The 113,223-nt window shown below is 60.5% G+C and carries 96 protein-coding genes, 5 tRNA genes, 3 rRNA genes, 3 pseudogenes and 1 riboswitch (2 of these 108 cut by a window edge); of the genes and pseudogenes, 62 read left to right on the top strand and 45 right to left on the bottom strand.

Annotated features, from left to right (window positions below):
- The 5 genes from U5A08_RS20705 to U5A08_RS20685 all read right to left on the bottom strand — a co-directional run.
- Window positions 1-46, bottom strand: the start of a protein-coding gene (locus tag U5A08_RS20705; RefSeq protein WP_198717283.1) for a glutathione S-transferase N-terminal domain-containing protein. It extends 326 nt beyond the left edge of the window; only the first 46 of its 372 coding nucleotides appear in the window; its start codon is at window positions 44-46; its stop codon lies beyond the left edge, outside the window.
- A gap of 100 nt (window positions 47-146) precedes the next feature.
- Window positions 147-692, bottom strand: a complete 546-nt coding sequence (gene folE / locus U5A08_RS20700) for a GTP cyclohydrolase I FolE (protein WP_017845839.1) — start codon at window positions 690-692, stop codon at window positions 147-149.
- Between the two features lie 78 nt (window positions 693-770).
- Window positions 771-1,328 carry a Smr/MutS family protein gene (locus U5A08_RS20695; protein WP_198717284.1) on the bottom strand — a complete coding sequence of 186 codons (558 nt, stop codon included), beginning with the start codon at window positions 1,326-1,328 and terminating at the stop codon, window positions 771-773.
- A 75-nt stretch (window positions 1,329-1,403) separates the two neighbouring features.
- Complete coding sequence (locus U5A08_RS20690) at window positions 1,404-1,724, bottom strand: hypothetical protein (RefSeq protein ID WP_198717285.1); 321 nt, start codon at window positions 1,722-1,724, stop codon at window positions 1,404-1,406.
- A 140-nt stretch (window positions 1,725-1,864) separates the two neighbouring features.
- Window positions 1,865-2,455 (bottom strand): cysteine hydrolase family protein, encoded by a 591-nt coding sequence (locus U5A08_RS20685; protein ID WP_198717286.1) that lies wholly within the window; start codon window positions 2,453-2,455, stop codon window positions 1,865-1,867.
- Window positions 2,456-2,695: 240 nt separating this feature from the next.
- Between U5A08_RS20685 and prmB the strand changes: the two genes are divergently transcribed.
- On the top strand, window positions 2,696-3,604 hold the full coding sequence (gene prmB / locus U5A08_RS20680) for a 50S ribosomal protein L3 N(5)-glutamine methyltransferase (protein WP_198717287.1): 909 nt from the start codon (window positions 2,696-2,698) through the stop codon (window positions 3,602-3,604).
- Between the two features lie 98 nt (window positions 3,605-3,702).
- Here prmB and U5A08_RS20675 read toward each other — a convergent pair whose 3' ends face one another.
- Together U5A08_RS20675 and U5A08_RS20670 are read right to left on the bottom strand one after the other, a co-directional pair.
- Window positions 3,703-4,509: a hypothetical protein gene (locus tag U5A08_RS20675; protein WP_321848379.1), complete on the bottom strand. Its 807-nt coding sequence runs from the start codon at window positions 4,507-4,509 to the stop codon at window positions 3,703-3,705.
- A gap of 99 nt (window positions 4,510-4,608) precedes the next feature.
- On the bottom strand, window positions 4,609-5,571 hold the full coding sequence (locus U5A08_RS20670; RefSeq protein ID WP_253397638.1) for an alpha/beta hydrolase: 963 nt from the start codon (window positions 5,569-5,571) through the stop codon (window positions 4,609-4,611).
- Window positions 5,572-5,713: 142 nt separating this feature from the next.
- Between U5A08_RS20670 and aroC the strand changes: the two genes are divergently transcribed.
- From aroC to U5A08_RS20650, 4 genes are all read left to right on the top strand, one after another.
- The gene (gene aroC / locus U5A08_RS20665) at window positions 5,714-6,805 is read left to right on the top strand and encodes a chorismate synthase (protein ID WP_321848377.1); all 1,092 of its coding nucleotides are present in this window, start codon (window positions 5,714-5,716) and stop codon (window positions 6,803-6,805) included.
- A 52-nt stretch (window positions 6,806-6,857) separates the two neighbouring features.
- Window positions 6,858-8,021, top strand: a complete 1,164-nt coding sequence (locus U5A08_RS20660) for an MFS transporter (protein WP_321848376.1) — start codon at window positions 6,858-6,860, stop codon at window positions 8,019-8,021.
- A complete protein-coding gene (locus U5A08_RS20655; protein ID WP_198717291.1) occupies window positions 8,018-8,548 on the top strand; it encodes an acireductone dioxygenase in 531 nt (176 codons plus the stop codon). The genes U5A08_RS20660 and U5A08_RS20655 overlap by 4 nt, the downstream gene beginning before the upstream one ends.
- A 210-nt stretch (window positions 8,549-8,758) precedes the next feature.
- Window positions 8,759-9,025: a response regulator transcription factor gene (locus U5A08_RS20650; protein WP_198717292.1), complete on the top strand. Its 267-nt coding sequence runs from the start codon at window positions 8,759-8,761 to the stop codon at window positions 9,023-9,025.
- Between the two features lie 56 nt (window positions 9,026-9,081).
- On the opposite strand, the gene U5A08_RS20645 is transcribed toward U5A08_RS20650, so the two are convergent.
- On the bottom strand, window positions 9,082-9,360 hold the full coding sequence (locus U5A08_RS20645) for a DUF3509 domain-containing protein (protein WP_048721059.1): 279 nt from the start codon (window positions 9,358-9,360) through the stop codon (window positions 9,082-9,084).
- 401 nt (window positions 9,361-9,761) lie between these two features.
- On the opposite strand from U5A08_RS20645, the gene U5A08_RS20640 reads away from it, so the two are divergent.
- The 5 genes from U5A08_RS20640 to U5A08_RS20620 all read left to right on the top strand — a co-directional run bounded on the left by U5A08_RS20640 (window position 9,762) and on the right by U5A08_RS20620 (window position 15,547).
- Window positions 9,762-11,588 (top strand): long-chain-acyl-CoA synthetase, encoded by a 1,827-nt coding sequence (locus U5A08_RS20640; protein WP_321848373.1) that lies wholly within the window; start codon window positions 9,762-9,764, stop codon window positions 11,586-11,588.
- Window positions 11,589-11,699: 111 nt separating this feature from the next.
- Window positions 11,700-12,215, top strand: a complete 516-nt coding sequence (locus U5A08_RS20635; RefSeq protein ID WP_321848372.1) for an ankyrin repeat domain-containing protein — start codon at window positions 11,700-11,702, stop codon at window positions 12,213-12,215.
- 41 nt (window positions 12,216-12,256) lie between these two features.
- On the top strand, window positions 12,257-12,787 hold the full coding sequence (locus U5A08_RS20630; RefSeq protein ID WP_247404577.1) for a hypothetical protein: 531 nt from the start codon (window positions 12,257-12,259) through the stop codon (window positions 12,785-12,787).
- A 68-nt stretch (window positions 12,788-12,855) separates the two neighbouring features.
- Window positions 12,856-13,047, top strand: coding sequence for a PLDc N-terminal domain-containing protein (locus U5A08_RS20625; RefSeq protein WP_198717296.1), 192 nt, complete (start codon window positions 12,856-12,858; stop codon window positions 13,045-13,047).
- 412 nt (window positions 13,048-13,459) lie between these two features.
- Window positions 13,460-15,547 carry an LTA synthase family protein gene (locus U5A08_RS20620; protein WP_321848369.1) on the top strand — a complete coding sequence of 696 codons (2,088 nt, stop codon included), beginning with the start codon at window positions 13,460-13,462 and terminating at the stop codon, window positions 15,545-15,547.
- A gap of 55 nt (window positions 15,548-15,602) precedes the next feature.
- Here U5A08_RS20620 and U5A08_RS20615 read toward each other — a convergent pair whose 3' ends face one another.
- Window positions 15,603-15,755, bottom strand: coding sequence for a DUF3309 family protein (locus U5A08_RS20615; protein WP_198717298.1), 153 nt, complete (start codon window positions 15,753-15,755; stop codon window positions 15,603-15,605).
- A 331-nt stretch (window positions 15,756-16,086) separates the two neighbouring features.
- On the opposite strand from U5A08_RS20615, the gene U5A08_RS20610 reads away from it, so the two are divergent.
- Together U5A08_RS20610 and csrA are read left to right on the top strand one after the other, a co-directional pair.
- Entirely contained in the window at window positions 16,087-16,902 is an 816-nt protein-coding gene (locus U5A08_RS20610) for an SDR family oxidoreductase (RefSeq protein ID WP_321848366.1), read from the top strand.
- Window positions 16,903-17,058: 156 nt separating this feature from the next.
- Window positions 17,059-17,262 carry a carbon storage regulator CsrA gene (gene csrA / locus U5A08_RS20605; protein WP_198717300.1) on the top strand — a complete coding sequence of 68 codons (204 nt, stop codon included), beginning with the start codon at window positions 17,059-17,061 and terminating at the stop codon, window positions 17,260-17,262.
- A 9-nt stretch (window positions 17,263-17,271) separates the two neighbouring features.
- Here csrA and U5A08_RS20600 read toward each other — a convergent pair whose 3' ends face one another.
- The 4 genes from U5A08_RS20600 to U5A08_RS20585 form a co-directional block, all read right to left on the bottom strand.
- A complete protein-coding gene (locus tag U5A08_RS20600; protein ID WP_003236706.1) occupies window positions 17,272-17,499 on the bottom strand; it encodes a YheU family protein in 228 nt (75 codons plus the stop codon).
- A gap of 59 nt (window positions 17,500-17,558) precedes the next feature.
- Window positions 17,559-18,743, bottom strand: coding sequence for an osmoprotectant NAGGN system M42 family peptidase (locus tag U5A08_RS20595; RefSeq protein ID WP_321848362.1), 1,185 nt, complete (start codon window positions 18,741-18,743; stop codon window positions 17,559-17,561).
- Between the two features lie 83 nt (window positions 18,744-18,826).
- Complete coding sequence (gene ngg / locus U5A08_RS20590; protein WP_321848360.1) at window positions 18,827-20,572, bottom strand: N-acetylglutaminylglutamine synthetase; 1,746 nt, start codon at window positions 20,570-20,572, stop codon at window positions 18,827-18,829.
- Window positions 20,573-20,575: 3 nt separating this feature from the next.
- On the bottom strand, window positions 20,576-22,348 hold the full coding sequence (locus U5A08_RS20585) for an N-acetylglutaminylglutamine amidotransferase (protein ID WP_253397623.1): 1,773 nt from the start codon (window positions 22,346-22,348) through the stop codon (window positions 20,576-20,578).
- Between the two features lie 309 nt (window positions 22,349-22,657).
- On the opposite strand from U5A08_RS20585, the gene U5A08_RS20580 reads away from it, so the two are divergent.
- Complete coding sequence (locus U5A08_RS20580; RefSeq protein ID WP_321848358.1) at window positions 22,658-27,478, top strand: NEL-type E3 ubiquitin ligase domain-containing protein; 4,821 nt, start codon at window positions 22,658-22,660, stop codon at window positions 27,476-27,478.
- Here the strand turns inward: U5A08_RS20580 and mnmC are convergent.
- Complete coding sequence (gene mnmC / locus U5A08_RS20575) at window positions 27,473-29,458, bottom strand: bifunctional tRNA (5-methylaminomethyl-2-thiouridine)(34)-methyltransferase MnmC2/FAD-dependent 5-carboxymethylaminomethyl-2-thiouridine(34) oxidoreductase MnmC1 (RefSeq protein WP_321848356.1); 1,986 nt, start codon at window positions 29,456-29,458, stop codon at window positions 27,473-27,475. The genes U5A08_RS20580 and mnmC overlap by 6 nt on opposite strands.
- A gap of 141 nt (window positions 29,459-29,599) precedes the next feature.
- Here mnmC and pap point away from each other — a divergent pair, with 141 nt between their 5' ends.
- The 3 genes from pap (at window position 29,600) to U5A08_RS20560 (ending at window position 33,506) form a co-directional block, all read left to right on the top strand.
- Window positions 29,600-31,117: a polyphosphate:AMP phosphotransferase gene (pap, locus tag U5A08_RS20570; protein ID WP_198717174.1), complete on the top strand. Its 1,518-nt coding sequence runs from the start codon at window positions 29,600-29,602 to the stop codon at window positions 31,115-31,117.
- 92 nt (window positions 31,118-31,209) lie between these two features.
- Window positions 31,210-32,394: a thiolase family protein gene (locus U5A08_RS20565; protein ID WP_321848353.1), complete on the top strand. Its 1,185-nt coding sequence runs from the start codon at window positions 31,210-31,212 to the stop codon at window positions 32,392-32,394.
- Window positions 32,395-32,549: 155 nt separating this feature from the next.
- Window positions 32,550-33,506 (top strand): DMT family transporter, encoded by a 957-nt coding sequence (locus tag U5A08_RS20560; protein WP_198717172.1) that lies wholly within the window; start codon window positions 32,550-32,552, stop codon window positions 33,504-33,506.
- A gap of 478 nt (window positions 33,507-33,984) precedes the next feature.
- On the opposite strand, the gene U5A08_RS20555 is transcribed toward U5A08_RS20560, so the two are convergent.
- Both U5A08_RS20555 and U5A08_RS20550 read right to left on the bottom strand, forming a co-directional pair.
- Entirely contained in the window at window positions 33,985-35,001 is a 1,017-nt protein-coding gene (locus U5A08_RS20555; protein ID WP_177033629.1) for an IS110 family RNA-guided transposase, read from the bottom strand.
- A 338-nt stretch (window positions 35,002-35,339) separates the two neighbouring features.
- Window positions 35,340-36,728, bottom strand: coding sequence for a class II fumarate hydratase (locus U5A08_RS20550; protein ID WP_198717589.1), 1,389 nt, complete (start codon window positions 36,726-36,728; stop codon window positions 35,340-35,342).
- Between the two features lie 193 nt (window positions 36,729-36,921).
- Between U5A08_RS20550 and U5A08_RS20545 the strand changes: the two genes are divergently transcribed.
- Together U5A08_RS20545 and U5A08_RS20540 are read left to right on the top strand one after the other, a co-directional pair.
- Entirely contained in the window at window positions 36,922-37,440 is a 519-nt protein-coding gene (locus U5A08_RS20545; RefSeq protein WP_010567461.1) for a DUF2059 domain-containing protein, read from the top strand.
- A gap of 6 nt (window positions 37,441-37,446) precedes the next feature.
- Window positions 37,447-37,740 (top strand): BolA family protein, encoded by a 294-nt coding sequence (locus U5A08_RS20540; RefSeq protein ID WP_198717590.1) that lies wholly within the window; start codon window positions 37,447-37,449, stop codon window positions 37,738-37,740.
- 17 nt (window positions 37,741-37,757) lie between these two features.
- Here U5A08_RS20540 and U5A08_RS20535 read toward each other — a convergent pair.
- A pseudogene (locus tag U5A08_RS20535) lies at window positions 37,758-37,880 on the bottom strand (outer membrane lipoprotein carrier protein LolA); the annotation flags it as partial.
- Between the two features lie 86 nt (window positions 37,881-37,966).
- Between U5A08_RS20535 and trhO the strand changes: the two are divergent.
- The 5 genes from trhO to U5A08_RS20510 all read left to right on the top strand — a co-directional run bounded on the left by trhO (window position 37,967) and on the right by U5A08_RS20510 (window position 44,740).
- Window positions 37,967-38,908, top strand: coding sequence for an oxygen-dependent tRNA uridine(34) hydroxylase TrhO (trhO, locus tag U5A08_RS20530; RefSeq protein ID WP_198717591.1), 942 nt, complete (start codon window positions 37,967-37,969; stop codon window positions 38,906-38,908).
- 3 nt (window positions 38,909-38,911) lie between these two features.
- Window positions 38,912-39,547, top strand: a complete 636-nt coding sequence (locus U5A08_RS20525; protein WP_198717592.1) for a DsbA family protein — start codon at window positions 38,912-38,914, stop codon at window positions 39,545-39,547.
- The gene (locus tag U5A08_RS20520; protein ID WP_253397614.1) at window positions 39,540-41,357 is read left to right on the top strand and encodes an ABC transporter ATP-binding protein; all 1,818 of its coding nucleotides are present in this window, start codon (window positions 39,540-39,542) and stop codon (window positions 41,355-41,357) included. Before U5A08_RS20525 ends, U5A08_RS20520 begins: the two co-directional genes overlap by 8 nt.
- Window positions 41,358-41,428: 71 nt before the next feature.
- Window positions 41,429-43,891, top strand: coding sequence for an EAL domain-containing protein (locus U5A08_RS20515; RefSeq protein WP_321848346.1), 2,463 nt, complete (start codon window positions 41,429-41,431; stop codon window positions 43,889-43,891).
- Window positions 43,892-43,969: 78 nt separating this feature from the next.
- A complete protein-coding gene (locus U5A08_RS20510; RefSeq protein WP_232925539.1) occupies window positions 43,970-44,740 on the top strand; it encodes an iron-containing redox enzyme family protein in 771 nt (256 codons plus the stop codon).
- A 22-nt stretch (window positions 44,741-44,762) separates the two neighbouring features.
- Here U5A08_RS20510 and U5A08_RS20505 read toward each other — a convergent pair whose 3' ends face one another.
- Together U5A08_RS20505 and lldD are read right to left on the bottom strand one after the other, a co-directional pair.
- The gene (locus U5A08_RS20505) at window positions 44,763-45,689 is read right to left on the bottom strand and encodes a GGDEF domain-containing protein (RefSeq protein ID WP_253397608.1); all 927 of its coding nucleotides are present in this window, start codon (window positions 45,687-45,689) and stop codon (window positions 44,763-44,765) included.
- Window positions 45,690-46,015: 326 nt separating this feature from the next.
- The gene (gene lldD / locus U5A08_RS20500) at window positions 46,016-47,158 is read right to left on the bottom strand and encodes an FMN-dependent L-lactate dehydrogenase LldD (protein ID WP_253397606.1); all 1,143 of its coding nucleotides are present in this window, start codon (window positions 47,156-47,158) and stop codon (window positions 46,016-46,018) included.
- Between the two features lie 101 nt (window positions 47,159-47,259).
- On the opposite strand from lldD, the gene U5A08_RS20495 reads away from it, so the two are divergent.
- The 4 genes and pseudogenes from U5A08_RS20495 to U5A08_RS20480 all read left to right on the top strand — a co-directional run bounded on the left by U5A08_RS20495 (window position 47,260) and on the right by U5A08_RS20480 (window position 49,202).
- A complete protein-coding gene (locus U5A08_RS20495; RefSeq protein WP_198717598.1) occupies window positions 47,260-48,144 on the top strand; it encodes a LysR family transcriptional regulator in 885 nt (294 codons plus the stop codon).
- Between the two features lie 85 nt (window positions 48,145-48,229).
- Window positions 48,230-48,305 (top strand) — tRNA-Asn (locus U5A08_RS20490).
- A 122-nt stretch (window positions 48,306-48,427) separates the two neighbouring features.
- A pseudogene (locus U5A08_RS20485) lies at window positions 48,428-48,802 on the top strand (ParA family protein); the annotation flags it as partial.
- 214 nt (window positions 48,803-49,016) lie between these two features.
- On the top strand, window positions 49,017-49,202 hold the full coding sequence (locus U5A08_RS20480) for a ribbon-helix-helix protein (protein WP_019694382.1): 186 nt from the start codon (window positions 49,017-49,019) through the stop codon (window positions 49,200-49,202).
- Between the two features lie 68 nt (window positions 49,203-49,270).
- On the opposite strand, the gene U5A08_RS20475 is transcribed toward U5A08_RS20480, so the two are convergent.
- Entirely contained in the window at window positions 49,271-50,926 is a 1,656-nt protein-coding gene (locus tag U5A08_RS20475) for a SulP family inorganic anion transporter (RefSeq protein WP_321848341.1), read from the bottom strand.
- Between the two features lie 141 nt (window positions 50,927-51,067).
- Between U5A08_RS20475 and U5A08_RS20470 the strand changes: the two genes are divergently transcribed.
- The 3 genes and pseudogenes from U5A08_RS20470 to U5A08_RS20460 all read left to right on the top strand — a co-directional run bounded on the left by U5A08_RS20470 (window position 51,068) and on the right by U5A08_RS20460 (window position 54,563).
- Complete coding sequence (locus tag U5A08_RS20470) at window positions 51,068-51,298, top strand: hypothetical protein (protein ID WP_198717600.1); 231 nt, start codon at window positions 51,068-51,070, stop codon at window positions 51,296-51,298.
- A gap of 444 nt (window positions 51,299-51,742) precedes the next feature.
- A pseudogene (locus U5A08_RS20465) lies at window positions 51,743-52,987 on the top strand (malic enzyme-like NAD(P)-binding protein).
- Between the two features lie 562 nt (window positions 52,988-53,549).
- A complete protein-coding gene (locus U5A08_RS20460; protein WP_198717601.1) occupies window positions 53,550-54,563 on the top strand; it encodes an isocitrate dehydrogenase in 1,014 nt (337 codons plus the stop codon).
- A 196-nt stretch (window positions 54,564-54,759) separates the two neighbouring features.
- On the opposite strand, the gene U5A08_RS20455 is transcribed toward U5A08_RS20460, so the two are convergent.
- Both U5A08_RS20455 and U5A08_RS20450 read right to left on the bottom strand, forming a co-directional pair.
- The gene (locus tag U5A08_RS20455; RefSeq protein WP_321848335.1) at window positions 54,760-54,957 is read right to left on the bottom strand and encodes a hypothetical protein; all 198 of its coding nucleotides are present in this window, start codon (window positions 54,955-54,957) and stop codon (window positions 54,760-54,762) included.
- A 23-nt stretch (window positions 54,958-54,980) separates the two neighbouring features.
- Complete coding sequence (locus tag U5A08_RS20450) at window positions 54,981-55,211, bottom strand: hypothetical protein (RefSeq protein ID WP_017845892.1); 231 nt, start codon at window positions 55,209-55,211, stop codon at window positions 54,981-54,983.
- 384 nt (window positions 55,212-55,595) lie between these two features.
- On the opposite strand from U5A08_RS20450, the gene U5A08_RS20445 reads away from it, so the two are divergent.
- Entirely contained in the window at window positions 55,596-55,880 is a 285-nt protein-coding gene (locus U5A08_RS20445) for a hypothetical protein (RefSeq protein WP_198717603.1), read from the top strand.
- Between the two features lie 271 nt (window positions 55,881-56,151).
- On the opposite strand, the gene arsA is transcribed toward U5A08_RS20445, so the two are convergent.
- On the bottom strand, window positions 56,152-57,912 hold the full coding sequence (gene arsA, locus U5A08_RS20440; protein WP_321848332.1) for an arsenical pump-driving ATPase: 1,761 nt from the start codon (window positions 57,910-57,912) through the stop codon (window positions 56,152-56,154).
- Between the two features lie 258 nt (window positions 57,913-58,170).
- On the opposite strand from arsA, the gene U5A08_RS20435 reads away from it, so the two are divergent.
- Complete coding sequence (locus U5A08_RS20435; protein ID WP_253397591.1) at window positions 58,171-58,596, top strand: DNA/RNA non-specific endonuclease; 426 nt, start codon at window positions 58,171-58,173, stop codon at window positions 58,594-58,596.
- 26 nt (window positions 58,597-58,622) lie between these two features.
- On the opposite strand, the gene dmeF is transcribed toward U5A08_RS20435, so the two are convergent.
- The 7 genes from dmeF to U5A08_RS20400 form a co-directional block, all read right to left on the bottom strand.
- On the bottom strand, window positions 58,623-59,558 hold the full coding sequence (dmeF, locus tag U5A08_RS20430; RefSeq protein WP_321848331.1) for a CDF family Co(II)/Ni(II) efflux transporter DmeF: 936 nt from the start codon (window positions 59,556-59,558) through the stop codon (window positions 58,623-58,625).
- Window positions 59,555-59,830, bottom strand: coding sequence for a metal/formaldehyde-sensitive transcriptional repressor (locus U5A08_RS20425; protein WP_017849380.1), 276 nt, complete (start codon window positions 59,828-59,830; stop codon window positions 59,555-59,557). Before U5A08_RS20425 ends, dmeF begins: the two co-directional genes overlap by 4 nt.
- A gap of 208 nt (window positions 59,831-60,038) precedes the next feature.
- Entirely contained in the window at window positions 60,039-62,060 is a 2,022-nt protein-coding gene (locus tag U5A08_RS20420; RefSeq protein WP_253397587.1) for an FIST N-terminal domain-containing protein, read from the bottom strand.
- A gap of 254 nt (window positions 62,061-62,314) precedes the next feature.
- Window positions 62,315-62,671: a VOC family protein gene (locus tag U5A08_RS20415; RefSeq protein ID WP_198717608.1), complete on the bottom strand. Its 357-nt coding sequence runs from the start codon at window positions 62,669-62,671 to the stop codon at window positions 62,315-62,317.
- A 75-nt stretch (window positions 62,672-62,746) separates the two neighbouring features.
- A complete protein-coding gene (locus U5A08_RS20410; RefSeq protein ID WP_321848328.1) occupies window positions 62,747-63,997 on the bottom strand; it encodes a flavin-containing monooxygenase in 1,251 nt (416 codons plus the stop codon).
- Window positions 63,998-64,068: 71 nt separating this feature from the next.
- Complete coding sequence (locus U5A08_RS20405; RefSeq protein WP_253397583.1) at window positions 64,069-64,518, bottom strand: type II 3-dehydroquinate dehydratase; 450 nt, start codon at window positions 64,516-64,518, stop codon at window positions 64,069-64,071.
- 54 nt (window positions 64,519-64,572) lie between these two features.
- On the bottom strand, window positions 64,573-64,995 hold the full coding sequence (locus U5A08_RS20400) for a RidA family protein (protein ID WP_253397581.1): 423 nt from the start codon (window positions 64,993-64,995) through the stop codon (window positions 64,573-64,575).
- Between the two features lie 196 nt (window positions 64,996-65,191).
- Here U5A08_RS20400 and U5A08_RS20395 point away from each other — a divergent pair, with 196 nt between their 5' ends.
- Window positions 65,192-66,166, top strand: a complete 975-nt coding sequence (locus U5A08_RS20395) for a LysR family transcriptional regulator (RefSeq protein ID WP_253397579.1) — start codon at window positions 65,192-65,194, stop codon at window positions 66,164-66,166.
- A gap of 172 nt (window positions 66,167-66,338) precedes the next feature.
- On the opposite strand, the gene U5A08_RS20390 is transcribed toward U5A08_RS20395, so the two are convergent.
- Window positions 66,339-67,714, bottom strand: a protein-coding gene (locus U5A08_RS20390) for an IS3 family transposase (RefSeq protein WP_321848324.1) whose coding sequence is annotated in 2 segments (ribosomal slippage) — window positions 66,339-67,211 and window positions 67,214-67,714 — 1,374 coding nt in all. Because the reading frame shifts where the segments join, the coding sequence is not laid out codon by codon here.
- Window positions 67,715-67,952: 238 nt separating this feature from the next.
- Here U5A08_RS20390 and U5A08_RS20385 point away from each other — a divergent pair.
- The 8 genes from U5A08_RS20385 to U5A08_RS20350 all read left to right on the top strand — a co-directional run bounded on the left by U5A08_RS20385 (window position 67,953) and on the right by U5A08_RS20350 (window position 76,892).
- Window positions 67,953-69,470, top strand: a complete 1,518-nt coding sequence (locus U5A08_RS20385) for an amino acid ABC transporter permease/ATP-binding protein (protein ID WP_321848323.1) — start codon at window positions 67,953-67,955, stop codon at window positions 69,468-69,470.
- A 25-nt stretch (window positions 69,471-69,495) separates the two neighbouring features.
- Window positions 69,496-70,368: a phytanoyl-CoA dioxygenase family protein gene (locus U5A08_RS20380; protein ID WP_321848322.1), complete on the top strand. Its 873-nt coding sequence runs from the start codon at window positions 69,496-69,498 to the stop codon at window positions 70,366-70,368.
- 28 nt (window positions 70,369-70,396) lie between these two features.
- Window positions 70,397-71,227 carry an ABC transporter substrate-binding protein gene (locus U5A08_RS20375; protein WP_198717613.1) on the top strand — a complete coding sequence of 277 codons (831 nt, stop codon included), beginning with the start codon at window positions 70,397-70,399 and terminating at the stop codon, window positions 71,225-71,227.
- 50 nt (window positions 71,228-71,277) lie between these two features.
- Window positions 71,278-72,009, top strand: coding sequence for a class II aldolase and adducin N-terminal domain-containing protein (locus tag U5A08_RS20370; RefSeq protein WP_276194095.1), 732 nt, complete (start codon window positions 71,278-71,280; stop codon window positions 72,007-72,009).
- 9 nt (window positions 72,010-72,018) lie between these two features.
- Window positions 72,019-72,696 carry a DUF1028 domain-containing protein gene (locus tag U5A08_RS20365; protein ID WP_321848319.1) on the top strand — a complete coding sequence of 226 codons (678 nt, stop codon included), beginning with the start codon at window positions 72,019-72,021 and terminating at the stop codon, window positions 72,694-72,696.
- The gene (gene argE / locus U5A08_RS20360; protein WP_321848317.1) at window positions 72,693-73,844 is read left to right on the top strand and encodes an acetylornithine deacetylase; all 1,152 of its coding nucleotides are present in this window, start codon (window positions 72,693-72,695) and stop codon (window positions 73,842-73,844) included. The genes U5A08_RS20365 and argE overlap by 4 nt, the downstream gene beginning before the upstream one ends.
- A gap of 38 nt (window positions 73,845-73,882) precedes the next feature.
- Window positions 73,883-74,578: a tRNA (adenine(22)-N(1))-methyltransferase gene (locus tag U5A08_RS20355; protein ID WP_321848315.1), complete on the top strand. Its 696-nt coding sequence runs from the start codon at window positions 73,883-73,885 to the stop codon at window positions 74,576-74,578.
- Window positions 74,579-74,834: 256 nt separating this feature from the next.
- Window positions 74,835-76,892 (top strand): methyl-accepting chemotaxis protein, encoded by a 2,058-nt coding sequence (locus U5A08_RS20350; protein ID WP_321848313.1) that lies wholly within the window; start codon window positions 74,835-74,837, stop codon window positions 76,890-76,892.
- A gap of 144 nt (window positions 76,893-77,036) precedes the next feature.
- Here U5A08_RS20350 and U5A08_RS20345 read toward each other — a convergent pair whose 3' ends face one another.
- A complete protein-coding gene (locus U5A08_RS20345; protein WP_253397569.1) occupies window positions 77,037-77,663 on the bottom strand; it encodes a glutathione S-transferase family protein in 627 nt (208 codons plus the stop codon).
- A 66-nt stretch (window positions 77,664-77,729) separates the two neighbouring features.
- Window positions 77,730-77,897 (bottom strand): DUF2986 domain-containing protein, encoded by a 168-nt coding sequence (locus U5A08_RS20340; protein WP_321848312.1) that lies wholly within the window; start codon window positions 77,895-77,897, stop codon window positions 77,730-77,732.
- A 518-nt stretch (window positions 77,898-78,415) separates the two neighbouring features.
- On the opposite strand from U5A08_RS20340, the gene U5A08_RS20335 reads away from it, so the two are divergent.
- The 4 genes from U5A08_RS20335 (at window position 78,416) to U5A08_RS20320 (ending at window position 83,857) form a co-directional block, all read left to right on the top strand.
- Window positions 78,416-79,952, top strand: a 16S ribosomal RNA gene (locus U5A08_RS20335).
- A 278-nt stretch (window positions 79,953-80,230) separates the two neighbouring features.
- Window positions 80,231-83,120 (top strand): 23S ribosomal RNA (locus tag U5A08_RS20330).
- 158 nt (window positions 83,121-83,278) lie between these two features.
- A 5S ribosomal RNA gene (gene rrf / locus U5A08_RS20325) occupies window positions 83,279-83,394 on the top strand.
- The 16S, 23S and 5S rRNA genes sit together here, the layout of an rRNA operon.
- 229 nt (window positions 83,395-83,623) lie before the next feature.
- On the top strand, window positions 83,624-83,857 hold the full coding sequence (locus tag U5A08_RS20320; RefSeq protein WP_017847731.1) for a hypothetical protein: 234 nt from the start codon (window positions 83,624-83,626) through the stop codon (window positions 83,855-83,857).
- 58 nt (window positions 83,858-83,915) lie between these two features.
- Here the strand turns inward: U5A08_RS20320 and chrA are convergent, their stop codons facing one another.
- Window positions 83,916-85,124: a chromate efflux transporter gene (gene chrA, locus U5A08_RS20315; RefSeq protein ID WP_321848310.1), complete on the bottom strand. Its 1,209-nt coding sequence runs from the start codon at window positions 85,122-85,124 to the stop codon at window positions 83,916-83,918.
- Between the two features lie 154 nt (window positions 85,125-85,278).
- Here chrA and U5A08_RS20310 point away from each other — a divergent pair, with 154 nt between their 5' ends.
- Window positions 85,279-85,839, top strand: coding sequence for a nucleotidyltransferase family protein (locus U5A08_RS20310; RefSeq protein ID WP_321848308.1), 561 nt, complete (start codon window positions 85,279-85,281; stop codon window positions 85,837-85,839).
- Window positions 85,840-85,909: 70 nt separating this feature from the next.
- Here the strand turns inward: U5A08_RS20310 and U5A08_RS20305 are convergent, their stop codons facing one another.
- The 4 genes from U5A08_RS20305 to U5A08_RS20290 all read right to left on the bottom strand — a co-directional run bounded on the left by U5A08_RS20305 (window position 85,910) and on the right by U5A08_RS20290 (window position 89,971).
- Window positions 85,910-86,677, bottom strand: coding sequence for an ABC transporter ATP-binding protein (locus tag U5A08_RS20305; RefSeq protein ID WP_321848307.1), 768 nt, complete (start codon window positions 86,675-86,677; stop codon window positions 85,910-85,912).
- Window positions 86,674-87,678 (bottom strand): FecCD family ABC transporter permease, encoded by a 1,005-nt coding sequence (locus U5A08_RS20300; RefSeq protein WP_321852261.1) that lies wholly within the window; start codon window positions 87,676-87,678, stop codon window positions 86,674-86,676. The genes U5A08_RS20305 and U5A08_RS20300 overlap by 4 nt, the downstream gene beginning before the upstream one ends.
- A gap of 8 nt (window positions 87,679-87,686) precedes the next feature.
- Entirely contained in the window at window positions 87,687-88,697 is a 1,011-nt protein-coding gene (locus U5A08_RS20295) for an ABC transporter substrate-binding protein (protein WP_321848306.1), read from the bottom strand.
- 114 nt (window positions 88,698-88,811) lie between these two features.
- A riboswitch (cobalamin riboswitch) is annotated at window positions 88,812-89,006 on the bottom strand.
- A gap of 35 nt (window positions 89,007-89,041) precedes the next feature.
- On the bottom strand, window positions 89,042-89,971 hold the full coding sequence (locus U5A08_RS20290) for a DNA/RNA non-specific endonuclease (protein WP_321848304.1): 930 nt from the start codon (window positions 89,969-89,971) through the stop codon (window positions 89,042-89,044).
- A 134-nt stretch (window positions 89,972-90,105) separates the two neighbouring features.
- Between U5A08_RS20290 and U5A08_RS20285 the strand changes: the two genes are divergently transcribed.
- The gene (locus U5A08_RS20285) at window positions 90,106-91,167 is read left to right on the top strand and encodes a M4 family metallopeptidase (protein WP_253397558.1); all 1,062 of its coding nucleotides are present in this window, start codon (window positions 90,106-90,108) and stop codon (window positions 91,165-91,167) included.
- A gap of 28 nt (window positions 91,168-91,195) precedes the next feature.
- Window positions 91,196-91,501: a protealysin inhibitor emfourin gene (locus U5A08_RS20280; RefSeq protein ID WP_247406412.1), complete on the top strand. Its 306-nt coding sequence runs from the start codon at window positions 91,196-91,198 to the stop codon at window positions 91,499-91,501.
- 55 nt (window positions 91,502-91,556) lie between these two features.
- Here U5A08_RS20280 and U5A08_RS20275 read toward each other — a convergent pair whose 3' ends face one another.
- A complete protein-coding gene (locus tag U5A08_RS20275) occupies window positions 91,557-92,948 on the bottom strand; it encodes an aldehyde dehydrogenase family protein (RefSeq protein ID WP_321848300.1) in 1,392 nt (463 codons plus the stop codon).
- Window positions 92,949-93,051: 103 nt separating this feature from the next.
- Here U5A08_RS20275 and ptrR point away from each other — a divergent pair, with 103 nt between their 5' ends.
- The gene (gene ptrR, locus U5A08_RS20270; protein ID WP_253397553.1) at window positions 93,052-93,924 is read left to right on the top strand and encodes a putrescine utilization regulator PtrR; all 873 of its coding nucleotides are present in this window, start codon (window positions 93,052-93,054) and stop codon (window positions 93,922-93,924) included.
- 46 nt (window positions 93,925-93,970) lie between these two features.
- Here ptrR and U5A08_RS20265 read toward each other — a convergent pair whose 3' ends face one another.
- Complete coding sequence (locus U5A08_RS20265) at window positions 93,971-94,180, bottom strand: hypothetical protein (protein WP_247403095.1); 210 nt, start codon at window positions 94,178-94,180, stop codon at window positions 93,971-93,973.
- A gap of 111 nt (window positions 94,181-94,291) precedes the next feature.
- A complete protein-coding gene (locus U5A08_RS20260) occupies window positions 94,292-95,488 on the bottom strand; it encodes an amino acid aminotransferase (protein WP_253397551.1) in 1,197 nt (398 codons plus the stop codon).
- A gap of 345 nt (window positions 95,489-95,833) precedes the next feature.
- Here U5A08_RS20260 and uvrB point away from each other — a divergent pair, with 345 nt between their 5' ends.
- On the top strand, window positions 95,834-97,849 hold the full coding sequence (gene uvrB / locus U5A08_RS20255) for an excinuclease ABC subunit UvrB (protein WP_253397549.1): 2,016 nt from the start codon (window positions 95,834-95,836) through the stop codon (window positions 97,847-97,849).
- Between the two features lie 120 nt (window positions 97,850-97,969).
- On the opposite strand, the gene U5A08_RS20250 is transcribed toward uvrB, so the two are convergent.
- Window positions 97,970-99,520, bottom strand: a complete 1,551-nt coding sequence (locus U5A08_RS20250; protein WP_482220665.1) for an MDR family MFS transporter — start codon at window positions 99,518-99,520, stop codon at window positions 97,970-97,972.
- On the bottom strand, window positions 99,510-100,556 hold the full coding sequence (locus U5A08_RS20245; RefSeq protein ID WP_321848299.1) for an HlyD family secretion protein: 1,047 nt from the start codon (window positions 100,554-100,556) through the stop codon (window positions 99,510-99,512). The genes U5A08_RS20250 and U5A08_RS20245 overlap by 11 nt, the downstream gene beginning before the upstream one ends.
- Window positions 100,557-100,752: 196 nt before the next feature.
- On the opposite strand from U5A08_RS20245, the gene gltX reads away from it, so the two are divergent.
- The 12 genes from gltX to U5A08_RS20185 all read left to right on the top strand — a co-directional run bounded on the left by gltX (window position 100,753) and on the right by U5A08_RS20185 (window position 109,610).
- Entirely contained in the window at window positions 100,753-102,234 is a 1,482-nt protein-coding gene (gene gltX, locus U5A08_RS20240) for a glutamate--tRNA ligase (protein WP_253397545.1), read from the top strand.
- Between the two features lie 147 nt (window positions 102,235-102,381).
- Window positions 102,382-102,457: transfer RNA gene (locus tag U5A08_RS20235), tRNA-Ala, on the top strand.
- A gap of 77 nt (window positions 102,458-102,534) precedes the next feature.
- Window positions 102,535-102,610 (top strand) — tRNA-Glu (locus U5A08_RS20230).
- Window positions 102,611-102,660: 50 nt separating this feature from the next.
- A tRNA-Ala gene (locus U5A08_RS20225) sits at window positions 102,661-102,736 on the top strand.
- A 78-nt stretch (window positions 102,737-102,814) separates the two neighbouring features.
- Window positions 102,815-102,890 (top strand) — tRNA-Glu (locus U5A08_RS20220).
- A gap of 183 nt (window positions 102,891-103,073) precedes the next feature.
- A complete protein-coding gene (locus U5A08_RS20215; protein ID WP_247403107.1) occupies window positions 103,074-103,613 on the top strand; it encodes a TetR/AcrR family transcriptional regulator in 540 nt (179 codons plus the stop codon).
- A 13-nt stretch (window positions 103,614-103,626) separates the two neighbouring features.
- Window positions 103,627-104,460, top strand: coding sequence for an alpha/beta hydrolase (locus U5A08_RS20210; RefSeq protein ID WP_321848297.1), 834 nt, complete (start codon window positions 103,627-103,629; stop codon window positions 104,458-104,460).
- 38 nt (window positions 104,461-104,498) lie between these two features.
- A complete protein-coding gene (locus U5A08_RS20205; RefSeq protein WP_321848295.1) occupies window positions 104,499-104,933 on the top strand; it encodes an acyl-CoA thioesterase in 435 nt (144 codons plus the stop codon).
- A gap of 55 nt (window positions 104,934-104,988) precedes the next feature.
- The gene (locus U5A08_RS20200; RefSeq protein ID WP_253397539.1) at window positions 104,989-105,954 is read left to right on the top strand and encodes a tRNA dihydrouridine synthase; all 966 of its coding nucleotides are present in this window, start codon (window positions 104,989-104,991) and stop codon (window positions 105,952-105,954) included.
- A gap of 429 nt (window positions 105,955-106,383) precedes the next feature.
- Complete coding sequence (locus tag U5A08_RS20195; RefSeq protein ID WP_321848292.1) at window positions 106,384-107,187, top strand: hypothetical protein; 804 nt, start codon at window positions 106,384-106,386, stop codon at window positions 107,185-107,187.
- Between the two features lie 89 nt (window positions 107,188-107,276).
- Window positions 107,277-108,233, top strand: coding sequence for a hypothetical protein (locus U5A08_RS20190; RefSeq protein ID WP_321848290.1), 957 nt, complete (start codon window positions 107,277-107,279; stop codon window positions 108,231-108,233).
- A 96-nt stretch (window positions 108,234-108,329) separates the two neighbouring features.
- Window positions 108,330-109,610 (top strand): hypothetical protein, encoded by a 1,281-nt coding sequence (locus tag U5A08_RS20185; protein WP_321848289.1) that lies wholly within the window; start codon window positions 108,330-108,332, stop codon window positions 109,608-109,610.
- Between the two features lie 3 nt (window positions 109,611-109,613).
- Here U5A08_RS20185 and U5A08_RS20180 read toward each other — a convergent pair whose 3' ends face one another.
- Entirely contained in the window at window positions 109,614-112,892 is a 3,279-nt protein-coding gene (locus U5A08_RS20180) for an EAL domain-containing protein (protein ID WP_253397530.1), read from the bottom strand.
- A gap of 66 nt (window positions 112,893-112,958) precedes the next feature.
- Window positions 112,959-113,223: the end of a LysR family transcriptional regulator gene (locus U5A08_RS20175; RefSeq protein ID WP_247402290.1), read on the bottom strand. The gene runs 626 nt beyond the window's last position; 265 of the gene's 891 nt are visible here — the last part of the coding sequence; the start codon falls outside the window, past its right edge — the gene reads right to left on this strand; the stop codon is at window positions 112,959-112,961.

Genomic DNA, 113,223 nt, shown 5'->3' with positions numbered 1-113,223 from the left:
CGATGATGACGTGGCCGAGGCCCACTCGAAGTGCTTTGACGAACATGGCTGAAACCTCTTGCCCAGAACAGAGGGCCGCATCTTACTTGATTTACGGGGGCGAAAAAAAACCGGCGATGAACGCCGGCTTTTTCCTACCCGACCGGTTACTTGATCAGGCTGAGGAACTCGCTGCGGGTCGCCGCGTTTTCGCGGAACTCACCCAGCATCACCGAGGTGATCATCGACGAATTCTGTTTCTCCACACCGCGCATCATCATGCACATGTGCTTGGCTTCGATCACCACGGCCACGCCCAGCGCGCCGGTCACTTGCATCACGGCATCGGCGATCTGGCGGCTGAGGTTTTCCTGGATCTGCAGGCGGCGCGCATACATGTCGACAATTCGCGCGACTTTCGACAGGCCCAGCACTTTGCCGCTCGGGATATACGCGACATGGGCCTTGCCGATAAACGGCAGCAGGTGGTGTTCGCACAGCGAGTACAACTCGATGTCCTTGACCAGCACCATTTCACTGTTGTCGGAGCTGAACAAGGCACCGTTGGTGACTTCTTCCAGTGTCTGTTCATAGCCGCGGCAAAGGTACTGCATCGCCTTGGCGGCACGCTTTGGCGTGTCGAGCAGGCCCTCGCGGGTAACGTCCTCGCCGAGTTGGCCGAGGATCGCGGTGTAATTCTGTTCCAGGGACATGAAACTACCTGTGGGATTTTCGCAAAGCGCAAGGGTACGGTGGCCGACACATCGCTGCAAGCCTGACGATGGCACTTGTTACTCGTCGCGCCCTTCCATCATGGTGCGCTTGAGCATCACGTATACCGCGCCCGCGCCACCATGGCGGGCCTGGCAAGAGGTAAAGCCGAGCACCTGGGCATGCTGGCGCAGCCAGGTGTTGACGTGGCTCTTGATCATCGGCCGCTTGCCGTCCAGGCGCACGGCCTTGCCGTGGGTGACGCGCACGCAGCGGATTTCGAACTTGGTGGCTTCGGCGAGGAATGCCCAGAGGGTTTCCCGGGCTTTTTCCACATTCATACCGTGCAGGTCGAGGCTGCCTTCGAACGGAATCTGGCCGACCTTGAGCTTGCGCATCTGGCTTTCCTGTACGCCGTCGCGGGCCCACATCAACTCGTCTTCGGGGCCGACGTCGATGACGAACTGGTCCGACAGACCGTCCACGGTGGTGGCATCGGTGCGCACGGTCGCGGCCTGGCGCAGCTTGGCGATCTGCGCCCGGTCAGTCTTGGGTTTGCCGGTCTCGGCGCGGTCGTGCTTGATCGGCTTGACGCCGCGCAGCTCGTTTTTGAACAGGGAAAAATCGTCGTCTTGCATGTCAGCCTCCGCGAGGGGCGGGCAGTTTACCTAAATCGCGGCGGCCGGGGCGCAGGAAACGCTATCCAAGCGCCATCAGTCGTGCTTTTTCATCAAGTGCGAGGCGATGTTCAGCTCCAATGGCTGGCGCATCCGGCGACGGCTGCGGCGCCACAACCACACGCCGAACCACAGCACCAACAGGCCGATCACCAACAGAATCGCCGAGCCGCCGGGGCTGGCATTCAGTTCGCCCAGCGCCGGGGAATGTCCCGACAAGCCAGCGCCGCCGGCGACCGCCAGCAGCACACCTATTATCGCCAGCAGCGCGGCAATGCCGGTTGCCAGGCGCAGACGCCAGTTGCTCGGGCCCTTGGAGCGCAAGCGACGAGCATCAAAACCATCGGATATCTTCATTCCGACCTTTCCTCCAGGGTATCGGCCCTTCGACCGGAAGATACACAGGTTGTTCCTGTGCCAGAGGTAATTGCAGCAAATGACAGGCATTTGCAGATGAGCGGGGCCTTGAATCGGCCGCGCCGCTCATCCCAAGGCAATCAGATCAGGTCTTTGGTCAAGGCGAGGGTGGCGAAGTTGTCGGCCATGATGGCCATTTCGGTTTGTTGCACGTGCTCGGCACTCAGGACGCCGCCCTTGTAGGGCAGGTCGCGGGTGGCGCAGGCGTCTTCCACCAGGGTGCAACGAAAGCCCAGGTTCTTGGCGGCGCGCACGGTGGTGCTGACGCTGGAGTGGCTCATGAAACCGCAGACGATCAGGTCCAGAGGGCCGAGGTCCTGCAGGTGTTTTTCCAGGCCGGTGCCGTGGAACGCGCTGGGCAGCAATTTACCGATGATGGTTTCGTCGCCCATAGGCTCCAGGCCGGGAATGAACTCGCCGCGCTCGCCTTGTGGGTCAAACAGGCCGCCCACGGTGCCCAGGTGGCGCACATGCACAATTGGGCGACCGGCGTTGCGCGCCGCGGCGACCAGTTGCTTGATATTGCCGACCGCCGCGTCCATGCCCGTGAGGGCGAGTGGACCGCTGAGGTATTCCTTCTGCGCATCGATGATCACGAGGGTCGCATGGCTGAGATTGGCAGCCGCGTAACCTCGACCGCTGATTTGAAACATCGTCTTTGGAACGGACATTCTGGGGGCTCCTGTGAGGGGGGCTTTTGCGCCATTGTCCACTGGCTGAGCGGTTCTGTGAATCGCTACCATCGTAAGCTACGCCGTTGCTGGCGTGCAGCCATGTCAAGAGGTGCGCTTGTTTGACGCGATGATGGCAAATTGGATGAAATCCGACATACGGCTGAGGCTTTTCGTACATCGTCGGTACAGACGAAGGCTGTTAGAATCGCCAGTCGTTTTTTCCAGGAGTCTGCCCCCGTGATCACTTCCCGCCTGCGCACCTTGCGCGACCATATCCGTTGGGCTGTCAGCCGTTTCCATGGGGAAGAGCTGTTTTTCGGGCATGGTACCGACAATGCCTGGGACGACGCCCGGCAATTGGTGCTCGGCGCCTTGCATCTGCCCTGGGAAATCGCCGACAGCTACCTCGATTGCAACCTGGAAGAAGAGGAAGTTGCCCACCTGCAACGGCTGCTCCACCGTCGCATCCATGAGCGGGTGCCGACAGCCTACCTGATTGGCGAGGCTTGGTTCTGCGGCATGTCGTTTATCGTTGACGAGCGCGTGCTGATCCCGCGCTCACCGATCAGCGAACTGATCGAAAACCGCTTCGAACCCTGGCTGGACCAGCCGCCGGCACGCATTCTTGACCTGTGTACCGGCTCTGGTTGCATCGGCATCGCCTGTGCCTACGAGTTCCAGGACGCCGAAGTGGTGTTGGGGGACGTGTCGTTTGAAGCGTTGGAAGTGGCCAACCAGAACATTGAGCGCCATGGCGCCGACGAGCGTGTGTATACCGTTCAGGGCGATGGCTTTGATGGTTTGCCAGGCCAGCGCTTCGATTTGATCGTGTCCAACCCGCCGTATGTGGACGCTGAAGACTTCGCCGACATGCCGGACGAGTACCAGCATGAACCGGAACTGGGCCTGGCCTGCGGCGACGATGGCTTGAACCTGGTACGGCGGATGCTGGCCGAGGCGGCGGACCACCTGACCGAGAAGGGCTTGTTGATCGTCGAAGTGGGCAACAGCCAGGTGCATGTCGAGGCGCTGTACCCGGAAGTCGACTTCGCATGGCTGGAGTTCCAGCGCGGCGGGCACGGGGTGTTCATGCTCACGGCGGAGCAGTGCCGCAACCATCAGGCGGTATTCGCCGCCAGGGTTTAACCGACCCGTGTGGGAGGGGGCTTGCCCCCGATGCGGGCGTGACAGTCACTGAATGCATTGACTGATGCACCGCTATCGGGAGCAAACCCCCTTCCACATCACCGGTGGGTGGCAATCCAGATCAACAACCCCGCCTGAAACACGGTAAACGCCACCAGACAGGTGATGGTGAAGCGCAGCCCGCTGTCCTCACGCTTGAACTTGGTGACCTTTTCCTCTTCCTTGCGCAGCTTCACTTCCTGCTCCATCAGGTTCTGCTCGGCCTGTTGCAGCATTTGCGCGGCTTCAAGGATTTCCACGAACTGCACTTTCTCGGTGTTCCAGCTATCGAGCACGTCGCTGACCTTGCCGGGCTGCACGTTGCCCTTCAGATGCTGCACGTCGGCGTAGGCCACATCAAAACCCTGGATACGCAAGAAATGATCGCGGCGCAGGCGTGTGGCTTCGTTTAGGGCGTCCTTGTTGGACAGGTCCACACCGTCGACGCGGTAGTGCGACCACTTCTTCTTCGCCCACGCGGCGCCTTGGGCGACCAGGAAGCGGCCGATGCCACGGTTGGCCGGTTCGATTTCGAGGCTATTGCCCGGGCCGAAATGCACGCGGTGTTTAGCGTGATCGACCCAGATATCCAGGTGATTCTGCTCGCGGCGCACCCTTTGTCCCGGCAACTGGATGACCATGCGCAGCAGGCTGTGATGCTGGTCATGGCGCTCGACATAGCCAAATTGCACGAACCGCAAGGGCCGTACCCCGGTGGCGCGGTCGGTGGCCAGAGGCGCCAGACGCAGCATTTTGAAATGTTCGGCTTGCACGTCCGCCCACGGCAGGGGCGCCGCGTCGACGACCTCGGTGTGTTCCGCCGGGGTGTCGGCGGTAGGTTCTGGTGTTGCTTCGGTGTTAGTCATGCGGCGCGATCCTGTCCTAGCCCAGCCAATCGACAGGCTTTTTGCTGTCGACGTTGGGCTTATCGGCCGTTTTTCCCAGTACTGGAGGCAATTAGTCGGTTAACGGGGTTGAAGTCCGTCGATAAAGCGCACCAGGCGGGTTCCCAGTTCGGCGGCGAGGGGCAATTGCGGGTCGTTGTAGGACGCCAACTGTTGCTTCACCTCATTGGGCACGATGCGCATCACATGGTTCATGCCTTCGATCACCGTCAGTTCGGCATCGGGCTTGGCGCTCTTCAATTGTCGGGCATCGCCCACACCCACCTGGAAATCGTGGGTGCCCTGGATGATCAGTGCCGGCATGCGCAACTTGGCAAAGGCGGCCGAAGGATCGGCGCGAAACAGGCTGATCAGATATGGCTGCACGCTGGGTCGGAAAATGCCCAGCAGTGGGTCAGGCACATCGGCATCCACTTGGCCTGCCTTGAGGTGGTCGAGGATTTCATTGCTGCGCAACTGCAGGGCCGGGGGGAGATGACCGGCCAGTTGCTGGCGGATCACCTGGTCGACCGGGCGGGCGCTGCCGGACAGGGAAATCACCCCGGCCGGGTCGAGTTGCGGTGCCGCCAGCGCAGCCACCAGCGCGCCTTCGCTATGGCCGAGCACGATCAGTGGGCCCATGCGCTTGTCGGCTTGGAGCAGCTTGCCCCAGGCTACGGCGTCGGCCACGTAGGCGTCGAGGGTCAGGTTGCGTTCATCGGGGGTGGCGGCCAGGCTGGCTGCCACGCCGCGCTTGTCGTAACGCACGCTGGCGATGTTATGCCGAGCCAGGACCCAGGCCAGGCGCTTGAGACTGTCGTTGCGCGCGCCGTCGGCACTGTTGCCGTTGCGGTCGGTCGGGCCGGAGCCGGCAATGATCAGCACCACCGGCACCGGTTTGTCGGACTGCGGCAGCAGCAGCGAGCCGAACAGCTCACCGCTGCCGGTGTCGAGGCTGATGGGGCGTTGCAACACCACGGGGGACGCGGCATGGGCTACGGCAGTCAACAGGGTGAGGGTAAACAGCAAAACTCGAAGCATCATCGCGCCATCATTGAGGAGGTGCCGGTTCGACCAACGTCTACCGGGAAGGTTTCGAGGATGAACTAGTCGGTTGGCCCGCGTATACTGGCGCGCTTGGTTATCACCTCTGAGTGATTACAACTGATTTCACGGAGCGCCCTGCATGTCCGGCAATACCTTCGGCAAGCTGTTCACTGTCACCACCGCGGGCGAAAGCCATGGCCCGGCGTTGGTCGCCATTGTCGACGGCTGCCCGCCCGGCCTTGAGCTGTCCCTGGAAGACCTGCAGCGTGACCTCGACCGCCGCAAGCCCGGCACCAGCCGCCACACCACGCAGCGCCAGGAACCCGATGAAGTCGAGATCCTCTCCGGCGTGTTCGAAGGTCGCACCACCGGCTGCGCCATCGGCCTGCTGATCCGCAACACCGACCAGAAGTCCAAGGACTACTCGGCGATCAAGGACCTGTTCCGCCCGGCCCACGCCGACTACACCTACCACCACAAATACGGCGAACGCGACTACCGTGGCGGCGGCCGCAGCTCGGCCCGCGAAACCGCGATGCGCGTGGCCGCCGGTGCCATCGCCAAGAAATACCTGGCGACCCAGGGCATCGTTATCCGTGGCTACATGAGCCAGTTGGGCCCGATCGAAATCCCGTTCAAGACCTGGGACAGTGTCGACGACAACGCCTTCTTCTGCCCGGACCCGGACAAAGTGCCTGAGCTGGAGGCCTATATGGACCAGCTACGCCGCGACCAGGATTCGGTCGGGGCGAAAATCACCGTGGTCGCCGAAGGTGTGAAACCGGGCCTCGGCGAGCCGATCTTCGACCGCCTGGACGCTGAACTGGCCCACGCGCTGATGAGCATCAACGCCGTGAAAGGCGTGGAAATCGGCGCCGGGTTCGCCTGCGTGTCCCAGCGCGGCACCGAGCATCGCGATGAACTGACCCCGCAGGGCTTCCTCAGCAACAATGCGGGCGGCATCCTCGGCGGTATTTCCTCCGGTCAGCCGATCGTTGCGCACCTGGCACTCAAAGCCACGTCGAGCATCACCACCCCGGGCCGTTCGATCGATGTACACGGCAACCCGGTGGACGTGATCACCAAGGGCCGCCACGACCCGTGCGTCGGCATCCGCGCCACGCCGATCGCCGAAGCGATGATGGCCATCGTGTTGATGGATCACCTGCTGCGCAACCGTGGGCAAAACGCCGATGTGCGCGTGAGTACCCCGGTGCTGGGCCAGCTGTGACGGTGTGTGGCGAGCGAGCTTGCTCGCGTGGGGCCGCGAAGCGGCCCCTTGCATGACTCCAGCACTTCCGTACTGGCGACTCTCCAGCTTCTACCTCTTTTACTTCGCCCTGCTGGGGGCAACGGCGCCGTTCCTGGCGCTGTACTTCGATCACCTGGGGTTCTCCAGCGCGCGTATCGGCGAGCTGGTGGCCATCCCCATGCTGATGCGCTGCGTGGCCCCCAATCTGTGGGGCTGGCTGGGCGACTACACTGGCCGGCGCCTGGCCATCGTGCGCTTTGGCGCGGTGTGTACCCTGGTAAGTTTTGCGCTGATTTTCGTCAGCAAGACCTACGCCTGGCTGGCCCTGGTCATGGCCCTGCATGCGTTCTTCTGGCATGCGGTGCTGCCGCAGTTTGAAGTGATCACCCTGGCCCACCTGCACCAGCAGACCTCGCGCTATAGCCAGATCCGCCTGTGGGGCTCCATCGGGTTCATCCTCACGGTGGTGATCATGGGGCGCCTGTTCGACTGGCTGAGCCTGGATATTTACCCGGTAGTGGTCGTGGTGATCATGGCCGGGATCATTGCTGCCAGCCTGTGGGTGCCGAATGCGCAGCCGGCGAACCACGGCCCGCGCCTGGCCGGCGAAGGCTTCCTCAAGCAGTTGCGCAGCCCCGGCGTCCTGGCGTTTTATGCCTGCGTGGCGTTGATGCAAATGAGCCATGGCCCGTATTACACCTTTCTCACCCTGCACCTGGAACACTTGGGCTACAGCCGTGGCGTGATCGGCATGCTGTGGGCCCTCGGGGTGGTGGCGGAAGTGTTGATGTTCCTGGGCATGAGCCGCATCCTCACGCGCTTTTCGCTGCGCCGGGTGTTAATGGTGAGTTTCCTGTTGGCGGCGCTGCGCTGGTTGTTGCTGGGCGCGTTCGCGGAATTTTTCTGGGTGCTGCTGTTGGCGCAGGTGATGCACGCGGCTACCTTCGGCAGTTTTCATGCGGCGGCGATTGCCTTTGTGCAACGCAGCTTCGGCCCCCGCCAACAAGGCCAGGGCCAGGCGTTATACGCGGCCTTGGCCGGCACCGGCGGCGCGCTGGGTGCGTTGTATTCCGGTTACAGCTGGAACCTGCTGGGGCCGGCCCTGACCTTCAGTATCGCCAGCGTTGCGGCCCTGGCCGCCGCCCTTATCATCGGCTTTCGATTGCACGAGCAGAACCAAGGAACTGTCCTATGAGTTATGTAGCTGTTTACCACGTCTCCACACCGGATACCCCGAACAAAGTCCTGACCCACTTCGAGGATGTCGTGTCGACCCTGGCCGAGCACGGCGTGCGATTCGAGCGCTGGCAGCCCGCCGTTATTGAAAAAGGCGCAGACGACGCCGCCATGATCGCAGCGTACCGGCCGCAGATCGACGCCCTCGGCTATGCCAGCGTCGACGTGCTGCGTGTCCCCGGCGATCCTGCGCAGAAGGCGGCATTGCGCGATCAGTTCCTCGCCGAGCGCCGTTGCAGCGAAGATGACGTGCGCTTTTTCATCGCCGGCCAAGGCCTGGTTGCCTTGCACATTGGCGACTATGTGTACGGCGTGCGCTGTGAGAAAAATGACCTGTTGGTGATCCCGGCCGGCATGCCTCATTGGTTCGATATGGGCGAGAACCCACATTTTGTGATGTTGCGCCTGTCCCATACGGCAAACGGTGGGGTGTCTGAGTTCACCGGGGACGATATCGCTGCCGGTTTTCCAGGGATGGATGACTAGTCTTAATCGACTTGAATGTTCAACCCCGGCAAGTTGGAATTTGTTGTGGGAAAAGGCCTATTTACCTGTAAGGCCTGGCTGTTTATCACCGGCCTTACGCTCTAACGCTCTGCATTATGTAACTCTCTCCGGCCTCAATGTTTATATCGCCTGTCAATAGGAGGAATCCGAAAGGCGATAAGCATCAACCAATAAGAAGGAGAGAAAGCGATGAGTGATCCAGAGGCGTCAGGTACGCCGTTCAGCGTGCCCATCGATGCCAGAAAGCGTCTGGCCCTGTCCGGCAAGCCCCTGACCCGGACCGAGTTGGAGATCTTGCGCTGGGCCTCCGAAGGCAAGACGATCTGGGAAATCAGCCGGATTCGTGAAACGTCCCAAGCCGCGGTGAAATTCCACCTACGTAACATCTACGGCAAGTTACAAGTCAACAATCGTGTACAAGCGATGAATGAAGCGGCCCGCTTGGGCTTGTGTTGAGTTCATAAAAAAGGCCGCGACGCTTAATGGCGTCGCGGCCCTTTTTTATGGGTGGCTTATGCCGAGTGGTAAGTCGGCAGGGCAAAGCGGTTCTGGCTTTGCAGCATCGAAATCTGCGGCAGGTCGCTGGCTTGTTCGGCCAGGTCGCGGCGAATGGCGCTGATTACCCAGGTGAGTTGATCGGCCGTGTGCAATTGCTGGTAGGAGATCGAACGCTTGACCTGCTTACCTTCGCTGTTGCGCAGGGTCAACAGGATACCGCCGTCCGGGCGTGGCTGAGTGGTGACGTCGTATTGGGAAAATACTGAGGCGAATTTATCTTGGATCAGGCTCATGTCTATCAGCTCCGTTGGCTCAAGTTGGCAAGCATGGAGTGATAGGTGCAGTGATTGTGCCACCTCACTACTTTACAATAAGTCTTTAAAAATCAATTAGTTGTGAAAAATTGAGATTTTTGATTTCGTGCAATTTGCATGAGTGGCCATCATGCATCCTGCATTTTGCGCTATTCGATCCGGTCAGGCGGACGCATCGTTACTCATAAGGACTGTGGATGTGTCGCTAAATTCCCTGTTTGTCGGTTGTCTGTTGCCGGCCCGGGATACAAAACATTTCAAATCCCGCGTGTACAGCCTAAGAACGGCTGGCGTATTTTCCCGTGAGCATGTGGCTTGCTGCCTACAAAAGTGCCGGAGCTTCTGGCCTCCACGAAGAATAAGAAAAAGGACGTTCCTCTATGAACCCTCCGCAAAACGACATGATTACCTGGAGCATGCTGCTGCGTAAGGTGCCCGCCATCGTCCGGGCCTTGCCTCGGGTAGTCCGCGGCATGCGTGCCGCCAATGTCACCGACCCCGCGCAGCCCTGTGGCCTGGGCTGGCATTTCGAGCAAGCGACCCTGCGCAACCCTGACGGCGCTGCGTTGTTGTATGGCGACAGCGTGCTTAGTTACCGCGACGCCAATCAGCGTGCGAACCGCATCGCCCATCACTTGCACCGCCAGGGCATCCGCAAAGGCGATGTAGTGGCGTTGTTTATTGAAAATCGCCCCGAATTGCTGCTCAACGTGCTGGCCGTGGCCAAGCTGGGCGGCATCTGCGCCATGCTCAATACCGCGCAAACCCAGGCGGCGCTGGTTCACAGCCTGAATCTGGTCAACCCGGTGGCGATTGTGGTGGGGGCGGAATTGGTGGCGGCCTACACGGCGGTGCGCGAGCAAGTGGCGATCGAGACGGACCGCACCTGGTTTGTCGCGGATCAACACAGCAGCGCCGTGCCTGCTGGCTATGCCGACCTGATGGCCGCCAGCGCCGAGTGCGCGGTGGACAACCTGGCCAGCTCCCGGCAGATCTTTTTCAACGACCCGTGCTTCTATATCTACACCTCCGGCACCACCGGCTTGCCCAAGGCCGGCATCATGAAACATGGCCGCTGGACCAAAACCGCCGTCAGCTTCGGCAGCATCGCCCTCGACATGGGCCCCGCCGACGTCCTGTATTGCACCTTGCCGCTGTACCACGCCACTGGCCTTTGCGTGTGCTGGGGCTCGGCGATTGTCGGCGCGTCGGGGTTTGCGATTCGCCGCAAATTCAGCGCCAGCCAGTTCTGGGACGATGTGCGCAAGTTCAACGCCACCACCCTGGGTTATGTCGGTGAGTTGTGCCGTTACTTGCTCGACCAACCCGCCAACGTCCAGGATCGTGACAACCGCGTGACCAAGATGGTCGGCAATGGCCTGCGGCCCGGCGTATGGGCGCAGTTCAAGCAACGCTTTGGCGTCGAGCATATCTGTGAGCTGTATGCCGCGAGTGACGGCAATATCGGCTTCACCAATGTGTTGAATTTCGACAACACCATCGGCTTCTGCCTGCAGCACTGGGCGCTGGTGGACTACGCCCACGACAGCGGTGAGCCACTGCGTGGCGCCGATGGCTTCATGCGCAAGGTGCCAACGGGCGGGCAGGGCCTGCTGCTGGCCAAGATCGATGAAAAGGCGCCGTTCGACGGCTACACCGACCCGGAAAAGAACCGCAAGGTGGTGCTGACCGACGTGTTCGAAAAGGGCGACCGTTACTTCAATACCGGCGATCTGCTGCGCAGCATCGGTTTTGGCCATGCGCAATTTGTCGATCGCCTGGGGGACACCTATCGCTGGAAAGGTGAAAACGTCTCCACCACCGAGGTCGAGAACATCCTGCTGCAACACCCGCAGATCGCCGAAGTGGTGGCCTACGGCGTCGAGATCGAAAACACCAATGGCCGCGCCGGCATGGTCGCCATCACCCCCAGCGAATCCCTGGCCGCCCTGGATATGCGCGAGTTGCTGCAATTCGCCCATGGCCAGTTGCCGCACTATGCGGTGCCGCTGTTCCTGCGGATCAAGATGAAGATGGAGACGACGGGCACGTTCAAGTACCAGAAAGTGCGGCTCAAGGAGGAAGCGTTCGACCCGGACAAGGCGGGCAACGACCCGGTGTACGCCTGGTTGCCCGGTTCGGACAGTTACGTGCCCGTTACCGGCCAGTTGCTTGCGCAGATCCAGGGCGGTCAGTTCCGCTATTGATTCTGCCTATGGCCGCTTTCGACAAAAAAACCATGACAGTGGGGAACTCCCTCGCGACACTGGGCGCCTACTCTTCAGTACCCCAAGCCTTACCAGACAAGGAGCCCCCACATGTCGGACCACGCCAAACAAATGACTGACGACGAAGCCGCCGAATTTGCCGAGCAGGTCTTCGACGTCGCGCGCAGAGGCGATGCCGCCCTGATGGCCGCGCTGCTGGCCAAGGGCTTACCAGCCAACCTGCGTAACCACAATGGCGACACCTTGCTGATGCTGGCCGCTTATCACGGCCACGCCGACGCGGTAAAAGTGCTGCTGGAATTCAAGGCTGACCCGCAGATCGCCAATGACAAGCATCAACTGCCGATGGCCGGTGCGGCGTTCAAGGGCCATTTGCCCGTGGTCAAGGCGCTGATCGAAGGCGGCGCGCCGGTTGACGCGTCATCCTCGGACGGGCGCACGGCGTCGATGATGGCGGCGATGTTCAACCGCGTCGAAATGCTCGACTACCTGCTCAGCCAGGGCGCCAACCCCAAGGCGATCGACGCCCAGGGCGCCACGGCATTGGCAGCGGCACAGACCATGGGCGCGGTGGATACGGCGGCGCAGTTGCAGAAACTGGTGTAGGCTACGCGCCCTCAAAAACCAGCCCGCCACAGGACCCTTTCATGAAAAACGCCCTCGTCGAACTCATCCGTAAAATCAGCGCCGGCGTCATGGGCGACGACGAGGTGGCACGCATCGCCGAAGAAGCGGCGCAGGCCTACGCCGACCCTGTGGCGTTTCTGGCGGCAAACCCGGACATCAACTACGACGATACGTTTTCGATTCCGTTGGGCGAGTGGGTAGTGGTCGGCAGCCTGCCGGACACCGTGCTGTTCCAGGCCGACACCTATGGCGACCTGTTTGCGCAGATCGTTGCATCGTTCGGCCCCGGCGTGGCGTTTAACCTCAAGCCCAAGCAACTGGCCAAGACCGAAGCCCTCACTGCGCTCAATCGCATCCAGATCCAGATGAGTGCCCTCAGCCCGGAAGACGGTGGTTATGTGTTGCTGAACTTCAGCCAGCCACTGGACGACGAGATCCAGGCCGTGCTGGTGTACGGCAACGACCTGCCGCGCGTGCTGGAACTGTGCGCCGAAGTTGGCATCAAGGGCGAACCGTCCCTGGAAGCGCTGCGGGTCGCGGTCCACGTCTGAAATAAAACGGAACCCCCTGCCAGGGCTGGCTATCCTACAAGGGCATGCCCTCACTTAGGAGCGACACCATGGGTTCCACTTTCAACGGTCTGGTCGGGCTGATCATCCTCGCGCTGGATATCTGGGCGATCATCAATGTGTTCAAAAGTGGCGCAAGCACCGGTGCCAAGGTGCTGTGGATTCTGTTGATCCTGCTGCTGCCGGTCCTGGGCCTGATCATCTGGGCGATTGCCGGGCCACGGGGCAACATGCGCTTCTGAGCGCTCGACTCACTCAAGCAGGAGTGAGTACGGAAAATGTGGGAGGGGGCTTGCCCCCGATAGCGGTGTATCAGTCGTTACAACAGTGGCTGAACCACCGCTATCGGGGGCAAGCCCCCTCCCACAATGGTTTCAACGAATGCCTTGATATTGTGTGTCGAAATATTCGCTGTACGAAATTTTCACATCTCATCCAAGACAATTCGCCGGCTTTATCTCCCTGCAACGGCTCTATCTCACGCTCCGTCAGCGGCAGGATTGCGGCACGCGTTCAGTAATTAATAGCGTTGCCGGCAGTGATCGGGCACCATTTGCGCCACCGCGTTTACCGCCTACCCCAGCCAGCCTGGGCGAGGGTCGGACGCCACTGCACTCTTTCGCAACTTAAACTTCCAATGGGTCCTGAAACGACATGGCAAACCCGGACGCCCTGAATCAGCAGCGAGCTTCTAATCGCCTGCTGCAACCGACCGTCAAATCCCATCTGGCATACACGCTGCTTTGCGCATTGGTCATGATGGTGATGTTCTCCCTGCTGCGCCTGGCGCTGCTGGCGTACAACCGCGAGATGATCCTCGACACACCGGCCTCGACCTTCCTGGAAGCGTTCGCCAACGGCCTGCGCCTGGACATTCGCCTGGTGGTGTACCTGGTGATCCCCTTGCTGCTGGCACTGTTCAGTGTGCGGGCCATGGCCGCGCGCGGGTTCTTCCGTTTCTGGCTGACCCTGGCCTCTAGCATCGCGCTGTTCCTGGGCCTGATGGAAATGGACTTCTACCGCGAATTCCACCAGCGCCTCAACGGCCTGGTCTTCCAATACGTGAAGGAAGACCCGAAAACCGTGATGAGCATGCTCTGGTACGGTTTTCCGGTGGTGCGCTACCTGCTCGCCTGGGCCGTGGGCACGCTGATCCTGAGCATGGCCTTCAAGGGCGCCGACCGCGCGACGCGCCCACGCGGCCCGTTCAGCGGCGGCAGCATTGGCACCCGCCAAGTGGCGCCGTGGTATTCGCGGATCGCGGTGTTTGTGGTGTGCCTGCTGGTCGCCGTGGTCGCCGCTCGCGGCACCCTGCGCCAGGGCCCGCCGCTGCGTTGGGGTGACGTCTATACCACCGATTCGAACTTCGCCAACCAGTTGGGCCTCAATGGCACGTTGTCGCTGATCGCCGCAGCCAAGTCGCGCTTCTCCGAAGACCGCACCAACATCTGGAAGGCCACCCTCGAACAACCGCTGGCCACCCAGACCGTGCGCGACATGCTGGTGCTGCCGCAAGAGAAGCTGGTGGATACCGACACCGCCGCCGTGCGCCGTGATTTCACGCCACCGGCCGAGAAAACCCTGCCGATCAAGAACGTCGTGGTCATCCTGATGGAGAGCTTCGCCGGTCACTCGGTGGGCGCCCTGGGGCGTCCGGGCAATATCACGCCGTACTTCGACAAACTGTCCAAGGAAGGCCTGCTGTTCGACCGCTTCTTCTCCAACGGCACTCACACCCACCAGGGTATGTTTGCCACCATGGCGTGCTTCCCGAACCTGCCGGGGTTCGAGTACCTGATGCAGACCCCGGAAGGCAGCCACAAGCTGTCGGGCCTGCCGCAGTTGCTCAGTGCGCGCAAGTTTGACGACGTGTATGTCTACAACGGCGATTTCGCCTGGGACAACCAGTCGGGCTTCTTCAGCAACCAGGGCATGACCAACTTCATCGGCCGCAACGACTTTGTCGACCCGGTGTTCTCCGATCCGACGTGGGGCGTGTCCGACCAGGACATGTTCAACCGTGGCCTGGAAGAACTGAAAGCGCGTGAAGGCGGCAAACCGTTCTACGCCCTGCTGCAAACCCTGTCCAACCACACGCCGTATGCCTTGCCGACCCCGTTGCCGGTGGAGAAAGTCACCGACCGTGGCAGCCTCAACGAGCATTTGACGGCGATGCGCTACTCCGACTGGGCCCTGGGCCAGTTCTTTGAAAAGGCCCGCAAGGAGCCGTACTTCAAGGAAACCCTGTTTGTGATCGTGGGCGACCACGGTTTCGGTAACGAGCAGCAGATCACCGAGATGGACCTGGGCCGCTTCAACGTGCCAATGCTGATGATTGCACCGGGCATGCAAGAGAAGTTCGGCGAGCGTGACCACACCGTGGGCACCCAGATCGACATCGTACCGACCATCATGGGCCGTCTCGGTGGCGACACCCTGCACCAGTGCTGGGGCCGTGACCTGCTCAACCTGCCAGAAGGCGACAAGGGCTTCGGCGTGATCAAGCCTTCGGGCAGCGATCAGACCGTGGCGCTGGTCACCGGCGACCGCGTGCTGGTATTGCCTAAGGAAATGCCGCCGAAGCTGTGGGAATACGAACTGGGCGCCGAGCCGACCGGTAAAGTGATCGCGGAATCGCCGGACGAGGCTGGGCTGAAACAGAAGCTCGAATCGTTCCTGCAGACCGCGACCAAAAGTTTGCTGGATAACACCGCCGGTGTTGTCGACGGTAAGCCGGACTAATCGCCCGGCAATAAAAAAGAGGCCTTCATGAAGGCCTCTTTTTTTTGCCCGGCGTTTATATCTTGCCGAGTAACAACAGGATCAGCAGCACCACCAGGACGGCACCGAGAATACCCGACGGCCCATAACCCCAGCTACGGGAGTGCGGGAACACCGGCAAACCGCCGACCAGCAGGAGAATCAGGATGATGATTAAAATGAGGCTCATAGTTGTATTTCCTTATAGGCCTTGTGCAAGGACTGGTTGTTTAACATTAGGCCCGCCGGTTTAATTGCGGACGCCTTAACAACTCCGACTGTGCCGCTTCGCAGAAAATTCCGTGTTTTTTTAAAGCATTTTGGAAACGCACTTATTTCTTTTAACGCGCCGACAAATGCCTGCGCTTAGTTGAAAAAGATTGAACTTAGGCCAGGCCATGGCATCCGACCCGTCCCGCGGTTTGCTCAGGGCATTCATCAATTGGATGGTGCGTGGGTGTAGGAAAAACCTTCGCTACACTGCCGATCACTTCTTCCGTGAACCACAAGGCTATTTTCCTATGCAAAATCGCATGATGATCACCGGTGCCGGGTCCGGACTGGGTCGCGAAATCGCGCTGCGCTGGGCCCGCGAGGGTTGGCAGTTGGCCTTGTCGGATGTCAGCGAGCCGGGCTTGCAAGAGACCCTCAAGCAAGTGCGCGAGGCGGGCGGCGATGGGTTTATCCAGCGTTGCGATGTGCGCGACTACAGCCAGCTCACCGCCTTTGCCCAGGCCTGCGAGGTCAAGCTGGGCGGCATCGATGTAATCGTCAACAATGCTGGCGTGGCCTCTGGCGGGTTCTTCGCCGAACTGTCCCTGGAAGACTGGGACTGGCAGATCGCAATCAACCTGATGGGCGTGGTCAAGGGCTGCAAGGCGTTCCTGCCGCTGCTGGAAAAGAGCAAAGGCCGCATCATCAACATCGCCTCAATGGCGGCGCTGATGCAAGGGCCGGCCATGAGCAACTACAACGTGGCCAAGGCGGGTGTGGTGGCGTTGTCGGAGAGTTTGCTGGTGGAGCTCAAGCAGCAGGAAGTCGGGGTTCACGTGGTGTGCCCGTCGTTCTTCCAGACCAACCTGTTGGACTCATTCCGTGGGCCGACCCCGGCGATGAAGGCGCAGGTGGGCAAGTTGCTGGAAAGCTCGCCGATTTCGGCGGCCGATATCGCCGATTACATTTACCAGCGGGTGGCCGAGGGTGAGTTCATGATCTTGCCCCACGAGCAAGGGCGGATGGCCTGGGCGTTGAAGCAGAAGAACCCGCAGTTGCTGTATGACGAGATGACCGTGATGGCTGACAAGATGCGCGCCAAAGCCCAGGCGATTAAGGGCTGATCGGTTTCTTGACCGGGCTCTGCGCAAAAAAATCATGTGGTCTGTCAGGCAAATTACCTACTGCTGTAGGTGATGCCTGATTCGACCGCAAGTCATTGCTGAGCATCACCCAAGCGCGCAAGGTCGGGGTCCTGTCACTCGAAAAGGACAACCGCCATGCTGGTCTTAAGCCGTGCCGTAGGCGAAATCATTTCCATCGGCGATGACATCGCCTTGCACATTCTCGAACTCAACGGTTCCCAGGTGAAATTCGGGGTCGAAGCCCCCGCCGGGGTGCAGGTCCATCGCGCCGAGGTGTACCAGAAGATCGTCGAACGCCAGGGCGCCGCGACTCATCCGGTGCTGGTGCCCAACCCCTGAACTGCCATTTCAGTCGAACAGATGCTTGGGCACGTCGTGTTTGAGCATCAACTGGCATTGCTCGCTGTCGGGGTCGAATACGATCAATGCCTGGCCCTTGGTCAGTGCCTGGCGCACGCGCAGTACGCGGGTTTCCAGGGGCGTGTCGTCGCCATTGTCGGTGCCGTCGCGGGTCACGAAGTCTTCGATGAGGCGGGTCAGGGTGTCGACTTCAAGTGCGTCGTAGGGAATCAGCATACAAGCCTCTGGGGTTAAGTCCCGGCGATGCTACTGCGCCGGGACCGTTGTTGCCAGTGTCAGGATTTCTGGCCGACCAGGCTGTCCACCGACGGCACGCGGGTGTCGCTCTCCATCTGGGTCTCGTGCTCGAGCTGATGACTGAACCGATCCAGTGAACCCTGCGCCGGTTGCGCGTCGCTGGCGAATACCGGCGGGCTGAGAATGTAAGCCGCCAACAAACGGCTCAGCGCCGCGAGGCTGTCGATGTGGGTGCGTTCATAGCCATGGGTCGCATCGCAACCAAACGCCAGCAAAGCAGTGCGAATGTCGTGGCCGGCGGTGACCGCCGAGTGCGCATCGCTGAAGTAATAACGAAACAGATCGCGGCGTACCGGCAGTTCGTTATCCATCGCCAGGCGCAGCAGGTGGCGCGACAGGTGATAGTCATACGGCCCGCCGGAATCCTGCATCGCCACGCTGACGGCATGTTCGCTGGAATGCTGGCCGGGGGCGACCGGGGCGATGTCGATGCCGACGAACTCACTCACGTCCCAGGGCAGGGCGGCCGCCGCGCCACTTCCGGTTTCCTCGGTGATGGTGAACAGCGGGTGGCAGTCGATCAGCAAGGGTTCGCCGCTGTCGATGATCGCCTTGAGAGCGGCGAGCAGGGCGGCGACGCCGGCCTTGTCGTCGAGGTGACGCGCGCTGATATGCCCGCTCTCGGTGAACTCGGGCAGTGGGTCGAACGCCACATAGTCACCGATGCCGATCCCCAGGGAATCGCAATCGGCGCGGGTGGCGCAGTACGCGTCCAGACGCAGCTCGACATGGTCCCAACTCACCGGCATCTCATCCACGGCGGTGTTGAACGCATGCCCGGAGGCCATCAGCGGCAACACGCTGCCACGGATCACGCCGTTGTCGGTGAACAGGCTGACGCGGCTGCCTTCGGCAAAGCGGCTCGACCAGCAGCCAACCGGGGCGAGTGTCAGGCGGCCGTTGTCTTTGATCGCACGCACGGCGGCGCCGATGGTGTCTAAGTGCGCCGACACCGCGCGGTCGGGGCTGTTTTTCTGGCCCTTGAGGGTGGCGCGGATGGTGCCACGGCGGGTCATTTCAAAGGGGATGCCGAGTTCTTCCAGGCGTTCGGCGACATAGCGCACGATGGTGTCGGTAAAGCCGGTCGGGCTGGGAATGGCGAGCATTTCCAGCAGCACTTTTTGCAGGTAGTTGAGATCCGGTTCGGGGAGGGTTCGGGTCATGGAAACTCCTGATGGGGTGAGGGCATCGATGGTTTCGATGAGGGGTTGGAGCGGCGATAGCGCCGCTCCAGGCAATACATCTTTCAAGCGCTTGGCTGACTGTGCGGAAACAACAAATCCACAAACCGCTCCGCTGTCGGCTGCGGCTCATGATTGGCCAGCCCGGCCCGTTCGTTGGCTTCGATAAACACGTAGTCCGGTTGATCGGCCGCCGGCACCATCAGGTCGAGGCCGACCATCGGGATGTCGAGGGCACGCGCGGCGCGCACGGCGGCGTCGACCAGCGTCGGATGGAGGATGCCGGTGACGTCTTCCAGGCAGCCGCCGGTGTGCAGGTTGGCGGTTCGGCGCACGGCCAACTGCACGCCGCTGGGCAGGATGCTGGAGTAGTCATAACCGGCTGCGTGCAGGGTGCGCTCGGTTTCGGCGTCCAGGGGGATTTTGCTTTCACCGTCGGTGGCGGCCTGGCGACGACGGCTTTGCGCCTCGATCAGGGCGCGGATGGAATGCTGGCCGTCACCGATCACTTCGGCCGGGCGGCGGATCGCTGCGGCGACTACTTCGAAGCCGATCACCAGGATGCGCAGGTCCAGGCCTTCGTGGAAACTTTCGAGCAAGACCCGGCTGTCGAACTGGCGCGCCGCTTCAATCGCCTGTTGCACCTCTTCGATGGTCTGCAGATCCACCGCCACGCCTTGGCCTTGTTCGCCATCGAGCGGTTTGACCACGATGCGCTGGTGTTCGTCGAGGAACTCCAGGTTGTCATCGGCGCTGCCTGCCCGTTGTTGCGCCGGCAGTTTCAACCCGGCGGCGTTGAGCACCTTGTGGGTCAGGCTTTTGTCCTGGCACAAGGTCATGCTGATGGCGCTGGTCAGGTCGCTCAACGATTCACGGCAGCGCACGCGTCGGCCGCCATGGCTGAGGGTGAACAGGCCGGCATCGGCGTCGTCCACGTGTACGTCGATGCCACGACGATGGGCTTCTTCGACGATGATCCGGGCGTAGGGGTTGAACCCCGCCTGCGGGCCAGGGCCGAGGAACAGCGGCTGGTTGATGCCGTTCTTGCGCTTGATCGCAAAGGTGGTCAGGGCACGAAAGCCGAGCTTGGCGTACAAGCTCTTGGCCTGGCGGTTGTCGTGCAGCACCGACAGGTCCAGGTAGCTCAGGCCACGGCTCATGAAGTGTTCTACCAGGTGGCGCACCAGCACTTCGCCGACGCCGGGACGGGTGCAGTGTGGGTCGACCGCCAGGCACCACAGGCTGCAACCGTGTTCCGGGTCGTGGAAGGCTTTCTGATGGTTGAGGCCCATCACGCTGCCGATCACCGCGCCGCTGTCTTCGTCCTCGGCCAGCCAATACACCGGGCCGCCCGCGTGGCGGGGCGTCAGGCGTGCGGCGTCAACCGGCAGCATGCCGCGTCCCTGATAGAGCTGGTTGACCGCTTGCCAATCGGCCTCGGTCTGCACGCGGCGAATACGGAAGCCACGAAACACGCGGGTCGACGGACGATAGTCAGAGAACCACAAGCGCAACGTGTCGGACGGGTCGAGGAACAGTTGCTGCGGATCGATCCCCAGGATCTGCTGGGGCGCGGCCACGTATAGCGCGATGTCGCGCTCGCCGGCCTGCTCGTTGAGCAGCTCCTCGGCGAGGCTGGCCGGGTCGGGAAACGTGTGGCCGATCAACAACCGGCCCCAGCCGCAATGCACCGCGATCGGCTCGGCGGCCAGTGGGCTGCCGTCTTCGGCCAGGCGTGCTTGCAGGCGCTCGTAGGTCGGCGCCTGGCCCTTGAGCAAGCGTTGGCTGTAAGCCGCTGCGAGAGGTTTCATCGATCAGATTCCTTGTTCGCTGAGCCACAGGTTCAGCGCCGCCAGTTGCCACAGCTTGGAGCCGCGCAGCGGGGTGAGTTGACCGTGTGGGTCGGTGAGCAGGCGGTCGAGCATGGCCGGATTGAACAGGCCGCGGTCCTGGCTCGGGTCCAGCAGCAAATCGCGGACCCAGTTCAAGGTATCGCCCTGCAAATGCTTGAGGCCGGGCACCGGGAAGTAACCCTTCTTGCGGTCGATGACTTCACTCGGGATGACCCGACGCGCCGCTTCCTTGAGGACCTGCTTGCCGCCGTCGGGCAATTTGAATTTGCCCGGTACGCGGGCCGACAGTTCCACCAGGCGGTAGTCGAGAAACGGTGTGCGCGCTTCCAGGCCCCAGGCCATGGTCATGTTGTCGACGCGTTTGACCGGGTCGTCCACCAGCATCACCGTGCTGTCCAGGCGCAGGGCCTTGTCCACGGCGGCGTCCGCGCCCGGCATCGCGAAATGCTCGCGCACGAAGTCGCCGGCGGCGTCATTGGCGGTCAGCCATTTCGGCGCGACGGTGGCCGCGTAGTCGTCGTAGCTGCGGTCGAAAAACGCCTCGCGGTACGCCGCATACGGATCGCTGGCGCCGTCCACTGGCGGGTACCAGTGGTAGCCGGCGAACAGCTCGTCGGCGCCCTGGCCGCTTTGCACCACTTTGCAGTGCTTGGCCACTTCCCGCGACAGCAGGTAAAAGGCGATGCAGTCGTGGCTGACCATCGGCTCGCTCATGGCGCGGAACGCGGCCGGCAGTTGCTCGATGATCTCGCCCTCGGCAATGCGCAGTTGGTGGTGACGGGTGCCGTAGTGCTTGGCGATCAGGTCCGAGTACTGGAACTCGTCGCCGCGTTCGCCGCCGGCGTCTTCAAAACCGATGGAGAAGGTCGACAGGTCCTGCACGCCGACGTCTCGCAGCAGGCCGACGAGCAGGCTCGAGTCGACGCCGCCGGACAGCAGCACGCCCACATCCACGGCGGCGCGTTGGCGGATGGCCACGGCTGCGCGGGTGCTGTCGAGTACGCGGTCGGTCCAGTCTTCGAGGGTCAGGTGCTGCTCATCCTCACGCGGGCCGTAAGGCAGGGTCCACCAGGTTTTCTGCTCGGTGTTGCCGTGGGCGTCGATACGCATCCAACTGGCCGGCGGCAGTTTCTCGATGCCAGCCAGCAGCGTGCGCGGCGCGGGCACCACGGCGTGGAAGTTCAGGTAATGGTTGAGCGCCACCGGATCGAGGATCGGGTTGATATCGCCGCCCTTGAGCAGCGCCGGCAACGTCGAGGCAAAGCGCAGGCGCTGGCCGGTGCGCGACAGGTACAGCGGCTTCACGCCGAGACGGTCACGAGCAATAAACAGACGCTGGGCATCGCGCTCCCAGATGGCAAACGCAAACATGCCGTTGAGCTTGGGCAGCAGGGCTTCGCCCCAGGCGTGGTAGCCCTTGAGCAGCACCTCGGTGTCGCCGCCGGAATAGAAGGCGTAGCCCAAGGCTTCCAGCTCCTGGCGCAGTTCCGGGAAGTTATAGATCGCGCCGTTGAAGGCCAGGGACAAACCCAACTGCGCGTCGACCATCGGTTGGGCAGAACCGTCCGACAGGTCCATGATTTTCAGGCGCCGATGGCCCAGGGCAATCGGCCCTTGGGCATGGAAGCCCCAGGCATCGGGGCCGCGTGGGGCCAAGTGGTGGGTGATGCGCTCAATCGCAGCCAGGTCGGCAGGTTGGGCATCGAAACGTAGTTCTCCAGCTAATCCGCACATAAATTCCTTACCGGTTTTTCCGTTGGGGAGGTTCAACACTCAATACGCCCAAAGGGCGCGTACCCAGAAACTGACACGGGCAAATCAACGGAGTTTTAGAACAATCTGTTATAAGGCAAACAGCCTTGACTGCTCGGGCGCGACCCTGCGCCGCGCGTGGCGGCGGATTCGCGGGCGGTAAATAGGGCTGGTAAACATACAAATTTTGCGCGGTTTGGTGGGGCAACCGCCCCGGTTTTTGCGTCATTCGCCGCAGGCGTCGGGCTTATCGTTGAGCGTCATTACTCAACGCGATAAGGAAGGCTACCGATGGCCGAATCACAGGATTCAGCTCAAACCGCCGCGCCGGTGACGCAAGAACAAGTCACCGCCGCGCTGTTGGAAATCACCGCAGACCTGGACAAAGCCCAGGTGCTGCAAGAGACGTTGCCCGCCTGGTGGATAGACGCCGATAGCCAGACGCGCCAGGCCCTGCAAAACGCCCATGAACACAGCCAGCACCCTCACGAACAAGCGGCGCGCCTGTTGGCGCGGGTCAAACCGCTCAAGGTTTTTTGCGCCGAGCGGCTGAAGGCGTTTCTGGCGGGCAAGGGGCATGCGTCGTTGGATATCGAGCGCGACACGCTGGATGTGCCTCAGCGTTCTTTCAAAATGAAAGCCCCGGTCGGCCCGGCGATCGAGGTCATCAAGACTGAGCGACACAGCCTGCTGCAGGCGGCCATGCAGAACTTCCCGCAGGCGTTTGCCGAGCCCGGCGGGATGGAGCAGGGCTCGGTCATTCGTGCGGGGCAGGCGGTCATTGAAGGCCTCAGCGCCGAAACCTTCGTGGGCTACTGCCGGGAGCTGGACCTCGGTGCCGCCTATCAACGGCATCTGCGGGAGGTGTTCAATCTGCCGGCTTCGGGCAACTCAGCGGCGGCTGCGCGCAGTTACAACCCAACCGTCTCGACCCTGGGGCAAGCCAGGTGCATGGACATGCAGACCGATCTGCACCTCGCGTATGCCAAGGGCGATATCAGCCAGTCGACCTACACGGTGCTGCAGGCGCTGATCAAGGCGGATGCCCCCGCCGAGCAGATGCAGCATCTGCTGTTTCACGGTAAGCCGCTGGTCTGGCAGGGGCTGAATATCGGCGGGAGCTGCGTGTGGGGCGTGATGGTGTTGGCCCACGCCTCGACAGATGGTTTTTCCTCGGGCCCGGTGGTGCTGTACATGCCCAATGAACCGATACGCCCCTGGTACGAGTACCCGTCGCTGGATGACTTCAAACAGTACCTGACGCTCAAGCTCCAGGTACAGACCTATCGGCGCTTCTTTACCGGCTACCTGGACGAGTCGGAACGCTTCGATTTTTTCCAGCGATTTGACCGCAGCCGAACCCTGGCGCGTCTGGAACCGGTGGCGGAGACGGGCAACCTGTCGAGGTTCTTTTTCAACGTCGGCACCGGCAAGCTGCTGCTCGACGCGCACCTGTTGGCGGTGCCCACGGCGCAGGCGGATGAAGACGCGCGCCGGAAGCGCCTGCAGAACTACCTGGACGCCGGCTTGACCGTGCTCAACGTCGCCGGTTTTGTGGTGCCGGGGTTGGGGGCCTTGATGATGGGGGTCGGCATCGGCCAGTTACTGGGCGAAGTGTTTGAGGGCACCGACGACTGGAATCATCGTGAAAAAGCCGAGGCGCTCGGGCATTTGGTCAACGTGGCTGAAAGCATCGCGGGGATGGCTCTGTTTGCGGCAGGTGCAAAGGTGTTCAGCGCAGCCAAGCGCCTGATCACCCGGCCGGTGGATTTTTTTGACAGCATGGAGGCCGTCAAGCGGCCCGACGACAGCACGGGGTTATGGCGGCGTCGGGCCCAGGCCTATCGTCAGCCCCCGGAAGTGATCGCCGGCAGCGTGGCCAACGGCGCGGGTGTGTATCAGGTCAACGGGAGGTTCTACGTCAAGATCGAAGGCGGGGTGTATTCGATGGTCTTCGACGCCGGCACCAAGCAGTGGCGCGCCCTGCACCCACAGCGCGGCGAGGCCTATCGTCCGGTGCTTGAGCACAATTCCATGGGCGGTTGGCGGTTTGAGTGGGAGCGGCCCGACGAGTGGGAAAACCGGTCCTACATCATCAAACGCTTGCATCCCGCGCTGGGTGCGCTGAGCGATGAGCGCTTGAACGAGATTGCGCACATTGCCGACCTGTCGTTGTCCGAGTTGCGCTACCTGGCGGCGGAAAACCTGCCATTGCCGGAGCGCTTCAGGGACGGTGTGGTGCGTTTCATACAAGAGCAAAAAGTGCGTGACCTGACCTGGCAGCTTGAACATCAGGCACAGTTGGATACCAGTACGGCACGCACCCAGATGTTCGCCTTGCCGCATATGGCCGATTGGCCCAGCGGGCGCTACTTCGAAGTGTTGAGCCGTGAGGGCAACCTGCTCGGGCGCTACCCGGACGTAGCCCCCTTCAATTATGAAGACATGAGCATCCACATCACCGAGCGACAGTTGGAAGACGGCGAGGTCATACCAACGCTGCTCGCCGCGCTGGACGCCGATGAAACCCAGACATTGCTCGGCGGCGTGGTTGAACCTGACGCGGCTGAGGCGACCTTGAAACGACGCTTGCTCGCCTCGCTCGATCTCACTCATCGGCAGGTGTGCGAGCAGCTGTATCAGGACGCCGAGGTGATCACTCACAGCGATCATGGCTTGCTCAAGTCGCGCTATCCGCGCTTGCCCAATCGCATCGCCTGGGAGCTGCTGTCCAAGACACCGAGCGTGGAACTCGGGCGGTTGCGTGAGTCCGGTCGGGTGCCGCTGGCGTTGGCGCAACAGACCCGCGAGGCGTTGCAACTGCTTGAAGAAGATCAGGCGTTCAGTGGTTTGTACTGGCCGCGCCAAGGCAGCGAAGCCACCCAGCGGCTGGCTGTCGGGCTGCTGGCGCGAGTGCCCGATTGGCCGCAGGCGATGTCGCTGCAAGTGCGCCGCGAAACGCTCACGGGCGAGCTGATTGCGCAACAGGGCGCGCCGGACGCGGCGTTGCGCCGCACCGTCGTGACAACGGCCCGGGGCTGTCAGGCATTTGATGGGCAAGGCAAGGCGTTGGCCCCGCTCGCTACCGGCGAGGAGGGGTTTTACCAGGCCCTGACGGATACGTTGTCGACCGATCAACTGGCCACGCTGAAACTGACGAGCGCGCAGCGCGGCGCGTTCTTGCGCCATGAGCTGCTGGCCAGGGCGCAAGCGGAGCGCAAGACGCTGGCGCGTTACCTCTGGCCGCAGCGCCCGCAGCCCAAGCCGGCGTTGGCATGCATTCAGGCGGTACGGCAAGATCCGCCGACGCAGCCGGCCGCGTTGATGCGCAAGGGGCGCAAGCTCTACCCCAAGCTCGACTCACGCCAGCTCGGCTGGTTGCTGCACGACCTGGGCCCGGATCACGTGTCGCGCGCCAAGGCGGTCAAAGGGCTGGAAGGCCAACTCAAGGTGCTGCTGCTGACGTTGAAGCGCTGGTATGACGACAAGGCGGCGACCAAAGGTATGTCCCGTTCTGCCCGGAAGGATTTTCGCTCGGCGCGCCAATCGGTCATGAAGTCCATTGAGCGCAGTTGGAAACGCAAGACGCTGCTGCCCAATGAGGAGGGGCAGGTATTTGGCCTGAAGTTGGACGGCATGGTGGCTGGCCCGTTGCCTCAGTTGCCTGCCGAAGTTGATTTCGCCCATGTTCGAGTGCTGTCGCTCAAGCACATGGCGCTCAACAATGACGTTGCGCAGTTCCTTGAGCACTTCAAGGGCCTGCAGACGCTCGACCTGATGGGCAACACACTGACCGACCTGCCGCAGACGCTGGAGCAGATGCCCGGGTTGCAGCGCTTGTACCTGAGCGACAACCAGTTGCAACTGACCGAGGCGTCCCGCACGACCCTGGCGGGCTTGACCGAACTGCGGCTACTGGACCTGAATAACAACCCGCTGCTGAACGCGCCGACGGTCGGGCGGATGTTGGATCTGCGCACATTGTTCCTCAATAGCTGCTCGCTCAGGGAACTGCCGGGCGGTCTGCGCAGGCCACCGTACCTGGAGACGGTGGACCTGCGTGGCAATCGAATCACGGCGTTGCCTCAATGGCTGGCCGATGTCCCGCGCGGGGTTGCGCGCACGCTTAACCTTGGGGGCAACCCCCTGGATGCTGCCAGTCGGCAGTTGCTGAGTCGCTACCGAAGCCGTGTCGGTGTGGGCATGGGCTTTCTGGAAGATGATATTGCCCGTATGACCGAGCAAAGGGCGCAGGAGCTCTGGTTGAAGGACGTGGGCACGCTGTTCACCAGCAAACAGGCCACCTGGAGCGCGCTCAAGGCGGAACCGGGCTCCGATGGGCTGTTCCATCTACTGGCCGGGCTGGGGGGCGCCGCCGATACCAATACGGTCCGTGAGGACATGAGCCGGCGCGTGTGGTGGGTGCTGGAGTCGGCCGAACACGATGCCGCCTTGCGCCAGGAGGTCTTTGACCGCGCCGCCACGCCGCTCAATTGTGACGATGCCGCGGCCGCGAGTTTCAGCAATCTGGAGGTGCTGACGCATATTCACGAGGCCTCGAAAGCCGTCGAGGGCGGTCAGTTGACCGCCGAACCGCTGCTGCATTTAAGTCGGGGATTGTTTCGGCTCGACCGGCTTGAGCGTTTTGCCCGCAAGCACAGCGACGAACACCCCAGCGCCGACCCGCTGGAGGTGAGCCTGGCCTTTCGAAAAGGCTTGGCCGACACGTTTGACTTGCCGGGCCAACCCCGAGATATGCGTTTCGAGAGCTTGAGTGAGGTCAAACCCTTGCACTTGAGGGCTGCCGCTGACCAGGTGCGGGCGGCCGAGGAATCATCCGAGTTGTTGAATTACCTGGTCGAACTGCCGGTGTGGACCGGCTATTTGAAGAAGGCCAACAGTGTGTCGCTCGGGCGCTTGACCGCGCCGTTCGACGAACGGATGCAGGCGGTGTTTGATCAGGGCGAGACGTTGAGCGATACCGACTACCGCGAGCAGATGAACGTGATTTTGCAGGAGCGGAACCAGGTTGAGTCCGCCGAGATCCGGCGTCAGACCGTAGAGGCGCTCAAGCCCGGCGCGCTGACCGCCTGCCCGCTGCCGTTGTTATGACCCGCCCGTGCCGCGGATCAATGCACGCAAGGCAAATCGATTCGGATGGCAGGCGTCGGCCACGCTTTTGGGCAGCGGCAAGGGTTCATCGTCCAGCCAGGCCGCCAGCAATTCAGCGCACAGCGGCGCGGTCACCAGGCCGCGTGAGCCGTGGCCGCTGTTGATGTACACGCCGTCGAGCCACGGGCAGGCGGCCTCGGGGACCTGGCGGGCATCCTTGCGCAGCGCGGCATAGGCCTGGTCGAAGAGGGCGTGATCGGCCAGCGGCCCGACAATCGGCAAGTAGTCCGGGCTGGTGCAGCGGAACGCGGCGCGCCCTTCGAGTTGATCGGCGGCCAGTGTGTCGGCGTTCAAGCGGTGGGCCAGGTCGACGGAGATTTCCCGCAGCATCTCCAGGTTGCCGACATGCTCGGCGACTGTCGGCGCCAGGTCGTCACTCTTGAAGTCGAAGCTGGCGCCCAGGGTGTGTTCGCCGAGGCGCGCCGGGGCCACATAGCCTTCGGCACAGACCACGGTGGCCAGCGCCTGGCTGTCCTGGGTTTGCGCCAGGCGGGTGATTTGCCCGCGAATGCGCTTGAGGGGCAGCTCGGCGCTGAACGGGAACCGCTTGATCTCGGCCGCGCCGGCCAGCACCACCACCGTGGCGCTGGCCAGCAGGGTGTTGCCGGCCAGGGCTTGCCATTGCCCGTCGACCCGTTGCAACTCAAGGGCCTCGTGATGCGTCAGCACGTTGATCAACGGGTGCCGGGCTTGCCATTCGCATAAGGCCGGCGGATGTACCCAGCCACCCTCGGGGAAAAACAGCCCGCCGTGTTCCAGCGCCACACCGGCGCGCGCTTGGGCCTGGGCCTGGTCCAACGGATGCAGCAGGCCTGGGGCAAACGCCGCAGCCAACTGGGCCTGGCGCTCGGCTTCCTTGGCGTTGAACGCCAGTTGCAGCACGCCGCAACCGTCCCAGTCGACGCCTCGGTGCAGGTGTTCGAGCAGGCGCCGGGTGTGGCCGAACCCGCTCAAAATCAATTGCGAAAGGGCCGTGCCATGGGCCGACAACTTGAGGTACAGCACCCCTTGCGGGTTGCCCGAGGCTTCCTCGGCCAGGGTGGTGTGGCGCTCCAGCAGGCTGACGTTCCAGCCGCGTGCGGCGAGGCTGGCCGCCGTGGTGCAGCCGGCCAGGCCGCCGCCGATCACCAGGGCGCTGCGTTCGCCGTGCAGCGGCGCCGGGCGCGCGAACCACGGTTTGCTCGCGGCAGGCAACGGCGTCTCGGCCGGCCAACCGAGGAATTCACCGCGCAGGATTTCCCATTTATGCCCAATGCCCGGCGTGCGCTTCATCTTGAACCCGGCGGCATTGATCAGGCGTCGCACCCAGCCGGTGCTGGTGAAGGTGCTGATGGTCGACCCCGGGGCCGCCAGGCGTGCCAGTTCGGCAAACAGCTCGGCGGTCCACATGTCCGGGTTCTTCGCCGGGGCGAAACCGTCGAGAAACCACGCGTCGATCTGCGCATCCAACTGCGGCAACTGCTCCAGCGCATCGCCGATCAGCAGGGTCAAGGTCACGCGGCCGTTATCCAGCACCAGGCGCTGGAAGCCTGGGTGGATGGCGATGTACTGCGCCAGCAATTGCGCGGCGAACGGCTGCAGTTGCGGCCAGAGCAGCAGGGCGCGTTGCAGGTCGGCGTGGCTCAGCGGGTACTTTTCCACGCTGATAAAATGCAGGCGTGCGCCGGCCACCGCGTGTTGTTCGAACAACTGCCAGGCGCAGAGAAAGTTCAGCCCGGTGCCGAACCCGGTTTCGCCGATCACCAGGCGCCCGCCCGCCGGCAAGGCCGCAAACCGTGCCTGCAAACGGTTCTGTTCGAGGAACACATAGCGCGTTTCTTCAAGGCCCGACTGGTCGGAAAAGTACACATCGTCGAAGACCCGCGAGTGCGGGCGACCTTGGTCATCCCAGTCGAGCTGGGCGTGGGTTACAGGGTTCATGGGCGACTCGGCAAAGGCAAGGCGGCCATTCTAGCCGATCAACCGGCAATGAATTGATCCATGGCAAGCGAGCGTGGAATTTCCTGCCGCGTGTTGCTGCCCAATCCGCTAGTCTTGAGCGATCTTGAAACGGAGCTGCTCATGTTCGAATCCGCTGAAATCGGTCATGCCATCGACAAAGACACTTACGACGCCGAAGTACCGGCCCTGCGCGAAGCCTTGCTGGAAGTGCAGTTCGAGCTGCAACAGCAGAAACGTTTCCCGGTGATCATCCTGATCAACGGCGTCGAAGGCGCCGGCAAGGGCGAGACGGTCAAGCTGCTCAACGAATGGATGGACCCGCGCCTGATCGAGGTGCGCACCTTCGACCAGCAGACCGACGAAGAGCTGGCCCACCCGCCAGCCTGGCGATACTGGCGGCAGTTGCCCGCGAAAGGCCGCATGGGGGTCTTCTTCGGCAACTGGTACAGCCAGATGCTGCAAAGCCGCGTGCAGGGCGATATCAAGGACGCGCGGCTCGATCAGGGCATCGCCGGCGCTGAGCGCCTGGAGAAGATGTTCTGCGACGAAGGCGCGGTGATCTTCAAGTTCTGGTTTCACCTGTCCAAGAAACAGATGAAAGCGCGGCTCAAGGCCCTGGCCGACGACCCGCTGCACAGTTGGCGGATCAGCCCGCTGGACTGGCAGCAGTCCAAGACCTATGACAAGTTCGTCCACTTCGGCGAACGCATCCTGCGCCGCACCAGCCGCGACTACGCGCCCTGGCATGTGATCGAAGGGGTCGACAGCAATTATCGCAGCCTCACGGTGGGCAAGATTCTGCTCGAAGGCCTGCAAAACGCCCTGAGGCAGCCCAAGGGCAAAGTCAGCGGCATGAACCCTGCGCCGTTGCCGGCGGCCGTGGATCAAGTGAGCCTGCTCAACAGTCTGGACATGACCCTGAGCCTGGAAAAAGACGATTACGAAGAGCAATTGATCACCGAGCAGGCGCGTCTTTCCGGCCTGATGCGCGATAAGCGCATGCGCAAGCACGCGTTGATCACGGTCTTCGAAGGCAACGATGCGGCCGGCAAAGGGGGCGCGATCCGCCGGGTCGCCGCGGCCCTCGACCCTCGCCAGTACCGAATCGTGCCGATCGCCGCACCCACTGAAGACGAGCGCGCCCAGCCTTACCTGTGGCGCTTCTGGCGGCAGATTCCGGCGCGGGGCATGTTCACCGTGTTTGACCGTTCCTGGTACGGCCGCGTGCTGGTGGAGCGCATCGAAGGCTTCTGCACGCCGATGGACTCGATGCGCGCCTATGGCGAGATCAACGATTTCGAAGAGCAACTGCGCGATGCCGGGGTGATCGTGGTCAAGTTCTGGCTGGCCATCGACAAGCAGACCCAACTGGAGCGCTTCCAGGCCCGCGAAGCGATCCCGTTCAAACGCTTCAAGATCACCGACGACGACTGGCGCAACCGCGATAAGTGGGATCAATACCGTGCCGCCGTGGGCGATATGGTCGACCGCACCAGCACCGAGGTTTCACCGTGGACCCTGGTCGAAGCCAATGACAAGCGCTGGGCGCGGGTCAAGGTGTTGCGCACCATCAACCTGGCGCTGGAAGAGGCGTTCGCCAAGTCCGACAAGCACGACCAGAAAGGCAAGAAGAAGTAGGCCTATAGACGGGGTGAATGATCGTCGCGGTTGGGCAGGCCTGGATCTATCCTCGGTCCATCTCCCAACAACGACAAGATCGAGGTAGCCCCATGCGTGAAGTAGTGATCGTCGACAGCGTGCGAACCGGCCTGGCCAAATCCTTTCGCGGCAAGTTCAACCAGACCCGGCCGGATGACATGGCGGCCCATTGCGTCAACGCGCTGCTGACGCGCAATGGCATCGACCCGGCGACGGTGGAGGATTGCATCGTCGGCGCGGGCTCCAACGAGGGCGCCCAGGGCTACAACATCGGGCGCAACGTCGCGGTGCTGTCGCAACTGGGCACCGGCACGGCAGGGATGACCCTCAACCGTTTCTGTTCCTCGGGCTTGCAGGCGATTGCCATCGCGGCCAACCAGATCGCTTCGGGCTGCAGCGATATCATTGTCGCCGGCGGCGTCGAGTCCATCAGCCTGACCATGAAAAGCGTCAACACCGACAACCTGATCAACCCGCTGCTCAAAGAACAGGTGCCGGGCCTCTATTTTCCCATGGGCCAGACCGCCGAAATCGTCGCGCGCCGCTATCACGTCAGCCGCGAGGACCAGGACCGGTATGCCCTGCAAAGCCAGCAACGCACCGCCCAGGCCCAGGCCGATGGTTTGTTCAACGATGAAATCGTGCCGATGGCGGTCAAGTACGCCGTCGAGGACAAGAACAGCGGCGCGGTGCAGGTGCTCGACGGTGTGGTCGACCGTGACGACTGCAATCGCCCGGACACCACCCTGGCCAGTCTCCAGGGTTTGAAACCGGTGTTTGCCGAAGACGGTTCGGTGACGGCGGGCAACTCTTCGCAATTGTCCGACGGCGCCTCGATGACACTGGTGATGAGCCTGGACAAAGCCCTGGCGCTGGGGCTCAAGCCCAGGGCGTTTTTCCGTGGCTTTGCCGTGGCCGGTTGCGAGCCGGATGAGATGGGCATCGGCCCGGTGTTCTCGGTGCCCAAGTTGCTCAAGGCCAGGGGCTTGCAAGTGGCGGATATCGACCTGTGGGAACTCAACGAAGCGTTCGCCTCCCAATGCCTGTATGCGCGCGACCGCCTGGAAATCGACAATGCCAAATACAATGTCAACGGCGGCTCGATCTCCATCGGCCATCCGTTCGGCATGACCGGCTCGCGGCAAGTCGGGCACCTGGTGCGTGAGTTGCAGCGGCGTAATCTGCGCTATGGCGTCGTCACCATGTGCGTGGGCGGCGGCATGGGGGCGACCGGGCTGTTCGAAGCTGTGCGCTGAGTCCGTTGTGGGGCTGGCTTGCCTGCGATAACGGGTGTTTGGCTGACACTCCGTTATCGCGGGCAAGCCAGCCCACATTTGAATGGCGGCGTATCCCAATCGGTGTCCTTGCCCCTAGAATGCCTGTTCCACTTCCTCTGGTTTCTGGGGCGCGCATGCACATCTCTTCCGGCCGCTGGGTCTACGGCTTTTGCTTGACCCTGCTGACCGCGCTGCTCTGGGGCATTCTCCCGATCAAACTCAAGCAAGTGCTGCAAGTGATGGACCCGATTACCGTCACCTGGTTTCGCCTGACGGTCGCGGGCAGTTGCCTGTTCGTCTATCTCGCCGCCGTCAAGCGGTTGCCCAGCGTGCGCGTGCTCGGGCCGCGCGGCGGTTGGCTGGTCGCAATGGCCGTGTGCGGCCTGGTGGGCAACTACGTGCTGTACCTGGTAGGCCTGAACATGCTCAGCCCCGGCACGGCGCAACTGGTGGTGCAGATGGGGCCGATCTTCCTGATGGTCGCCAGCGTGTTTGTATTTAAAGAACGCTTCAGCCTGGGCCAGGTGCTGGGCCTGGTGGCGCTGCTCATCGGCTTTGGCCTGTTCTTCAACCAGCGTCTGGTGGAGTTGCTGACGTCCTTGGGCACTTACACCGCCGGGGTGCTGACGATCCTGCTCGCCACGACGATCTGGGTGTTCTACGCCCTGGGCCAGAAGCAATTGCTGACGGTGTGGAATTCGTTGCAGGTGATGATGGTGATCTATCTGTCGTGTGCTGTGTTGCTCACGCCTTGGGCGCATCCGCTGGAGGCCCTGCAACTGAGCCCGGTGCAAGGCTGGTTGCTGCTGGCGTGCTGCATGAACACGCTGGTGGCCTATGGCGCATTTGCCGAGGCCCTGGCCCATTGGGAAGCCTCGCGGGTGAGTGCGACCCTGGCGCTGACGCCGTTGGTGACGTTTGTGGCAGTGGCCTTGGCGGCGTGGTGGTGGCCGGATTTTGTGCAGGCTGAACAGATCAATGCGCTGGGGTATGTGGGGGCGTTGGTGGTGGTGTTGGGGTCGGCGATGGTGGCGTTGGCGCCGTCGTTGTTTGCGGGGCTCAAGGCGCGGCGGGCGCGGTTGGCGTCTTGATTGGCCCAGGTGTTTTTATCGGGTGTACGCGGGCCTAAGTGTGGGAGGGGGCTTGCGGATACATATCCAACAGGTTCACCTCGTTCTAAATGTGGGAGGGGGCTTGCCCCCGATGGCGGCCTCTGGGCCGACCATTTTTTTGGGTTGAGTACATATCCGTTTCTTTGGTAACGGCTGCTATAGGTTCCGCTCTTACAGCGGGTCACTTTTGGAAAAGAGCCCCAAAAGTAACCAAATGTATGGTCAGCCCACCTTTTGCTATCCAGTCACGATGAACGGTAAATCAGGCTTGCGCTAATGTATCCGGGCTCCTTGTGAGCGCGGTTACGCGTTCGGCCCTTGATGAGTATTCGCTCCTGCCTGTCCTTAAAAGCGCTTCAGCTTCGAAAGCTATTTTGCTTATCAGGTTCTCAGCCAGGGTATCTGCCGTTTATCGCCATCAATTACTGACGTCGCAAAAGCCGGTGGTAAAGCTGGGTCACACGGTGAAATGCCCGTTGTAGGTGCCACCTTTGGTCAGCAGCGCCCAGACAATCCTGGCCATTTTATTAGCCAGCGCACAGGCAACTTTGTTAAGCGGTTTCCGAGCCAGTAGGTTTCTGGCCCAGACTCCAAGGGCGTCGTTTCGCTTATCGATTCGATAAAGCAGGGTTTGGGCGCCCTGCATCAGCAAGGTTCTCAAATACCGATCCCCGCGCTTGCTGATACCCAGGAGTGTGGTTTGCCCTCCGGTTGAGTATTGCCGTGGCACCAGCCCCAACGAAGCCGAAAAATCTCGGGACGATTTATATATCGAAGCGTCCCCGACATCGGCCACCAGCGCGCTAGCGATGAGGGGGCCTATGCCGGGGATGCTCTGTAATCTTTTGCCAGCGTCACTCCCGTTCACCTGCTGCTTGATCTCGATATCCAGTGCTTTGATTTCGCTGGTCAATTGACGAATGTCATCAAGCATCCGACTAATAGCCTGCCGCAGGCGCAGCGGTAGATTGTGCTCTTCCATCAATGCAGGAACCCGATCCAGCGCGGCATAGCCAGCGGGAAAGATAACGCCAAACTCCAGTAAGAACCCGTGCACCTGGTTGATCACTCCAGTGCGCCGACTCACCAGTGATTTACGCAGTTTATGCACGGTCGACAACACCTGCTGATCAACCGACTTGACCTGTACAGAGCGCGTTCTGGGACGTGATGCGGCCTCACAGATAGCCTCGGCATCAATGAAGTCGTTCTTGTTGCCGGTGACGTAAGCCTTCACATGCTGCGGCGCTATCAGTTGGACCTGATGACCGAGCTTGGTGATTTCTCTGGCAAGAAACTGTGACCCGCCACAGGATTCCATGGCGACTTTGCAGGGGGGCATTTGTGCAAGTAATGGCAGCAACTGGCTTCGATTGAGCTTCTTGCGCAGTACCTGATGGCCTTGTGCGTCCTGGCCGTGTAAGTGGAAGCTGTTCTTGCCAATGTCGATGCCTAGAAGCGTTACGCTGTTCATGAGAAAACCTCCTCAGGAAAAGTGAGAACCTCAGTAGTGTAGACCTGAGGTTCTCGCCGGGCTGACCATCTCATTAGGGCTCTTGCCCCACCACTCGGCACCTCGCCTAGGCTCGGTGTGCCCGAACGCAGGCTTGAATCCGTGGGCCGCCGTCATGGGCCATCCATGGCCCAGGACGGCTAACCCGGCGTCCTGCCGGGTTACCCACGGATTCAAACCTGCGTTCGGCCAGCGTGGTTTTACGGGGCGCCTAAGATCAAGATCAAAAGCAGATCAAGAGCAAAGCAAGAGCAAAGCAAGAGCAAAGCAAGAGCAAAGCAAAAGCACGTGCTATGCGCTTATTGTCCGGCCTCCAGCATGTTTTCCGGGCGTACCCATTGGTCGAACTGTTCGTCGGTCAGGTAGCCCAGATCCAGCGCGGCTTCCCTGAGGGTCAGGCCTTCGGCGTAAGCCTTCTTGGCGATCTGCGCCGACTTGTCGTAGCCGATGTGCGGGTTGAGCGCGGTCACCAGCATCAGCCCGCGTTCCAGGTGCGCGGCCATTTGTTCGGCGTCGGGTTCGAGGCCGGCGATGCAGTGTTCCTGGAAATTGTTGCAGCCATCGGCCAGCAAGCGGATCGATTCCAGCAGGTTGTGGATGATCACCGGTTTGTACACGTTCAACTGCAAATGTCCCTGGCTGGCGGCAATGCCGATGGTTACGTCGTTGCCCAGGACCTGGCAGGCGAGCATCGACAGCGCTTCGCACTGGGTCGGGTTGACCTTGCCGGGCATGATCGAGCTGCCCGGTTCGTTGGCCGGCAGTTTGACTTCTGCCAGCCCTGCGCGTGGGCCGGACCCTAGCAGGCGCAGGTCGTTGGCGATTTTCATCAGGGCCACGGCCAGGGTTTTCAGGGCGCCGTGCAGGGTCACCAGCGGTTCGTGGCCGGAGAGGGCGGCGAATTTGTTGGGTGCGGTCACGAACGGCAGGCCCGACAAGGCCGCCAGCTCGGCGGCAATCGCCTCGCCAAAGCCGTGGGGCGAGTTGAGCCCGGTGCCGACGGCGGTGCCGCCCTGGGCCAGCTCGCACACCTGGGGCAGGGCGCTGCGGATCGCGCGTTCGGCGTAATCGAGCTGGGCGATGAACGCCGAGAGTTCCTGGCCAAAGGTGATCGGCGTGGCATCCATCATATGGGTGCGACCGGTCTTCACCAGCTTCATATGGCGTGCCGACAATTCCGCCAGCCCGCCGGACAGGTGGGTAATCGCGGGCAGCAGTTGCTGGTTGACCGCCTGCACCGCCGCGATGCTCATGGCGGTGGGGAAGCAGTCGTTGGAGCTCTGTGAGCGGTTCACATGATCGTTCGGATGCACCGGGCTCTTGCCGCCGCGGGCCTTGCCCGACAGCTCGTTGGCGCGCCCGGCGATCACTTCGTTGGCGTTCATGTTGCTCTGGGTGCCGCTGCCGGTCTGCCACACCACCAGTGGGAACTGGTCGTCATGCTGCCCGTCGAGCACTTCGTCGGCGGCCTGCTCGATCAGGCGAGCGATGTCGGCGGGCAGGTCGCCATTGCGGCTGTTGACCCGGGCCGCGGATTTCTTGATCAGGGCCAGGGCGTGCAGTACCGCCAGGGGCATGCGCTGCTCGCCGATGGCGAAGTTCACCAGTGAGCGTTGGGTCTGCGCACCCCAGTAAGCGTCATCCGGGACTTGGACTTCTCCCAGGCTGTCGGTTTCGATACGGCTCATCGGGCACACTCCTTCAGGTTCGTTTGCGCAGTTTAGGCCGTGATCGACCCAGTGGGTTCCCTAAAAGACTTCTCATCGGATTCATCCACCGCAAATCCAGGCCCGACAGGGCCTGGGGTTGAGCCGCGAGGTTTTTTAGGCGCAGAATGGGCGCCCTTGGGGTCTGACCTCGCCTGCTAGAAAAGGAAACTCGATGACTCGTCTTCGTGCCATCTGTACCGCGGTTGCTCTGGTTTGCGCCAGCGGCCAGGTTTTTGCCGATACCGCCAGCCACAACGCCAGTGCCGAAGCCTTCCTTACCCTGGCCCACGCTGACAAGCTGGGGACCCCGGTGTACATGCAAGTGCAGCAAATGTTCGCCCAGCGTTTCGAACAGACCAAAGCGCCGGCCGCCAAGCAGTCCGTACTGGACAGCTACCAGGCCAAGGCCAATGCCGCCCTGGACCAAGCCATCGGCTGGCCAAAACTGAAACCGGACATGGTCAAGCTCTACACCAGCAACTTCAGCGAATCCGAGCTCAAGGACCTGGTTGCGTTCTACCAGTCTCCACTGGGCAAGAAAGTCCTGGAAAAAATGCCGCAGTTGACCCAGCAATCGGCCCAGATGACCCAGGCCAAGCTGGAAAGCGCCGTGCCGGTGGTGAACAAGCTGTTGGAAGACATGACCAACGAGCTGACACCTAAAGCCGCCGCTCCGGCCAAGAAGAAGTAAGCAGGAATGACCATGCAACAGCGTATCGAAACGGCGCTTGCCGCCCTGGGCCCGGACCACTTGAGCGTGCTGGATGAAAGCCACATGCACAGCCGTGGGTTGCAGACCCACTTCAAGGCCGTGCTGGTCAGCCAGCAGTTCGAAGGGCTTAACCGCGTCAAGCGCCACCAGAAGGTCTACGCCACCCTGGGTGACCTGATGAGCGAGTTTCACGCGCTGGCGCTGCATACCTACACGCCTGAAGAATGGGCGAAAATCGACGCAGCCCCGGCCTCGCCGACCTGCGCCGGCGGCCATTGACGGGTTGATGTTGAATCTACTGTAGGAGCGAGCTTGCTCGCGAAAAAACTCAGAGCGCCGCTGGGCGTCAGGTTATCCGTGTCATCGTTCACGACCTTCGCGAGCAAGCTCGCTCCTACAGTTAACGGTTCATCCCTGATAGAATCCGCAACGCGCCGCTTAGCCGGCGCGTTTTTTTTGCATCCGGTTCACCCCTTACGAGGGTAGCCACCTGGAGAGAACACCCATGACTCAACCGATTGTCGTGGCGGCACTGTATAAGTTCGTCACCCTCGAAGATTACGTCGCCCTGCGCGAGCCCTTGCTGCAGGCGATGGTCGACAACGGCATCAAAGGCACCTTGCTGATCGCCGAAGAAGGCATCAACGGCACCGTTTCCGGTAGCCGCGAAGGCATTGATGGCCTGATGGCCTGGCTGAAGAACGACCCGCGCATGGTCGATATCGACCACAAAGAGTCGTACTGCGACGAGCAGCCGTTCTATCGCACCAAGGTCAAGCTCAAGAAAGAGATCGTGACCCTGGGCGTCGAAGGCGTCGACCCGAACAAAAAAGTCGGCACCTACGTCGACCCGCAGGACTGGAACGCGCTGATCAGCGACCCGCAAGTGCTGCTGATCGACACCCGCAACGACTACGAAGTGTCCATCGGCACCTTTGAAGGCGCGATCGACCCGAAAACCACCAGTTTTCGCGAATTTCCCGACTACATCAAAGCCAACTTCGACCCGGCCAAGCACAAGAAAGTCGCCATGTTCTGCACCGGCGGCATTCGTTGCGAGAAGGCCTCCAGCTATATGCTCAGCGAAGGCTTCGATGAGGTTTACCACCTCAAGGGCGGCATCCTGAAGTACCTCGAAGAGGTGCCGCAGGCCGAGACCAAATGGCAGGGCGACTGCTTTGTGTTCGACAACCGTGTGACCGTGCGCCACGACTTGAGCGAAGGTGACTACGATCAATGTCATGCCTGCCGCACACCGGTTAGTGTGGAAGATCGTGCATCCGAGCACTACGTGGCGGGCATCAGTTGTCCACATTGCTGGGATAAGCTGCCGGAGAAAACCCGTCGCAGCGCGATCGACCGGCAAAAGCAGATTGAACTGGCCAAGGCCCGCAATATGCCGCACCCGATTGGCTTCAACTACAAGCAAACCCCTTCCGAGGCCTGAGCCATGTCTGCGCGCCTGCTCTATGTGATGGACCCGATGTGTTCCTGGTGCTGGGGCTTTGCCCCGGTGGCCGAGGCGTTGGTCGAGCAGGCCAAGGCGGCCGGTGTGGAGCTGCACCTGGTGGTGGGCGGCTTGCGCACCGGCAGTGGCGCGGCGCTGGAGCCGACGACACGGCGCTACATCCTGGAACACTGGCAGGCGGTCACCGACGCCACCGGGCAGACGTTCAAGCGTGACGGCGCGCTGCCTGACGGTTTTGTCTACGACACTGAGCCGGCGTGCCGCGCCATCGTCACCGCGCGCAGCCTGGCGCCGGATTGCGCGTGGAAGCTGCTGGGGCTGATCCAGCATGCGTTTTATGTCGAGGGGCGCGACGTGACCCTCGCCAGTATTCTGGTGGAGCTGGCTGAAAAAGCCGGCATACCGCGCATCGAGTTCGCCGGGGCGTTTGACCGTGCCGAACAGCACGCCGCCACCGCCGCCGATTTCACCTGGGTGCAGGATTTGGGGATCGCCGGTTTTCCGACGCTGCTGGCTGAGCGCAATGGCCAGTTGGCTTTGCTGACCAACGGCTATCAGCCGCTGTCCGCGCTGTCGCCGCTGCTCGCCCGCTGGCTGGAGCGAGCTGCCTGTGCCTGATCAGCCTGACGCAGAGCCCACCCATCACGTCGATCGACTGACCTGGGCGGAAATACGCCGCCTGGCCTTGCGTCACAAGAAGTCCCTATGGGTCGCCAATGGCGTCGCCGTGCTGGCGACCCTGTGCAGCGTGCCCATCCCCCTGCTGTTGCCCCTGCTGGTTGACGAAGTGCTGCTGGGCCATGGCGATGCCGCGCTCAAGGTGATGAACCACGCGCTGCCCCTGGGCTGGCAGAAAGCTGCCGGTTATATCGGCCTGATGCTGCTGGTGACCCTGACCCTGCGCTGCGCTGCGCTGGTGTTCAACGTGGTGCAGGCGCGCTTGTTTGCGCGGCTGGCCAAGGACATCGTCTACCGCATCCGTGTGCGCCTGATCGAGCGGCTCAAGCGTATTTCCCTCGGCGAATACGAAAGCCTCGGCAGCGGCACCGTCACCACGCACCTGGTCACCGACCTGGATACGCTGGACAAATTCGTCGGCGAAACCCTCAGCCGTTTCCTGGTGGCCATGCTGACCTTGGTCGGCACCTCGGCGATATTGATGTGGATGCACTGGCAACTGGCATTGCTGATCCTGCTGTTCAACCCGCTGGTGATCTATGCCACGGTGCAGTTGGGCAAGCGCGTCAAGCACCTGAAGAAACTGGAAAACGACAGCACCTCGCGCTTCACTCAGGCGTTGACCGAAACCCTCGACGCCATCCAGGAGGTCCGTGCGGGCAATCGCCAGGGCTTTTTCCTCGGCCGCCTCGGCCAGCGGGCCCGGGAAGTGCGTGACTATGCCATTCACTCCCAGTGGAAAACCGACGCCTCCAGCCGCGCCAGCGGTTTGCTGTTCCAGTTCGGCATCGACATTTTTCGCGCGGCGGCCATGCTCACCGTGCTGTTTTCCGACCTGTCCATCGGCCAGATGCTCGCGGTGTTCAGCTACCTGTGGTTCATGATCGGCCCGGTGGAGCAGTTGCTGAACCTGCAATACGCCTACTACGCCGCGGGCGGGGCGCTGACGCGGATCAACGAGCTGCTCGCCCGTGCCGATGAGCCGCAATATGCCGGCGGCGCAGACCCGTTCACCGGGCGCGAAACGGTCGGCATCGACGTGCGTGGCCTGACGTTCGGCTATGGCGAAGAGCGGGTGCTCGACCAGTTGAACCTCAGCATCGAACCCGGTGAGAAGGTGGCGATTGTCGGCGCCAGCGGCGGTGGCAAAAGTACCCTGGTGCAACTGCTGCTGGGGTTGTACACACCGCAGGCGGGCAGTATTCGTTTTGGCGGTGCAACCCAGCAGGAAATCGGCCTGGAGACCATCCGCGAGCACGTCGCGGTGGTACTGCAACACCCCGCGCTGTTCAACGATACCGTGCGTGCCAACCTGACCATGGGCCGCAATCGCAGTGACCAGGCCTGTTGGCAGGCGCTGGAAATCGCCCAGTTGGACGCGACCGTCAAGGCCTTGCCACTGGGCCTGGACAGTGTGGTGGGACGCTCCGGCGTGCGCTTTTCCGGCGGCCAGCGCCAACGCCTGGCGATTGCGCGCATGGTCTTGGCCGAGCCCAAGGTGGTGATCCTGGACGAGGCGACCTCGGCCCTGGACGCTGCCACCGAGTACAACCTGCACCAGGCGCTGGCGCGGTTTCTCAGTGGGCGCACTACACTGATCATTGCTCATCGACTCTCGGCGGTGAAACAAGCTGATCGGGTACTGGTGTTCGACGGTGGGCATATCGCCGAGGACGGTGACCATCAGCAACTGATCGCTGATGGCGGCCTATACGCCAAACTTTACGGACACTTGCAACAAGTGCGTTGATTTAGCCTACGCTGTGCTATCAGGAGCGGATGTTCGCGTGCGTATTTGGCTGTGCATGTGCAAGGGACTTCATGAAGCAGAAGCGGACTCTCGGAACGCCAAGGCTGTTGGGCATTGTCTGGCCCTTTATCGCCGTCGTATTGTTCCAGGCATTATTAGGCTGCATCAGTCTATATGTGCTTTCAGCGGTGCGCGTCTATGTGGCTGGCGAGAGTCTGTGGTCCAAGGGCCAGAAAGACGCCATCTACTATCTGACGCTGTACGCCGATAATCGCGACGAGGCCACCTACCTCAAATACCAGCAAGCGATTGCTGTGCCCCAGGGCGGGCATGAGCTGCGTATCGCCCTGGACCGCCCGGCCCCCGACCTCAACGCGGCGCGCCTGGGGATCATCAAGGGCGGCAACCACCCGGATGACGTCTCCAGTGTGATCTGGCTGTATCTCAACTTTCGCCATTTCAGTTACTTGGAAAAAGCCATTGAGCTGTGGGCCGTGGGCGATGGCTACCTGGTCCAGCTGGACGACCTGGCCCAGGCGATGCACCGGGCGATCACCACCGGCCAGGTCCGTGACGACAATGTGCGGCAATGGAAGGCGCAAATCTTTGCCATCAACGACGGCGTAACACCGGCGGCCAAGGCGTTCAGCGATGCCCTGGGTGAAGGCTCGCGCTTCATCCTGCGGCTGTTGCTGATCACCAACCTGGCCACGGCACTGTGCCTGATCGCTCTGGCGCTGCTGCGTACCTATAAGTTGTTGACGCAGCGGCACGCTTTCGCCGATGCCCTGCAAGTGGAGAAGGAGCGGGCACAGATCACCCTGGAGTCGATCGGCGATGGCGTGATCACCACCGATGTCGATGGCGCCATTACCTACATGAACCCGGCCGCCGAGGCACTGACTCGTTGGGCGTCGGCCCGTGCCCACGGCCAGCCCCTGGCGGCACTGTTCAACCTACTCGATGAAAATGCCCAGCCCGATGGTTTCGCCCTGATCGAACACATCACCAAGGGCCACTTGAGTGGCGGCAGCGAACACTCCAAAACCATCCAGCGCCTGGACGGCAGCACCGTCTCGGTGACATTGGTGGGCGCGCCGATCCGCAGTGCCGGCAAAGTCAGCGGCGCGGTGCTGGTGCTGCACGACATGACCCAGGAACGGCAATACATCGCCAATCTGTCTTGGCAGGCGACCCATGACGCATTGACCGGCCTGGCCAACCGTCGTGAGTTCGAGTTCCGCCTGGAACAGGTGCTGCAACACGTCGGGCGTGAGCACAACGGGCGGCATGCCTTGATGTTCCTCGACCTGGACCAGTTCAAGCTGGTCAACGACACCTGCGGCCATGCGGCAGGCGACGAGCTGTTGCGGCATATCTGCGCACTGCTGCAATCGGATCTGCGGGAGGGCGACACCCTGGCGCGCCTGGGCGGTGACGAGTTCGGTATCCTGCTGGAGAACTGCCCTGCGGCGGTGGCGGAAAAAATCGCCGAAAGCCTGCGCCACACCGTGCAGAACCTGCATTTCGTGTGGAAGGGCCGGCCATTCATGACCACTGTCAGCATTGGCCTGGTGCATATTTCACAGACCCCGACCACCCTGGAAACGTCGCTGCGCGCCGCCGACATGGCCTGCTATATGGCCAAGGAAAAGGGCCGCAACCGCGTGCAGGTCTACCACCCCGACGACTCCGAACTGTCCCTGCGCTTCGGCGAGATGGCCTGGGTGCAACGCCTGCACATGGCTTTGGAAGAAAACCGCTTTTGCCTGTACTCCCAGGAAATCGCGCCCCTGGGGCACACCGACGCCGGCAGTGGGCACATTGAAATCCTGCTGCGCCTGCACGACGAGTCCGGCCGGATCATCCTGCCCGACAGTTTTATTCCGGCCGCCGAACGTTACGGGTTGATGAGTTCCCTGGATCGCTGGGTGGTGGACAACGTGTTCAACCTTATTGCCCGTTGCATGCATGAGCGTCCGGGCCGGCCCATGGCTATGTGTGCGATTAATCTGTCAGGCATAACTATTGGTGATGACGCTTTTCTCGATTTTTTACGCGAGAAGTTCGCGGCTTACAGCGTTCCGCCAGAAATGATTTGTTTTGAAATAACTGAGACCTGCGCTATCGCCAATTTGCGCAGTGCAATTCGCTTTATTAATGAACTCAAAGACTTAGGTTGCCATTTTTCACTCGATGACTTCTGCGCCGGAATGTCCTCATTCGCTTATCTGAAACATTTACCTGTAGACTTCTTGAAGATCGATGGAAGTTTCGTAAAGGATATGCTGGACGACCCGATTAACCGCGCCATGGTCGAAGTGATCAACCACATCGGCCACGTCATGGGTAAACGCACAATTGCCGAGTTTGTTGAAACGCCGCACATCGAACAGGCTTTACTTGAGATCGGTGTGGATTACGCTCAGGGCTACGTGATTGAACGCCCGCAATTGCTTACCTTTGATAGCTTGCAGTGTCGACCTGTGCGGCCGCAGCCTCTGTTATTCAAGGCGCCCGGCACATTCCGCTGAAACATTTGCTGGTCTGTACAATCACACTTAAAAAGGAGCGTTATAGTGATCGACACCTTCAACAGAACCGGCCCACTTATGGAAGCCTCGAGTTACCCCGCCTGGGCACAGCAATTGATCCAGGGCTGTAGCGAGAGCAAGCGCCGAGTTGTCGAGCACGAACTGTATCAGCGCATGCGTGATAACACGCTGAGCGCCAAGACCATGCGCCAATACCTGATCGGTGGCTGGCCCGTGGTTGAACAGTTTGCCTTGTACATGGCACAGAACCTCACCAAGACCAAGTTTGCCCGTCATCCTGGCGAGGACATGGCGCGGCGTTGGCTGATGCGCAATATTCGGGTGGAATTGAACCACGCCGACTATTGGCTGCATTGGGCCGGTGCCCACGGCGTCAGCCTCGAAGAGCTGCAAGCACAGAACGTAGCGCCGGAACTGCACGCACTGAGTCATTGGTGCTGGCACACCAGTTCGGCCGATTCGTTGATCATTGCGATCGCCGCCACCAACTACGCCATCGAGGGCGCGACGGGGGAGTGGTCCGCGTTGGTGTGTTCCACCGGCGTTTATGCCGCAGCCTTCCCAGAGGAAGACCGCAAGCGCGCAATGAAGTGGCTGAAGATGCATGCCCAGTACGACGATGCCCACCCTTGGGAAGCACTGGAAATCATTTGCACGTTGGCCGGCATGAACCCCAGCCGACAACTGCAGGCAGAGCTGCGTCAGGCCGTGTGCAAGAGCTACGACTACATGTACTTGTTCCTGGAAAGTTGCATGCGCCTGGAGAACGAAAAGCCTGCGACCGCGACTGTTCGCGAGCGCCTGGTGCGCGTCGCCAGCGAAGCGTGATGTAAAACGCGTGGCGGGGGGGCTACCCCGCCATTGCCAAGCGGTTGCGACCTTCGCGCTTGGCTACATACAGGGCGCTGTCGGCCCGGCGCAACAGGCTTTCGGCAGACTCGCCAGCCAACAACGTCGAGCAGCCCAGACTCACCGTCAGATCGATGCGTATGTCACCCGCCCAATATTCCTGGGTCTGTGCCGCCAGGCGCAGGCGCTCGCCGACGATCGCCGCCGCTTCCCGGCCGGTGTTGGAGAGCAGGACGAGAAACTCTTCCCCGCCAAACCGGAACACCATGTCCATATTGCGTAGCTGGCCCTTGATTGACGCGGCCACGGCGCGCAGTACCTTGTCGCCAACCGCATGGCCGTGAGTGTCGTTGACGCGTTTGAAGTGATCGATGTCGAGCATCAGCAGGGACAACGGGTTCGAGTGTCGCCGCGCCATGTCGATTTCGCGCTGCAGGGTCTGGTCCATGGCGATGCGGTTGCCGGTTTCGGTCAACGGGTCACGCAGGGCGCTGCGGGTGGCGGCGCGATAGAGCAGGGCGTTGCGCATCGGGTAGAGCAGGGTGGCGAGCAGGGATTCTAGCTGACCCAGTTCTTCTTCCATAAAGCGTTGGTTGCGACGGAATACCAGCTCGCCCAAATGTTCGCCTTCATGGCTCAAGGCGTAGCTCACCGAATGATGGCCGCGATGGCCGAATTCCAGGCGTAGGTCGCTGGGCTGATGGGCGTAGTGCATAGCGTCCAGGGGCACCAGGCGCTGGATCTCGCGAAAGAACAGACCGAGGATGCGTTGCGGTTCCAGGCTGGTCTGCAATTGCAGGCCCAGTTGTTGGCGCAGTTGAACAACCGTGGTGGGGCGGTGCGGGAGAGAGGATGGCTGACCAAAGCCCAGGCGTTGCAATTTGGCACTGTCAAAGTCGATTGCGTGAGTCTGGGGCGGGGTTTTCATAAGCAGTCGGCCTCTAAGCACTTAGCTGTCTTACAGGCTCGATGAGAGTGGCGAGTGCCAAGCGTCTTACTGTTCCTTCAGTTCCGTAAAACATTGGAAACAGTTTAAACCGCTTTGCCAGGGGTTATAACCCCTGGGCACTGCCACACGTCTTGTCATCGCATAACCTGCTTGAAAGGGTTAGAGCGAGATTCATGCCACTTTGTTGTTTTTTTAATAAAATCCTTATAAATCAAAGGCTATTCAGGGGGGCAAAAACAGCCACTGCAGCGCAATGTCAGTTATTTGGCATGTGATGGCAGCTTGATGGCAGCTTGATGGCAGTTTTACACGCCGTGCTGAACCAAGGTGCTCGGGTCGATCTGCTCGATCGATGTGACGCCGGTCAGCGTCATGGCCACACGCATTTCCTTGGCGAAGATATCCAGCAGGTTTTCCACCCCGTGCTGGCCATCGGCGGCCAGCGCATAGGCGGTCGAGCGTCCCAACAGACACGCCTTGGCGCCCAGGGCGAGCATGCGCACCACGTCGAGCCCGGAGCGAATGCCGGAATCCACCAGCACTGTCAGGTCGTCGCCTACCGCTTGGGCAATCGGCGGCAGTGCCTTGGCAGTGGAGAGCACGCCGTCCAATTGGCGGCCACCATGGTTGGAGACCACGATGCCATCGGCTCCGAAGCTCACCGCGTCCTTGGCGTCCTGCGGGTCGAGGATGCCCTTGATGATCATCGGGCCTTTCCAGAACTCACGTATCCACTCCAGGTCTTTCCAACTGATCGACGGGTCGAAGTTGTTGGCCAGCCAGCCGACGTAATCTTCAAGGGTGGTGGGCTTGCCCAGGTACTTGGAGATATTGCCCAGGTCGTGCGGGCGGCCCATCACGCCGACATCCCATGCCCATTGTGGTTTGGTGACCGCCTGCAGCATCCGGCGCGCCGAGGCATACGGCCCGGACATGCCCGAATGTGCATCGCGGTAACGTGCGCCCGGCGTCGGCATATCGACGGTGAACACCAGCGTCGTCACCCCGGCGGCCTGTGCCCGTTCCAGCGCATTGCGCATAAAGCCGCGGTCCTTGAGTACATAGAGCTGGAACCAGATCGACTGCGCGCTTTGCGACGCCACTTCCTCAATCGAGCACACCGACACTGTCGACAGGCAGAAGGGAATCCCCTTGTTGGTCGCCGCCTTGGCCGCCTGCACCTCACCGCGCCGCGCGTACATGCCGGTCAAACCCACCGGGCTGAGGATGATCGGCATGGCATGTTCCTGACCGAACAGCGTGGTCTTCAAACTCAGGCTATCCACGTTGCGCAGAATGCGCTGGCGCAGGCTGATTTCGGCCAGGTCCGAACTATTGGCACGCATTGTGTGTTCGGCGTAGGCGCCACCGTCGATGTAGTCAAACAGGAAGCGCGGCAGCTTGCGCTTGGCGGCAGCACGGTAATCGGATGCCGACGAAATGATCATGAACAGTGTCTCCGCAGGGCAAAGGGGGATTACGGTAAGCAAACATCTGGCATGATAAAAACAACTTTTATCGCTAGCATCCAGTCGCAAAAGGAATACCGATGAACCTGAGAACACTGCGTGTCTTCGTCGAGGTGGTGCGTCAGGGCGGATTTTCCCAGGCGGCGCAGGTGGTGTCGCTGACCCAGTCGACGGTGAGCAAGGCGGTCAAGACCCTGGAAGACGAGCTGGGCGCGCCGCTGCTTAATCGCCTCGGTCACAAGAACGAACTTACCGCCGCCGGCGAAATTGCCTACCGCCGTGCCCTGGTGCTGCTCGCCGAGCGCAGCGACTTGGTCGCCGAGATCAACGACCTGCGCGAGCTCAAGCGCGGCCTGCTGCGTATCGGCCTGCCGCCAGTGGGATGCGGCGTACTGTTCGCGTCGATGTTCGCGACCTACCGCAACCGCTACCCCGACATCGATATCGAGCTCACCGAGCATGGCAGCAAAAAACTGCGCGAATGCCTGGAAGCCGGGGAGGTCGATCTGGCGGCCCTGCTGCTGCCGGTGGACGAAGGCTTCGACTACCAGCCCGTGCGCAATGAGCCACTGATGGCCGTGCTGCCCATGAGCCATCTGCTCGCGCGGCGCAAGCGCATCGACTTCACCGACCTCGCGGATTCACCGTTCATTCTGTTCGAAGCCGGTTTTGCCCTGAACGCATTAATCCTCACCGCCTGCGAACGCAAGGGCGTGACGCCCAGGGTGACCGCCCGCAGCGGGCAGATCGACTTCATCGTCGACCTGGTGGCGGCAGGGCTGGGCGTCGCCTTTCTGCCACGCATGCTCGCGCTCAAGCACCAGCACGCCGGCATCGCGCTGATCCCCTTGGACGAACCCCACACCGACTGGCACATCGCCCTGGCCTGGCGCGCCAGCGCCCACCTGCCACCTGCAGCCCGGGCCTGGCTGGACTTGGCCAAGGAAATGGCCGTCGCGGGGTAGGGGCGCACGCGAATTGTCCGAATGCGCCCGCCAGGCGCTACGGAGTGCTTGACTTATCCTTTTTAATCAGTAACATACGGCGAATTCCGCGATAGCTCAGTTGGTAGAGCAAATGACTGTTAATCATTGGGTCCCTGGTTCGAGTCCAGGTCGTGGAGCCAGATAGGAAAAAGCCTGCAGCGATGCAGGCTTTTTTTTGCCTTGGATTTTTCCGGGGTGATCAAAGCGCACAGCGTGACCAGCATGAATGCGTCTCTAATCCTACGATTCAGAGGTCAATATCATGAAAGTCGCTGCAGTCGTTTCAACCAAAGGCGGGCCGGGTAAAACCACGGTCGGCGTCAATCTGGGCGCGTTCTGCGCCGATGCAGGGATCCGCACCCTGCTCATTGATCTGGATAATCAGCCGTCGCTGTCGTCGTTTTATGCGCTATCGCATGAGGCGCCTGGTGGAACCTATCAACTGATCGCGAATAACGAGACTCGGGCCGACCAGGTCATTTCGCAGACCTGCATTCCTAATCTCTCATTGATCCATTCCTATGATCCGTTCAATCGGCTGGGAAATTTGTTGCTCCATGCTGCTGACGGGCGCCTTCGTCTCAAGAATCTGTTGCCGGCTTTCGAGCAGGACTTTGATCTGATTCTGATCGATACCTAATCAGAATATACGCAGACACGACAGCTCCTCAGATTGTCTTTCTGTAAGCGTCCTGGAGCATTCCTTGCCAGCGCCTGGTTGACCCGGCAATCCAGGCGCACAACGTGATTTGCAGGAAGCCGTCTTACGACCAGAACCTAACCGGTGACAAATGAATGCCCTGCTATTATAATTTGATTATCATTGATCGATTTAGGCGACAGGCAATTCCATGGAAAACAAGACTGCACGACTGACTGTGCTCATTGATCCCGTCAAGAAAAAAGCCCTTGAGGAACTTTGTGCGTCTCAGGATCTGACGCCTTCTCAGGTCGTTCGTCAGCTTATTAGGGACTACCTGGAGACGCATGGCGTGTCCTACGCGACCAAAAGCAAAATTGCGGCCAATGGCAAATAATTCATCCCTGTATGAGCGGGCACGACAAATGCCTGCTTGTCGCGCCTCATTCACTCCTGCCCCCACGCCTAGCCCTGAGTCTCGTTAATCGGGGCATGGCTGACCAGTGCGCCGCTGAAGTCAGCATGATAATGCTGTGAACCAAGCGCCTGAAGAATCCCTGCCTTGTCGAGCTTGCCAAGCACTTTTTCGTTGGCTTCGCACAGCTTTACGACAATGTTGCGTTTTTGCAGTTGCTCTATCACTTCGAGCAGCGTTTGCAGGCCCGTGATATCCATAAACGGCACTCGCTTCAGGCGAATAATCAACGTCTCGGGATCGGTGTGCGTTTGAGCCAAAGCACGCTCAAGGGTTTCTGCTGCGCCAAAGAAAAGGGGGCCTTCAATGGTGTAAACCAAAACACCGGGAGGAAGATGTGTATGCCCATTCATGCGCAACTCCACCTCCAGCTCTTTTTCGACCATGAGCTGTACCTCCACGGAGGAAGCCATACGACGCATAAATTGCAGCATGGCGAGAATGACCCCAATGTTCACGGCGATCGTCAGATCACTGAAAACGGTCAGGCCGAAGGTGATTAAAAGGATGGCGACGTCTGCTTTGGGGGCGCGTTTGACCATGCGCTTGAAGTGCTTCAGTTCGCTCATGTTGTAAGCGACCACGAACAAGATCGCGGCCAGCGCGCAAAGTGGGATATCCGAAGCCAAAGGAGCCAAGAAGAAGATCAGCAGAATCAACGTGAGGGCGTGCGTAAACCCCGCGATTGGACTATTGCCGCCATTGCGGACGTTGGTTGCTGTTCGAGCGATCGCACCTGTCGCAGCAAAGCCACCAAACAGCGGGGTAACCAGGTTGGCAATGCCTTGGCCGATTAACTCCTGGTTGGAGTCATGTTTGGTGCCGGCCATCCCATCGGCGACAACGGCCGACAACAGTGACTCGATGGCCCCCAGCATTGCGATTGCAAATGCAGGGCCAATCAACTCAATGACCTGTGGCAGCGTTATTTGAGGAAGGCCTATTTGGGGAAGCCCTTGGGGAATGCCCCCAAAGGCACTCCCGATCGTGGCCACGCCGTCGAATTGAAAATAGGCATGCAATGCCGTCACCACGACCATGGCGATCAGGGGGCCAGGAACGCGCTTTACGCCGGGCAGTCTGGGTGTGAGGATCACCAGTGCCAGGCTCAGCAGGGCTAACAGTGTCGTGGGTACATGAAGGTTGGGGAATGCCTGGATGAGGTGCCACAGCCGCTCGTGGAAATGCTCGCCACTGATTTTCGGCAAGCCCAAAAAGTCTTTCCATTGGCCAACCCAAATGATCACCCCGATGCCGGCAGTGAATCCAACAATAACGGGGTCAGGGATGAACTTGATGAGCGCGCCAAGTTTGGTGATACCGAGCAGTAATAAAATTGCCCCGGCCATCATTGTCGCGACCTGCAAGCCATCAACACCGTACTTGGCTGTCACGCTGGCCAGAATGACGATGAACGCCCCTGTGGGGCCAGCAATCTGAAGCCGGCTTCCGCCGAACAGCGAAACCAGCAAGCCACCCACAATGGCCGTGTAGATCCCCTGTTCCGGCTTGACGCCGGAGGCGATGGCAAATGCCATGGCCAAGGGCAGCGCCACGACGCCGACGATGACCCCCGAGACGATATTTCTAAGCCAATGTTCGCGCCCTAACAAGCCCGCTTTCCAAGCTTCTCGTATCGCAATCATGACTAGCCTCGTTCTGGTGGCATGTGCATACTATTCACACGATGTGATAATAGCAAAGCAATTGGTCTAGCCTCGGCACAACACCTGAGACGCTCTAGATTCAGTGCTCAGAGAGCTGAACCCTATGCCCGGAGACCCCGCATGAAACGCGAAGATGTCAAAACCAACCACGGGGAAGGCATGCACTTCGACACCCACGTGATAGCCAATCCGGCCAACACGCACGAGTGGATCATTCTGTTCAAGAAGGATGCAGGGAGAAGCTATTTTCTGGTCAATGACAATGAGGAAGTGGAGTCATTTGGACGCCTCGATGATCTGATCCATGAGCTTCGCGAGCTGGGTATCAAGTCCGCCGAAGTTCATTTCTGAGAGCTGCACTCAGGAAGGTTGATCATGTCTGTAACGATTGAGCGCTGTTAAAGAAAGAGTCGACGCCCCCCATCCTGTTCCCTGAATTCCATTCGCACGATTGTCGAAGTGCGTGGATCAGCACCCAAAACGCAATGAGAAACCCCTGAATCCCGATGTGCCGCGCTTAGGTCGTGGCGCATTGGGTATTCGTGCGCGCAAAAAAAAACGGCCACACAAGGTGGCCTAAGACGGGTTCAAGCATAGGAGGGCTCTATTGGCCAAAAAATACAGGCCCGCCCTGAATTCTTAGGGCCAATAGAGTGAGTCTGACGGCTGATAAACCCCTTCATCAGCAGCATTCAAACCGGCAATGTGATCCTGGTCTGTGGCTCAGGATCTCATTGCCTTGCATTATAATAGTGTTAACATAAGATTGTAATCAACGTCTAATTAGGGGCTCGCATGACTACCGACTTCAAAAAGGCTGCACTGGATTACCATGAATTCCCAACCCCAGGAAAAATCGGCATTGCGCTGACCAAGCCTGCCGACACCGCCGCCCAACTCGCACTGGCGTACAGCCCCGGCGTAGCCGAGCCTGTTCGCGAAATTGCGAAGGACCCGGAGAACGCCTATCGCTTTACCGGAAAAGGCAATCTGGTGGCCGTGATCACAAACGGTACGGCCATTTTGGGCCTCGGCAATCTAGGCCCCTTGGCCAGCAAGCCGGTCATGGAAGGCAAAGCGTTGCTGTTCAAACGTTTTGCCGGCATCGACTCGATCGATATCGAAGTCAATGCTGAGAGTTCCCAGGCCTTTATCGACACAGTCGTGCGTATTGCTGACACCTTTGGTGGCATCAATCTGGAAGACATCAAAGCCCCTGAGTGCTTTGAAATCGAAGAAGCCCTGATCGAGCTGTGCAGCATCCCGGTCTTCCATGACGACCAACACGGCACCGCCATCGTCACTGCGGCCGGTATGCTCAATGCGCTGGAAATTCAGGGCAAAACGCTGTAGAACGCGAGAATCGTTTGCCTCGGCGCGGGTGCCGCAGCCACGGCCTGCATGCGCCTGCTGCTCAGTCTTGGCGCGCAAAAAAGCAATCTGTACATGGTCGATCGCACCGGGGTCATCCACTCCGCCCGCAAAGACCTCAACCCATACAAAGCACAATTCGTTAACGACGGTGGCCCGCTTACGCTGATGGAAGCCATGAGCGGTGCTGACGTGTTTGTGGGGCTGTCTGGAGCCAATCTTCTTCCGGCGCAAGCGCTGGCGGCGATGGCTCCCAAGCCGATCGTGTTTGCCTGCTCAAACCCCGACCCTGAAATCAGCTACGAACTGGCCATGGCCACACGTGATGACCTGATCATGGCGACCGGTCGTTCTGACTACCCGAACCAAGTTAATAACGTTCTGGGCTTTCCGTTCATCTTTCGCGGGACCCTGGATGTTCGGGCAACCCGGATCAACGAAGCGATGAAAATTGCGGCAGTGGAAGCACTGCGCCAATTGGCCAAAGAGCCAACCCCTGTGGAAGTGCTGCAAGCATTCAATGTCGATAAGCTTGAGTTTGGGCGCGATTACATTCTCCCCAAAGCACTCGATGCTCGCCTGCTCGGTGCAATCGCCGGCGCAGTGGCCAAGGCCGCTATCGACACCGGTGTTGCGAAGCTGCATTACCCAGCGCACTACCCGCTGTAAGCGGAGGTCCATCAGGCTGATGTGCGGCAGTTGCACGACCTTTTGCACGGTTGGCAACTGTCGCACTCAGTGTGCATCCAGCCGCCGCAGCGCCTGAATATCGACAGCCCGCCATTTGCAAGATCATCCGTTCTTGAATGAACCGAGCCACAACTCGTCTTCTTTTATGCCTGCCTAAACGCGACCTGGCCCTGCCACGCACAGGCGTTCTAAGACCTTTGTCTCATCGGGAAAACGCTGCTTTCCACCACGTGGAATTAGCATTGTATGTTAATGTTATGCGCGTTATCGGTGGAGCAAATGACTGCACGCTTGATCCGGGCGCTCGCTCGTAGCAGTCGCGTTCATGCCCGTTTTGTGCGACGCGAGAGCTGACACCCACTCAGGTCGCTCGTCAATTGATCCGTGATGACCTGCGCAGTCACGGCGCGGAGGATGACACACGGCACTCTGCCGCGGTGAAAGCCGTCAGACAGTCAATGCCTATCAGCAGACTCGTGACACCAGTCTCAATGCCCCCATCAAAACAGCAGGCTGACAAAGCGCTGTTAAGGAAGAGACCATGAGCAAAACCATCGCAATCATCAAGGGTGACGGCATCGGCCCTGAGATCATGCAAGCGACGCTACGCGTACTCGATGCCCTTGACTGCAATCTTCAGTATGACTTCGTTGAGGCCGGTTTGGAGGCCTTGCAGCAGCATGGGCAACTGATGCCGCCCGTGTCCATCGAGACGATCGCCAAACACGGTGTCGCACTCAAAGGCCCTCTGACCACGCCGATTGGCCGCGGCTTCTCCTCGATCAACGTTCACCTTCGCCGCCACTTCGATCTCTACGCCAACGTCCGGCCAGCGATCAGTTTCCCTGGCACTCGTTCACGCTTCGAAGATATCGATATCATCACGGTGCGCGAAAATACCGAAGGGGCGTACCTGCCAGAAGGGCAGAGTATTTCGGAGGACGGTGAAGTTGCTCTGGCGAGCATTCGCGTCACGCGCACAGCCTCTGAACGCATCGTGCGGTACGCGTTCGAGCTGGCTCGTAGCAAAGGCCGTAAAAAAGTGACTGCGGTGCACAAGGCCAACATCATCAAGTCTTGCTCCGGGTTGTTCCTTGATGTGGCGCGTGAAGTTGCTGCGGATTATCCGGAAATCGAATTCCACGAGATGATCGTCGACAACGCCTGTATGCAGTTGGTGATGAACCCCCATCAATTTGATGTCATCGTCACCACCAACCTGTTTGGCGACATCCTTTCAGACTTGTGCGCTGGCCTGGTCGGTGGCTTGGGCTTGGCGCCGGGGTCCAACATCGGCGCCGATGCGGCCATCTTCGAAGCGGTCCATGGCTCGGCGCCGGACATCGCCGGCAAGAACATCGCGAACCCATGTGCATTGTTGTTGGCTGCCGCAGACATGCTTGATTACCTGGGCATGGTGGACAAGGGGACACGCGTGCGTACCGCTATCCGCGCTGTTCTGGAAAACTCCCGTGATCAAGTGACACCCGATATGGGCGGAGCCGGTACCACTGAGTCCTTCGCTGACGCTTTGGTGGCCTACGTGCGCGGCTAAATAGCGCATCAGGAAACACGCGCGTCGTCCGATTCGCCAGCTCACTACGAGCTGGCGATTTTCTGCGTGTGTTCCACGCTGACCTACCCAGAACCCCATGCGGCCACTGGGTCGAGAGCAGAAGCTCCACGGCGCGCTACGGAAGTAGCAATACTGTGTTGTCGTAATGTTAGCGTTAATAGAAATTCATTAAATATTATTGTTCGCTGCTATCGCGCTTGTCGGCGGACGACAATGCGCGAGGGAATGAGTGCGGGGCTTCAATACGCTCTTTTAGCTTTTCTGCGTAATCTTTTGCGCCCTGTTCATTGCGAAATTGAATGCGCCTGGCTCCAATGCACACAGACCACCGATGTTCACTCTGGCTAGATAGCTGCTCGATTTTGACGGACATGACGACACTCCAAGGAAAACAATTCAAAAGTGAATTTCAGCAACCTTGATACCGATTTCTCGCAGTTCATGAATCAAATCATCAAGGTACCGAAAGGGTTCGATTTCTTCGTTGTCATTGACTAGGAAGAAGCTTCTTCCTGCATCCTTTTTAAAGAAGACGATCCACTCCTGGGTATTGGCCGGGTTGGCAATCAAATGGGTATCAAACTGAATGCCTTCAGCGTATTTGGTTTTTACGTCCTCACGTTTCATACGGGTCTCCAAGCGCTCACGTATTGCTGTTCTCATGCATGTATTTGCCACCCCGCAATTGATTAAAAGACCTCGCCCCTGCCTGAAGCAGGGGCGAGTCGATTGCCTTTCTATTATCATTGCATGATAATATTATGCACATATGAGTCGCTTGAGGCTAGTCATGAGCAGGATTGTCGAAGCACCTGAGCCACGCGGCGCCGAGTAGGTCCGCCCAAGGCGTGGCTTTGCAGGTGCACGACCGTGCGGCCGGTTTTGCGTGATTGTTGAACGCCCCGTAGGGCGTCATGCGCAAAGGCTCCAGATGAGTGCCTCGGCGCAGCGGATCTCCCTTGCTTTTGATGCAGCGCGTAAGGTTTTTGAATTTTAAGGACGGCAGTCATCATGCGGAAAACAGCAATTGAGAAGCGCCTTCCGCTGAATGCTCCGACCCTGGAGCCAGGGCAACGAGTGTTGGTTTGCCTTGAGCAATGCGTCGTCGTTCAGCAGCGAGAAACAAGAATTTATCAAGTTGTATTCGACTGCAAATCACCCAAAACGATTCGAATTTTTTGGGCGGAATATGAGTGGATTTTCATCGGCAGGCTTAAGCAGCACGCCGAGAAAGATCCGTCATTGAAAAGCTTTGTATCAACGCTAAGAGCGGGTCTGAAGGCTGTCTGGCGATAAATACGGTTCTGATAAACCCAGTACAGACAGGCCTACGTCTTGCTGCTGCCGTGCTGATGGAACATCGAAGAATTCGCATAAAGTACGAACTTGATTGGGATAATCGTAGGGATATAAATCAGCAGGGTCTCATTGCAAAACGGATGCTTGTTTCTCTATTCGAGTCCGGGGCGTGCCAGACAGAGAAAAGCCTGCAGCGATGCAGGCTTTTTTGGGCTTGGGATTTGCTCCAGCAATCCAGGCGCACAGCATGAGTTCGCCGCGTATCGCTTCAGTCCAGCAGGCGCTTCAACCCGGCGACGCCAACCGGCGGCTCCGCTGTCCAGGGCACCACGATGACGGCGTGCTGGGTTTCGTCGGCCACCCTCGCCATTTGTTTGCGCTCGCTATCCAGGCGCGCTCGCAGCAGCGGGTCTGTCGTATCGGTGGCCAGTAGCGACTTATTGACCACCCAGGCAAACGGTTCGATGTTGGCCCTGCGCAAGTCATCCTGCAGCGCCGCCGCCTGAGACACCGGTGTGGCTTCGGGCAGCGTCACGAGGATGATTTTGGTGTAGTCCGCATCTTGCAGGCGCATCAGTGGCGTGACGATGTGGTCCGAGGCTTTGCCTTTGAATTCGCGAACCATCTGGCGGTGATAGGCGCCTGTGGCGTCCATCAGTAGCAGGGAGTGCCCGGTGGGGGCGGTGTCCAATACCACGAATGCGCTTTTGGCTTGAGCAACCACGCGGGAGAATGCGTGGAACACCGCGACCTCTTCGGTGCAGGGGGATCGCAGATCCTCGATGAGCAAGGCTATTTCGTCTGCCGTCAGGCCTGGCGCGCGGGAAGCGACGATCTTGTCCACGTATTTTTGGGTCTCGACCTTAGGGTCGATGCGGCCAACGCTGAGCCCCTGCACCTCGGCGTTGAGGGTTACCGCCAGATGTGCGGCAGGGTCTGTCGTACTCAGGTGTACGGACTTGCCATGCTGCACGAGGCCCAACGCGATGGCGGCGGCAATGGTGGTTTTGCCGACACCGCCTTTGCCCATGACCATGATCAAGCCGTGCTGGTCGTGGGCTAGCTCGGCGATCAATTCCGAGAGTGCGTGATATTCCAGGCGTGCCGGTGTCGGTGCTGCAGTGCTGGCAGGGCGAGCAAGCTCCGGGGTCAGCAGTGCGCGAAGTGCGGGCAGGCCCACGGAATCGACTGCCTTGAGTGGGATGTAGTCGGCTGAAAGCTGGCGCAGCGACGCGGGCATCTCGTCGAGCGCCTGTTGGCCTACGGCCTCGATCGCTGCTGCGATCGGGTCATGCAAATTGCTGCGTTTAAACACCGCATTCACCACCATGCGCTGGTTTTTCAGGCCCAATTCACGCAGCTCATCGCTGGAGCGTGCCGCCTCGCCGAGTGCGCCTTTATCAGGGCGGGTCACCAGTACAACAGTGGTCAAGGCTGGATCGTTGAGCGCCGCCAATGCCTGATTGAATAGCTGCTCCTGCATTTTCAAGCCTGAGTGCGGCCCCAGGCATGACGCACCACGATCATTGCCCTTCAAAAAGCCGCTCCACGCTTTTGGTAGGCTTAACAGTCTGAGCGTGTGCCCCGTGGGCGCGGTATCGAACACGATGTGCTCGTAGGCCGCGCTGCTCTGCGACAGCAGGTGCGAGAACTCATCGAAGGTTGCGATTTCGGTCGTGCATGCCCCTGAGAGTTGCTCGCGCACCAGGGCAATGTCTTCATCGCTGGCCTGATCGCCCATTTGTTCGACCACCCGCGCCCGATAGTCAATGGCTGCGGTCCCCGGGTCGATATTGAGCACGAACATTCCAGGCACGTGCGGCACCGCGACAGGTTGATTGCTCAGCTCAACGCCGAGCATCTCATCAAGGTTCGAGGCGGCGTCTGTGCTGACCAGCAGTACTTTCTTGCCTGCGTCAGCCAGTGCGATTGACACCGCGGTGGAGACCGACGTTTTGCCGACGCCACCCTTGCCGGTGAAGAACATATATCGGGTGGGTTGATCGAGTAGTTTGAGGGTGGACTGCATGGCACGCTGACTCCCTTGCGGAGCATGACTGGGTATCGGAGTTTAGCCCGATGTTCAGAATCGCCAATGTGGTCATATCAATCAAACGCTGATTTTTGCCGTCCATTGAGCGCAATTGTCTGTGCAGGTGGGCTGCAGCTCGCGGCCCAAGCATAGAGCAGGGGCCGCCGTGTGGCACTAACCAGGCTTTTCAGGATCAACAGCCCCCGCACCACCGTCGGTGGTCATCGGTTTACCCTTACCAAAAAGATCTAAAGCATGCACTTACGCAACCTTGCAGTCGGGTTGTCGGCCCTTGTTTTGCTCTCGACCGTGGCCCACGCTCGCAGTCTGCCCAACCTCTATACCGCCACCGAGCAACGCGCGTCCTTTGATGGCTGTGCCGATCTTTTCCCCGCCGCGAAACCCATCAACACCGCCACCGTGCCTGCTGGTATGCGCCCCCTGGCCCTGTGCTCCGACAATTTTGCGGTGCTCTATTCGCAGACCAGCAAGACGCCGCTGGTGGTGGTCGAGCGTCTGAACGCCGCGCAATTGCAGGATGCCAAGGGCGAGGAACGCACCAACCTGTTCTACCCCGACCCGCGCATCCAGCGGCCGATGGACTATGACGCGTTCGTGAAGAGTACCGGGCTGAAGTTGCTCGGTAATCTTCCGGTCTCCGGGTCAGTAGGGCGCACGTAAGGCGTGTGAGTCGCCCAGCGTCGCCGCTACGCCGCACCGAGCGTGCGAAACTCGACGGTGAGGTGACTTACTTCATGCACCGGTTTGAGGCGCTCGCGAATGCTGTCGGCATCCGCTGTGGCGTGGCCGACGACGCTCACGATTGCCGCATGCACACCTGGCCCTACCTGCCAGACGTGCAAGTCGGTAATCGTCGCGTCGCCCGCTTGTTCCACCAGTTCTCGGATCTCTGCGGCAACATGCACGTCGGTCTGATCGAGCAGGACGCCGGCGGTCACGCCCATCAGGCTCCAGGCCCAGCGTGCAATCACGATGGCGCCGACGATGCCCATCGCCGGGTCCAGCCAGACCCAACCCAGATACCGCCCCGCCAGCAACGCAGCAATCGCCAGCACCGAGGTCAGCGCGTCGGCGAGCACATGCACGTAGGCGGATCTCAGGTTGTTATCGTGGCCATGGCCATGGCCATGGCCATGTTCGTGCTCGTGGTCATGCCCGTGGCTATGACCGTGGCCGAGCAACAGCGCACTGACGATATTGACCACCAGTCCCACCACGGCAATCAGCGTCGCCGTGCCGAACTGCACCTCGGTCGGCTGCAGCAGGCGCATGATCGACTCGATGCCAATGCCCAGAGACACCAGCGCCAGGATCAGCGCCGAGGCAAAGCCGCCCAGATCGCCGACCTTGCCGGTACCGAAGCTGAAGCGCGGGCTGGACGCATGGCGCCGGGCATAGGCATAGGCCGCAGCGGCGATGCCCAACGCACCCGCATGGGTGGCCATATGAAAACCGTCGGCCAGCAGGGCCATCGAACCGGTCAGGGCGCCGGCGGCGATTTCCGCGACCATCATCACTACCGTCAGCATCACCACCCATAAGGTGCGCTTGGCGTTTTCTTCGTGGGCCGCGCCGAGGAAGACATGCTCGTGGGTGTGACCGTGCGCGTGATCGAGGCTCATTTCGAGTACCGCCGAATGGCTTCAAGCAGCTCTTCTACGCCCTGGTTACGTTCTTCCTCGCTGAGGGATGGGTCCGCCACATGCGCCCTGGCATGTTCTTCGATGATTTCTTCCATCAAACCGTTGATGGCGCCGCGTGTGGCGGCGACCAGGTGCAGGGTCTTGGCGCAATCGCTGTCCGATTCCAGTGCTCTTTCCACCGCTTGAATCTGACCGGCAATGCGTTTGACACGCTTGATCAGACTGTCTTTGTTTGCCGCTATATGGCTCACAATATACCCCCCCTACCTATGAGGTGCGGAGCATCACATACCTGGCCCCCCTATGCAATATTTCACTCCGGGCGCCGATTCCCCTGAAGGCCGGCCCCCTCGGTTTATACTCGATGGCCTCGTAATCAAACCTCTTCCAACACGCGCCCGATCCGGCTGAGCAATCTGTTCAAGCTAGTTGAGCATCCGAGGTAGACCCCATGGGGGTCTACGCATGCGTAAGCCCAGTCAGCGTATCCGCAATCGTCTTGGTCCGTTGCGCAGTCCCCTCTGTCGCACGGCTTGACGCCTCCAGTGCATCGAGCATTTCGCGCAAGGCACCGACGCCGCTGGACTGGTCTTCAATCTGCTGGGCAACACGCTGGATTTCGCCGGATAACAGGTCGATATCCACGCCGATTTCTGCGGCATTCTTGCGGGTGATTTCCGCCAGCTTGCGCACCTCGTCCGCCACCACCGCAAAACCCCGGCCCAGGTCGCCAGCGCGCGCGGCTTCGATCGCCGCGTTGAGCGCCAGCAGGTTGGTCTGGCCGGCGATTTGTTGAATCACCTGCACAATCGACTGGATGCGCAAACTCGAACCGGCCAGGGTCCGCGCACCGACCACGGCATCATCGGCCTGGCTGGACAAGCCCTCGACCGTCGCCCCGGCCTTCGCAGACACGGTGTTCTGCTGGTCGATGGTGCCAACCAGTTCGTCCATCGAGGCGTGCAACTCGCCGGAGTAATGCTTGATCTGCGAGGAGATTTCCGCGTGTTGACGTTCGGCCTGGGCCAACACTTGGCCCAGGTCCGCCAGGCCCTCGAACACCGGCAAAATATTGCTGTCCAGCCCGCGGGTATTCAGGGCGCCGCTGAAGTCATTGTTTTTGAACGCCGCAATCTGCTTGACCACTACATGGTTCAATCCCGCCAGTTTATTCACCTGGCGGCGTAGGAAGAAGGCTTTGAACTCGCCGTAGTGCGCAATGAAATTGTCCGCGTACTCGTCGCTGAAGCTGGCGCCCTTGGCCACCCGAAAGAAGAAAATTGCGGTCAGCGTCTGGTTCAGGTTCAAGCCCAGGATTTCCCCAAAGGTCGACATCCCTGCCAGCGGCACATCGCCAAACGTCCCGGCCATGCTGCCCAATTCGGTGGCGTTGTTCAGCCTGCGCAAAATGCAGTCATTGAGAATGCCCGCCACCGGCTGCCCGCCCTTGCCGCGCAGAAACTGCTCGTAGTCCACGCGGGTGGCCTCACGCAACGGCGTGCGCCGGACCATCACCAACTCCTCGCCGGGTGCCACGTCGCAATACAGTTGGACGATCTGGTGTTCATAGTCGATCCGTGCGATGGAGCGCACGAACAACTCATTGCCCACGCGGATGGCGAACGAATAATCCGCCAACTTCGACTCCAGCGCCTGGGGCGCGCAATTGAAGGCGTCACACAGCGCCTGCACCATGCTCTTGATATTGCCCGCGCTGTCGATCACCTGGTCAATCGTGCGGTCCTCTTCGGAGGCGGTCAGCACGTTGAAGGTCAAATCAGCCGGTTTGAAGTTCTGGCTTTTAAATACGCCAAAACGCACATTCGCGGCGGTCTTCAGGAACACGATTTGTGCGTGGTTCTGGTAACTGCGCTGGCCGTCATGGATCAGCGTTTTCTGGAAATCCAGCTTGCCCCCGGCCGACCCGCCGACAAACAGGCAGGGGAAACGCCCCGATTCATACAGCGCCTCCATGAAAAACGACTCCGACGCCGATAACCCGTCGAACACCACGTAGGCCAGCGTGTCGCGATGGTCGATCAGTGTGTGCGCCTGCACGCGCTTGATATTGCTCGTCAGCTTGGCAATCCGCTCCTTCATGCCCATGCGCTTGCCGCCGCTGCGGATGTCTTCACACTCCAGCGGCACCATCACCACTTCGGCGGAGGCGATCAGGCTGTCGTCAAACAGCTGCAGCACAATCCGGTCCCAGCGCTCGCCGGTGGTGCAATACAGCGAATTCGCCGCGTTGCACAACTCGCCGGCGGAGGTACACAGGCTGATGCTGGTTTGCGGGAAGCGGCGCTTGAGCTTGGCGGCGACCTGGTCGATGTCCAAGTGAGGGGAGATGAAACCGGTGATCAGCACCGGCGCGATGCGCAGGTTAGCCAATGAAGACTCCAGCTCATTGGCGGTGCAGGTGAGGGTGGCGGTGCCTTGACGATCGGCCCGGGCTTTTTTTAGGAAGTTGAGTGGATTCATGGCGACGGGCTCGATCCAGTGAGTGGACGCATGCAATAGGCTTGCGGCTAATAAGGTTATCGGCCGATGTGGCGGAGACTGGAGGAGGAGAATCGGGGCGACGACGAGGTGCAGGGGGCCAATCCGGCATTTACATCCGAACGGGTGGGTATCTCTGCACAACCCTGCAAGCACAGAAACAGCATAAAAGTGGGGAAGGACAGTTTGCGCATGTATAAAACCATGCGCTCGCTCAATCGATAAAAGCTCAGTCTTTACTGTTGCGCTGTCCAAACGGCCAGTTCATAGCCGTCAGGATCAATGAAGTGGAACCTGCTTCCACCGGGGAACGAAAAGGTTTCGCGGGAGATCACCGCGCCCACAGCCTTGAGCCGCCGCTGCGCGTCCTCGAGATTGTCCGCATACAAGATGACTAAAGGACCGCCCGGCCGCACCGGCTCCCCCGTGGTGAAGCCACCCGTCAGCCGGCCATCGCTGAATTCGGTATAGGTCGGGCCGTAGTCGACGAACGTCCATCCGAACGCGTGGCCGTAGAAAGTTTTGCTGCGGGCAATGTCGCTGACATTGAATTCAATATTGTCGATCTGTCGATCTTGACCACGAACGCTCATGGCTGCCTCCTTGGCGAATGTCCAAAGCGGCGATTGTAGCGGATCGGTCGTTGGAAGGCTGCTGGGAGCAAGGCGCTAAGCCTTGCCATACGCCATGTACTCGTTCTGCAACACGATGTGATCTGCCACGTACTTCGCATCATGCCAAACCCCATAGATAAACGACGACGCCCGGTTCACCAGATTCGGCAGGCCCAGGAAGTAGATCCCGCTCTGTGCCGAAATCCCGCGTTTGTGGAACGGTTCGCCGTTCTCGTCGAACGCATCGACCTTCAACCAGTTGAAGTCGAACTTGAACCCGGTGGCCCACAGAATCGTGGTCACGCCGGCTTCGGCCAGGTCCAGGCTGAGGATCGGGTCAAGCAGGCATTGCGGGTCGGGCAGCAGTTCCCAGGCTTGCGGTTCTTCGGGGAACGGCAAGCCGTTTGCCTCGATATAGGCATCGGCGTCGCGCAGTACCTCGAAGTACGCTCGATCCCCCTCTGCCACGTTGGCGGCCAGGCCAGGGGCGAAGGTCATGACGCCTGCGTTCCACTGTTCGGTGACGCCCACCAGGTTGATCCCTTGATGCGCGAGGCGGCGGAAGTCGACGGTCTTGCCGCCTTCGTAGCCGCTGACGGCAAAGGCCACGTGTTTTTTCTTCGGCTGGATTTTGACTTCATCCCACAGGCCCAGGGCGCCGAGCCACCAGCAGTAGTCGCGGCCGCGGTAGGCGCGGGGAGGGCGGTAGTGTTCGCCGACCGAGAGGTACACGGTTTTGCCGGCCTTTTGCAGTTCTTCGGCGATCTGCGAGCCGGAAGCACCGGCGCCGACCACCAGCACGGCGCCTTCGGGCAGTTGGCCGGGGTTCTTGTAGGCGCAGGAATGCAACTGATGCAGCGGCGCGGTGGCGGGCACGATGTCCGGGATCGAGGGGCGTTGGAACGGGCCGGTGGCGGCCACCACGTTAGCGGCCTCGATCACGCCCGCCGAGGTAGTCACCTTGAAGCCGGGGCGACCGACATGGCGCTCCACTTGCTGCACTTCGACGCCGGTGCGCACCGGGGCGTTGAGCATCTCGACATAGGCTTGGAAGTAGTCGGCCATGCGCTCCTTGGGCGGGAAGGCTTCGGGGGAAATGCCCTCGAATTTCAGGCCGGGGAAGCGGTCGTGCCAGGCCGGGCCGTTGGCGACCAGCGAGTCCCAGCGCTCCGAACGCCAGCGCTCGGCGATGCGGCTGCGCTCCAGCACGATATGCGGCACGCCCATCAGCGACAGGTGCTCGCTCATGGCGACGCCGGCCTGGCCTGCGCCGACTACCAGGGTGTTGATTGTTTCGACGGACATAGGCGTTTCCTGAAAAGTTAGAGGTTTATCTGCAATACCGCAGAGCCGCATTTGATCGATGATCGGCCTGCTCACTGCTGCGGTTCGTTGAGCAGCTCGGCCACCGCCGTGAGTGCGAGTCGGTAACCCAGCGCGCCCAACCCGGCGACCACGCCGGTGGCGGCTTTGGACACGTAGGAGTGATGCCGGAAGCTTTCGCGCTTCCAGATATTGCTCATGTGCGCTTCGATGATCGGGCCGTCGAACGCCAGCAGCGCATCGAGGATCGGCACCGAGCTGTAGCTCAGCCCGGCGGCGTTGATCACGATGGCGTCGGCGTTCAGGCGGGCCTCTTGAATCCAGTCCACCAGCACGCCTTCATGGTTGCTCTGGCGAAAGTCCAGGGTCAGGCCCAACTCTGCGGCGTGGCCCTGGCAACACGCTTCGATGCTGGCGAAGCTGGCGCTGCCGTAGCTGCCGTGCTTGTCCAGCCCGTAGAGGTTGGCGTTGGGGCCATTGAGGAAGTACACGGTGCGGGGCATGGGGTTCTCCGGCTTATTTCGCGACGTGCAGCGCGACGTTGGCGTCGGCCGCTTTCATACGGCCCAATCGTCCGGCACCACGGCGATCACATCGATCTCCATCAACCACTCGGGCTGGCCCAGGCCGGAAATCACCAGCCCGGTAGATATCGGGAACACGCCCTTGAGCCATTTGCCGACCTCCTGATACACCGGCTCGCGGTAACGCGGGTCGATCAAATAGGTGGTGGTCTTGACGATATGGGACAGGTCGGAACCCGCCTCCTCAAGCAGTTGCTTGACGTTTTTCATCGCTTGTTCGGCTTGCGCGCGCGGGTCGCCGAGGCCGACCAGGTTGCCGTCGAAATCAGTGCCGATCTGGCCGCGTACATAGATAGTGTTGCCGGCGCGCACGGCCTGGCACAGGTCGTTGTCCAGCGCCTGGTTGGGGTAGGTCTGCTTTGTGTTGAACATGCGGATGCGGGTGTGGGTGGGCATGGCTGGCGACTCGTCGGAAGCGGGATGCAATCAGCTTCACATCGCCTGTTGCCGGGCGAAACCAGCATTTGTGCGGGGTAGTGCTTAGGAAAAACCGAAGCCCGAGCTGGTCATCGCCCTGCGCCGGCCCCGCGCCTATCCCGGCATGAACCCTGCAACACGCTGGGCATACAGTCATTACCGAGGTACAGGCCTGATGCTCAGTCGTATTACTCAGCGCCAACTGGAATATTTCGTCGCGTCGGGCGAGGCCGGCAGCATCAGTGCCGCCGCTGAACGCATCCATGTCTCCTCGCCGTCGATCTCGGCGGCGATCACTCATATGGAGGCCGAGCTGGGCATCCAGCTGTTTATCCGGCATCACGCCCAGGGCATTTCCCTGACGGCAGTGGGGCGTCTGGTGATGCAAGAAGCCAAGCAGATCATGGAACAGATGAGCAACCTCTACACCATCGCCTCGGAGTCATTGAACACCGTGCGCGGGCCGTTGCGGGTGGGCTGCCTGGAGTCGCTGGCGCCGATGATCACCCCCGAGCTGGTGTTTGGCTTCGGCCGCGCGTTTCCCGGCGTGCGCCTGACTCAGGCCGAGGGCAACCACGAGGAACTGCTGGAAAAACTGCGCAGCGGCGAGCTGGACATCGCCCTGACCTACGACCTGGTGACCAGCCCCGACATCGACTTCCAACCCCTGGCGCACCTGCCGCCGTATGTGATGGTTGGCGAGTATCACCCGCTGGCGAGCCTGTCGGCGGTCAGCATGCAGGATCTGGAGGCGTACCCGGTGGTGCTGCTCGACACGCCGTGGAGCCGCGACTATTTCCTCAGCCTGTTTATGCAGGCGGGCACCACGCCGAACATCATCATGCGCTCCACCAACCTCGAAACGGTGCGCGCCATGGTCGGCAACGGGATCGGTTATTCCTTCGCGAATGCGCGGCCCAAATCGAACCTGTCCCAGGACGGTAAACGCGTGATCCGTCTGCGCCTGGCGGGCACGCACCGGCCGATGAAGCTGGGGTACGCCACGGCGAGCAACACTCAACTGTCACGCGTGGTGTCGGCGTTTGCCGAGCGCTGCCGGATGTTTGTGTCTGACCAGTACATCCCCGGCATGGCTCCGCCGAGTTTTTTTGACCCGCATGCGGTGCGCTCGCTCAGCGGTGTGAGCTGAATTTGCACCAAAAGGTGGCGTGTTCGGCGCGGTGAGTTCAGGCGCGCACCCTTTCGGTCAGGGCGTGCGGCATATCCAATGTGGGAGGGGGCTTGCCCCCGATTGCGGTGTGTCAGCGACATATCCGCTGGCTGATGCGCTGAAGTGCGCCCCAAAAGTTGGACAGTGATTGTTAGGCTACAGCGGACCGGGCTCTGTACGCTACAGGGCTCAGTCCGCCAAGCTTCGTTTTGATTCGTTTATGGTTGTAGTAATGGATGTATTCAGCCAGTCCAGCCTGCAACTGAGCCACGCTGTCGAAGCTTTCCCGGTAGTAAAATTCTGACTTCAACGTACCAAAGAAGCTCTCCATTGTGGCGTTGTCATAGCAGTTTCCTCTGCGTGACATGCTCTGTTCCAACCCTGCTTTTTCTAGTTGATCCCGGTACTTTGGGTATCGATAGTGCCAACCCTGATCCGAGTGCAGCATGGGTTTGACGCCCTCAGGCAAGCGCTCAAGAGCTTGTTCCAGCATGTCGCCCACCAACGCATATTGGGGGCGTGTGGCGGTCTGATAAGCCACGATTTCTCCGTTGTACAAGTCTAAAACTGGAGACAGATACAGCTTTCCGCCAGCCACTTTGAACTCGGTGACATCCGTTACCCATTTCTGATTCGGTTGTTCAGCCTCGAACTGACGAGCCAGGGTATTGGGCGAGACTTTTCCCATCGGCCCTCGATACGATCTGTATTTCTTCGGTCGTACCGTACATTTCAGACTCAACTCCCCCATCAGTCGCCGCACCGTTTTACTGTTGATCAACTGTCCGTTGCTGCGCAGAGCTAAAGTCATACGACGATAGCCGAAGCGCCCCTTATGCTCGTCTTGAAGGCTCTGGATAGAGGCTTTCAGCGAAACGAACCGGTCTGCTCCGTCCATCGCCTTGAGTTGGTAGTAGTACGTGCTGCGGGCGAGCCCAACCAGTTTGAGCAAAGGGTCCAAAGGGAAGCTTTGCCTCAACTCAGAGACTAATCGGGCTTTTTCTTCGCTTCTTTCTCGCGCCTCATTACCGCCTCGCCTAACTCCCCAAGCTTTTTTAGGTAGGCGTTCTCCATGCGCAAATACTGGAGTTCATCAAGTAAAGCCTTGTGAGCACGCTCTTGGTCGGTGAGTGGGGCAGCCGTTTTTCGAGGTTTAGCTGGTGGTTTGGACATAGCGATATTCAATCCTTTTTCCCCTGAGGCCAGGGCTTCAATACCGCCACTGTAATACTGCTGCTGCCATCTGCCCACTTGGGTAGAGTCACCCAGATTGAAGAGTGCCGCTGCGCGGCGAAAAGAGAGGGAGTCACGCCACATGCGTTGCAGAACGGAGAACTTGAACAAAGCACTATAACGTCCACCGGAACTACTCAGACTGGCCTCACCGTGCAGCCGGTAAGCTTCCACCCAGCGGCGAAGCAAAGTGGGGTCCATTTGAAATCGGGCTGCAATATGGCGAAAGCCTCGGCCTCGCTCTAGGAAGGCGGTAATGGCGGAAAGTTTGAACTGCGCGGTGTACTTGCTCATGAAAAAGCCCCAGGAGTTGGATGAGTGTCCAACTTTTGGGGCGCACTTCACGCCGCTATCGGGAGCAAGCCCCCTCCCACATTGATTTTTGGTGGTTTCGGGGGCGGAGGGGGGGCTGCGTAGGTTCTGCCTACCCAGTGGACCGGGTTTTACGAATTGACCCTAAGGGCCTCCCGCCACGACTCTGAATTCATTGACGCAGATCAATTTCCTTCTTTTGGGGCAGGGCACCGCGACGATGACATTCGACTGGAATTATATGTTTGGTCTGCTGGGCGATGCCGAGTTCTGGCGCGCGACGTGGACGGTGATCAAGCTCAGCACCCTGACCTGGGTCTTGAGCATCGGTCTGGGCTTTCTGCTGGCGCTGGCCAAGCAATCCAGGCATGGGCTGCTCAGCGTTCCCGCGCGTGGCTATATCTGGCTGTTCCGCAGCCTGCCGCTGTTGGTGCTGTTGATCTTTATCTACAACCTGCCGCAAGCGCTGCCCGGCACTTCGGCGATTCTGGCCGACCCGTTCTGGTCCGGCCTGCTGGCCCTGGTGATTTGCGAAACGGCGTATGTGGCCGAGATCCATCGCGGCGGTCTGCTCTCGATCCCCAAAGGTCAAGGCGAGGCGGCGCGGGCGTTGGGCTTGAAGTTTTTCGGCACCCAATGGCGCGTGGTGATCCCCCAGGCATTGCGGGTGGCGCTGCCATCCCTGGCCAACGAATACATCTCCATCGTCAAGCTCACCTCGCTGGTGTCGGTGATCTCGCTGACGGAAATCCTGATGGTCGGCCAGCGCCTGTATTCGCAGAACTTCCTGGTGATCGAAACCATGGCGGCGGTGGCGTTCTTCTATGTGTTTATCGTCACCGTGTTCGACTTCCTGCTCAAACGCCTGGAGCGCTTTCTCGACGTCAACCAGCGCAATGTGTCGCGGGTTCCCGATGCGGCGGTGCTGGCCCTGGCCACGCAACAACGGGTTGCGCTGCAACGTCCGGCCACCAGCGGGGCCCCGGCGCTGCACGCCACGCGGCTGCACAAGGCCTACAACGACATCGAGGTGCTGGGCTCGGTCAACCTGCAGGTCCTGCCCGGTGAAGTGGTGTCGGTGATCGGGCCGTCGGGGTCGGGTAAAACCACCTTGATTCGCCTGCTCAACGGCCTGGAGCAACTGGACAACGGCGAGATCAGGATCAACGGCCAGCCGTTCATCCACCTGAACAAAACCGGCGCGCAGAAACCGCAGTACGTCGAACACGCCGAGCATCGCCTGAACATCGGCATGGTGTTCCAGAGCTTCAACCTGTTCCCGCACTTGAGCGTGCTCGACAACCTGCTGATGGCGCCGAAATACCATGGCCTGGGTCGCACCGACGAGCTCAAGCAACAGGCCTACGCGCTGTTGCACAAGGTCGGCATGCTCGACCACGCCTGGAAGTACCCGCACCAACTCTCCGGCGGCCAGCAGCAACGCGTGGCCATCGCCCGCGCGCTGATGATGCGCCCGCAGATCATGCTGTTCGACGAGCCCACCTCGGCGCTCGACCCGGAGAAAGTCAACGAAGTGCTGCAGGTCATCGAAGCCTTGGCCGAGGAGGGCATCACCATGGTGATCGTCACCCACGAGATGAATTTCGCGTTCAAGGTCTCCGATCGCATCGTGTTCATGGAAAAGGGGCGTGTGGTCTGCGACGACACGCCTGCGGTATTGCGCAGCGGCCAGAACCCACGCGTGGAGGCGTTCCTCAAGGACGTCTCGCTGGCGTGACCCTCTAACGTTCAGGAAAAACAAAATGATCGAGCAACATCAAATCGAGCAGTTCCAGCGCGACGGCTACCTGGTGGTGGAAGGCGTGTTGTCGATGGACGAAGTGGCCGCGCTGCAGCACGACTTCAACCAATGGGTAGAAGAAAGTCGCCGCCATGACCAGGGCTGGGGCACGACCGTGGATGGCCGCGCACGCTTCGATCTGGAGGGCGACCATCGCGCCGATCACCCGTCGCTGCGCCGTGTCAGCTCGCCCACCGAGATTTCCCCGGTGTATGAACGCGTGGCGTTGCATTCACGCATGGCGGCGATTTCCGCGCAGTTGATCGGCGCCAGCGGCGCACGCTTTCACCACAGCAAGATCAATTCGAAGTTGCCCCACACCGCGACCCAGGTGAAGTGGCACCAGGACTTTTTATTCACGCCCCACAGCAACGACGACATCATCACCGCCTTGCTGATGGTCAGCGAAGTGACCCCGCAAAACGGCCCGCTGAATGTGATCCCCGGCAGCCATAAAGGCCCGCTGTGGTCGCACTGGCAGAACCAGCGTTTCACCGGCGCGGTGGACGACGCGGTGGTCGCGGAACACTGCCGGCAACCGATCGCCTGCTACGGCCCGGCCGGTTCCGTGTGCTTCATGCACACCCGCTTGCTGCACGCTTCCAGCCCTAACGAGACCGAACTGCCGCGCACCCTGTTCATCAGCGTCTACGCCGCTGAAGACGCGCTGCCATTCGGCGAAAACCCTCTGCCCAGCGCACATGCCGGCCTGCTGGTGGCCGGTGAAGAAAGTGGCTTGATACGTTCCACGGACAACCAACTGCGCTTGCCGCAGAAACCCCGTGGCGCGTCGTTCTTCGTGCAACAGGCCGGACAAGATTCTGCCACTGCCTAACCTCCCAACTCCCTTGCAGGTATTGACCATGACAGCGTTTCGTAAAAGTGTTCGTCCCCTTGCCGTGTGCCTGCTGGGCGCAGCGGTTGCGATGACCTCATTGGCGGCTTCGGCGTTCCAGCAGGACGGCAAGATCATCGCCGGTTCCGATGTGACGTTCTTCCCCTATGAATACATGGATAACAACAAGCCGGCGGGCTTCGATATCGAGTTCATGGACGGCCTGGGCAAGGTCATGGGACGCAAGGTCGAGACCCTCGACACGCGCTTTCCCAACCTGATCACCGGCTTGCAGGCCGGGCGTTTCGATGTGACCAACTCGTCGATGTACATCACCGCCGAGCGGGTCAAGGTCATCGACATGATTCCCTACCTGAAAAGCGGCGAGTCGATCCTGACCCTCAAGGACAGCACCTTCCAACCCAAGACCCCGGAAGAATTCTGCGGCCACAAGATCGGTTCCATGGGCGCTACCTCGTGGCTGGCGCAGATGAACAAACTGTCGGCCGAGTACTGCGTGGCCAAAGGGTTGAAGCCGATCCAGATCAGCGAGTACAGCACCGACCCGCAAACCACCCAGGCGCTGCTGGCCCATGCGGTCGAAGCGCAGATCACCGACGCGGCCGTGGCCCGTGGCGTGATCGACAAACTGGGCAGCCGCGTGGTGATTTCGTCCGACGCCTTGATCTACCCGGTGCTGAACGGCTTCGGCGTGAAGAAGGGCAATGACACGGTCAAGCAGGCCTTGCTCGACGGCCTGGAGAAGTACCGCGCCACGCCGGAATACGCGGCCTTGCTCAAGAAGTACAACTTTGAGGCGCCCACCGATGCCGACCTTGCGGCGCTGATGCCCAAGTAAGCCTATTGCGCGGCCGCAGTCTTGCGGTCGCGCCCTGCGGAGACCGATCCATGGCGTTATCCCTCGAAGAACAGACGCGCATCGACCTGGCGGCGACCTTTCGCATCGTTGCCCACCTGGGCATGCACGAAGCGGTGGCCAACCACTTCAGCGCTGCCGTGTCGGCCGATGGCAAACAGTTTTTACTCAACCCGAAGTGGAAGCACTTCTCACGCATTCGCGCCAGCGACCTGCTGCTATTGAACGCCGACGACCCCGCCTGTGCCGACCACCCGAACGTGGACGCCACCGCCTGGTCGATCCACGGGCAGATCCACCGACTGCTGCCACACACCCGCGCCGTGCTGCACCTGCACCCGGTCTACACCACGGCGGTGGCGTGCCTGGCCAAGCCGCACATCCCGGCGATCGACCAGAACACCGCGCGCTATTTCAACCGCGTGGCGGTGGACGAACTCTATGGCGGCATGGCCGACACCGAAGCCGAAGGCGCACGCCTGGCCGGCTTGCTCGACGGCAAGAGCCGCCTGTTGATGGGCAACCACGGCGTAATGGTGACCGCCTCGTCCATCGGTGAAGCGTTCGACGATATCTGGACCCTGGAGCGCGCCTGCCAGATCCTCGTCACGGCGTGGTCCACCGGGCAGCCGTTGCGGGTGTTGTCCGATGAAGTGGCGGAAAAAACCGCGCGGGGCTGGGAAGGCATCACCGATTTCTCGCGCCGGCATTTTGAAGAAATGAAGCAAATGATGATCGATGCCGATGCGTCGGTGCTCGACTGAGGAAGCCCTATGACCTTTTCCATTGTTGCCCGCTGTGCCGAGACGGGTCAGTTGGGGATCGCTATCAGCTCGTCGAGCATCGCCGTGGGCGCGCGTTGCCCGTGGCTGCGCCCCGGTGTGGGCGCGGTGGCGTCGCAGAACATCACCCTGCCGAGCCTGGGCCCGCAGATTCTCGACCTGCTGGAGCAGGGCATGGCGCCGAGTGAGGCCGTGGCGGCGGTGTTCGCCGGGCAGGACCACCGCGACTATCGGCAGGTGACGGTGATCGATCGCCTGGGCCGCACCGCACATTTCAGTGGCTCGCAAACCCTTGGCATGCATGCGGCGCTGAGTGGCGAGCAATGCGTGGCGGCCGGGAACATGCTGGCCAATCCCGATGTGATCGCTGCGATGGTCGACGCGTTCGAGAACGCCTCCGGGCATCTGGCCGACCGGCTGCTCGCCGCGATGCACGCAGGCCAGGCCCACGGCGGCGAAGCGGGGCCAGTGCATTCGGCGGCCCTGATGGTGGTCGATGATCTGCTGTGGCCCATCGTCAATCTGCGGGTGGACTGGGCCGACGCCGACCCGATTGGCGCCCTCGATCAGCTCTGGCAGGCCTATCGCGGGCAACTGCAAGACTACCTCGACCGCGCCCTCAACCCGCACATCGCGCCGGGCTATGCGGTGCCGGGAGACGACCGATGAGCCACAGCCGTGACCTGCTGGCGCAATTGGTGCGCTTCGACACCACCAGCCGCGAATCCAACCTCGCGCTGATCGACTTCGTGCGCACGTATTTGCAGGGCCACGGCGTCGCCTGTGAACTGGTGTTCAACGAACACAAGAACAAGGCCAACCTGCTGGCGACCATCGGCCCGACGGATGTGCCTGGCATCGTGCTGTCCGGGCATACCGATGGGGTGCCGGTGGACGGCCAGCGCTGGAGCGTGGCGCCGTTCGACCTCACCGAAAAAGACGGCAAGTTGTACGGGCGTGGTACCGCCGACATGAAGGGCTATATCGCCTGTGTGTTGGCCTGTGTGCCGACGCTGATGGGGGCGTCGTTGCGTATGCCGGTGCATATCGCGCTGTCCTATGACGAAGAGGTGGGCTGCCTGGGTGTGCGTTCGTTGATCGAAAGGTTTCACGCGCAGCCGGTCAAGCCGTTGTTGTGTGTGATCGGCGAGCCCACCGAGCTCAAGCCGGTGCTGGGGCACAAAGGCAAATTGGCCGTGCGTTGCGACGTGCAGGGCGCGGCGTGTCATTCGGCTTATGCGCCGTCAGGCGTCAACGCCATCGAATACGCGGCCTGCTTGATCCGGGAACTGGTGCGGCTCGGTGAGGAACTCAAGGCGCCGCAACTCCAGAACGCGGCGTTCGATCCGCCGTTTGCCACGGTGCAAACCGGCGTGATGAGCGGCGGCAAGGCGCTGAATATCGTCCCGCAGCAGTGCAGCTTTGATTTCGAAGTGCGCTCGCTGCCGACCCAGGACCCGTGGCAGGTGGCGCACCAGTTACGGTTGTATGCCGAGCAAACCCTGCTGCCGGCGATGCAGGCGGTGAGTGCGCAGTGCGCGATCGGCTTCAGTGAGTTGTCCAGCTATCCGGGGTTGGCGACTTCGTCGCAAAGCCAGGCGGCTGAGTGGGTCGCGCAGTTTTGCGGGTCGCAGGACTTCGGCACCGTCGCCTTCGGCAGCGAAGGCGGGCTGTTCGATCAGGCGGGGATTCCCACCGTGGTGTGCGGACCGGGCAGCATGGAACAGGGGCACAAGGCGGATGAGTTCATCAGTCTGCAGCAACTGGATGCGTGTGATCGAATGCTGGAGCGGGTGGTGGAGTTTGTGCGTCAATAGCCTTCGCACTGACACTCGTGGTGAAGAAGGAACCGCAGTTGAACGAACACACATTGTCCATGCGCCTGGAACGCGTAGCCGCGCATGTGCCGGCTGGGGCGCGGTTGGCGGATATCGGCTCCGACCATGGCTACCTGCCGGTGGCGTTGCTGCGCCGCGGCCTGATCGCGGCAGCGGTGGCGGGGGAGGTGGCCGCGACGCCATTCCAGGCGGCCGAGCGCACCGTGCGTGAGAATGGCCTGGAGCAACACGTCAGCGTGCGCCTGGCCGATGGCCTGGCAGCCATCACGGCTGCCGACGCGATCACCGCGATCAGCGTCTGCGGCATGGGCGGCGAGACGATCCGCAATATCCTCGACAGCGGCAAGATGCACCTCACCGGCCAGGAGCGCCTGATCCTGCAACCCAACGGCGGCGAGCAACCGCTGCGCCAATGGCTGATGGACAACGGTTACTGCATCCTGGTCGAAGAGTTGTTGCGGGAAAACCGTTTCTACTACGAAATCATCGTCGCCGAGCGCGCCGAACCGGTGGCGTACAGTGCCGAAGAGTTGTACTTCGGCCCGCTGCAGTTGCAGGCCCGCAGTCCGGCCTTCCTGGCCAAGTGGCAGCGCCTGCTGCGGCAAAAGCAGAAAACCCTGGCCAGTTTCGAACAGGCCCGACAGGCGGTGCCGCAGGCCAAGGTGCAAGAGGTCGCCCGGCAGGTGCAGTGGATCTGCGCGTTGCTGGCGTGAGGTGGCTTTTCATAGCTGCAGCGGGTTGATCGAACCCACTCGCTACTCGGTCGTTCCCTTGATTGAGTGCTTTCGCCCCATTTTCGAGCGCTGCGCGCGATTTTTTGTGTGCCGCACCGCCTATTTGGGGGCTCGTTAGCGGCGGCTCGTATCTTGCTTGAGCCTTCCCAATCAATGACATGGCACTTTGCCGTGATTCATTTCAAGGCTTCGTTCATCGTTGCCTCGCGTGGGTTGTTTTGGGGAGTAGTCGGCCATGCACAGTCTGTTGTCACCCGGTATCCGCCTGCTCGGACGTTTCGGCTTCGCCCGCAAATTCCAGATCCTGTTCATTCTGTTCATGCTGCCCCTGGTCGGGAGTCTCTGGATGATCGGGCTGGACTATCGCGACAAACTTGCGGTGATTTCCAGCGAAAAGTCCGGCGTTTCTCAACTGCTGGCCCTGGACGCGTTAGATGGCCAATTGATTGCCCAGCGCAACCTCGCGTCGCGCTGGAAAGCGCTGGACCTGCTGCGTGAACCGACGCCCGCAGCCAAGGCGGCGATGGACAAGCTGGATGCGAACAACCCGCTTATCCTGCAAAGCCTGCAAGCCCTGGGCGACGCGCTCAGGCAACAGGGCGCGAGCGTCGAAACCCTGGCGCGCTTTGACGCGTTGCAGGCAACGGTCAAGGGGATGGATGTGCAATCCCTGCGCAGCGTGGGCTGGTGGCCGGACGGCTACGATCGTTTCACCTCGGCGCTGACCGCCATGCAAACCCTGCGCGAACAGATCACCCTCGACGCCGGCCTGATCCTTGACCCCTGGCTGGAGACTTACCTGCTGATGCAGATTTCCACCCAGAACGCGCCGGACCTGATCGAGCGTATCGGCCGCATGGCCAGTATTGGTCAGTCGTCCATCGCCTCGGGGCAGTTCACCCTGCAAAGCCGCTTGCAGATGCGCGACCTGCGCGGCCGTATCGGCGATGCGCGAGACCAGTTGGTCAAGGCCGCGGCGTCGCTCAAGGCCAAGCCATACCTCGGCCTGGAACCCTGGACCGCACTGTACGACAACAGCCTGCAACAACTGGACAGCGAGCTTAAAGTGCTCGACGACGGCGTGTTCGGCGGCACCATCAAACTCGACCCTGCCGGTTTCGAGCGCAGTGTCGACACCATGCTCGGCAGTCTGGGCGCGCTGCGCAACCAGTCGCTCCGCTCGCTGGATGCGCGCCTGAGCCATTACCACGACCGTTCCTTGGAGCAATTCATCCCCGTCGCGGCCATCTTCAGTCTGCTGGCCCTGGCGGCGCTGTACCTGTTTATGTGTCTGCAAGCCTCGATCCGTCGCAGTGCCAGCGGTATCACCACGCTGGCCCAGTCTCTGCGCGACGGCAACCTGTGCGTGGAAGTGGCTGTTGACGGCCGCGATGAACTGGCTGCGATCAGCGCCGCGCTCAACGTGGCGGTGGTGCAACTGCGTACCAGCCTGCTGGGCGTCAATCACGAGACTCAGCAGCTTGGTTCGGCGGTGCTCACGCTCAATTCGCAATCGGGCAGCACCCTCACCGATGTCGAAGACCAGCAACACCAGATCAGCCAGATCGCTGCAGCGGCTACGCAATTGGCCGCCACTTCGATGGGCGTCGCCAAAAGCTGTGAACAGGCCTCCGGTAGCGCCCAGCACACCCGACGCATCGCCGAAGACAGCAGCCGCGACAGCCAGCGCACCACGGCCAGCATCCAGCAACTCAACCGGCGCCTGACCGACACCGCCAACGCCCTGGAACAAGTGAGCCAACAGGGCCAGCAGATTCAGTCGGTGGTCGACACCATTCGTGGCATTGCCGAGCAAACCAACCTGCTGGCACTTAACGCCGCCATTGAAGCCGCGCGCGCCGGCGAACAGGGCCGGGGCTTTGCTGTGGTCGCAGATGAAGTGCGCAGCCTGTCGCAACGCACCCAGGCCTCCACCGCACAAATCGCCGACACCGTGGACAGCTTGCGCGCCACGGTCAGCCAGGCGGTCACACTGATGAGCGCCGCCTGCGCTCAGGCCCTGACCGATGCCGAGTCCGTCACCGGGCTGGGCACGCGGCTGGGCGAGATCGCCGGGGCGGTGCAGAACGTCACCGACACCCTGGCGCAAATCTCGGCGGCGGTGGAAGAGCAGGCGGCGACGGCGGATGAAGTGAGCGGCAATATCCAGCAGGTGGACCAGGCGGCGGGGCGCTTGCTCGATGGCGCGCGGGCGGTGAACCGGGCTGCGGATACGCTGAGCAAGGGGAGCCGGGCGTTGAGTGACAACACTGCACGTTTCCGCCTGAGCTGAGAGGGCTGCCGGGTGTAAACCGGTTCAAATGTGGGAGTTGTCGAGCTTCAGCGAGGCTGCGACAGGATCACCTCGGTGTACCTGCTAAACCTCAGCGCCTGCGGGGCGCCGGTTCAAGCACTCGCTGAAAGGCCTCATCGCCCGTTACTTCGCAAACGCATACTCCCCACCCTGTTCCAGCGCCTTGCGATACGCCGGTCGCGCCTGGAACCGCTGCACCCATGCCGCCAGGTTCGGATACGCCTGCAACTTGCCCTGCGCGTTGGCAATTTCGCCAATAAAACTCATCTGAATATCCGCGCCGCTTAACTCGTCACCCACCAGATACGGCGTGTGCGCCAGCGCATCGTTGAGATAACCCAGGTAATTGGCCACCTCGGACTCGATTCGCGGATGCAACGGCGCGCCGGCGTCACCCAGGAACCCGACGTACAGGTTGAGCATCAACGGCAGCATCGCCGAGCCTTCGGCGAAGTGCAGCCATTGCACGTACTCATCAAAAGCGGCGGTGCTTGGGTCCGGTTGCAGGCGGCCCGCACCGTGGCGACGGATCAGGTAATCGATGATCGCGGCGGACTCGATCACCACGCGCGAGCCGTCTTCAATTACCGGGGATTTGCCCAGCGGATGAACCGCCTTGAGTTCCGGCGGCGCCAGGTTGGTCTTCGGGTCGCGCTGGTAACGCTTGATCTCGTAAGGCAGGTCGAGCTCTTCGAGCAGCCAGAGAATGCGCTGCGAGCGCGAGTTGTTGAGGTGGTGGACAGTGATCATGGGAACTCCGCTGGGCGAGAAGGGGCGAGGAACAGACTGCTACGCCGCTATATAGAGTGCCTTGAATCAAGTTTCGTTGTCTGGGGAACTGCTGGTGTCCTGATCGGACCCCTCCGCCAGTTTCAAGCGGTCCGCTTTACTGACGTATTTATCTTTGCTTTTAGGTGCCAATTTGGCACTGGCCTTCTTTGCGTTGGCCTTTAATAGCTGATTGATCTTTTTACGACGGTTCATGATTGCTACTCAGCAGGTGAATGCTGGAATGATATCAGCTTGAAACAGTGCGCCACTGCAACCGGGCGGCGTTCGAGGCGGGCGTTGTCGGCGTCATCCTTTCAATAACGTGCTCTGCGACCTTGGAAGTTTGCAGAGCGACAGCCCAGGCTCCCGGGCAAGGAAAAGAATTTTCAGTCGGGGGTTGACCGGTTAATTTAATCCTGTATTATTTGCCTCCCGCTAACGAGCAGTTCACTGCTGGTCTGGCTTAAGTAGTTGATTTCCTTAGTGAAATTAAAAACTTTTAAGGTTGCTACTTCGGGAAGTGTGCTGTAGAGTGCGCTCCTCGGTTGAGACGAAAGATCTTAACCAACCGCTCTTTAACAACTGAATCAAGCAATTCGTGTGGGTGCTTGTGGAGTCAGACTGATAGTCAACAAGATTATCAGCATCACAAGTTACTCCGCGAGAAATCAAAGATGTAACCAACGATTGCTGAGCCAAGTTTAGGGTTTCTTAAAAACCCAAAGATGTTTGAACTGAAGAGTTTGATCATGGCTCAGATTGAACGCTGGCGGCAGGCCTAACACATGCAAGTCGAGCGGTAGAGAGAAGCTTGCTTCTCTTGAGAGCGGCGGACGGGTGAGTAATGCCTAGGAATCTGCCTGGTAGTGGGGGATAACGTTCGGAAACGGACGCTAATACCGCATACGTCCTACGGGAGAAAGCAGGGGACCTTTGGGCCTTGCGCTATCAGATGAGCCTAGGTCGGATTAGCTAGTTGGTGAGGTAATGGCTCACCAAGGCGACGATCCGTAACTGGTCTGAGAGGATGATCAGTCACACTGGAACTGAGACACGGTCCAGACTCCTACGGGAGGCAGCAGTGGGGAATATTGGACAATGGGCGAAAGCCTGATCCAGCCATGCCGCGTGTGTGAAGAAGGTCTTCGGATTGTAAAGCACTTTAAGTTGGGAGGAAGGGCAGTTACCTAATACGTGATTGTTTTGACGTTACCGACAGAATAAGCACCGGCTAACTCTGTGCCAGCAGCCGCGGTAATACAGAGGGTGCAAGCGTTAATCGGAATTACTGGGCGTAAAGCGCGCGTAGGTGGTTAGTTAAGTTGGATGTGAAATCCCCGGGCTCAACCTGGGAACTGCATTCAAAACTGACTGACTAGAGTATGGTAGAGGGTGGTGGAATTTCCTGTGTAGCGGTGAAATGCGTAGATATAGGAAGGAACACCAGTGGCGAAGGCGACCACCTGGACTGATACTGACACTGAGGTGCGAAAGCGTGGGGAGCAAACAGGATTAGATACCCTGGTAGTCCACGCCGTAAACGATGTCAACTAGCCGTTGGGAGCCTTGAGCTCTTAGTGGCGCAGCTAACGCATTAAGTTGACCGCCTGGGGAGTACGGCCGCAAGGTTAAAACTCAAATGAATTGACGGGGGCCCGCACAAGCGGTGGAGCATGTGGTTTAATTCGAAGCAACGCGAAGAACCTTACCAGGCCTTGACATCCAATGAACTTTCTAGAGATAGATTGGTGCCTTCGGGAACATTGAGACAGGTGCTGCATGGCTGTCGTCAGCTCGTGTCGTGAGATGTTGGGTTAAGTCCCGTAACGAGCGCAACCCTTGTCCTTAGTTACCAGCACGTCATGGTGGGCACTCTAAGGAGACTGCCGGTGACAAACCGGAGGAAGGTGGGGATGACGTCAAGTCATCATGGCCCTTACGGCCTGGGCTACACACGTGCTACAATGGTCGGTACAGAGGGTTGCCAAGCCGCGAGGTGGAGCTAATCCCAGAAAACCGATCGTAGTCCGGATCGCAGTCTGCAACTCGACTGCGTGAAGTCGGAATCGCTAGTAATCGCGAATCAGAATGTCGCGGTGAATACGTTCCCGGGCCTTGTACACACCGCCCGTCACACCATGGGAGTGGGTTGCACCAGAAGTAGCTAGTCTAACCTTCGGGAGGACGGTTACCACGGTGTGATTCATGACTGGGGTGAAGTCGTAACAAGGTAGCCGTAGGGGAACCTGCGGCTGGATCACCTCCTTAATCGACGACATCAGCTGCTCCATAAGTTCCCACACGAATTGCTTGATTCATGCGTTTGTCAAAGTGCAGAGCTAACTATTCGAATCGAATAATTAGCTCTGATCTTTTTCAGAACCGTTCTTTAAAAATTTGGGTATGTGATAGAAAGATAGACTGAACGTTACTTTCACTGGTAACGGATCAGGCTAAGGTAAAATTTGTGAGTTCTCTTAATTGAGAAATTCGAATTTTCGGCGAATGTCGTCTTCACAGTATAACCAGATTGCTTGGGGTTATATGGTCAAGTGAAGAAGCGCATACGGTGGATGCCTTGGCAGTCAGAGGCGATGAAAGACGTGGTAGCCTGCGAAAAGCTTCGGGGAGTCGGCAAACAGACTTTGATCCGGAGATGTCTGAATGGGGGAACCCAGCCATCATAAGATGGTTACCTTACACTGAATACATAGGTGTAAGGGGCGAACCAGGGGAACTGAAACATCTAAGTACCCTGAGGAAAAGAAATCAACCGAGATTCCCTTAGTAGTGGCGAGCGAACGGGGACTAGCCCTTAAGTGGCTTTGAGATTAGCGGAACGTTCTGGAAAGTGCGGCCATAGTGGGTGATAGCCCTGTACGCGAAAATCTCTTAGTCATGAAATCGAGTAGGACGGAGCACGAGAAACTTTGTCTGAATATGGGGGGACCATCCTCCAAGGCTAAATACTACTGACTGACCGATAGTGAACTAGTACCGTGAGGGAAAGGCGAAAAGAACCCCGGAGAGGGGAGTGAAATAGATCCTGAAACCGTATGCGTACAAGCAGTGGGAGCCTACTTGTTAGGTGACTGCGTACCTTTTGTATAATGGGTCAGCGACTTATTTTCAGTGGCGAGCTTAACCGAATAGGGGAGGCGTAGCGAAAGCGAGTCTTAATAGGGCGTCTAGTCGCTGGGAATAGACCCGAAACCGGGCGATCTATCCATGGGCAGGTTGAAGGTTGGGTAACACTAACTGGAGGACCGAACCGACTACCGTTGAAAAGTTAGCGGATGACCTGTGGATCGGAGTGAAAGGCTAATCAAGCTCGGAGATAGCTGGTTCTCCTCGAAAGCTATTTAGGTAGCGCCTCATGTATCACTGTAGGGGTAGAGCACTGTTTCGGCTAGGGGGTCATCCCGACTTACCAAACCGATGCAAACTCCGAATACCTACAAGTGCCGAGCATGGGAGACACACGGCGGGTGCTAACGTCCGTCGTGAAAAGGGAAACAACCCAGACCGTCAGCTAAGGTCCCAAAGTTATGGTTAAGTGGGAAACGATGTGGGAAGGCTTAGACAGCTAGGAGGTTGGCTTAGAAGCAGCCACCCTTTAAAGAAAGCGTAATAGCTCACTAGTCGAGTCGGCCTGCGCGGAAGATGTAACGGGGCTCAAACCATACACCGAAGCTACGGGTATCACTTAGGTGATGCGGTAGAGGAGCGTTCTGTAAGCCTGTGAAGGTGAGTTGAGAAGCTTGCTGGAGGTATCAGAAGTGCGAATGCTGACATGAGTAACGATAATGGGTGTGAAAAACACCCACGCCGAAAGACCAAGGTTTCCTGCGCAACGTTAATCGACGCAGGGTTAGTCGGTCCCTAAGGCGAGGCTGAAAAGCGTAGTCGATGGAAAACAGGTTAATATTCCTGTACTTCTGGTTATTGCGATGGAGGGACGGAGAAGGCTAGGCCAGCTTGGCGTTGGTTGTCCAAGTTTAAGGTGGTAGGCTGGAATCTTAGGTAAATCCGGGATTCTAAGGCCGAGAGCTGATGACGAGTTATCTTTTAGATGACGAAGTGGTTGATGCCATGCTTCCAAGAAAAGCTTCTAAGCTTCAGGTAACCAGGAACCGTACCCCAAACCGACACAGGTGGTTGGGTAGAGAATACCAAGGCGCTTGAGAGAACTCGGGTGAAGGAACTAGGCAAAATGGCACCGTAACTTCGGGAGAAGGTGCGCCGGTGAGGGTGAAGGACTTGCTCCGTAAGCTCATGCCGGTCGAAGATACCAGGCCGCTGCGACTGTTTATTAAAAACACAGCACTCTGCAAACACGAAAGTGGACGTATAGGGTGTGACGCCTGCCCGGTGCCGGAAGGTTAATTGATGGGGTTAGCTAACGCGAAGCTCTTGATCGAAGCCCCGGTAAACGGCGGCCGTAACTATAACGGTCCTAAGGTAGCGAAATTCCTTGTCGGGTAAGTTCCGACCTGCACGAATGGCGTAACGATGGCGGCGCTGTCTCCACCCGAGACTCAGTGAAATTGAAATCGCTGTGAAGATGCAGTGTATCCGCGGCTAGACGGAAAGACCCCGTGAACCTTTACTATAGCTTTGCACTGGACTTTGAATTTGCTTGTGTAGGATAGGTGGGAGGCTTTGAAGCGTGGACGCCAGTTCGCGTGGAGCCAACCTTGAAATACCACCCTGGCAACTTTGAGGTTCTAACTCAGGTCCGTTATCCGGATCGAGGACAGTGTATGGTGGGTAGTTTGACTGGGGCGGTCTCCTCCTAAAGAGTAACGGAGGAGTACGAAGGTGCGCTCAGACCGGTCGGAAATCGGTCGTAGAGTATAAAGGCAAAAGCGCGCTTGACTGCGAGACAGACACGTCGAGCAGGTACGAAAGTAGGTCTTAGTGATCCGGTGGTTCTGTATGGAAGGGCCATCGCTCAACGGATAAAAGGTACTCCGGGGATAACAGGCTGATACCGCCCAAGAGTTCATATCGACGGCGGTGTTTGGCACCTCGATGTCGGCTCATCACATCCTGGGGCTGAAGCCGGTCCCAAGGGTATGGCTGTTCGCCATTTAAAGTGGTACGCGAGCTGGGTTTAGAACGTCGTGAGACAGTTCGGTCCCTATCTGCCGTGGACGTTTGAGATTTGAGAGGGGCTGCTCCTAGTACGAGAGGACCGGAGTGGACGAACCTCTGGTGTTCCGGTTGTCACGCCAGTGGCATTGCCGGGTAGCTATGTTCGGAATAGATAACCGCTGAAAGCATCTAAGCGGGAAACTAGCCTCAAGATGAGATCTCACTGGGACCTTGAGTCCCCTGAAGGGCCGTCGAAGACTACGACGTTGATAGGTTGGGTGTGTAAGCGCTGTGAGGCGTTGAGCTAACCAATACTAATTGCCCGTGAGGCTTGACCATATAACACCCAAGCAATTTGACTACTCGTAAAGAGCATCAGATTGCGGTGTGTGAAGACGAAACGAACCGAAAGTTCGACTCTTACAAAACACCGAAAGCTATCACATACCCAATTTGCTGAAGCGAGGCCAGCTGGCCACGACTCAGTACCCGAATTTCTTGACGACCATAGAGCATTGGAACCACCTGATCCCATCCCGAACTCAGTAGTGAAACGATGCATCGCCGATGGTAGTGTGGGGTTTCCCCATGTGAGAGTAGGTCATCGTCAAGATTAAATTCCAGAACCCCTGTTTGCTTACGCAGACAGGGGTTTTGTTTGTCTGCGGGAAAATATTCTCAGACTGCTACGGAGTCTCCGTTCGGTGTGCGCCAGCTTGAATCTGTCGACACTTGATGCCCGGTTTTGGGCCGAAAGCAGCCCCTTTCTTTCCAAACAGGTCTACCATGCCAGCCCGGGAGTGGTCCACGCGCTACCGTCCATTTTTCATAAAGGTACCGCAATGACCATCGACCAAATTTCCCTTCCCAAAGGCGTAGGCCCTCACGCCTCCAAGCTTCTCGACGCCATCACCGGCGCCTCCACCCACGAAGAACTCAACCGCGCCGGCGGAAAAGCTGAAGGTTTTGTCCTGGGGCTCGAGTCCACCAAGGCCATCAAAAGCCAAATCGCCGAGTCGTTGTATGTGGCTTACGACGACGCGGCGAGTAATCGTGCGAGTGAGTTGAAGGGTTAGTTGCTAGCCGCAGAGGTCTTCGGACCGGTCAAGCGGCAATGCGCGGTGGTCGCGCGGGTTACACGGTAAGACTTAATAACCATCCCGCCGCGCCACTTCCTACAACCACCAGCCACGGTGGCAGCTTCCATACCATCAGCGCCACCAGGCCGATCAGGGCCAGGCCGAAATCCCCTGCGCTAAAGATCGCACTGGTCCACACCGGCTGGTACAGCGCCGCCAGCAACAGGCCAACTACTGCGGCGTTCACGCCTGCGAGGGCGGCCTGGGTGCGCGGGCTGCGCCGCAGGCTTTCCCAGAAGGGCAGCGCACCCATCACCAGCAAAAACGACGGGGCGAAGATCGCCAGCAGGCAGAGCATGCCGCCGAGCCAGCCGTTCGGGGGTTGGGTCATCGAGGCGCCGAGGAAGGCGGCGAAAGTGAACAGCGGGCCGGGCATGGCTTGGGCGGCGCCGTAGCCGGCGAGGAATATGTCGTTGCTCACCCACCCGTTGGGTACGACTTCGGCCTGCAGCAGCGGCAGCACCACGTGGCCGCCGCCGAATACCAGCGAGCCGCTGCGGTAGAAGGCGTCGGTCATCGCCAGGCTCTGGCTGGGGATCAATTGGACCAGGAGCGGCAGGCCGGCCAGCACCAGCACAAACAGCGATAACCACATCGCCCCGGCACGGCGGCTGAGCGTCACGGGCAACGCATCGTGCGCAGCGGGCGGCGTGGGCTTGAACAGCAGCAGGCCAGCCACCGCCGCCGCGCCGATCACTGCCACCTGGCCCCACGCCGAGGTTTGTAGCAGGGCCGCGCAGGCGGCGAGCAGCATCAAGGTGATGCGCGCTGCGTCGGTACACAGGTTGCGCGCCATGCCCCACACGGCTTGGGCGACCACGGCGACGGCCACCACCTTAAGGCCATGCAGCGCGCCGGGCGGGAGGGCTGTGCTGTGTTGGGCAATGCCCAAGGCGAACAGGATCAGCACAACGGCGGACGGCAGCGTAAACCCTAACCACGCCGCCAGCGCGCCACCGTAGCCGGCCCGCGACAGGCCCAGTGCGATGCCCACCTGGCTGCTGGCCGGGCCGGGCAGAAATTGGCACAGTGCGACCAAATCCCCATAGCTGCGCTCGCTCAGCCAGCGGCGCCGGGTGACGAATTCGTCGCGAAAGTAACCCAGGTGAGCAATGGGGCCGCCGAAGGAGGTGAGCCCCAGGCGCAGAAAAATCAGAAACACCGACCAGGCGCTGGCGGGACGATCAGTGGGGGAGTGGGCCAAGGTGGGTGTCTCGGTGAGGGTAATAGAGGAACGGAGCGTCGAGGCACCTTAGCGAATTTTGATGACGTGAAGAAGGGGCCGTTACGTGAAAGCGTAACCCGCGTTGTTGTACTGTTGGCTGCCCAGGACCGGCGACCATCACAAAGGATTGAACATGACATTGACCGTCGAAACCTTTCTCAAGCTGGCCATGGCCAACCCCATCAACGCCGAGATCACCGCCCGCCTGCCCACCCTTGGTTTGAGCCAGTGCATGCTGACGGCGGGCTGTCTGTTCCAGGCCGTTTGGAATCATCAGTCGAATCTGCCTGCTGATCAGGGGGTGAAGGACTACGACGTTTTTTACTTCGATCCGGACCTTTCCTGGGCGGCTGAAGACGCGGTCATTCGCGCAGCGCAGCGGCTGTTCGAGGATTTGGGCGTTGAAATTGAGGTAAAAAATCAGGCGCGCGTTCACCTATGGTATGGCCAGCGGTTTGGCAGGCCGTATCCGCAGTTGCGCTCGGCTCGCGACGGGATTGATCGTTACCTGGTGGCCGGGACGTGCATCGGGCTGGATGTGGCGACGGGTGAGGTGTATGCGCCGTTTGGTTTGACTGATATGGAGCAGGGCCTGCTCAGGATCAACCCCATCAATCCGCAGCCGGGGTTGTTTGAGCAGAAGGCGCGCAGCTATCAGGCGCGGTGGCCTTGGCTCAGGATTGTCGAAGGTTAGCGAGGCGAGCGCGGTGATCCCATCGCCGCGTCGCCGGGCTCGACAGTCCAACATTTGAACGGCGTTGTTTTTAACAGCGCAGCCGCAGAATCTGCGCCCCATCAAACGGGTCCGTCAGATAGTGCGCCTGCACCCCGAACGTGTCCTGCAGCCGTTGCGGTGTCAGCACTTCCAGTGGCTTGCCCAGCGCCACCAAGCGCCCGCGCTCCAGCACGGCCAGGCGATCACAGGTCAGCGCCTGGTTGAGATCGTGCAAGGCGATCAAGGTAGTGACGGGCAACGCCTGCACCCCCTTCAAAATCGCCAGTTGATGCTGGATGTCCAGGTGATTGGTCGGCTCATCCAACAACAGAATCTGCGGCCGTTGCGCCAAGGCCCGGGCGATGTGTACGCGTTGGCGTTCACCGCCGGAGAGGCTGCGCCAGGCGCGGTTGCTCAAGTGGGTGGCGTCCACGTCGTGCAGCGCCTGGCGCACGATGCACTCGTCTGCCTCGGACCACGGGCTCAGCGCCGACAGCCACGGGGTGCGGCCCAATGCGACAGCGTCGAACACGCGAATGGCATCGTCGGTGTCCGCCTGTTGTTCCACCACCGCCAGGCGTTGTGCGATGGTGCGGCGGGACAGTTCGACCAGACGCTCGCCCCCAAGGCGTACTTCGCCATGGGCCGGTGTACGCAAACCGGCCAACAGCTTGAGCAAGGTGGATTTACCGGAGCCGTTCGGTCCGACAATCCCGAGGGTTTCGCCTGACGCCACCTCCAGGTGGATATCCCGCAGCAACTCGGCGTCGCGTACCTTGAAGCCCAACCCGCTGCAGCTCAACACAGGCGCATTCATCGAGCGTTTCTCCGGCTGATCAGAATCAGCGCAAACACCGGCGCACCGACCAGTGCTGTGACCACGCCGACCGGGATCACCTGGCCCTTGATCAAGGTGCGCGACAGCACATCAGCCGCGATCAAAAATAGCGCGCCACCCAACGCGCTGGCCGGCAACAGGCGCGAGTGCCCGGTGCCGAGCAGCAGACGCACGGCATGGGGGATTACCAGCCCGACAAACCCGATAGAGCCGACAATCGACACCATCACCGCCGTGACCAATGCCGCGCAGCCCACCAGCACAAACTGCACCCGGCGCACTGGGATACCAAGGGCGGCCGCCGAGTCGCTGCCGAAGGTGAACGCGTCCAGCGCACGGCGATGCCACAGGCACACCGCCAACCCGGCGACCGCCACCGGCACCGCCAGCCACACCGACGGCCAACGCACGCCGCTGAGGTTGCCCAGCAGCCAGAACAAAATGCCGCGTGCCTGTTCGGAACTGGCCGATTTGGTGATCAGGAACGCAGTGAGCGCATTGAACAGCTGCGAGCCGGCGATGCCCGCGAGGATGATCTGCCCGGTGCCGCTGGACGAACCGCTGGCCCGTGCGAGCAATACCACCAGCGCAAACGCCGCCATCGCCCCGCCGAACGCGCCGACCGACAGTGAAACCAAACCACCGCCGACGCCCATCAGCACCACCAGGACTGCGCCGGTCGAAGCACCGGCGCTGATACCCAGCAGGTACGGATCGGCCAGGGGGTTGCGCAACAACGACTGCAAAATCACCCCGCAGGTGGCCAGCCCCGCCCCGCACGCAGCGGCGACCAGGGTGCGGGTCAGGCGGTAGTTCCACACCACGCCTTCATCGATCGGGTCCAGCACGTAGCCGGCCGCCCACAGTTTGTTGGCCAGCACTTGGAGCACCACGTGTGGCGTGATGGCGGTTTCGCCGATGGCTACGCCGGCGAGCACGGCGATCAGCAGCAACGCCAGGGCAAGCACGGTTCGTATCAGGCTGGCGCTCATTTCGGCAGATCGTAGCCGTCGATGGCCGTCGCCAGTTGTTCAAGGCCATCGAAGGTGCGCACGCTGGCCTGCAGCGCCATCGCGTCGAGGATGATGATGCGGTTGTGTTTCACCGCGTCCATGTTGCGCGTCACCGGGTCGCTGCGCAGGAAGGCGAGCTTCTGTTCGTGATCGTCAGCCGGGTAGCGGCGGCGGTCCATGCGCGCAATCACCAGCACGGTGGGGTTGGCCTTGGCGATGGTTTCCCAGCCGACGGCGGGCCATTCCTCATCGGACTGCACCACGTTATGCAGGCCGAGGGTCTGCAGCATGAATTCGGGGACACCCTTGTGACCGGCCACGTAGGGATCGCTGGCCATCTCGGCGCTGGAGAACCACACCAGCGCGCTGGCCTGCTTGAGCCCCTTGCTTTGCACCGTGGCGACGGACTTGGCCAGGCGCGCCTTGAGTTCATCGTTGAGTTGCTGGCCGCGATCCTGCACGTCGAAAATCTCGGCCAGTTGGCGGATGCTCTTGTAGATCGTGTCGACACGGAATGGCTCCAGCCGCGTGCCGTCGGCGCCCACCCGGTTGTCCTTGCCTTCGCAGTCGGAGGGCAACAGGTAGGTGGCGATCTTCAACTCATGAAACTGCTCGCGGGTGCCCACCACGCCTTGCGGGCCGACCACCCATTCCAGCTCGGCCGCCACCAGTTGCGGGCGCTTGGCGATCACCGACTCGAAACTCGGTTCGTTATTGGCCAGGCGTTCGATGCTGTCGTTCAGCGCCTTGAACTGCGGCAACACGTTGTTGAACCACAGCGACGTGCCAACCACTTTATCGCCCACGCCGAGGGCATAGAGCATTTCGGTAGCAGCCTGGCCGATGGTCACGCTGCGGGCGGGCGCTTGCGCGAAGGTCAGGCTGCTGCCGCAGTTCTCCACCGTCAGCGGGTACTGAGTGGGGTTGGCTTGGGCCAGGGCACACAAGCCCAGCCCGGTGAGCAGGGCGATAACGCGTGGCAGCATGGGGCAATCTCCTTGAAGCCGTACCTGGAACTGGGGATGTACGGTTCGGAAACACGCCCTCGACCGCTGCGGGTGAGGCAGGCAAGGATGTCCTTCCCGGACACCCCGCCGGTGAGTGATTTTGCTGGGCCGGCAGGTCTCCTGACTGATGCGTCGTCGCCACGCTCCGGCCTTCCCGGACGGGGTCCAGTGGCAGTGGGGGAGCGGGCTCGGCATCTACAGTTGCGGGGGCAGTTCCGATTGACGCGATGTACCGCGCTTCGGATTCCCTATTAGTCCCGTTTGGGAACCGGCGCGGTATGGTAGTCGATCACGGCGAGGCGATATAGCTTTAGGTCGCCCGCTCAAAGACGAATATCTTCAGGGCCCTGGATCAGCGCTTCAATTCGCGTCCCCGTGGCGCGCTCTTCATTGCTGAAACCGTCGTAGTCGGCCAGGTTGCCGAAGCGAATACCGGTCAATCGTTCGATCTGAATCACGCTGCGCTGGTAGGTCCTGAGCTGCCCGAACATGAGGTCGAGCTGACCCAGTTCACGGCTTTGGTCGATCATGTAGGCGCTGGCGGAAGGCTTGCCGTCGTCGCCGAGGTAGGCGACCACTTTCCAGAATGCTTTGGGGATTTTAACGCCTCGGTAGACACGGTCGTCATCCGCCAACACCGGGCCGGTAAACACCGTGGCTCGGGCTTTCCAGCGTTGAGTGTTATCGAGAATGTAGTCCTCGAGTTCCAGCCAGGTCTTCTGGTTGAAGCCGCTCATCTGCGGTGAGCAGTTGGTGAAGTGGAAGGTATCGGCATTGGCCGTGTTGGCCGCGTCGCCCCAGTTGGGGTCTTGTCGGCGTACCAGGTGACCGCGGTCCAGGCCATTGTTGGTGTAGAGCGCGTCGCCCACCTGTGCGCTGATGGGCAGGCGGCCGTCATAGGCCCAGGCGTCGTTGGCGCGGATGATATCCACATGCTGTCCGCCATCGATATTGGCGCCCACGTAGAGCGCCAGTCGCCTTGAGCGCGACATGGTCACTGAGAAATGCGTGTAGTCCAGGCGCAGCGGTTGTACGTCAGCCGCCAGAGCCTCATCCACCGTGGGCCATGGCACCACGAAGCGGTCGAGAAACGCTTCAGCGTAGCCGCCCCGGTCCTGCAGGTCCTTGGCCGCGGTGACACGCGCAGTCGCCGTCCTGGCCTCCATGAGACTGGGGCTGGCCGCGATCAACGGGCGCAGATCGGCGAGCCGGGGGCGGTGCGAAAGGGCGATTTTGGCGGTGCGTGGGGGCATCGTAAGTTCCTCGCAGTCCTTGGATAAACACTACTGCAGCATAGCTTCATGACAATTTGGGCCAAGCCGTCGCAGCAGGACTATCCTTGAACGGTTACCCGGACGTTCACCACTCGCCAAAATGGAGCCAGCCAATGTGTGTTCGCCAGCATCGTAATCCGATTTTCTGCCTGATCCCGCCGTACATGCTCGACCAGATCGCCCGCAATGGCGATAAAGCGCAACGGGACGTCGCGTTACGGACCCGTGCCAAAGACAGCACGTTCCGCTCGTTACGCATGGTTGCCGTGCCCGCCAAAGGGGCCGCCCATATGGCCCTGGCCATGGGCGCCGACAAACGGCGTTCGATCTACAGCGCCGAGGGCGCCGATAGCCTGCCGGGCAAGCTGATCCGTGGCGAAGGGCAGCCCGCCAGTGGTGATGTCGCGGTGGACGAGGCCTATGACGGGTTGGGCGCCACGTTCGATTTTTTTGATCAGGTCTTCGACCGCAATTCCATTGACGACGCCGGTATGGCACTGGACGCGACGGTTCATTTTGGCCAGAGCTACAACAATGCGTTCTGGAACTCGAGCCAGATGGTGTTTGGTGATGGCGACCAGCAGCTATTCAATCGGTTCACGATAGCCCTTGATGTCATTGGCCATGAGTTGGCCCACGGTGTGACCGAGGATGAGGCCAAGCTGATGTATTTCAATCAATCCGGTGCGTTGAACGAGTCGCTGTCTGACGTGTTCGGTTCACTGATCAAGCAGTACGCGCTGCAGCAAAAGGCGCAAGATGCGGATTGGTTGATCGGCAAGGGGTTGTTTACCAAGAAAATCAAAGGCACTGCGTTGCGCTCGATGAAAGCGCCAGGCACCGCGTTTGATGACAAGCTGCTGGGCAAGGACCCTCAGCCGGGGCATATGGACGATTTCGTGCAGACCTATGAGGACAACGGCGGGGTGCATATCAATTCCGGCATTCCCAACCATGCGTTCTATCAGGTGGCCACGAAGATCGGCGGGTTTGCCTGGGAGCGTGCCGGGCGTATCTGGTATGACGCGCTGCGCGATGCGCGGTTGCGGCCGAATTCGGGGTTTCTGCGTTTCGCGCGCATCACCTACGACATCGCCGGTCGGCTGTACGGTGCTGACAAGGCTGAGCACAAGGCGGTGAAGGAAGGCTGGAAAGCCGTGGGCATTAACGTCTGACAACCCCCCTGGGCGGTGAGGAGCAGCCATGCAAATTTCGATCAAGGAAATCGGTGGTCCGGCGTTTTTTCCGGGCCTGGCCCGACCGAACACCGTGGAACTGGAGAAGCTGCCCGAGCCGGACCAGCAAGAGTTGCGGCAACTGATCGAGGCTTCGCACTTCTTTCAGTTGCCGCAAAGCACCGCGCCGGAACCCGGTAATCCAGGCCAGGTGCATTACACCTTGACCGTGACGGAAGGTGAGCGCGAGCACACGGTCTGTGTGCTCGCACCGGTGAAGTCACAGGCGCTGGACGGGCTGGTGCAGTGCGTGCGGCGGCATATTCGCTGTTGAGCCTGTTGCGCAGCCCAGTGGGATCACGCTCCCTGGCCACAGGGGTTGCTTTGGCTTACTTGCGATCCAGCCATACCGTCTGCGCATTGCAGAATTCCCGCACGCCAAAGTGCGACAACTCGCGGCCAAAGCCGCTTTTTTTCACGCCGCCAAACGCCACCCGAGGGTCGGACACGCTGAAGGCGTTGACGAAGATCCCGCCGGTTTCGAGCTGGTCGGCGATCTCGCGCGCTTTCGCCGAGTCGCGGGTGAAGATGCTCGCGGTCAGGCCAAACTCGCTGTCGTTGGCCAGGGCCACAGCGTGGTCAGCGTCGCGGGCGCTGATGATGGAGGCGACGGGGCCGAACAGCTCCTGTTTGAACGAGGTCATCTGGTCGGTGACGTCGGCCAGTACGGTCGGAGCGTAGTAGTTGCCGGCGCCGGGCACTTTGTTACCGCCCAGCAGCAGGGTCGCGCCTTCTGCCAGGGTGGCCTGCACCTGGCTGTGCAGTTCGTCGCGCAGGTCGAAGCGGGCCATCGGGCCGACGTAGGTGCTGGTCGAGGTCGGGTCGCCCATCACCAGTTGGCGGCTGGCTTCGACGAACTTGGCGGTGAACGCGTCCACCACGCCGGCCTCGATGATCAGACGTTTGGCGGCGGCGCAGACTTGGCCGCTGTTCTGGAAACGGCCGAGCACGGCAGCCTGGACGGCGGCGTCGAGGTCGGCGTCGTTGAGTACGATGAACGGGTCGCAGCCGCCCAGTTCGAGCACGCATTTCTTCAGCGCGGCACCGGCCTGAGCGCCGATGGCTATGCCGGCGCGCACGCTGCCGGTGAGAGTGACGGCGGCGATGCGCGGGTCGGCGATGGCTTTGGACACGCCGTCCTGGGTCACGTTGAGCACTTCGAACAGGCCTTGCGCAAAGCCGGCTTTGTGGAACGCGGCTTTCATCAGGTAGGCGCTGCCCATTACGTTCGGCGCGTGTTTGAGCACGTAGGTGTTGCCGGCGAGCAGCGTCGGCACGGCGCCGCGCAGGACTTGCCACACCGGGAAGTTCCACGGCATCACGGCGAGGATCGGACCCAGCGGGCGGTATTCGATATGCGCGGTGCCGTTGTCCACCAGCGTCGGTTCCGGGGCCAGCATGGCGGGGCCGTGGGCGGCGTACCACTCGCTGAGTTGCGCGCATTTCTCGATTTCGGCGCGGGCCTGGGCGATGGGTTTGCCCATTTCCAGGGTGATCATCTGCGCCATCTCTTCGGCTTGCTCACGCAGGGCCCCGGCCAGGGCCAGCAACCGCTCTGCGCGCAGGCTGACCGGCTGACGGCGCCAGGTGCGGAAGGCGGCGGTGGCACGGGTGAGGGCGGCGTCCAGTTGGGTCTCGGTTTCATACGGGTAACTGCCGAGCGTTTCGCCGGTGGCGGGATTGATCGAGAGGGCGTGGGTCTGGTGATTGATTGCGCGCATGGCACCGTCCTGCTGAAGGTTTGGATTGGAATCAGCGTAGGGGGCTATATCTTTTCTGGAAAGTGAATAATATTAAGCAATACGTTCACGATTGGAGAATGATTTGGACTTGGTGCAGCTGGAAATCTTCAAGGCCGTTGCCGAGCAAGGCAGCATCAGCGCCGCCGCCCAGTTGATTCATCGGGTGCCGTCCAACCTGACCACGCGCATCAAGCAACTGGAGCAGGATCTTGGCGTGGAGCTGTTTATCCGCGAGAAGAGCCGCCTGCGCTTGTCGCCGGCCGGGTGGAACTTTCTCGGCTATGCACGGCGCATTCTCGACTTGGTGCAGGAAGCCCGCGCGACGGTGGCGGGGGAGGAGCCCCAGGGCGCGTTTGCCCTTGGTTCGCTGGAAAGCACCGCAGCGGTGCGCATTCCTGCGTTACTGGCGGCGTATAACCAGAAGCACACCAAGGTCGAGTTGGACCTGAGTACCGGGCCGTCCGGCACGATGATCGAAGGCGTGCTGTCAGGGCGCCTGGCGGCAGCGTTTGTCGATGGGCCGGTGTTGCATGCCACCCTGGAGGGCGTGGCGGTGTTCGAGGAGGAGATGGTGGTGATTGCACCGTTGCACCACGCGCCGATCACCCGCGGGCAGGATGTGAACGGGGAAAGCATCTATACCTTTCGCTCCAACTGTTCGTACCGGCACCACTTCGAGCGCTGGTTCTCACAGGACGGCGCGGTGCCGGGGCGGATTTTTGAGATGGAGTCTTACCACGGCATGCTTGCCTGCGTCAGTGCCGGGGCCGGCCTGGCGCTGATGCCGCGCAGCATGTTGGAAAGCATGCCGGGGTTTACCACGGTGAGTGTGTGGCCGCTGACGGACAGTTTCCGCGTCTTGCACACTTGGCTGATCTGGCGCCGGGGCACGGTGTCGCAGAGCCTTAACAGTTTTGTGCGGTTGCTGGAGGAACGCGCCCTGGCAACCCCATAAAACCAATGTGGGAGGGGGCTTACCCCCTCCCACCTTTCAATCTTCATCAGCCGCCGAATTGCAGGGTTCCCATCGCCAATTTGGCCATGATGGCTGTCGCACCCAATTGCACCAGCCACAGGGCCAACCCGCCGAGGAATACGCCGAGGGCTACTTGCAATACCAGGCTTTTCTGGCGCTTGGCTTGAGGCGCACGTGGGGTGAAGTGGTCCAGCTCGTCGCGCTCGGCATGCAGGTCCAGGTCGTCGTTTCTCATAGGGGTCTCATAGCAAAGGGGCAGTCGGGGTTCAGTCTAGGGGAGCAGGGCGTTTTCTGACAGGCATTAAAAAGGGAAGCCGTAGCTTCCCTTCGTACAGCGCCGCCAGGTTTATAGAACCTGAACAATCGCCTTTGTTACCGCACCGATGTTCGCCTGGTTCAACGCTGCTACACAGATACGCCCGGTATCCAGCGCGTAGATCCCAAACTCGGTGCGCAGGCGGGTGACTTGCTCAACGGTCAGGCCGGAGTAGGAGAACATCCCACGCTGGCGACCGACAAAGCTGAAGTCGTGGCCCGGCGCAGCCTTGGCCAGTTCGGCGACCATCTGCTCGCGCATACCACGGATGCGCAGGCGCATTTCGGCCAGCTCGGCTTCCCACTGGGCACGCAGCTCAGGGTTGTTCAGCACCGCGGCCACGACTGCCGCGCCGTGGGTCGGCGGGTTCGAGTAGTTGGTGCGGATCACACGCTTGACCTGGGACAGGATGCGCGCACTTTCTTCCTTGGATTCGCTGACGATCGACAGCGCGCCCACACGTTCGCCGTACAGGGAGAACGATTTGGAGAACGAGCTCGATACAAAGAACGTCAGGCCCGATTCCGCGAACAAGCGCACCGCAGCCGCGTCTTCGTGAATGCCGTCGCCAAACCCCTGGTAGGCCATGTCGAGGAACGGCACCAGGTTTTTCGCCTTGACCACGTCCAGCACTTGTTGCCAGTCGGCCGGGCTCAGGTCGACGCCGGTCGGGTTGTGGCAGCAGGCGTGCAACACCACGATGGACTGTGGCGGCAGGGCGTTGAGGTCTTCGAGCAGGCCGGCACGGTTCACGTCGTGGGTGGCGGCGTCATAGTAGCGGTAGGTCTGCACCGGGAAGCCGGCTTTTTCGAACAGCGCCTGGTGGTTTTCCCAGCTCGGGTCGCTGATGGCAACCACGGCATTGGGCAGCAGTTGCTTGAGGAAGTCAGCGCCAATCTTCAGTGCGCCGGTGCCGCCGACCGCTTGTGCGGTGATCACGCGGCCAGCGCTCAGCAGCGGCGAGTCAGCGCCAAACAGCAGCTTTTGCACGGCCTGGTCGTAGGCCACGATGCCGTCGATCGGCAGGTAGCCACGGGCGGCGTGTTGCGCCACGCGAATGGCTTCCGCTTCGGCAACGGCACGCAAGAGCGGAATCTTCCCCTCTTCGTTGCAGTAAACGCCCACGCCAAGGTTGACCTTGGTGGTTCGTGTATCGGCGTTGAATGCTTCGTTGAGGCCCAGGATTGGATCGCGTGGTGCCATTTCGACAGCGGAGAACAGGCTCATTTTTGCGGCAGCTCTTTGGGGGAAAGGAGGGACGTGTCGCGCTCCAGCCGAATGCACTAGAGCGGTGCACAAACGGGGAGCTAGTATAGAGGCCATCACGGTCAAGGGCGACAACCGAAACGGCTTTTCGGCCAACTTTTTCGGTTTATTTGCCGACCGTTAGTCTTGATCCCGCCTTGAGCGTAGACGGCAGGTCGGACGATTGCCTTGAAACCCGACACATTCGCCACCACTTCTACAGCTATCATGGTTTTTTCCTGCAACCTGCGATGAGAATTCGCGGGTCGCTGAGCTTTTTTCGTCCTTGGTGGAGTGCAGCCGGGGGTGACTTGAAAGAGGTACGTTATGTCGGATTTCCAGCTCGTCACCCGCTTTGAACCCGCCGGCGATCAACCCGAAGCGATTCGCCAGATGGTCGAAGGCATCGAAGCCGGCCTGTCGCACCAGACGCTGCTCGGGGTGACCGGTTCGGGCAAGACATTCAGCATCGCCAACGTGATCGCGCAGATCAACCGCCCGACCCTGGTACTGGCACCGAACAAGACCCTGGCCGCGCAGTTGTATGGCGAGTTCAAGGCGTTCTTCCCGAACAACGCGGTGGAGTACTTCGTTTCCTACTACGACTACTACCAGCCCGAAGCCTATGTGCCGTCCTCCGATACCTTTATCGAGAAGGACGCATCGATCAACGACCACATCGAGCAGATGCGTCTGTCGGCGACCAAGGCGCTGCTGGAACGCAAGGACGCGATCATCGTCACCACGGTGTCGTGCATCTACGGCCTGGGCAGCCCGGAAACCTATCTGAAGATGGTGCTGCACGTTGACCGTGGCGACAAACTCGACCAGCGCGAACTGCTGCGTCGGCTGACGAGCTTGCAATACACGCGCAACGACATGGACTTCGCCCGCGCCACCTTCCGTGTGCGCGGCGATGTGATCGACATCTACCCGGCGGAGTCTGACCTGGAAGCGATCCGCATCGAGCTGTTCGACGATGAAGTCGAGAGCCTGTCGGCCTTCGACCCGTTGACCGGCGAAGTGATCCGCAAACTGCCGCGTTTCACCTTCTACCCCAAAAGCCACTACGTAACGCCGCGTGAAACCCTGATGGGCGCCGTCGAGGGCATCAAGGTCGAGCTGGCCGAGCGCCTGGAATACCTGCGCGCCAACAACAAGCTGGTGGAAGCCCAGCGCCTGGAGCAACGCACCCGCTTCGACCTGGAGATGATCCTGGAGCTGGGCTACTGCAACGGCATCGAAAACTACTCACGCTACCTCTCGGGCCGTGAATCCGGTGCGCCGCCGCCGACGCTCTACGACTACCTGCCGGACGACGCGCTGCTGGTGATCGACGAATCCCACGTCAGCGTGCCGCAAGTCGGCGCGATGTATAAGGGCGACCGTTCGCGCAAGGAAACCCTGGTGGAATACGGCTTCCGCCTGCCGTCGGCGCTGGACAACCGGCCGATGCGCTTCGACGAATGGGAACGCATCAGCCCGCAGACCATCTTCGTCTCGGCGACGCCCGGCAACTACGAGGCTGAGCACGCGGGGCGCGTGATCGAGCAACTGGTGCGCCCGACCGGCCTGGTCGATCCGCAAATCGAAATCCGCCCGGCGCTGACCCAGGTCGACGACCTGCTCTCGGAAATCGGCAAGCGCGTGGCCCTGGAAGAGCGGGTACTGGTCACCACGCTGACCAAGCGCATGTCCGAAGACTTGACCGACTACCTGGCCGACCACGGCGTGCGCGTGCGCTACCTGCACTCGGACATCGACACCGTGGAGCGCGTGGAAATCATCCGCGACCTGCGCCTGGGCACCTTTGATGTGCTGGTGGGGATCAACCTGCTGCGCGAAGGCCTGGACATGCCGGAAGTCTCGCTGGTGGCGATCCTCGACGCGGACAAGGAGGGCTTCCTGCGCTCCGAACGCTCGCTGATCCAGACCATTGGCCGTGCGGCGCGTAACCTCAATGGTCGGGCGATTCTCTACGCCGATCGCATCACCGGCTCCATGGAACGGGCGATTGGCGAGACTGAGCGCCGTCGCGATAAACAGATCGCCTTCAACCTGGCAAACGGCATCACGCCCAAGGGCGTGTTCAAGGACGTCGCCGACATCATGGAAGGCGCCACCGTGCCTGGCTCGCGCAGCAAGAAGCGCAAGGGCATGGCCAAGGCCGCCGAAGAAAGTGCCAAGTACGAAAACGAACTGCGTTCGCCGAGCGAGATCACCAAGCGTATCCGGCAGTTGGAAGAGAAGATGTACCAGTTGGCGCGGGATCTGGAATTCGAAGCGGCGGCGCAGACGCGCGATGAGATCGGTAAGTTGCGTGAGCGCTTGCTGGCGGTTTGATTGGTAGTGGCTGTACTGGCCTCATCGGGGGCAAGCCCCCTCCCACATTTGACCGGGTTCCAACTTTGAAATGCAGTCAAATGTGGGAGGGAGCTTGCTCCCGATAGGCGCGACACGGTCTCAATGACTCTCCCCAGCCTTCAGCCCCGCCGGCAATGCCTTGGTCAGCAAAATCGCCAGCATACTCACCCCCAGCGCGAACCCCACACAGTGAAACGCATCGTTGTAGGCCATGATCTGCGCCTGCTGGTGCGCAATCTCACTGAGTTTGCCCAGCGCCGCCGTCTGGTTGCCCAATTGCTCCGTCAGCGTCGCCAGCCGCTCCGCGACTTGGGGATTGGTCGGCACGATCGCCTCGCGTAAATAATCGAAATAGACCTTGGTGCGCGCATCCAGCAAGGTCGCCAGCAGCGCGATGCCGATGGCGCCACCGAGGTTACGCAGGATGTTGAACAGGCTTGAAGCCGACCCGGCGTCCTGGGGCAGGATGTAGGCCGTGGCGATCAGCGAGATGGTCACCATGATCAACGGCTGCCCGAGGGCGCGGATGAGTTGGATCTGGTTGAACTGGCTGCCGGCAAAGTCCGGGTTGAGCACGCCCGAGGAAAAACTCGCCAGGCCGAACAGGCCGAATCCTAAGGCGCACAGCCATTTTGGCGACACATACTTCATCAGTTTCGGCACCAGCGGGATCAGGAACAGCTGGGGAACGCCCATCCACATGATCACTTCGCCGATCTGCAGCGCGTTGTAGTTCTGGATCTGCGCCAGGTACAGCGGCAGTAAATAGATCGAACCGTACAACCCGACACCCATGCCCAGGCTGGAAATGCTCGACAGGCCGAAGTTGCGATTGGTCAGAATGCCGAGGTTGATCAGCGGGTTGGGTTTGGACAGTTGCACAATCACGAAGGTGATCAAACTCAGCAGGGCGACGCTGCCCAGGCTGACGATCAGGTTCGACTCAAGCCAGTCCTTGCGGTGGCCTTCTTCCAGAAACACCTGCAAGCAGCCCAGGCCGATGGCCATGCTGACGATGCCGGCGTAGTCGGTGCTTTTCAGCAGCTCCCAATGGGGCGCCTTTTTTTTCAGGCCGTAGAGCAGCCCGGCGATCATCAGCAGCCCGGGCGGCACGTTGATATAGAAGATGTATTCCCAGCCCCAGTTTTCCGTAAGCCAGCCGCCGATGGTCGGGCCGATGGACGGCGCGAAGGTGGCGGTCATGGCAAACATCGCCATGCCTTTGGCGCGGTGATGTTCGGGCAGCTTGATCAGGGTCAGGGTAAACGCCAGGGGGATCAGCGCGCCGCCGGTAAAGCCTTGCAGGGCGCGGAACACGATCATGCTTTCCAGGCTCCAGGCCATGGAGCACATCAGCGAGGCGGTCAGGAATCCTATCGACACCCACACCGCCAGCCGCCGTGCCGAGAGCAACTGCACCAGCCAGGCGGTGAGGGGGATCATGATGATTTCGGCTACAAGGTAGGAGGTGGAAATCCACGAGCCTTCTTCCAGGGTGGCTGACAGCGCGCCCTGGATGTCCTTGAGGGACGAGTTGGTGATCTGGATGTCGAGCACCGCCATGAAGGCGCCGAGCATCACGCTCATCACCGCGATCCAGTCGCGCCGGGTCGGTTCGCCGACCGGGCGCAGCAGTGGGTCACCGGCCATCAGGCTGGTCTTTGATGTTCACTTTGACGGTGACGGACATGCCGGGGCGGATCTTGCCCTTCAGCGGGTTATCCGCGGCAAACGTAAGTTTCACCGGCATCCGTTGTACGACTTTGGTGAAGTTGCCGGTGGCATTGTCCGGCGGCAACAGGCTGAACTGCGCCCCGGAGGCGGCGAAGAGGCTGTCGACCCGCGCCTCGATCGGTGTATCGCTATAAGCATCGAAGGTCAGCTCGGCTTTTTGCCCGGGCTGCATATGGCCGATTTGGGTTTCCTTGAAGTTGGCCTGAATCCAGATGTCCTGGTCGGGGACGATCGACAGCAGGTAGGCGCCGGCTTGCACGTATTGGCCATTGCGCGCGGCGCGCTGGCCGACCAAGCCACTGATGGGCGCGTGGATGTCGCTGCGGGTCAGGTTCAGCTCGGCCTGGGCCAGGTCGGTTCTGGCGTTGGCGATCAGCGCGTCGAGGCGCTTGATCTCGGCGTTCAGGGCGTTGACCTGCTGGCGCTGGCCCTGCAGGTCGGCCTGGGCCATGGTCACTTGGGAGCGGGCGATGTGGTTGTCGGCGGAGAGGGTGGTGACCCGTTCTTCCGAGACGTAGCCGGGTTTGCGCAGGGTCTGGGCGCGGGACAGGTCGATCTGCGAGCGGCCCAGGCTGGCCTGGCTGGACGCCACTTTGGCTTCGCCGGCGGCGATCAGGCTGGCTTGCTGGGTGAGTTTGCTCTGCGCCTGGGTGCGCTCGGCTTCACGCATGGCGAGGGCGGCGTTGGCGCGGTCCACGGCCAGGTGGAAGTCGTCGCCTTCAAGCCTCACCAGCAGTTGACCTTGTTGCACGTGCTCGTTATCACCGACCAGCACCTCGACAATCCGCGCGCCGAGTTGGCTGGAGACACGGGTAATCTCGCCCTGTACGTAGGCGTTATCGGTGCTTTCGTAGAAGCGCCCCCTGAAGAACCACTGGGCGAAGAAACCCAGGGCGATCAGGCTCACGATCAATACGAAGATAAGCAGGCGGCGTTTCAGTGGGGCAGGCATGGGCGCGGCGTCTGTAACAAGAGGTAATGGAATATAACCAGCCAGCCAGTTGGCAAATAGCTATAGCGAGACTCCAGACCCAAACTTGGCCTATATGCCATGCTCGGTACGGAGGACGCTGGAGCCCAAGTGCCCATGGCTGTTACCATTCGCCCCTTGTTTTAATTTCAGTTATATCGCCCATTCGAGACCTGCCATGACCACCGTCCGCACGCGCATCGCGCCATCGCCTACCGGGGACCCCCACGTCGGCACTGCTTACATCGCCTTGTTCAACTACTGCTTTGCCAAGCAGCACGGCGGTGAATTCATCCTGCGGATCGAAGACACCGATCAACTGCGTTCGACCCGCGAGTCGGAACAGCAGATTTTCGACGCCCTGCGCTGGTTGGGCATCACCTGGTCGGAAGGCCCGGACGTCGGCGGCCCGCACGGCCCGTATCGTCAGAGCGAGCGCAGCGACATCTACAAGCAGTACACCCAGCAGTTGGTCGACATGGGTCATGCGTTCCCATGCTTCTGCACTGCAGAAGAGTTGGACCAGATGCGCGCCGAGCAACAGGCCCGTGGCGAAACCCCGCGCTACGACGGCCGTGCGCTGCTGCTGTCGAAAGAAGAAGTGGCCGCACGCCTGGCCGCCGGCGAGCCCCATGTGATCCGCATGAAGGTGCCGAGCGAAGGCGTGTGCGTGGTGCCGGACATGTTGCGCGGTGACGTCGAGATCCCGTGGGATCGCATGGACATGCAAGTGCTGATGAAGACCGACGGCCTGCCGACGTACTTCCTGGCCAACGTGGTCGACGACCACCTGATGGGCATCACCCACGTGTTGCGCGGTGAAGAATGGCTGCCGTCGGCGCCGAAGCTGATCCTGCTCTATGAGTACTTTGGCTGGGAACAACCGCAGCTGTGCTACATGCCGCTGCTGCGTAACCCGGACAAGAGCAAGCTGTCCAAGCGCAAGAACCCGACTTCGGTGACGTTCTACGAGCGCATGGGTTTCATGCCCGAAGCCATGCTCAACTACCTGGGTCGCATGGGCTGGTCGATGCCGGACGAGCGCGAGAAGTTCTCGCTGCAGGAAATGGTCGACAATTTCGACCTGTCCCGCGTCTCGCTGGGCGGGCCGATCTTCGATATCGAGAAGCTGTCGTGGCTCAATGGCCAATGGCTGCGCGACCTGCCGGTGGAAGCGTTCGCCAGCCGCATGCAGCAGTGGGCGTTGAACCCCGAGTACATGATGAAGATTGCACCGCTGGTGCAGGGCAGGGTGGAGACGTTCAGTCAGGTCGCACCGTTGGCCAGTTTCTTCTTTGCCGGTGGCGTGAACCCGGATGCGAAGCTGTTTGAGTCGAAGAAACTCTCCGGCGACCAGGTTCGCCAGTTGATGCAGTTGATCCTGTGGAAGCTCGAAAGCCTGCGCCAGTGGGAGAAGGACGCCATTACCGCGACGATCCAGGCGGTGGTTGAATCCCTGGAGCTGAAATTGCGCGATGCCATGCCACTGATGTTTGCCGCGATCACCGGGCAGGCCAGTTCGGTGTCGGTACTCGATGCGATGGAAATTCTCGGTCCGGACCTCACGCGTTTCCGTCTGCGCCAAGCCCTTGATTTGCTTGGTGGTGTGTCGAAGAAAGAAAACAAAGAGTGGGAGAAGCTGCTGGGCGCTATCGCCTGAGTCAGTGCTTGTAGCGGCCAAACCCCGGTTTTTCGGGGTTTGGTTGGTAAGTGATTGTTATCCCGGCAAAAAACTTTGGAAATTGTTGAAAATAAATTTGACACGTTTCCAAAGCGCCATTAAGATTCGCCCCGTCCTCACCGATGAGGGGCTATAGCTCAGCTGGGAGAGCGCTTGCATGGCATGCAAGAGGTCAACGGTTCGATCCCGTTTAGCTCCACCAATTTACAGGTTCAAGGTCTGGCCACACCGTCCTTGAATTGATCAGGCCTAGCTTGATCGTGTTGTACAGAAGGTTTTGTCCCCTTCGTCTAGTGGCCTAGGACACCGCCCTTTCACGGCGGTAACAGGGGTTCGAGTCCCCTAGGGGACGCCAGTTTCAACAAGCAGTTCGCAAGGTCTGCTGCGCCGCGAGGCGAAAAATCCGGGGCTATAGCTCAGCTGGGAGAGCGCTTGCATGGCATGCAAGAGGTCAACGGTTCGATCCCGTTTAGCTCCACCAATTTACAGGTTCAAGGTTCTGGCCACGCCGTACTTGAATCGATCAGTCTCAGCCTGATCAGTTGTATAGAAGGTTTGTGTCCCCTTCGTCTAGTGGCCTAGGACACCGCCCTTTCACGGCGGTAACAGGGGTTCGAGTCCCCTAGGGGACGCCACGATTACCCGCTCTGCGGGATTTTTAAGGGTCATTCAATTATTGAATGGCCCTTTTGTTTGTCTGGCGTTTGGCCAATTCTCCTTTCTCTTGCCCGTGCGGGCTTCTGACCAGTGGTTATGCTACTCGCTTGCGAAATATTATTATGGTTATAATATTAGGCTCATGAGAGTCGGAGGCAACGATGAGCGATAAAAAAGCGCAAACCCGCGAACGTATCCTGCAGGCCGCCAGCGCCGCGTTGATTCAGCGCGGCCCGGCCGAGCCGAGCGTTGGTGAAGTCATGGGCGCGGCGGGGCTGACCGTCGGCGGTTTCTACGCGCACTTTGAAAGCAAGGATGCGCTGATGCTCGAAGCCTTCAGCCAATTGTTGGCCCAGCGCCGTGCATCGATTGACGACATGGATGCGCAACTCACCGGCGAAGAACGCCGCGCCTTGGTTGCGGCGTTCTACCTGTCGCGCAAGCACCGTGACTCCACGGCCAAGGCCTGCCCGATTCCGGCGACCGTCGGCGAGATGGCCCGCCTGCCGGACGCGTTTCGCCAAGTCCTCAATGAGCATGTGGAGTTGATGGCCGCGCAACTGGCCGCCAGCCCGGAAGACACCGACAAGGCCCTGGCGGACATGGCCTTGATGATCGGCGGGCTGGCGTTGGCGCGTGCCCTCGGGCCGGGTGAATTGTCGGATCGCGTGTTGCGTGCCGCGAAGTCGGCCATACGTTAAGAGGGTTTGCAGAATGGGCGCATTGACCTGGATTCGTAGCGTCAACGGCACCTTGGGGCGCCTGGCGCCGCACACGGTGGCCAACAACATGCGGCGGGTCTTCATGACCCCACGGGATCTACCGCCGCGTGATTGGGAGTTGCCACTGTTGGCGCACGCAGAGCGCATCACCTTGCGTTTTGGTCTGTCGGCGTTGCGCTGGGGCCAAGGCCCGGCGGTGCTGCTGATGCACGGTTGGGAAGGGCGGCCCACCCAGTTCGCCAGCCTGATCACCGCGCTGGTGGAGAACGGCTATTCGGTGATTGCCCTGGATGGCCCGGCCCACGGCCGTTCGCCGGGGCGTGAAGCCCACGTGCTGCTGTTTGCCCGCGCCATGCTTGAAGCGGCGGCCGAGTTGCCGCCGCTGCACGCGGTGGTCGGCCATTCCATGGGGGGCGCCAGTGCGATGCTGGCGGTGCAATTGGGGCTGCGCACCGAAGCGCTGGTGAGCATTGCTGCGCCATCGCGCTTCCTCGATGTGCTGCGTGGGTTCGCCGGCATGGTCGGGTTGCCATCGCGGGCGCGCTCGGCGTTTATCCAAGAGGTCGAGCTGACCCTGGGCATGCCGCTCAAGCATTTGGACGTGGCCCATTACCAGATGAACCTCCCCGGTCTGATCGTGCATGCCGAAGACGATACCTTCGTGCCGGTCAGCGCGTCCCAGGTCATCCACGACGCCTGGTTCGACAGCCGCCTGTTGCGCCTGGAGCAGGGCGGGCACCAGCGAGTGCTGGCCGATCCCCGGGTGGTCGACGCGGTGCTGGCGCTGCTGGCGGGCTGCCGTTTACAGGCGCGCCAAACGGCCTGATACACTGCCCTGCCGACATCAATCGACAGGAGCAAGGTATGGGCTGGGATTTGGCAACGCCGTTTATCATCGATCTGCAGGTCGCCGCTGAGGACATCGACGGCCTGGGGCACGCCAATAACGCGGTGTACGTGTCCTGGCTGGAACGTTGCGCCTGGCGCCATTCCCAGCGCCTGGGGCTGGACCTCGCCGAGTACCGGCGACTGGACCGCGCCATGGCCGTGGTACGCCATGAGATCGACTACCTGGCAGCGGCCTATGACGGCGATGAGTTGCAACTGGCGACCTGGATCGTCGACTGGGACCAGCGTCTGAAAATGACCCGTCGTTTCCAGTTGGTACGCCCTCGCGACGGCGCGACCTTACTGCGCGCGCAAACCACCTTCGTCTGCATCGAGCTGTCCAGTGGCAAGCCCAAGCGCATGCCGGCGGAGTTTCTCGACGGCTACGGCCCCGCCCTGACAGGGGGTTAACGGTTGCGGCGGGAAACCCAGTAAACTGCGCCACGATTTTTGTTGAGTGTTTTCCATGCAAATTGCTTTAGCGCCCATGGAGGGGTTGGTCGACAACATCCTGCGGGACGTGTTGACTCGCGTGGGCGGTATCGACTGGTGCGTGACCGAATTTATCCGCGTCAACGACCGCCTCCTCACCCCTGCGTATTTCCATAAGCTAGCCCCGGAACTGCTGCACGGTGCCCACACCGCCGCTGGCGTGCCGCTGCGTGTGCAGTTGCTCGGTTCCGACCCCGTGTGCCTGGCGGAAAACGCGGCGCTGGCTTGCGAGTTGGGCTCGCAAGTGATCGACCTGAACTTCGGCTGCCCGGCCAAGACCGTCAACAAGTCGCGCGGCGGTGCGGTGCTGCTCAAGGAGCCGGAGTTGCTCAACCGCATCGTCGAGCATGTGCGTCGCGCGGTGCCGGCGCATATCCCGGTGACCGCCAAGATGCGCCTGGGCTTCGACAGCCCGGATGGCGCGCTGGTCTGCGCTACGGCCCTGGCAGAGGGTGGTGCGGCGCATATCGTCGTGCATGCACGGACCAAGACCGATGGCTACAAGCCGCCAGCCCACTGGGAGTGGATTCCACGCGTGCAGGATGTGGTCAAGGTGCCGGTGTTTGCCAATGGCGATATCTGGAGTGTCGAAGACTGGAAGCGTTGCCGCGAAGTCAGCGGCGCCGAAGACATCATGCTCGGTCGCGGGCTGGTGGCGCGTCCGGATCTTGCGCGGCAGATCGCGGCGGCGAGGGCCGGTGAAGAGGTTGTGGCAATGACCTGGGCGCAGATGCAGCCGCTGCTCCAGGACTTCTGGACCCAGTCGGTGGCGCAGCTGACCGAACGTCAGGCGCCCGGTCGGCTGAAGCAGTGGTTGGCAATGTTGACGCGCAATTATCCCGAGGCGGTGGAGCTGTTTACCGCAATGCGCCGCGAGACCGATTTGAAGCAGGTGAGTCGATTGCTGGGGATGGCCCATTCTGGTGAACCTGAGTCATAAGTTATAACGCTTGAATGCCTTTGAAGTGCATTGCAACAGTGGATGAATGCGTGGGGTGTTTCAATAAAATGCTTCGTATCGAAAGATGCGGGGCATTTTGCGTTTATGCGGGTTGGAATATCACACTCGGCGGCTGCGCGGTGTCTGGGGTTGTATCGGTAAATTGCGCAGAACAGGGTTTATTAGCGTGTGTGTCCCGTTAATGTTCGGCAGAGGTACTTGGGGTGCGGGTTTTTCTAAATGGCCATGAGGCAAAATCCGAAAGTTTGATTTGGTTTCCTTATATAAGTCGCGATTTCTGGAACTCGATGGCCTCAGATTCCACGAAAGTACGGACTGTGAAGCAGCGTGAGTTGCTTCCAGCCAATAAAAACTCTCGCGTCTGCGGCCAATTAACTGAGCCGGGTCGTGCCAATAAGGAACTCGCTGATGTCTCTAACGATTAACCATTCGCCCTTCCTCAATGTTGATACAACCGTCACGGGGCGGCAGCCGTCATCTACGTCGACAGCCATCCACCAATCGGGTACTTCGGGGGGCAACGCGCTTGCCACTCCTGTGGCATTGCGTCATGACCATTTCAACGTGGCGAACAATGCAATGACGATTGATGTAGGTGGCTTCTCGCGGTTGATTGACATGCTCGAGCAAGTCTTCAAAACCATGCGCGAGATATTGTCGGGGAAGAATAGTGCGCCTGGTGCATTCCCCACTCAGTATAAGCCGCTCGCCGCTCCAGTCGATGCGCGCCAACTGCCTGGACACTCTACATTGACGGTTGATCCGCGAGGGCAGCACGCTTTGTCGGTGTTACCGCACGTGCACAAATCCGGCGTCTCCGTGACCAAGGATGCCAACGCCAATGTGCAGGTGAATGTAAACGTCGGCCACTGTCCTTGCCCTGATACCAAGGCGCTTGCGAACAGCGTAGTGGTGCCGAGGGTGATGCCGTCTTTGCCCCACGTCCCGCCCATGGCCGAGACAGTTCGCAAGCTTGACGTGCTGCCGGAGCGTCACATTCACTCCCATGTCAGGCCGACCCCAAGTCCTGGCGTGATGCCCGGCCATGCACATGGCGTCACTCCGCAACCGACGGTCCCGGTGGTTCCGCCGATTACGCCAGCGCCGCTGCCGGATACGCCCGCCCCGGATATCACCAGCCCTGGGCCGGCGGAAAGTCGATTTGATTCGAGGGACTGGCGCATCAGCCCGCGGTCACTGCGCCGGTCCTGAAGTTATCAACCTCTTTTAATAAGAACGAATAGGGTGCGCACTTCTTTGAAGTTTAATGTTTCGGGAAGTGCATGCCAGTGGAGGCATGTATGTCGTGTTGTTCAATTAATAATATTGCGCGTGTCGTGGATGTGCGTCAGTTACTTCCGGTTGATTCCAAGAGTGCAAAAAATGAACAATTGCCTCAATTCGACAGCGTCGTAAATGATCCGGCCTCTGGAAATAATGCCCGGCCGATAAATGCGCAGGATAACAGCGCTGGCGTGGCGAAAAACTCAGATGCAGTCGATAAGTTAGTGACACTGTTCACGTCTTTTTTTACTCAATTAATCAGCCTGGTGTCGGATAAGAAAGATAAAGCCGTGCCGGATATAGCCCCGCCACGACCTGAGGTCGCGCCGCGCGTGGTGCCAGAGCCGGCGGCGCCACAACCTGCGCCTGCTGCGAACATTGCTGGCCTTTCGGGAAAGCGCAATGGCGCGAAGCCCGACAACATCTGGAGCGGCTTTCGCCAAGGACCGGATGGCAACTGTGTAACGGTATCGGCCATCAAGGCGGCGATGTACCGGTTTGGCCAAAGCCCTACGGATATTTTCAAGGAAGTGAAAAAAACCGAGCGTGGTTATCACGTGGTCATGCGCGATGACGTATCCGTCAACCTGACGGACCGGGAACTCAGCGAGGGCGCGCGGGGGGCAAAATTTTCCGGGCCTGACAAAGAGATGCTCAAAGACGCGCAATTTCTCTTCGCGGTCAGCGCCAAGCGTGCCCAGAACGAAAACAACGATGGCAAGGCTGCGCGCAGTTTCAGTGCGGCGATCCGCAGTCTGAATGATGGCGAGGATGAGAGGGGGCCGGGGGAGGGTTTGAAGCGGTTGGGGTTGAGCAAGCACATGAAAAGGGTTTCTGTGCGTGAACTCGCCAAGGGGCAGTTGGGCATGTGCAATCGGGCCCGGCATTCGGTAGCGGTTATCAACGGCCGCGAAGAGCTGTGGGGCCGACAGGGAAAAGCCCCCACGCAGGGTGATGCCATAGCCCTAATGTGACGACGGTTGTCTTCAGTTCAGCGACGAACAGTGCAGCCAGTCTGAATCTGGCTGTCTGTTCGACAAATGCTTTTTAAGGTGTCAGGAACTCAGTGCATGAATATCTCCACAGGTGGCCGTTCAGTGAATGCAACGGCCCAGCAGCGCGATGCTTTGCGCGTATTTCCGGTGAAGCCTGCAGGTGAAAAACCGACTGATATCGCTTTGGCGTTTAATGCGACCGAGCGGCGGTTTGGCGAGAACTTTGATTGCAGCACCCACGCGGCCGTGATCAAGTTGATGATGGTGACGTTCGGTCAGCGCCCAGCCGCGATGTTTAATGAGTTAGTACCTTCGGGGGACGGGTGCGACGTCACGATGAAGGATGAATTCAAGCTGCACCTGTCCCGCCAGGAGTTGCAGCAGGCGTCGCAGGCTTCACGCTTCGCGGGGGCGGACAGCGAGGTGGTCGAGGATGCCAACTTCGTGTTTGCAGCCTTTGTTAAGCGCAAGCAACTGACCCAGGGGTATGCGACGTTTGAAGCCGCCTTGTCGAAGACGCTCGAGGGCGAGACTCCCCAGCGTTGTCTGCAGGGTATGGGCGTGTTTGGCCTGTCTCAGTTTGTTTCGGTGAGCGATATGGCGGGCCAGGGGGCGGTCGGTGTACTGGAAACCCATAACCGCGGGGCGGCACTGGTGCGCGAGGGGATCAGGCATGACGGTGGCACACCGCAAAAGGCGGATCGGGGTTACGGGTACATGTTGTTCAACGATCAAGCGTCGCCTCCGAGCAATCGTGACGCCGTCCCTGTGGTCCCGAGCATCCGGCCTGCGGACGTCTGGAGTGGATTTTACCAAGGGGTAGAAGGCAATTGCGTCACGGTATCGGCGATCAAGGCGGCGATGATCCGGTTCGGGCAGGACCCCAGGGGGATCTATAAGCAGGTTCACATCACGCCGGCCGGGTATGACGTGGTCATGCGAGACGCCTTTCGGCTGCAACTGACCCACGAGGAAGTGCGCCAGGCCGCCGCCGAGTCGGACTTTTATGGCAGTAATCGGCCGTTGCTGGATGCCGCCCACTTTTTATACGCGGTCAGTGCCAAACGCGCGCAGATCGAGAACAACGATTTTCGTGCCCGCGAGAGTTACGCGGCGGCTCTGCGTACCCTCAACGATGGTGAGTTCCCAGGCGAAGCGCTGCGCCGCCTCGGGTTGTTTGGCTACTTGCGTGAAAGTACGGTCGCAGAGTTGGCCAAGGGTGCGATCGGCACCCTGGCGGACAATGGGCATTCGGTGGCGGTGATCGATGGGGTGCTGGATTTCTATGGAGAAAAGCACGACTTGGCCTCATCGCGTTGGATGAATTCTGGCTTTCGGGCCCTGAAGCTGGTCTGAGCCTTAATCCAGCAATAGCCTGAACCCTTCTATCGGTAATGGCCGGCTGTGCAAATAGCCCTGGAACAAGTGGCAGCCCAGCTTTTGCAGGAACGCCAGTTGCTCGGGGGTTTCGACGCCTTCGGCGATCACCTCCAGGTTCAAGCTCTGGGCCATGGCCACAATAGCGCGGATGATTTCGGCGTCGTTGGGGTCGTGGGTGGCATCGCGCACAAAGGACTGGTCGATCTTCAGCGCATCCACCGGCAAGCGCTTGAGGTAGGTGAGCGATGAGTAACCGGTGCCGAAGTCGTCCATCGCAAAACTGACGCCGAGCTTTTTCAGGCGCAGCATTTTGCTGATGGTGTCATCGAGGTTCTGGATCACGATGCCTTCGGTGATTTCCAGTTTCAGCAGGCAGTAGGGCAGTGAATGCTGCTTGAGGCTGCGCTCGACCCGTTCGACAAAGTCGTCCTGGCGAAACTGTCGAGGGCTGATGTTCACGCACAGGCTGAAATTCTGCGGGTCCACCTTGCCTTCTTTGATCAACTGCTCGAAGGCGGCGCACGCTTCATCGAGTATCCAGGTGCCAACTTCGAGGATCAGGCCGCTGTCTTCCAGCACCTTGATGAATTCGGACGGCGCCTGCGCGCCCAGTTGCGGATGCTGCCAACGCACCAGAGCCTCGGCACCGACGATCTTATTGCCGCGCGCGTCCACCTGGGGTTGGTAATGCACGCTGAATTCGCCGCGTGCCAGGGCCAGGCGCAGGTCGGTTTCCATGCGCAGCCGTTCGCTGGCGGTTTTCTGCATGCTGTTGTGGAACATCTGCGTGGCGTTGCGCCCCGAATCCTTGGCCCGGTACAACGCGATGTCAGCACGTTTGAGCAAGTCGGCTGGGGTCGAGCCATGATCGGGGATCAGCGCCACGCCAATGCTCGGCGTGACCTGCAGGCGTTGGCCGTCGAGGAACATCGGCTCGGACAGCAATTCACGCAGGGTATCGGCCAGTTCCTGAACCTGGGCGCTGACTTCGGTGCGCGTGCCCTCCAGGCCGCTGAGCAGCACCACGAACTCATCGCCACCCAGGCGCGCGACGGTGTCTTCCATGCGCACGCTGGCTTCGAGCCGTGCGGTGACGATTTTCAGCACGGTATCGCCCACCGGGTGGCCGAGGGAATCGTTGATGTGCTTGAAGTGGTCGAGGTCGAGAAACAGCAATGCGCCGCGCAGGTTATGGCGCTTGAGCAGGGCGATCTGCTGGCTCAGGCGGTCCATCAGCAGCGCCCGGTTGGGCAGGTTGGTCAGCGGGTCGTGGTAGGCCAGGTGGCGGATCTGCGCCTGGGCGTTTTTCAACAGGCTCACATCCCGTGCGGTCAGCAGCAGGCAGGGGGTTTCATTGAGGGTGATCGGCTCGACTGAAACCTCCACCGCCAGCACATCGCCGCGCTTGTTGTGCCAGAGCATTTCCAAATGGCGGATACGGCCTTTGAGTTGCAGTTCGGCCAGCAGTACCGCGCGCTGGTTTTCATCGGCCCAGATGCCGACCTGGTACAGCGTCAGGCCAATGACGTCTTCGGCGCGAAAACCGGTCAGGCGGCAGAAGCCGTCGTTCACCTCCACATAGCGGCCGGTGTCGTGTTCGGTGATGGAAATCGCGTCGGGGCTGGAATGAAAGGCCTTGGCGAATTTTTCTTCGCTGGCCTTCAGCGCGGCCTCGGAACGTTGCTGCTGGGTAATGTCGCGCAGGGTGGTGACGATGCACGGCTGGTCGCCGACCTTGATCAGACGACTGGAAATCACGCAGGTCAGGGCCTGGCCGCTTTTGTGGTGCGCAACGATGGCCACGTTGCTCAGTGCCTGGTCGCGAATCACCTGTTCGATGCGTTGCAGGCGCTGGCTCGACTCGTCCCACAGGCCGATCTGTTCGGCGTTCATGTTGATCACTTCGGCGGCCGTCCAGCCAAAGGTCTGGGTGAACGCGGGGTTGATCTCGATGAACTCGCCGCTGTCCAGGCAGGTGACGCAGATCGGGTCGGGGCTGGCTTGGAACAGGCTGGCGAACTTTTCTTCGGAGGCGCTCAGGCGTTGTTCGCGCTCGACCTGGTCGGTGATGTCCAGCAGGGTGCCGGCCATGCGCAGCGGCGCGCCTCGCTCGTCGCGGTACAGGCGTGCGCGGCTTTCCAGGTAGCGCGAGCTGCCGTCTTCCAGTGGTACGCGGTACGTCAGCTGATAGTTGCCGGCCGGGCCTTCGCGCAGGGTGCGATAGGCATTGCGCATATTCTCACGCTCTTCCTTGGGCATGCCCTCGAAAAACGCTTCGAACGATTCATGGAACGCCTCGGACGGCAGGCCGTGCAGTTGGGCCGCGCGTGCCGAGCCGTAGAGCATGCCGGTGGGAATGTGCCAGTCCCAGGTGCCCAATTGCGCCGAGTCCAGGGCCAGGTCCAGGCGCTCTTGGCTGTCCTTTAAGGCTTGTTCGGCGTTTTTACGCTCGGTGGTGTCGAGAAAGGTGCTGATCAGGTAGGCCTCGCCCTCCAGTTCGACCTTCTGTGCGCAGAGCGTGCCGTCGTGGATCTGCCCGTTGCTGGCACAGAACCGCACTTCCATGGTGATGGGTTCGCCCTTGCGCTGGGTGGCCTTGACCAGTTGTGCGCGCTGTTCGGGGTGGCGCCACAGGCCGAGGTCCAGGGTGGTACGACCGATGGCGTCGGCGACCGGCCAGCCGAAGAGGATTTCGAAATACTGGTTGGCTTCGCTGATCAATCCGTCGGACTGGCGGGTGAGCAGGACCATGTTCGGGCACAGGTGAAACAGCGTGGCGAAGCGCTTTTCGGAATGGCTGAGGGCGTGTTCCCGTTCGCGCTGGCGGGTGGTCTCGCGGATCACCCCGATCATGCGGCGCCGGCCGGCTTTGTCCGGTGCCAGACTGCCATTGATTTCCAGCCAGTGCTGGCTGCCATCCGGCCACTGGATATGATGGTGCATGGCCTGCTCGAATGGCTCGCCGGCGACGACCGCGTGAAACGCGCGGACCACCCGGGCGCGGTCTTCTGGCGCGAGCAGGTCCAGGTAATCCAGATCCTTGGGCAATGGTTGGCGCGGGTCAAAACCGAACAATGCCTGGGTGCCCCGTGACCAACTGATACGCCCGGTATCGATTTCCCAGCACCACGCACCCAACCGTGCAGCGTTAAGCGCTGCCAGCAGTTGCGGGGCGCTGTCCCAGCTTTGTTCCGCCTCTTCAGGGTCCAGGGCGTAAATGCGGGGCAGGGGTGGCATTGGGTCGACGGGATTGCGCATTATCAAAAAGCCTTGGCTCGATGGGCGTTCGGCGCGGTTTTGCTCAGGCCTTGAGGCCGCACAGTTTCATGCCGGTGTCCCTGGCAGATCGACCTGTGCATCCAAAAGGCTCATAAAAGCCCGCGCAGCGTTCGACAGCGTCCTTTCGGTATGCACGATATAGCCTAGCTGGCGACTGAGTTGTATGCCTGGCAAAGCGATACTTGCCACTTGATCATCGAGCATGGTGCGCGGTAATACGCTCCACGCCAAGCCGATGGACACCATCATCTTGATGGTTTCCAGATAGTTGGTGCTCATCGCGATGTTCGGCGTGAGGCCCTGGGCCTCG

Source organism: Pseudomonas paraveronii, assembly GCF_963681955.1.
Lineage (GTDB): Bacteria > Pseudomonadota > Gammaproteobacteria > Pseudomonadales > Pseudomonadaceae > Aquipseudomonas > Aquipseudomonas paraveronii.
This window is presented reverse-complemented; position numbering and strand designations above follow the sequence as displayed.

What these genes read in the sequence shown, in the direction of transcription:
- U5A08_RS20585 (WP_253397623.1), bottom strand. Translation starts at nt 22,348, where the DNA reads ATGTGCGGATTAGCTGGAGAACTACGTTTCGATGCCCAACCTGCCGAC.
- U5A08_RS20190 (WP_321848290.1), top strand. Translation starts at nt 107,277, where the DNA reads ATGTCGTGTTGTTCAATTAATAATATTGCGCGTGTCGTGGATGTGCGT.
- U5A08_RS20180 (WP_253397530.1), bottom strand. Translation starts at nt 112,892, where the DNA reads ATGCGCAATCCCGTCGACCCAATGCCACCCCTGCCCCGCATTTACGCC.
- U5A08_RS20365 (WP_321848319.1), top strand. Translation starts at nt 72,019, where the DNA reads ATGACCTTTTCCATTGTTGCCCGCTGTGCCGAGACGGGTCAGTTGGGG.
- U5A08_RS20660 (WP_321848376.1), top strand. Translation starts at nt 6,858, where the DNA reads ATGACTCCAGCACTTCCGTACTGGCGACTCTCCAGCTTCTACCTCTTT.
- U5A08_RS20515 (WP_321848346.1), top strand. Translation starts at nt 41,429, where the DNA reads ATGAAGCAGAAGCGGACTCTCGGAACGCCAAGGCTGTTGGGCATTGTC.
- U5A08_RS20640 (WP_321848373.1), top strand. Translation starts at nt 9,762, where the DNA reads ATGAACCCTCCGCAAAACGACATGATTACCTGGAGCATGCTGCTGCGT.
- U5A08_RS20555 (WP_177033629.1), bottom strand. Translation starts at nt 35,001, where the DNA reads ATGAACAGCGTAACGCTTCTAGGCATCGACATTGGCAAGAACAGCTTC.
- U5A08_RS20475 (WP_321848341.1), bottom strand. Translation starts at nt 50,926, where the DNA reads ATGATTGCGATACGAGAAGCTTGGAAAGCGGGCTTGTTAGGGCGCGAA.
- U5A08_RS20580 (WP_321848358.1), top strand. Translation starts at nt 22,658, where the DNA reads ATGGCCGAATCACAGGATTCAGCTCAAACCGCCGCGCCGGTGACGCAA.
- U5A08_RS20415 (WP_198717608.1), bottom strand. Translation starts at nt 62,671, where the DNA reads ATGAGCGTTCGTGGTCAAGATCGACAGATCGACAATATTGAATTCAAT.
- U5A08_RS20450 (WP_017845892.1), bottom strand. Translation starts at nt 55,211, where the DNA reads ATGAAACGTGAGGACGTAAAAACCAAATACGCTGAAGGCATTCAGTTT.
- pap (WP_198717174.1), top strand. Translation starts at nt 29,600, where the DNA reads ATGTTCGAATCCGCTGAAATCGGTCATGCCATCGACAAAGACACTTAC.
- U5A08_RS20600 (WP_003236706.1), bottom strand. Translation starts at nt 17,499, where the DNA reads ATGCTGATTCCCTACGACGCACTTGAAGTCGACACCCTGACCCGCCTC.
- U5A08_RS20305 (WP_321848307.1), bottom strand. Translation starts at nt 86,677, where the DNA reads ATGAATGCGCCTGTGTTGAGCTGCAGCGGGTTGGGCTTCAAGGTACGC.
- U5A08_RS20615 (WP_198717298.1), bottom strand. Translation starts at nt 15,755, where the DNA reads ATGAGCCTCATTTTAATCATCATCCTGATTCTCCTGCTGGTCGGCGGT.
- U5A08_RS20510 (WP_232925539.1), top strand. Translation starts at nt 43,970, where the DNA reads ATGGAAGCCTCGAGTTACCCCGCCTGGGCACAGCAATTGATCCAGGGC.
- mnmC (WP_321848356.1), bottom strand. Translation starts at nt 29,458, where the DNA reads ATGAACCCTGTAACCCACGCCCAGCTCGACTGGGATGACCAAGGTCGC.
- U5A08_RS20435 (WP_253397591.1), top strand. Translation starts at nt 58,171, where the DNA reads ATGCACTTACGCAACCTTGCAGTCGGGTTGTCGGCCCTTGTTTTGCTC.
- U5A08_RS20345 (WP_253397569.1), bottom strand. Translation starts at nt 77,663, where the DNA reads ATGATCACTGTCCACCACCTCAACAACTCGCGCTCGCAGCGCATTCTC.
- U5A08_RS20400 (WP_253397581.1), bottom strand. Translation starts at nt 64,995, where the DNA reads ATGCCCACCCACACCCGCATCCGCATGTTCAACACAAAGCAGACCTAC.
- U5A08_RS20385 (WP_321848323.1), top strand. Translation starts at nt 67,953, where the DNA reads ATGACATTCGACTGGAATTATATGTTTGGTCTGCTGGGCGATGCCGAG.
- U5A08_RS20275 (WP_321848300.1), bottom strand. Translation starts at nt 92,948, where the DNA reads ATGCGCGCAATCAATCACCAGACCCACGCCCTCTCGATCAATCCCGCC.
- dmeF (WP_321848331.1), bottom strand. Translation starts at nt 59,558, where the DNA reads ATGAGCCTCGATCACGCGCACGGTCACACCCACGAGCATGTCTTCCTC.
- U5A08_RS20290 (WP_321848304.1), bottom strand. Translation starts at nt 89,971, where the DNA reads ATGCCCCCACGCACCGCCAAAATCGCCCTTTCGCACCGCCCCCGGCTC.
- folE (WP_017845839.1), bottom strand. Translation starts at nt 692, where the DNA reads ATGTCCCTGGAACAGAATTACACCGCGATCCTCGGCCAACTCGGCGAG.
- U5A08_RS20350 (WP_321848313.1), top strand. Translation starts at nt 74,835, where the DNA reads ATGCACAGTCTGTTGTCACCCGGTATCCGCCTGCTCGGACGTTTCGGC.
- U5A08_RS20205 (WP_321848295.1), top strand. Translation starts at nt 104,499, where the DNA reads ATGGGCTGGGATTTGGCAACGCCGTTTATCATCGATCTGCAGGTCGCC.
- U5A08_RS20655 (WP_198717291.1), top strand. Translation starts at nt 8,018, where the DNA reads ATGAGTTATGTAGCTGTTTACCACGTCTCCACACCGGATACCCCGAAC.
- U5A08_RS20525 (WP_198717592.1), top strand. Translation starts at nt 38,912, where the DNA reads ATGTCTGCGCGCCTGCTCTATGTGATGGACCCGATGTGTTCCTGGTGC.
- U5A08_RS20625 (WP_198717296.1), top strand. Translation starts at nt 12,856, where the DNA reads ATGGGTTCCACTTTCAACGGTCTGGTCGGGCTGATCATCCTCGCGCTG.
- U5A08_RS20320 (WP_017847731.1), top strand. Translation starts at nt 83,624, where the DNA reads ATGACCATCGACCAAATTTCCCTTCCCAAAGGCGTAGGCCCTCACGCC.
- U5A08_RS20595 (WP_321848362.1), bottom strand. Translation starts at nt 18,743, where the DNA reads ATGACCCGAACCCTCCCCGAACCGGATCTCAACTACCTGCAAAAAGTG.
- U5A08_RS20370 (WP_276194095.1), top strand. Translation starts at nt 71,278, where the DNA reads ATGGCGTTATCCCTCGAAGAACAGACGCGCATCGACCTGGCGGCGACC.
- arsA (WP_321848332.1), bottom strand. Translation starts at nt 57,912, where the DNA reads ATGCAGTCCACCCTCAAACTACTCGATCAACCCACCCGATATATGTTC.
- uvrB (WP_253397549.1), top strand. Translation starts at nt 95,834, where the DNA reads ATGTCGGATTTCCAGCTCGTCACCCGCTTTGAACCCGCCGGCGATCAA.
- U5A08_RS20405 (WP_253397583.1), bottom strand. Translation starts at nt 64,518, where the DNA reads ATGCCCCGCACCGTGTACTTCCTCAATGGCCCCAACGCCAACCTCTAC.
- U5A08_RS20470 (WP_198717600.1), top strand. Translation starts at nt 51,068, where the DNA reads ATGAAACGCGAAGATGTCAAAACCAACCACGGGGAAGGCATGCACTTC.
- U5A08_RS20670 (WP_253397638.1), bottom strand. Translation starts at nt 5,571, where the DNA reads ATGATGCTTCGAGTTTTGCTGTTTACCCTCACCCTGTTGACTGCCGTA.
- U5A08_RS20395 (WP_253397579.1), top strand. Translation starts at nt 65,192, where the DNA reads ATGCTCAGTCGTATTACTCAGCGCCAACTGGAATATTTCGTCGCGTCG.
- U5A08_RS20645 (WP_048721059.1), bottom strand. Translation starts at nt 9,360, where the DNA reads ATGAGCCTGATCCAAGATAAATTCGCCTCAGTATTTTCCCAATACGAC.
- U5A08_RS20545 (WP_010567461.1), top strand. Translation starts at nt 36,922, where the DNA reads ATGACTCGTCTTCGTGCCATCTGTACCGCGGTTGCTCTGGTTTGCGCC.
- U5A08_RS20260 (WP_253397551.1), bottom strand. Translation starts at nt 95,488, where the DNA reads ATGAGCCTGTTCTCCGCTGTCGAAATGGCACCACGCGATCCAATCCTG.
- U5A08_RS20185 (WP_321848289.1), top strand. Translation starts at nt 108,330, where the DNA reads ATGAATATCTCCACAGGTGGCCGTTCAGTGAATGCAACGGCCCAGCAG.
- U5A08_RS20610 (WP_321848366.1), top strand. Translation starts at nt 16,087, where the DNA reads ATGCAAAATCGCATGATGATCACCGGTGCCGGGTCCGGACTGGGTCGC.
- U5A08_RS20215 (WP_247403107.1), top strand. Translation starts at nt 103,074, where the DNA reads ATGAGCGATAAAAAAGCGCAAACCCGCGAACGTATCCTGCAGGCCGCC.
- U5A08_RS20200 (WP_253397539.1), top strand. Translation starts at nt 104,989, where the DNA reads ATGCAAATTGCTTTAGCGCCCATGGAGGGGTTGGTCGACAACATCCTG.
- U5A08_RS20410 (WP_321848328.1), bottom strand. Translation starts at nt 63,997, where the DNA reads ATGTCCGTCGAAACAATCAACACCCTGGTAGTCGGCGCAGGCCAGGCC.
- U5A08_RS20460 (WP_198717601.1), top strand. Translation starts at nt 53,550, where the DNA reads ATGAGCAAAACCATCGCAATCATCAAGGGTGACGGCATCGGCCCTGAG.
- trhO (WP_198717591.1), top strand. Translation starts at nt 37,967, where the DNA reads ATGACTCAACCGATTGTCGTGGCGGCACTGTATAAGTTCGTCACCCTC.
- U5A08_RS20690 (WP_198717285.1), bottom strand. Translation starts at nt 1,724, where the DNA reads ATGAAGATATCCGATGGTTTTGATGCTCGTCGCTTGCGCTCCAAGGGC.
- U5A08_RS20295 (WP_321848306.1), bottom strand. Translation starts at nt 88,697, where the DNA reads ATGCTGCCACGCGTTATCGCCCTGCTCACCGGGCTGGGCTTGTGTGCC.
- U5A08_RS20340 (WP_321848312.1), bottom strand. Translation starts at nt 77,897, where the DNA reads ATGAACCGTCGTAAAAAGATCAATCAGCTATTAAAGGCCAACGCAAAG.
- U5A08_RS20285 (WP_253397558.1), top strand. Translation starts at nt 90,106, where the DNA reads ATGTGTGTTCGCCAGCATCGTAATCCGATTTTCTGCCTGATCCCGCCG.
- U5A08_RS20505 (WP_253397608.1), bottom strand. Translation starts at nt 45,689, where the DNA reads ATGAAAACCCCGCCCCAGACTCACGCAATCGACTTTGACAGTGCCAAA.
- U5A08_RS20210 (WP_321848297.1), top strand. Translation starts at nt 103,627, where the DNA reads ATGGGCGCATTGACCTGGATTCGTAGCGTCAACGGCACCTTGGGGCGC.
- U5A08_RS20560 (WP_198717172.1), top strand. Translation starts at nt 32,550, where the DNA reads ATGCACATCTCTTCCGGCCGCTGGGTCTACGGCTTTTGCTTGACCCTG.
- gltX (WP_253397545.1), top strand. Translation starts at nt 100,753, where the DNA reads ATGACCACCGTCCGCACGCGCATCGCGCCATCGCCTACCGGGGACCCC.
- U5A08_RS20445 (WP_198717603.1), top strand. Translation starts at nt 55,596, where the DNA reads ATGCGGAAAACAGCAATTGAGAAGCGCCTTCCGCTGAATGCTCCGACC.
- csrA (WP_198717300.1), top strand. Translation starts at nt 17,059, where the DNA reads ATGCTGGTCTTAAGCCGTGCCGTAGGCGAAATCATTTCCATCGGCGAT.
- U5A08_RS20695 (WP_198717284.1), bottom strand. Translation starts at nt 1,328, where the DNA reads ATGCAAGACGACGATTTTTCCCTGTTCAAAAACGAGCTGCGCGGCGTC.
- U5A08_RS20620 (WP_321848369.1), top strand. Translation starts at nt 13,460, where the DNA reads ATGGCAAACCCGGACGCCCTGAATCAGCAGCGAGCTTCTAATCGCCTG.
- U5A08_RS20310 (WP_321848308.1), top strand. Translation starts at nt 85,279, where the DNA reads ATGACATTGACCGTCGAAACCTTTCTCAAGCTGGCCATGGCCAACCCC.
- U5A08_RS20265 (WP_247403095.1), bottom strand. Translation starts at nt 94,180, where the DNA reads ATGAGAAACGACGACCTGGACCTGCATGCCGAGCGCGACGAGCTGGAC.
- U5A08_RS20540 (WP_198717590.1), top strand. Translation starts at nt 37,447, where the DNA reads ATGACCATGCAACAGCGTATCGAAACGGCGCTTGCCGCCCTGGGCCCG.
- U5A08_RS20650 (WP_198717292.1), top strand. Translation starts at nt 8,759, where the DNA reads ATGAGTGATCCAGAGGCGTCAGGTACGCCGTTCAGCGTGCCCATCGAT.
- U5A08_RS20565 (WP_321848353.1), top strand. Translation starts at nt 31,210, where the DNA reads ATGCGTGAAGTAGTGATCGTCGACAGCGTGCGAACCGGCCTGGCCAAA.
- U5A08_RS20675 (WP_321848379.1), bottom strand. Translation starts at nt 4,509, where the DNA reads ATGACTAACACCGAAGCAACACCAGAACCTACCGCCGACACCCCGGCG.
- ngg (WP_321848360.1), bottom strand. Translation starts at nt 20,572, where the DNA reads ATGAAACCTCTCGCAGCGGCTTACAGCCAACGCTTGCTCAAGGGCCAG.
- U5A08_RS20420 (WP_253397587.1), bottom strand. Translation starts at nt 62,060, where the DNA reads ATGAATCCACTCAACTTCCTAAAAAAAGCCCGGGCCGATCGTCAAGGC.
- U5A08_RS20245 (WP_321848299.1), bottom strand. Translation starts at nt 100,556, where the DNA reads ATGCCTGCCCCACTGAAACGCCGCCTGCTTATCTTCGTATTGATCGTG.
- U5A08_RS20250 (WP_482220665.1), bottom strand. Translation starts at nt 99,520, where the DNA reads ATGGCCGGTGACCCACTGCTGCGCCCGGTCGGCGAACCGACCCGGCGC.
- U5A08_RS20375 (WP_198717613.1), top strand. Translation starts at nt 70,397, where the DNA reads ATGACAGCGTTTCGTAAAAGTGTTCGTCCCCTTGCCGTGTGCCTGCTG.
- U5A08_RS20480 (WP_019694382.1), top strand. Translation starts at nt 49,017, where the DNA reads ATGGAAAACAAGACTGCACGACTGACTGTGCTCATTGATCCCGTCAAG.
- U5A08_RS20280 (WP_247406412.1), top strand. Translation starts at nt 91,196, where the DNA reads ATGCAAATTTCGATCAAGGAAATCGGTGGTCCGGCGTTTTTTCCGGGC.
- U5A08_RS20455 (WP_321848335.1), bottom strand. Translation starts at nt 54,957, where the DNA reads ATGTCCGTCAAAATCGAGCAGCTATCTAGCCAGAGTGAACATCGGTGG.
- lldD (WP_253397606.1), bottom strand. Translation starts at nt 47,158, where the DNA reads ATGATCATTTCGTCGGCATCCGATTACCGTGCTGCCGCCAAGCGCAAG.
- U5A08_RS20685 (WP_198717286.1), bottom strand. Translation starts at nt 2,455, where the DNA reads ATGTCCGTTCCAAAGACGATGTTTCAAATCAGCGGTCGAGGTTACGCG.
- U5A08_RS20630 (WP_247404577.1), top strand. Translation starts at nt 12,257, where the DNA reads ATGAAAAACGCCCTCGTCGAACTCATCCGTAAAATCAGCGCCGGCGTC.
- U5A08_RS20195 (WP_321848292.1), top strand. Translation starts at nt 106,384, where the DNA reads ATGTCTCTAACGATTAACCATTCGCCCTTCCTCAATGTTGATACAACC.
- U5A08_RS20380 (WP_321848322.1), top strand. Translation starts at nt 69,496, where the DNA reads ATGATCGAGCAACATCAAATCGAGCAGTTCCAGCGCGACGGCTACCTG.
- U5A08_RS20495 (WP_198717598.1), top strand. Translation starts at nt 47,260, where the DNA reads ATGAACCTGAGAACACTGCGTGTCTTCGTCGAGGTGGTGCGTCAGGGC.
- U5A08_RS20550 (WP_198717589.1), bottom strand. Translation starts at nt 36,728, where the DNA reads ATGAGCCGTATCGAAACCGACAGCCTGGGAGAAGTCCAAGTCCCGGAT.
- aroC (WP_321848377.1), top strand. Translation starts at nt 5,714, where the DNA reads ATGTCCGGCAATACCTTCGGCAAGCTGTTCACTGTCACCACCGCGGGC.
- U5A08_RS20635 (WP_321848372.1), top strand. Translation starts at nt 11,700, where the DNA reads ATGTCGGACCACGCCAAACAAATGACTGACGACGAAGCCGCCGAATTT.
- argE (WP_321848317.1), top strand. Translation starts at nt 72,693, where the DNA reads ATGAGCCACAGCCGTGACCTGCTGGCGCAATTGGTGCGCTTCGACACC.